Source organism: Streptomyces sp. NPDC012510 (genome assembly GCF_042955065.1).
Lineage (GTDB): Bacteria > Actinomycetota > Actinomycetes > Streptomycetales > Streptomycetaceae > Streptomyces.
In genome coordinates this window covers 1-115,343 of the sequence record NZ_JBIBEN010000004.1, presented here as the reverse complement: position 1 = coordinate 115,343, position 115,343 = coordinate 1, and the positions used below count along the sequence as shown (strand labels likewise).

Here is a 115,343-nt window from a genome sequence, read left to right as displayed (position 1 = left end):
ATCGCGTACGTCTGCCAGGACACCCAGTCGTACTTGTCACCGGCGAAGGTCACCCAGACCAGCAGCAGGCAGACCGCGGCGGTGATGAGGAACGCGCCTGCCCAGTCGACCTTGACCTTGCGCTTGACCACCGGCAGGTGCAGCGTCCGCTGGAGCACGACCAGGGCGATCACGGCGAAGGGCACGCCGACGTAGAAGCACCAGCGCCAGCCCAGCCAGTCGGTGTCGGTGATGACACCGCCGACCAGCGGGCCGCCGACCATCGCGGTCGCGAAGGTGGCGCCGAGGTAGCCGTTGTACCGGCCGCGTTCCCGCGGGGAGATCATCGCGGCGAGGCAGATCTGGGCCAGCGCGGAGAGTCCGCCCATGCCGACGCCCTGGACCGCGCGGAATCCGATCAGCATCCCGGCGTTCTGGGACAGACCCGCCGCGGCCGACCCCAGCACGAAGATCACGAGGGCAAGCTGGATCAGCAGCTTCTTGGAGAACAGGTCGGCGAGCTTGCCCCACAACGGGGTGGAGGCCGTCATCGCGAGGAGCGACGCGGTCACCACCCAGGTGTACGCGCTCTGTCCGCCGCCCAGGTCCTTGATGATGTCCGGAAGCGCGTTCGACACGATCGTGGACGACAGGATCGCCACGAACATGCCGAGCAGCAGCCCGGTCAGCGCTTCCATGATCTGCCGGTGCGTCATCGGGGCGTCGCCGCCACCGCTGTGGGGGGCACCCTTGGCGGTGCCTCCTCCATGCTTGGCGTGAGCCCGCACACCGGCTGGTGTGGTCGTTGCCATGGGGCTTCCTTCTCCTGTGTGCTCTTTGCGGGTGTACGGGTTGCTGGTCTGCCGCTCGCTATGCGGGGGTCCGGGGCGGCGCGGTGGCGTCGAAGCTCTCGCGCAGCCGGCCCAGGAGCCGGATGAGCTGTCCGACCTCGTTGTCGGACCAGTCGCTCAGCCGGTCGGCCATCAACCGGCTGGTGCGCCGGTCGAGTTCGGCGACCACGGCCCGCCCCTCGGGGGTCAGGCGCAGGATGCGTGAACGTTTGTCCGCCGGGTCGGGGAGGCGTTCGATCCAGCCCCGCGCGGCGACATGGGCCACATGACGACTGGTCACCGATATGTCCACGGAGAGCAGCTCGGCGAGCCTGCTCATGCGCATCCCGCCGTGCCGGCCGATCAGGGTCAGGACTCCCGCCGACGCGCCGGGGCAGTCGTACGGCAGCATTCGTGCGATCTCCCGCTTCACGGCCCCGATGGCGCTGAGCTGACGGGCCAGCTCCTCGTAGTGCGCTTGCCCGGCCATGGAACCCCTCCCGTGGGTATTTGTTGCTTAGGGCAACCATAGGGGTGGATGGTTGCTGCAGGCAAATTAAATCGGGCGTGTGCGGCCCAAGTCTTGGCAAAGGAGAACGGTTCGGTCGGCCTCGGAGGGAGAACCTGGCTTGGGCGCCCCATCCCCCATTCGCTAAGGTCTCGGGCCATGGCTGACAACCAGGGCCCCCAGGGCAACTACGACCCCGCGGGCAGCACCCAGATGTTCCGCGCCTTCGTCGACGAGACGCCTGCGGGGGGCCGGCCGGCTGCCGCCGCGGCGTCTTCCGGGCCGCGGATGGGCTTGATCGTCGGTGTGATCGCGGCGGTGGCCGTGGTGGCCGCGGTGGTGTGGCTCGCACTGATGTGACGGTGCGGGGCCCTGCGGTGGCCTGCGGTGCCCTGAGGGTGTGCGGGTGTGCGTCTGCCGGGTTCTTGTGATCTTGCGCGGGCGGGTGGTGTGTGATTGCTCGCGCAGTTCCCCGCGCCCCTGAAAAGCGTGGGCGCCCCCTGGCTTTCAAGGGGCGCGGGGAACTGCGCGACCAGCCCCGTCCGTACCCACCCACCAGCAGCGAAAGAACGCGCCGGGGTGCCCGAAGGCGCCCCGGCGTTCGCACGTGTCACGCCCTGAGCAGGCGCCGGCTCAGTCGGAGATCAGGCCCTCGCGGAGCTGGGCCAGGGTCCGGGTGAGGAGGCGGGAGACGTGCATCTGGGAGATGCCGACCTCTTCGCCGATCTGGGACTGCGTCATGTTCGCGAAGAAGCGCAGCATGATGATCCGGCGCTCGCGGGGCGGCAGCTTGGCCAGCAGCGGCTTCAGGGACTCGCGGTACTCGACGCCCTCCAGCGCCGTGTCCTCGTAGCCGAGGCGGTCCGCGAGTGAGCCCTCGCCGCCGTCGTCCTCGGGGGCCGGCGAGTCGAGCGACGACGCCGTGTACGCGTTGCCGACCGCGAGGCCGTCGACGACGTCCTCCTCCGACACGCCCAGGACGGCGGCGAGTTCGGTGACCGTCGGGGAGCGGTCGAGCTTCTGGGACAGCTCGTCGCTGGCCTTGGTGAGGGCGAGGCGCAGCTCCTGCAGCCGCCTCGGCACCCGGACCGACCACGAGGTGTCGCGGAAGAACCGCTTGATCTCGCCCACGACCGTCGGCATCGCGAACGTCGGGAACTCCACGCCCCGTTCGCAGTCGAAGCGGTCGATCGCCTTGATGAGGCCGATCGTTCCGACCTGGACGATGTCCTCCATCGGTTCGTTGCGCGACCGGAAACGGGCGGCGGCGTAACGCACCAGGGGGAGGTTGAGCTCGATGAGGGTGTCCCGGACATAGGCACGCTCGGGGCTGTTCTCGTCGAGTGCGGCCAGCCGCAGGAACAGGGAGCGGGACAGGGTGCGGGTGTCGATGTTCGCCGAGGCCGACAAGGCCGGGAAGTCAGTCGCCGGCGGAGCCTGGGGACCGGGAAGGTCCTCAAGCGCCTGAAGGTCCTGAGGGGCCTGGATAGCGTCGGGCGCGGTCTCGCTCTTCGCGAGCGTGAGCACCTTCGAGCTGCCCTGGTCTGCGGACATGCCACCCCCTTTGGGTCGCGGACGGTCGCGGCGGACGCTCCCGTCGTAAGGAACGCAGCCTCCACCTGAATACCGGCGGCGAGGCCACGGCAAACGCGCTGGGGGAAGAATGTCACACGTCGGCAACACGATGTAGTGACATGTCGACATGGAGAGGGTGAATAAGCCCTGAAATCAGCCGGTCTGATGGGCTTTCAGCCCAGAACGACGGGAAAGCCGGACGATGAGCGATTCGCTCTTCCCGGTGATCGTTCGCCAGCGCATTCGGTCACGCCCATGGCCTGCGCACGCGTCCCCCTGGCCGATTCTGTGCGCCCCGCCTGCCTTCGTGCGCCCCGTGTGCCCCACGGTCCATCTGCGATGCGACGGAGGTCATTGGCTACCGACGGTTACCTGCTCCGGGAGGGGACGGCGCCCCCGAAGGGGCGCGGAGAACTGCGCGACCAGCCACCCCGAACCCGCCCCCGCCGACCCGCATGCCCACCGCCGACGCGCAGGCCTCCGGCACACCCGGGGGCCTCGCCGACGCGCAGGTACCCGGCACGCCCGCCGACGCGGAGGCCCCCGGTGACGCGCAGGCACCCGCCGACGCGCAGGCCCCCGGTACACCCGCGGGCCCCCGGCGCCCCGAGCGGAGCGCCTACGCCTCGATCCGATTGGCCGACCGCAACCGCGCGAAACTCCGCGCCAGCAGCCGTGACACATGCATCTGGGAGACCCCCAGTTCCGCGCTGATCTGCGACTGCGTCAGATTGCTGTAGTAGCGGAGCAACAGGATCCGCTGTTCGCGTTCGGGGAGTTGGACGAGGAGATGCCGTACGAGGTCACGGTGTTCCACGCCGTCGAGTTCCGGGTCCTCGTAGCCGAGCCGGTCGAGCAGCCCCGGCAGTCCGTCGCCCTCCTGCGCGGCCTCCAGCGAGGTCGCGTGGTACGAGCGGCCCGCCTCGATGCAGGACAGCACCTCCTCCTCGGTGATGCGCAGCCGCTCGGCGATCTCGGCGGTGGAGGGGGTGCGCCCGAAGGCGGTGGTGAGGTCCTCGGTCGCGCTGTTCACCTGCACCCACAACTCGTGCAGCCGGCGCGGGACGTGGACCGTGCGGACGTTGTCGCGGAAGTACCGTTTGATCTCGCCGACGACGGTAGGCATCGCGAAGGTCGGGAACTGCACACCCCGGTCCGGGTCGAAACGGTCGATGGCGTTGATGAGTCCGATCGTCCCGACCTGGACCACGTCCTCCATGGGTTCGTTGCGGGAGCGGAAGCGGGCGGCCGCGTAGCGGACGAGCGGGAGATTCGCCTCGATGAGCGCCCCGCGCACGCGGTTGTGCTCGGGAGTGCCCGGCACCAGATGCTTCAACTCGCCGAAGAGCACCTGGGTGAGGGCCCGGGTGTCGGCGCCACGGCGCTTCTCCGGGACGGGCGCGGTGGCCGCCGTGACCTGGGCCGGCGCGGAATCGGGAGCGGGGACGTCTTCCTGGGGAGGCGCAGTACTGGCCGACACGGTCAACGCCACCTCTTCATCCATCAACTCAACCGTCAAAAGCGGTCATAGCATCACAAGACATGTGCACTGTGATCAAGCACCGCATATCGCCGTGTTGAGCGAGAGTTGAGTGGACCGAGGGCTGTGGGATGCCGAAAAAGGTGCCCCGCACTGCTGGAGTGCGGGGCGTGACCTGGGGCGGTACCGCCTCACGGCCGTGCGGCCGTCGGCTCAGAACTCGTAGTCGGCGATGATCCAGGTGGCGAACTCGCGCCACAGCGCGACACCCGCCTGGTGGTCCGGGTGCTCGACATACGTGCGCAGGGCGTCCGCGTCGTCGAAGGCGGAGTTGATCGCGAAGTCGTAGGCGATGGGGCGGTCGCTGAGGTTCCAGCCCAGCTCCCAGTGGCGGATCTCCTCGATCGTGCCGCCGAGCGCGCGGAAGGCGTCCACGCCCTTCACGACCCGCGGGTCGTCACGCTCGACGCCCTCGTTGAGCTTGAAGAGGACCAGGTGGCGGATCATGGGCGCTCCGGGAGGGTCGTACGGCGTGCCGGTACTGCCGGGGCCGAGGTCTACTCGGCCCCGTCGGCGATCCAGGTGAAGAAGTCACCGATGGACTGGGCGGCGTTCGAGACGCCCTCGAACCCTATCTGGACGTAGTCGGCTGCCTTGGCCGGGTCCGTGATGATCACGTACAGCACGAAGACCACGAGCACGTACAGCGCTATCTTCTTCCCCTGCACCGCCACCGCGGCCTCCCCCGCCTTGTGTGCCCCGTGGGCCCCATGGGTCCTCTTTGTCGGCCGCGAGTGTAACCCGATCATGCGTTCGCAGGAGAGACCGGAAACGCCGGGTGTACCCGTCGTAGGGACAGGAACGCACAAAGGGCCCCGCCTTGCGACGGGGCCCTTCCAGAGCGGTAGCGGAGGGATTTGAACCCTCGGTGACTTGCGCCACACTCGCTTTCGAGGCGAGCTCCTTCGGCCGCTCGGACACGCTACCGAGGGAGACCTTACAGCAAGGTGGGGTGTGCCTTGAAATCGGTATCGGGGGTGCGGGCGGCCGGTGTCAGCGGGTGCGGAAGAAGTCGGTGAGGAGGCCGGCGCACTCACCGGCGAGTACGCCCTCGACGACCTCGGGGCGGTGGTTGAGCCGTCGATCGCGTACGACGTCCCAGAGCGAGCCGGTGGCGCCGGCCTTCTCGTCGCGGGCGCCGTAGACGAGCCGGTCGACGCGGGACTGCACGAGCGCGCCCGCGCACATCGTGCAGGGTTCGAGGGTGACGACCAGCGTGCAGCCGGTCAGCCGCCATTCGCCCAGCCGCTCCGCGGCCCGGCGGACGGCCAGCACCTCCGCGTGGGCGGTCGGATCACCGGTCGCCTCCCGTTCGTTGTGCCCGGCGGCCAGTACGGTCGTGCCGTCCGGGGACAGGACGACCGCACCGACCGGGACGTCACCGCCCTCGGCGGCCCGCCCGGCCTCGGCCAGGGCGAGCCGCATCGCGGCCCGCCAGCGGTCGCGTACCGGATCGGGGCCCGGTGCCTCTGCGTCGGTTGCTTCGGTCACCGGGGGAACGTAGCGGATGGGGACGGAGTCAGCGGACCGTCTCCAGGACCTCCGACGCCCCGAGCGCCTCGGCGATCGAGTTGAGGGCGTCGTCGGCGTCGAGGGCGCGCAGCTCCTTCTCGCTCACACCCAGGTCGTCGAGGATCTCGTTGTCGCCGACCGGGCTGTGCGGAACGGCCTCGGCGGCCGTGTCGTCGTCATCGTCGTCGGGCTCACCGTCCTCCGTGCCGTCGAGGTCGAGGGCGTCCAGGTCGGTGTCGTCGTCGCCGGGCTCCCTTCCGAGCAGTTCGTCGGTGAGCAGGATCTCGCCGTAGCTGCTGCGTGCAGCGGCGGCGGCGTCCGACACGTAGATACGAGGGTCGTCCTCGCCATCGATACGGACGACGCCGAACCAGGCGTCCTCCTGCTCGATGAGCACCAGCACCGTGTCGTCGCCGGGCGAGGCTTCACGGGCCAGGTCGGCCAGATCCGACAGGGTTTCCACATCGTCGAGCTCTGTGTCGCTCGCTTCCCACCCGTCTTCGGTGCGCGCGAGCAGTGCGGCGAAGTACACCGTGACTCTCCCACTGGTCTTAGGCGTGCCGGTTGGGGGTCCCCCCGGCGGAGGTTACGGGTGGGGAGGCTTGCGGTCCGAGCCCCACCCACTCGGAATCGTGGCAGAAACAGAGCGCCCAGGGGATGTCTTCGGCCCCCTGTGTCCGGCTCTTTCGATCGCCGGCGGGCCCGCCGTTCACCTGCGCACCTGTTGCCGCCACCAGCGGATGGTACGCGCAGTTCCCGGCCGCATCGGCACGGCCACCCCGTGAAGGGCCCACGCGTACCCCGGGAGCACGGCAGAGGGGCCGCAGGAGGGGGTGGGGCGGGGCGAGGGCTGGGGGCCACGGGCCGACGAGCCGACCTGGGCCCGGACCGGCGCGCTCGCCGCCCGGCTGCTACCCGTGGACCACGTGTGGCCGTTCCGCCGTGAGCCCCGCCGGGTCACCAGCGGAAGGTGCGCATGCGCATGGCGTGGCGTAGGCGGGCGGCCTTGGCGCGGCGCGGCTGAACCCGGTCGCGCAACTCCCGCGCCTCGGTCCGCTCCCGCAGGAACTGCGCCCGCCGCCTCCGGCGCGCCGCGTCGTTCTCGTCGTGCTCGTCGTTCTCCTCCTCGGACCCCTGGGCCCCGTCACCCACCTGCGTCACCCCGTCGACCGTCTGCGCCACCCGCCCACGTGCCGGTGCCGCCCCGCCCACCGATTCCACCGGTTCCACCGATTGCGTTGCCCGGCCGCCCGCTCGCGCCGCGCGGCGACCGTTGCTCCGCGCCGTTGCGTCGGCTTCCCGCGCCGCGCGCCCCCTCGGCCGCGCCGCCGTTCCGCCGGTTCCCTGTGCCGTCTCGCGGGCCGCTCTCGTGGGCCCGTCGGTTCCCCGTGCCGTCTCGTCGGCCGTCTGCGCGGCGGCCCGCCGCTCGGTCCCCCTGTTCCTGGGCGGCGACGGGTATGGGGAAGGGTGCCCTGCGGGGGACACGTCGTCGTGGGGAAGTCCTGTTCGCGTTTGCCATGGGCTCACCACCGTGCGGCGTCGGCTCGTCGGTCGCGCTACGTTCATCCCACTTTCCCTCCGACGGGGGGGTTGATGCCATCGCGAGGGTGAAGCGGGCGGCGGGGTGAGGACGGGCCACTCGGCGCTGTTGCCCCGGTTACTGTTGTGGACATGCGTCTCCACGTCGTCGACCACCCTCTGGTCGCTCACAAGCTCACCGCGCTGCGCGACCGGCGCACCGACTCCCCGACCTTCCGCCGTCTGGCCGACGAACTGGTCACCCTCCTCGCCTACGAGGCGACGCGGGACGTGCGTACCGAGCAGGTCGACATCACGACGCCGGTCGCCTCGACCACGGGTGTCAAGCTCTCCCACCCGCGACCGCTCGTGGTGCCGATCCTGCGGGCCGGTCTCGGCATGCTCGACGGCATGGTCCGGCTGCTGCCGACCGCCGAGGTGGGTTTCCTGGGCATGATCCGCAACGAGGAGACGCTGCAGGCCTCCACGTACGCCACCCGCATGCCCGAGGACCTCTCCGGTCGCCAGGTGTACGTCCTCGACCCCATGCTCGCCACCGGCGGCACCCTTGTCGCCGCGATCCGTGAGCTGATCTCCCGTGGCGCCGACGATGTGACCGCCGTGGTGCTCCTCGCAGCTCCCGAGGGCGTCGAGGTCATGGAGCGTGAACTGGCGGGCGCCCCGGTGACGGTCGTGACCGCCGCCGTGGACGAGCGCCTCAACGACCTCGGTTACATCGTGCCGGGTCTGGGCGACGCGGGCGACCGGCTGTACGGCGCCGCCGAGTAGGTCGCCACGGCCCGTCCGCGTACGTCCCTCGTACGCGGACGTCCCTCGTACGCGGACGGGGCACGTACCCGTACGTCTCGCGCGTCCGTACGTCACTCGCGTCCGTACTTCTCCTGGACGGTATGCGCCGTGCGTCAGGAGTTGCTACGAGGCCGGGTCAGCACGTTCTCGTGGCGGTGGACGTCGGCTCGGGCCTGGTCAGGTCGGCCAGGGCCTTGTCGGCGTCCTTCGGCTTGCTGAGGGACTTGAAGCCGGTGCCGATGATGAGGTCGACCTCGGTGGCCTTGGCGCGGCCGTCGGTCTTGAGCCGCGCACCGGTGAGCTGGGTGTTGAGTACGGGCAGCGCCGCCCCCTCGGCGGCCTTCGCGCCGAGCAGCAGCGCGGCGCCCTTGACCTTCTTGTCGTACTCCTCGGTCGCGTTGCCCACGTTCCCGATACGGAAGCCGCGCTTCTTCAGCTCGTCGGCGGTGTCCTTGGCGAGGCCCGCGCGGGGCGTGGCGTTGAGGACGTTGACGGTGATCCTGCCGGGCGCGGGGTAGGTCCCCCCGGATGCTCCGGCCGACCTGCCCGCCGTCGGGGAGGGGCTCACGCGGGCCGAGCAGTCCGCCTTGGGGCCGGCCGCGGCGGCCTGGTCGTCGCCGGTGAAGACGTCGATGAGCTGCAGCGTTCCCCAGCCTAGGAGGCCCAGCGCGGACACGGACGCGACGACCGCGAGCACGAGCCTGCGGCGCCTCCTGGGTCGCCGCAGCCGCGGGTACTTGTCCCCCGTGATCCGGTACTGGCCGCCCATGCCGGGAGGAGTCAGCATGCTCATGGGCGCAGCGTAGTGCCGTTGGACGGCGATGCCTACTAGATGATCATTCACCGCGCTGCAGTCCAACCCGAAAGGGCCAACCGGCGGGGCGTCGGGGTTCTTGCCGGAGCATTCCGGGCGCCCGGCGCGGCGGTGCCCGTGCCGGGCCGGTCCCGGGGGCGGTCAGTCCAGCTCGAGGACGCGGGCGTGGAGTACCTGGCGTTGCTGGAGGGCCGCGCGGACGGCGCGGTGGAGGCCGTCCTCCAGGTACAGGTCGCCCTGCCACTTCACCACGTGCGCGAAGAGGTCGCCGTAGAAGGTGGAGTCCTCGGCGAGGAGGGTTTCCAGGTCCAGTTGCCCCTTGGTCGTCACGAGCTGATCGAGGCGGACCGGGCGTGGCGCGACGTCCGCCCACTGCCGGGTGCTTTCCCGGCCGTGGTCGGGGTACGGCCGGCCGTTTCCGATGCGCTTGAAGATCACACGGAAAGCCTACCGGTCGAGACGTTCCGGGCGCAGCCATGGCGCCGGAGAGCGCCCCCCGAAAAGGTGTCCGGAAGTGTGGCAAACCGGCCATTCTGTGAGGGTCCGGTGGGGGTTCCAGGTGCTCTCAGGGGGTGCTTGGAGAGCTTGTCGCGCTTGTCGCGCAGTTCCCCGCGCCCCTCACTGGGGCCGCGGGGCTATTGTCCGGCGGACTTCGCGGCTTTGGCGGCGGCCTTCATTTCCTGCTTGTGGGCGCGGACCTTGGCGAGGGAGTCGGGGCCCGTGATGTCGGCGACTGAGCGGAAGGAGTCGGGGTCGCCGTAGGGGCCGGCGGCTTCGCGCCAGCCGGTGGGGTGGGTGTCGAGTTGTTTGCCGAGGAGGGCCAGGAAGATCTGGGCCTTCTGGCGGCCGAAGCCGGGGAGGGATTCGAGGCGGGAGAGGAGTTCCTTGCCGGTCCGCACGTCCCGCCAGACCGCGCTCGCGTCGCCGTCGTAGTGCTCGACGAGGTACTGGCACAGTTGCTGGATCCGCTTGGCCATGGAGCCGGGATAACGGTGTACCGCCGGTTTCGCCGACAGCAGGGCGGCGAAGGACTCCGGGTCCGTCGTGGCGATCTCGTGGGCGTCCAGGTCGTCCGTGCCCATCCGTTGGGCGATGGTCCAGGGGCCCTTGAACGCCCACTCCATCGGCACTTGCTGGTCCAGCAGCATGCCGACCAGCGCGGCGAGCGGACTGCGGCTGAGAAGCGCGTCCGCCTCGGAGTCCTGGGCGAGGTGCAGGGTGACGTCCATGACCCGATGATGGCGCGCCGGGCGGGGCACCGCAGCCCGGCGGGGCGGGGGCGGGGGCGGGGACGGCGTCGGTGGCAGGGGATGGGTGGGGGTCGCGTCGGAGCCCGGCGGGCGTCGGGCGGGCGGCGGGCGTTCCACGCGGCACCGGCGGCACCGGCGGCGTGCGCCGACGCGGCGGGGGCTACGGGCGCCAGTAGCCCAGCGCGTGCACGTGTTGCTTCGGGACGCCCAGTTCCTTGCGGAAGAACGCCGAGAGGGATCGGGTCGTCGTGGTGTCGCAGGCGATCCATACGTAGGGGGTGTGGGCGTGCCGGAGCAGGGCGGGGGCGTCGGTCCTCACCTGGGTGAGCAGGCGTGCGCCGGCGTCCTCGCGGGGGACCGGGCGGACGTCGTGGCGGGTGGGGTCCAGACGGAAGGGCAGCCCGTCCGTTCCGTCGGCCTGAGCCGCGCCCGTTCCTTCCGTCGGCGTCTCGAACCAGATCGTCGCCGGTGCCGAGGGCAGGGCGGCCAGGAGGGAGTTGAGGGCGGGGAGGGAGGCGGGGTCGCCGACGGCGAGGATGTGGGAGGGGACGGGGTCCGGGTCGGTGAAGGCGGTGCCGTGGACCGTGGCCTCGATGGTGTCGCCGGGCTCCGCGGCGCGGGCCCAGTCACTGGCGTGGCCGTCGTGGAGGGCGAACTCCAGGCTGAAGGTACCGGCCGCCGGGTCGGGGTCGACGAGGGTGTACGCCCGCTGGTGAGGCTTGCCGGCGGCCTCGAACCAGAGGCGTACCCACATCGTGGGGTGGACGCCCGTCGCTGCGAGCATGCCGCCGTCGGTGAGGTGGACCCGGCGGTAGTGCTCGGTGACGCGTTCCGTACCCGTCACTGTGAGGACGAAGTCCTTCGCGCGGAGCAGTTTGAGGACCGCCCCCTCCCAACCGTGCCCCTGCCCCATGGCTTCTGCACCCTTCACGTACGCTTTGATCACGGCTTGCTTAGGTGAGGCTAACCTAAATCACAAGTGGAGTGTGGGGATGGCGGACGTCGGCAGTACGCAGGGGCGCGACCAGGGGCCCATGTCGGGCCGCGCCGAGTGCGGGACATATCGCGACGCCTGGGGCATTCCGCACCTCCGTGCGGCTGACGCCCGCGAGCTCGCCCGCGCCCAGGGCCGGGTCACCGCCCTCGACCGCGCCTGGCAGTTGGAGGTCGAACGCCACCGGCTCCAGGGCACCTCGGCCTCCTTCCTCGGCGACGGTGCCCTGGGCTGGGACCTGTTCGCGAGACGGGCCCGCCTCGACGACACGGCCCGAAGATGCTTCGCCCGGCTGGAGAGTACGGACCCGGAGACCGCCGACTGGGTTCGGGCGTACGTCGAGGGCGTGAACGACGGGCTGGTGGAGGGCGGCCGGCGCGCGGCGGAGTTCGCGCGTGTCGGTCTCGTCCCCGGGCGTTGGGAGGCCTGGCATCCACTCGGCGTCTGGCTCGCCGCGCACATCCTCTTCGCCGGGTTCCCGGCCAAGCTCTGGCGGGAGGAGGTCGTGCGGCATCTCGGCGCCGACGCGGTCGGGCTCTTCGCCACCGACGGTCCCGCCACCTCCGGCAGCAACGGGTGGCTGGTCGACGGCTCCCGTACGACCACCGGGCAGGCCGTCATCGCCGGTGATCCGCACCGGTTCATCGAGGCACCGGGCGTCTATCAGCAGATCCACCTCTCCTGCCCCGAGTTCGACGTCGTCGGCCTCGCCGTCCCGGGCATGCCCGGCATCGCCCACTTCGGTCACACGGGCGACGTGGCCTGGGCGATCACCAACGCCATGGCCGACTACCAGGACCTGTACCGGGAGCGTCTGCGCCGTCGCCCCCGTGAGGAGGGGGAACATGAGGAGGGGGAAGGGGACAGTGGGGGCGGGGGCGTCGTGGAGGCGCTCGACCCGGACGGCGTGTGGCGAGTCGTGCACCGCCACATGGAGGTCGTCGAGGTCGCGGGTGGGGAGCCCGTCGAGGTGGAGGTCATCGAGACCGGGCGGGGGCCGGTCGTCATCGGGGGAGTGGGCCTCCCGGCCGGCTCCGACCCCGGCTCCGGCACCGACCCCGGCTCCGGCACCGACGCCGGCTCCGGCCCCGACGCCGGCACCGACGCCGGCTCCGGCTCCGGCCGCGTCGGTCCCGTCAGCCTTCGCTATCCGCCCCGCGTTTCCGAGGACCTCGGGATCAGCGCGCTTCTGCCGCTCCTCCGGGCCCGTGAGGTCGGCGATGTGGACCGGGCGTTGGATCGGTGGGCCGAGCCCGTGAACGTCGTGCAGGCCGCGGACACGCGGGGCGGGGTGCTGCACCGGGTGGCGGGGCGGGTGCCGGTGCGGAGCCGGGACAACCGGACGCGGATCGTGGCGGCCTGGGAGCCGGGGCACGAGTGGGAGGGGTGGCACGAGACGCCGTACGGCACGTTCGAGGACGGCGTCGCGGTGATGGCCAACCAGCGTGGTCCGGCGACCCCGCTGGGCGTGGAGTTCGCACCGCCGCACCGGGCAGACCGCATCCGCGCGATGCTGGACGGGAAGCGGGTGTGGTCCGCACCGGACATGCCCGCCATCCACATGGACACCCATCTGGCGTCAGCGGCACCTCTGTTGGACCACGTGGCCGCCCTGACCGGTTCGGTCGGCACCACCGGTGTCACGGAGGACGTCGGCGCGGCCGGCACCACCGAGAGCGGCGGTGCCGAGGAACCGGCGGTCCTCACCACCGCCGCGACCGCGCTCCGCGACCGGCTGCTGCGCTGGGACCGGCGAATGGCGGCCGACAGCGTCGACGCGGCGGCGTACGCGGCGCTGCGCGGGGCGGTCGTACGGCGGCTCGCGGCGCAGCCGGCGTTCGCCGCGCTCGCCGTACCGCCGATGTACCCGGAGGTCTTCCGGCCGTGGCTCTCGCTCACCGTCCGGATCGGTTTCGCACTCGAACACCTGCTCACAGCTGAGGAGTTGTACGGGATTGACCGGCCTGCGCTGGTGCGGGAGGCGCTGGAGGAGGTGGCCGGTGTCGAGCACGGGCGCTGGGGCGACAGTCACCGGTTGGTGCCGTGGCGCGCGCTCCCGGACAGCGGCTCGGACGCGTCCCACGACGAGCCGGGACTGGCGGGTGACCACGACTGTGTGCTCTGCACCTCCACCGTCCCCGGCATCACCGACCTCAGCGCTCGTGGGCCTGCCGCCCGGTACGTCTGGGACCTCGCCCGCCGGGAGGACAGTCTCTGGGTGGTGCCGTTCGGGGCCTCCGGCGTCGGTGGGTCGGCCCACCAGTGCGACCAACTCCCCCTCTGGCTCGGGGGAGACCTCGTACCGGTCGTCACGGACTGGGACCGGCTCACCGAGGAAGACGACGAGACCGAGGAGATGGAGCGCCATGACCGTTGAGGCGTACGGCGGCCGGGTGGCCGTACACGAGGAGGTCGTCGAGGGGTTCGGGATCGTGCGGATCCTGCCGTTGGACGCGGAGGCCGACGCCGACGTGGTCCATGACTGGGTGAGTGAACCGAGGGCCGGCTTCTGGGGCATGAACGGGCTTTCGGTCGAGCGGGTGCGCGAGATATACGCGCACCTGCACACTCTGGACACGCACCACGCGTACCTCGCCGTGTGCGACGGCGAGCCGGTCGGGCTGCTGCAGACGTACGAGCCGGAGGCGGACCGCATCAGCGAGTGCTACGACGTCGAACCCGGGGACATCGGCGTCCATGTGCTGCTGGCGCCCGTGGGGGTGGGCGGGGGCCGGGCGGGGTGGTCGTCCTCGCTGCTGGCGGCCTTCGCGTCGTACGTGCTGGTCGGGCTGGACCGGCGGCGGGTCGTCGTCGATCCGGACGTGCGCAACGAGAAGGCGATCGCGCGGTTCGAGCGGCAGGGGTTCGAGAGCGGGCCGGTCGTCGTACTGCCGGAGATCGATCTGCCGGACGTGTATCTGCCCGAGAAGCGGGCGCGGCTGGCGTTCCTGAGGCGGGAGACGGCGTTCGGGCGCGTAGCCTCGGGCGGATGACGCCCGAAGACCTCATCGCGCACTACGAACTGGAGCCCATTCCGCGGGAAGGCGGTCGTTTCCGTCAGACGTGGGCGGGGCCCGAACGGGGCGACGACGGGCTCCCGGAGGGGACCGCGATCGTCGCCCTGCTCACCACCGAGCCGGGAGACTACTCCGCGCTGCACCGGCTGCCCGGCGACGAGATCTGGCACTTCTACCTCGGTGATCCGCTCCAGATGCTGCTCCTGGCCCCGGACGGGTCCTCGCGGATCGTCGTCCTCGGGCCGGACGTGCTGGAGGGGCAGCATGTGCAGTACGTCGTGCCCGCCGGGACCTGGATGGGTGCGCGGGTCCATGGCAGCGGTGGTGATGGCGGCGACGCCGGTGGCGGCGGTGGCTGGACCTTGTTCGGGTGCACGATGGCGCCGGGGTTCACCTTCGAGGGGTACGAGCACGGGGACGCCGTCGAGTTGACGCGGCTGTATCCGGACCGGGCCGCCCTCATCGGGGAACTGGGACGGGCGTAGGGACGGGAGTTCGCGTTGAACGCGGCGTTCGAGGCGTACGTACCTCTTCGGGGAGTCCGAGAGCCGGCGACCGTGGATCCGGAGCACTACGTGGACCGAGGCAGGTACAGGGCCCTAGTCAGGGACAGCGACAGCGACCAGGGCGGGGACGGCAGGCGCGGCATACGCGGCACGGACAGCGGCGCGAGGCGCCACGCCGGAGCCGGTGGAACTGGCGAAACCGGCAGGACGGGCGGGATCGGCAGCACGGGCAAGACCGGAGGGATCAGCGGGACCGGTCGGACCGGCAGTCCCGGCCGGATCGGCGGGACCGGCAGTACCGGTAGGACGGGCAAGACCGGCGGAGCCACCGGTGGACGCGGGCGCCCGGTCGGTAGCCCGGGACGAGGGGTTCAGCGGCTGGTGGTGCTGGGAACCCTGCTGCTCCTGTTCCTCCTCGGCGGGACAGGCACCGCGTCCGCGCACGCCGCGCTCAAAGGGAGTGATCCCGTCGACGGCAGCGTTCTCGACGCCGCTCCCCGGGACATCACCCTCCGTTTCACCGAGTCCGTGAGCCTCCTGGACGACTCCATCCGCGTCGTCGACCCGGAGAACCGGGCGGTCGAGACCGGTGAGCCGGGGCGCGCGGGCGGCCGTTCCGACACGGCTCGCGTCACCCTCCCCGCCGGTCTCGGCGACGGCACGTACACCATCGCCTGGCGTGTGGTCTCGGCCGACAGTCACCCCATCTCGGGTGCCCTGATCTTCTCGATCGGTGAACCCTCCGCGATCTCCGCCGGCCTCCCCGCCGACCTCGCCGAGGACCCGCTCACCGCTTCCCTCTACGACATCACCCGCTACTTCGCGTACGGCGCCCTCGCGCTCCTCATCGGCGTGGCCTTCTTCCTGGCGGTCGTGCTCGGGGCGCCGAGCGGAGTGCTGCGCAAGCTGCTCCTGGCCGGCTGGCTGGCCCTGCTGCTCGCCTCGGTGGTTCTGCTGCTGCTGCGCGGGCCGTACGAGCGGGGCAGCGGCCTCGGGGCCACCCTCGATCCGTCCGTGCTGCGGAACACGATGGAGAGCCGGCCGGGGCTCGCGCTGCTGGCCCGGCTGGCGCTGCTCGCGGCGGGCGGGTTCCTCCTCGCACGGGTGCGGCGGCAGGAGGTGTGGGGGAAGGGCGCGCTGGTCTGCGGGGCCCTGCTCTCCGTCGGCCTCGCCGGTACCTGGGCGGCGGCCGAACACGCCTCCGCCGGTATCCAGGTGCCGGTCGCGATGACGTCCTCCGTGCTGCACCTGCTCGCCATGGCGGTGTGGCTGGGCGGACTCACCGCCCTGCTCACCGTGTTGTACCGGGCGCCGAGGACCCTGTCGGCCGCCGTGGTGGGCCGTTTCTCCCGGCTCGCCTTCGCCTCGGTGATCGTCCTCGTAGTCACCGGCGTCTACCAGTCCTGGCGCGGCCTCGGTTCCTGGTCCGCCTTCACCACCACGACATACGGGGAGGTCCTCGTCGCCAAGCTGGTCGCGGTGCTGCTCCTGCTGGTGGCGGCGGCGTTCTCGCGGCGCTGGACGGGACGGTTGGGGGCGGTTCCGGCGGAGAGGGCCGAGGCGTCGGAGGTCACCGAGCGGACCGTTGCGACCGCGACCGTGGCGGCGCGGGTTCCCGAGCGGGTGGGGGCCGTGGGGCGCGTCGCGGACGTGGAGAGCGAGACCGACAAGGCAGGCGCGGAGGGTACGTCGGGCGCGGAGGGCACTGAGGACGCCCGGGGTGAGGAGAACGCACCGGGCGGAGCCACCGAGACCCCCTCCGGTGACACGGGCCGCACCGACGACGAGGACCCCCCCGCCGATCTACGGCGACAGGGGCTTCGGCGGTCCGTGCTCGCGGAGTTCACCGTCGCGGTCGTCGTACTGGTGATCACCACCGTGCTCACGGGAACCCTGCCGGGCCGGGCGGCGGCGGAGATCGCGAAGGAGGGGGCGGCCGGAGCGGCCGGTGAGGTCACGGCCTCCTCCACGACGGTCCCCTTCGACGTCGGCACCCCGAATGGTCACGGCAAGGTCCAGATCGACCTCGGGCCGGGCCGCGTGGGCAAGAACTCCGTACAGGCCGTGGTCTTCGGCCCCGACGACGGCATCGCCACCGTCCCCGAACTGCGTCTCACCTTCACCCTCAAGGCCCAGAAGATCGGCCCCATCGACGCCAAACTCACCGACCGCGGCGGCTACTGGGCCACCGACACCCTCCAACTCCCCCTGCCGGGCAAGTGGACGATGAAGCTAACGGTCCGTACGACGGAGATCGACCAGGTCACGGTGGAGAGGTCGGTACGGGTGAGCTAGCGAGTATTCGGCGCATCGTCTCCGCCGCCCGTACGGCCGCGTCGGCGCAGCAGTTGTTGAAGAGGACGTGCACTTCGTCGACCTGTTCGGCAGCCGACCGCAGCCGGGGCGCCCACTCGGCGAGTTCGGCCTCGGAGTAGGTGTAACGGAAACGGTCCTCCTTGCTGCCGGTGCCCCACGCCGGGCTGCGCCCGTGGAACCGTACGACGGCCAGCTCCGGGGAGGTGACGGGCGCGAGGGGCGGCAGGGAGGAGTCCAGGTCCCGCGCCATGTCGACCCCTACCGCGATCAGACCGAGCCGGGCGAGCAACTCCGTGGTCCGGTCGGCCTGTGCGCCCCGCCACCACGCGGGGTGCCGGAACTCGACCGAGACGGGCCAGCCGGCCGTACGCCGCGCGCACTCCTCCAGCGTCCGCTCCGCCCGACGCCCCTGGCCGCCCGACTCTCCCGGTGCGAACCACGGCGGGAACTGGAAGAGCACCGCGCCCAGTCGGCCGGCTGTCCGCAGGGGCTCGACGGCGTCGGCGAACCGCTCCCACACCCGGTCCAGTAACTCCGGGTCCCGGTCACGCCCGTTCGCCCGTAGGCCCTCCCGTAGGCCCTCCCGTAGGTCCCCCCGCAGATCCTCGGGCAGGGCGGTCGGGCGGGTCGGGTGGCCGGTGAGCAGGGAGAACGCCTTGACGTCGAAACGGAATCCGGGCGGTGTGCGCTCGGCCCAGAGGAGGCTGTTGCGGCGGCTGGGCAGGGCGTAGTAGCTGGAGTCCACCTCGACGACCGGGAAGCGCTCGGCGTAGTAGCGGAGCCGGGGCTCGGGGTCGCGGTGGCCGCGCGGGTACCAGCCGCTGGCCAGCAGCGCGCGGTCCGTCCAGGAGCAGGTTCCGACGAGTAGCTCACCCATGGGGGCCGGTTACCCGGAATCGGGGCGCCCGCTACGTGAGTTGGGCTGCGGCCGTGCGGCTGATCGCTCCGGGCAGGCGTCGATGCTCGGCCGACCTGATCACCGGCGCGGTGGTGTCCCGGTCACTCGCTCCGGTCGTGCCCTGCCCGATTCTCGCCAACGCAGCAGGATCGGCTCGCCCGAGCAGCGCGCCAACGCAGCAGGATCGGCTCGCCGTAGCAGCGCGGCGGCAACGCGGCATACCGGCCTGCTCCAGCTTCTGCTCCCGGAAGAACACCGTGTCGGTGGTACCTGTCGGGTCTGTGGCGGCCCGCGCCCGGTGTCGTACCGCCCCCGTGCCCTCCCCGGGCTGCGAAACTGCAACGGTCTGTACGCGGCAGGAAGTTGACGTCATGACCGACAAGCTCACCGTAAGCGTCCTGGGGACCGGCATCATGGGTGCCGCGATGGCCCGCAGCCTCGTCCGCGCAAGTCACTCCGTACGGGCGTGGAACCGTACCCGGAAGAAGGCCGAGCCCCTGGCCGCCGACGGGGCGGAGATCGCCGGGAGCCCCGCCGAGGCCGTGCGGGGCGCCGATGTGGTGCTGACCATGCTGTACGACGGGGCCGCCGTCCTGGATGTGATGCGTCAGGCGGCGCCCGGGCTGAGCCGGGGGACGGTCTGGGTCCAGTCCACCACGGCCGGGCTGGAGGCCGTTGCCGAGCTGGCCGCGCTGGCCGGTGAGAACGGACTGGTGTTCTACGACGCTCCGGTGCTCGGCACCCGCCAGCCCGCGGAGGCCGGGCAGTTGACGGTGCTGGCCGCCGGCCCGGCCGAGGGGCGGGCGACGGCGACGCCCGTCTTCGACGCCGTTGGCGCGCGTACGGTCTGGACCGGCGAGGACGGCGCGGCGGGCACCGCCACCCGGCTCAAACTCGTCGCCAACAGTTGGGTGCTGGCCACCACCAACGCGGTCGGCGAGGTCCTCGCCCTGTCCAAGGCCCTCGACGTGGACCCGCAGGCATTCTTGGAGATCATCGAGGGCGGCCCGCTCGACATGGGCTATCTGCGCGCGAAGGCCGCCCTCATCCTCGACGGCCGGCTCTCCCCGGCCTCCTTCGCCGTCGCCACCGCCGCGAAGGACGCCCGCCTCATCGTCGAGGCCGGCCGGCTGCACGGCGTACGCCTCGACGTGGCTGCCGCCGGCGCCGACCGCCTGTCGCGCGCCGCCGCCCAGGGCCACGCCGACGAGGACATGGCCGCGGCGTACTTTGCCAGCTTCGATGAGGGCGGGGGCGAGGGTGTGCGCGGGGGCGCGAGTGGGGGTGAGAGGCGCTGATGGGTGCTTCCTCGACCCCGGTCGGTGGTGCCGGGGCTGACGGCGACCGGGCTGGGGCCGACGGCGGCCGGGCCTGGGCTGACGGCGACCCGACTTGGGGCGACGGCGACTCGGCCGCCGCCCGGCCCGATGCACTACGCCCGCCTACCCAGCCCGACGTACTACGCTCACCCGCCCAGCCCGACGCGCTGCGCCCCACCGTCTGCCGCCCCGATGCGGCGCGGCGGAGCGCCGCCCCTCTCGACCCCGCCATCCGCGATCGGCTGGCCGGGGAGAAGCACGTCTGGCTCTGTACCGTGCGGCCGGACGGGTCTCCGCATGTGACGCCGGTGTGGTTCGTGTTCCTGCGGGACAGTTGGTGGATCGGCGCGGACGGCGGGTCGGTCAAGGTCCGGAACGTCAGAAGGTACGCGCGGGTGTCCCTGGCCCTGGAGGACGGCCGGTTCCCGGTCGTGGCGGAGGGAGAGGCGGTGGTGCGCCCCGGCGCGTCCGCTTTCCCGGCGGACGTCACGGAGGCGTTCGCCGCGAAGTACGCCTGGGACGTCACCGCTCCCCACCGGCCGGGCGAGCAGCGCGTACTGCTCGAAGTCCCCGTACGCCGCTGGCTGTTGGCCGGTACGGCCCAATGACCCAGTCCGCCGCCGTGCCCAGCGCGCCGTCATGGCCACCGAGGACGGCTGGGCTGCCATGACGGAAAACGCCGCGACGCGAACCGCACCGTCGACCCCGTGTCGGGGCGTAGGCCTGTAGGCGGCCAGGGCACCGTCCCAGTCGATGCAGATGTGGCCGGGCGGGACCGGGCGGGACCGGCCCCCAGGTGTATAGGCCGGCACCAGACTGATGGACGGACTGCTGGGCGGACCAATGGAGGGATTGAGGAGCGAGGGCAGAAGCCGCTGAGATGTACATGTGCGGTGCTCACTCCCGCCCGAGGGTCACCGCGGCCGGCTCCACACCCTCCCGGGTGCCGATCACGATCAGTGTGTCGCCGCCGGCCAGCCGGAAGTCCGGCGTCGGCGACGGAACCGCCTCGGCCCGCCGCAGTACGGCCACGATGGACGCCCCTGTCGTGGTCCGGCCTCCCCCGCCGTCAGCCGCATCGACAACGCACACGCGTCCGGATCGTCGCGCCGGTAGGCGTTCAAGGTCCGCGCACCGTCTCGATGAGCGACCACCGATACGCGCCGCTGTTCCTTGGTCGTGAGGTCGTAGCGGACACCGATCTCTGGCAACGGCGTATTGCCCAGGCGCGGAGCGCCCACTGTCGGCTCCCTGTCTGATTCGGATATTTCATCGGACAACCGTCGGTGCCACCCTAACGAGACCCCGTAAACCGCCCGCCGGAGGCACGGTCGGGCCCCGATGGAACAATCCCCCTTCACCGTCCGGACCGGCGTCGACCCGGCATCGGGGGAGGACCGAAAGGAAGCATGAGCATGATCCCAGCGGGTGTGCCCACGAGCCGCGTCCAGGAAGACGCCGCACCCGACGAACACACCCTCGACGCAGCGGCAGCACGCTCGCCCGCCGTCACCGGCGCACCCACACCCCCTGGAGTCCGCCCGTGATCCAGTGGGTCTCCCTGGGGACGGGCCCACGCCCGGTCCCCCAACCCGTGGCCACCCCGTTGGTGTGGGCCACGGCCTTCGGCGGGGCGATGGCACTGGTGGCCCTCCTCAACGCCCTGGTCGGCACGGACCGCCCCGGCCTGGCCCTGGCCGCGCTGTCCCTGCTCTCCGCCCTGCTCGGCCTCCACGCCCGCTTCACCGCGGCCCCCGGCACGGCCGCCCTGTGCTGGCTCTTCCTCAACGGCTTCGCCATCCCACCCGCCGGGGTCCTGACCTGGACCAACCCCCGCGACACCTTCTGGCTGACCTGCCTGCTCACCGCGGCCCTCACCGGCACGACCCTGGCCCGGCTCTTCCAGGCCCGCGCCGCCTACCGCCGCCTCACCACAGCCCACCCACCCCCCGCCCCGGATTTCCCCGACTGGCCCCCGCCCCACTGAACCGCCGGCCCGCCCCGCAGAACACAACGAACTCCGACCGCACGGCGCACGGCGTACGGCGCACGGCGAGGAGCCGAGCCGCGATCGCGGCTCGGCTCCTCGTTTCGCCTGTTCGGGCGGCTGCGGAGATACGAGATTCGAGGCAGGGCGCTGGCCGGGCGGTGGCAGGGTGGTGGGCGGTGCCGGACGGGCGTGAAGGCAACCGGAACGGCGACCGTTCGGCCTCCTGGTGCCTGCCCGGTGGGACCGTCGCGGCTTGGCCCGGCGCTCCGAGCGGCGTTCCTCACTCCTTGGCTGTCGCCACCGTCACCGCCCGAATCCGCAGTGCCACGCGTCCGGGCAGGGCGGTCGCGACGAGCGCGAGGAGTCCGGCTCCGGCAACCACCGTGACGTACGTGAGCGGTGTGACGGCAGGTGTCGCTCGGCCCGTCATGCCGATGCTGAACGAGCTCAGGACGGCCAGGGCGATGGCGCTGCCGAGAGCGGTGGCGAGGAGGAGGACGGACAGGGCCTCGGTGCGCAGCATGCGCAGCACCTGACGGCGGGTCGCCCCCGCCAGACGCAGCAGTGCGAACTCCCGGACACGCTCGGAGACCGACATGGCGAGTGTGTTGACCACGGCGATGGCAGTGAAGGCCAGCACGAGCCCCATGGCGAGGAAGTTGACCTCGGTGTTGGTCTGCCGGCGCTGCGCCTGGAGCGAGTCGGCGGCGGTCGGGGAGAGAACCTCAAGCCCCGGGAACTCACGCAGCGTAGTCACGAGTTGTGTCTGTGTACGGTCCGTGCTGACGAGGAGTGAGGAGGAGAGCGGGTTGTCGACGTGGCGTGCGAGCAGGTCATGCGTGAAGGTGAGGTCTCCGAAGCCGAGACCCTTGGTGTAGACGGCGGCGACGGCGAGCGTGGCGGGCGTGCCGTCACCGAGCGTGAGATTCAGGGTGCTTCCGGGTTGCAGGTGGAGCCGGTCCGCGGCCAGTTCGCTGACGGCGACGGTGTGCGCGGTGAGCCTGCGGAGGGACCCGGCGGTGACGTCCGGGTCCCAGGTGCGGGCGAGGCCGGCGGGGGTGACGCCCTGGGCCGCGTACTTGTCGAGGCCGACCCGGACGGTCGTACGGACCACTTCGGTGACGGCGGTGTTCTCCGTACGCAGCCGTCGTGCCGCCTCGGACGGGACACCGGGTCCCCGGGAGGCGACCACCCAGTCGGCGCGGATGCCCTCACGGGTCTGGGCGCGGGCCGCGTCGCCGAGGGTGGGCTGCACGAACAGCACCGTGCAGGTCATGCCGATGAGCAGAGTGAGAGGGGTGACGACGGAGGCCATGCGGGCGGCGTTGCCGCGGAGGTTGGCGGTGGCGAGCCTGCCACCGGGGCCGGTCAGGCGCAGCGGGCCGGTGAGGAGAACGGCGGCTGCTTTGACCAGGAACGGCCCGAGCAGGGCGACGGAGGTGGACAGGACGACGACGGCGAGGAACGTCACGGGTGTCGAGGCGGGCTCGGTGCGCAGGATGCTGAGCAGGGCTACGAGGACGGCGCCACCGGCGAGCACCGGCAGACCGGCGAGGAGACGGCCCCAGGCGGGCCGGGTGCGCTCGGCCCGGGCCTCGGCGAGCGCCTCGGCGGGGCGGATCCGGGCGACCCGCCGCGAGGCGATCCGCGCGGCGGCCCACGCACCGAACAGGGTCACGGCGACGGCGGCGAGCGGCGGGAAGACGCCGACGGTGTGGTGCAGCGTGGCGGGTACGGCGCCCAGGGTGACGAACCTGCCGTGCAGCCAACCACCCAGGGGAAGCCCCACCAGGGCCCCGGCCGTGCCCGCGGCCGCTCCGACGATCAGGGCCTCCCGCCCGAGGAGCCTGCGGACCTGCCCGGAGGTGGCGGCGACGGCGCGGAGCAGGGCGAGTTCGCGGTGGCGTTGCTGGACGGAGAGCGCGAAGGTGCCGACGACCACGAGGACCGCCACGAGCAGTGAGGTGCCACCCATCGCGCCGCCCATGCTGACCAGCTTGGTGCGCGCCGCAGCGGCGTCCAGGAACTCCACCGGACCACGGGCGTCCCCGGAGCTGACCCGGGCACCGGTGCCGCGCAGCGCTTCGGCCACGGCGTGCCGCAGCCGGCCAGGATCGGTGCCCGCGTCCGCGATCACACCGAACGCGGTGACCTGCCCGGGGCGGGCGGCAAGACGACGGGCCTCGGCGGTGGAGAAGAAGAGGGCCGTCTGATGGCGCACGGGCGTGTCGGGTGCGGCGATACCGGAGACGCGGTAGGAGCGCGGGGCCTTGGTCGACTGGACGGTCAGGCGGTCACCGGGTTCGAGACGGGCGCGCTCGGCGAGGTAGCGGTCGACGACGACATCGGTGGCGGCCGTGGGGGCGGTGCCGGCGGTGAGCCGGTAGGGCGTCAGCGCGGCGGACTCCCAGGCGTGCCCGTGGGCGGTCCGGCCGCCGGTGCCGGTCGCTGTCAACGGCTCGGCCATGAAGGTCAGTTCGGGGATGACGCGGGCGACACCGGGCGTGTCGGCCAGGGTGCGTTTGATCTCGGCCGAGAGCCAGGCGCGCTCGGCGATGGGTTTGGCCTTGTGCTTGACCTTGGTCTTGCCCTTCTTCCGTTTGACGGTGGTCTGGTGGACGTTCTGGTCGGCGGAGACCACAACCGGGGCCGCGGCATAGCGCTCGGTCCGGATGGTGCCGCGCAGCCCCGTCTCGAGGAGCGTGCCGCACGCGGTGATCAGGGCGGCCGCGCACATCAGGGCGACGAAGGCACCGAGGAAGCCCGCCTTGCGCGCGCGGACGGTCTTCAGGGCGTAGCGCAGCATCATGAGGGATCGGCCTCTTTTCTGTCGTGTGCGGGGGCGTGCTTCCGACCGGCTCCGGAGCTGCCGTCACCCGTCGGTGCCGGGGCGGGGAAGGCGAGGAACCGGGTGAGCAGGGTGAGCAGGGTGCGCGCGCCGGGCGGGGACTCGGACGCGGGCCGCTTGTAGCGGTGGAGGAGGGCGATGTACTCCTCGAGGAACCCCTTGAGTTCGGGGAGCGTGAGCCGGACGCTGCCGCGCGAGCAGGGGAACGCGTCCGCCCAGGGACCGTCGTCCGCCTCCCGCTGGACCGGCTGGACCGGCTGGACCGGCTGGACCGGCTGGACCCGCTGGACCCGCTGGAAGAGTTCCAGGTCGGCGGCGTACGCATGGTGGTTCAGCTCATCCGTCACATGCCGTATCTCGGGACGCTGACGGCTGCGCGGCAGGAAGCGACGGTCGCCGGGAGCCGCCCGCCACCAGCGCGCCCGATGCCCGGTCGCCGTCCCGTCCGTCTCCTCGGCGGAGCCGTACCTGGCCGGCTCCCGCAGGTGGTAGCTGGTCGACCCGGTGTTCAGTCCCAGGGCCCGGGCGAGCGTTGCCGAGGTGGCCGGGTCGTGCAGGGACAGGTGCCGAAGCACGACTAAGGGGGCGCATCGCGCCTCTGGCGGTTCACTTGCGCCGGGTCCCTGTGGCATACCCACACAGTCGTCCGTGCACAGGTATCTGTGCACTGCGGTGCCCCGGCGTCCTCAGTGGGGGGTTATCCCCCTGACGGTGAGCTGCGGCTGTGGACCGAAACCGGGCCGGCCGAGATCCGCCGCGTGCGGCTGGAGCGGCTGAGCCTGCCGCTGCTGCGCATCCTGGAAGCGGCCGACACGAAGCTGCGCGGTCGGATCACGGCAGCGTTGCGTTCCTGCCGGGACACGGTCTTGGAGTGCCTGCTGCCGATGCTGCGCCACGCGGCGCGGGAACAGACGGAGGGCGACCCGGGCGGCGGGGCTCGGAGCGGTGGCACGGGAGTGCGGGGACAGGCTCGGCACGCTCGTGCGACGGGCGCCGCGCGCCCCGGATGACTGGTCGGTGGCGTGGACCCGGTGCGGCTGCGAGCCGTGCGGCACCCTGGGGGCGTTTCTCGGCACCCGGTCGCGGCGGACGCTGGAGTGGCCGCTGGCGAAGGACGGGCGGCGGCACGTGCACAGCAGGATCGACACGGCCGAGCTGCCCGTAGACCATCAGACCATCAGACCAGGCGGCAAGGGCGCCCGTACACGCTGGTGCTGACGAAGACCGAGGAGCTGTTCTCGAGCGAGCGGGCGACCCGCCGCCAGGCCGAAGCCGACCTGACCTGGCTGGCCTCGACATGGAATCTTTCCGGCGAGGCCGGAGTCGACCCGAGGCCGTGACACGAGTCCCGGGACGCGGGAGCGCCGCAGGGGAAGGCCGTCAGGGCGTCCAGCGAGGCGAACTCCTCCTGGTCGCTGCCAACGGCCGCGAGGAACTCCGCGCCCAGGACGGCGCCGATGCCGGGAACGTTCTGGACCGTGTCAGCGAGTTCGTGTTCGCGAAACCGGCCTTCGACGAGCTTGTCCTCGGAGACTTGCTCGTTGAGGGCCATCACCTCCCGTAGCTCGGCAGGGAAACCCCAGCCGAGCGTCTGCACACCGCCGCCGGATTCCTACTTGTTTGATAATGTCGATCCTATGGGCGAGATTCCTTACAACGTCGGCGAAGGGCCGGCCACCAGGGTCAGCCTCTCCCTCCCCGAGGGGACGGCGGAGGCGATCCGCCGACGGGTCGGCAAGCGTGAGTTCTCCGCGTTCATCACCGAAGCGGTGGAGCGCGAGCTGCGCGGTCAGATCCTGGATGAGTACCTGGCCGACTATGAACGCCGTCAGGGGCCGATCTCCGAGCACGAGCAGGAGCGGGCACGCCAGGTCTTCGACGAGGTGTTCGCCGAGGCGGGGCAGTGGCCCGCCGCAAGCTGAGTCACGAAGGCACCCTCGTTCTCGACTGCGAGGGCCTGTCGAAGTTCGTCAGTGATCACGAGCACGTCGTCGCCCTCGTCGCCGAAGCCCGCAAGCGGGGCATGGAGGTGGTCATCAGCGCACTGACCATCATCGAAGCGGTGCATCGCCGGACCGACAAGGCGAGGCTCGCCTGGGTCCTGTCCGGCGTGCGGATCGTGCACATCGGCGACGAGGAGGCAAAGGCCGCCTCAGCCATGCTGATCAATGTTGGGCTTCATGGTCACAAATACGCCATCGACGCCGCCGTGGCCGAGATGGCGCTGCGGCAGCGCCGCCCGGTGGTCATGCTCACCTCGGACATCGACGACATGACGAAGCTCTGCGGCGACAGAGTGCGCCTCGTCGCCGTGTAGTCGACGCCCAAGGCCCGAACGCCGGGGACGGAGGGTCGGCCCGCACGTCCTTGTCCGAGCACGGCGGGGCCGATGGACCAGTCGGTAGCACCCAGGGCCGTGAAAGGCTGCGTGGCCGGCGGCTCGTCTTTCACGGTGCTGCGAGGTGCAGCAGCCGCATGTTGGCCTCGTCCGGCGTGAAACGGTCAGGGGCGAATTCCGTGGCGGACCGAAGGCCGAGCCACACCAGCAAGGCGTGGTGTTCCTCATGCGCCGGGTCGGCGAGGATCACTTTGAGATCGCTGTAGCCGGGGGCGCCGCCGCAGTCCTCGGGTGGGCACGCCCCGGCACCGTCCACGCAGTGAGCGCCTCCGCCACCTGCAGGTGCGGGAGCGAGAGCCGGGGCAGCACCTGTGCCACCGCCCCGGGCGTTGAAGTCGGTCCGCCAGTTCGCCGGCCGACCTCGGCTCCGGAGGGGACACGGCATCGGTCCTCGTGGTGAGGACACGCTGCATGCTGTGCGCGGCCGCGATGCGGGATCGTGCGCCGCCAGGGCGGCCGATGCGCGCCGCCAGGGCGGCCGATGCGAGCCCGAGAGCGCGCCGCGGCGACGTCGGCTGACCTCGTCGACCGTCAGCCGCGGGTCATACCTTCCTGACGACGATCGACTCCGGGACCAGACGCTCCAGATCGTCCACGTCCGAGGCGAAGACGGTGACCTGCCCCTTCTGCTGTCGGGCGATGACGGCCAGCACTGCGTCGATGGCGTACTTGTGTCCGTGCAGCTTCGCGTCGGCCAGGAGCCGACGGGCCTGACGTGCCTCGTCCTTCCCGAATTCGGCGACTTTGAGGCGCGAGAGGACCCAGTCCCAGCGCTGCTCGGTGGTTCTGCCGTCGTACGCCTCGACCAGCGTCATCGGAGATGTCACCACCTCGGCCTCGCCCCGCGCCGCGAGGTCCAGCCAGGCGATCATCTTCCGGTCGCCGCGCACGGCGAGGGACAGGGCCTCGCAGTCGAGCACGAAGACGCGCAGCCGCGGCTGTCCGTGCTCACCGGCCCGTTTCTTCACGCGGCCTCTCCGGCGTTGCGCTTGGCGGTGGCGTGGCGGCGCGCGTGCTCGGTGTCGAGGTCCTCCAGCGCCTCCAGCGCTTCCGCGTGTTCGTCATCGGTGACGGGACCGTGTTCCTCCTGCAGCCAGTCCACGAGCTCCCGCAGCCGGTCCCGGTCTCGCTTGAAGCGCAGTGCCTCGGCGACGTACGCCGACAGGCCCCGCTCGGCTGCCTCCGCGCGGATCTCGTCAAGGAGATCCTCAGGGATGGTCACCGTCACTTTCTTGGTCGCCATACAAGTCACCATACTCCTGGTGTCGAATCCCTTACCGTGCTGTCGCTGCGACAGGCTGGGGTACGGCCTGCGCACGCGGGTCGACGCGTGGCGCCTCGTGTCCCGGGCCAGGCCGGAGAGGGGATCGACGGTCAGGCGGCAGTGGCGGGGCGTGGGCTGCCGTGGAACACCTGGCTCGCGTGCCAGGCCCGATGGGCCGGCGCGATGGAGCGGATGCCCGGCTGAGGACCGACGAGCGGACGACCCGCGAGTGCTATGACGTGTTCATGGGCGGCAGGGCTGTGGCCGACGAACCGTTGTGAGACCAGGATGCGGTGGCCGTCTCCGATACCGAGGACACCCTTGTCGAAGAGCTTGTGGTGCAGCGAGCAGAGACACAGTCCGTTGTCGATGTCGTCGGGGCCATCGAACGCCCACCACCGCACATGCGCAGCCTCCAGTCCGACCGGAACCGTGCCGATCCGGCCGTCATAGCCGCAGAAGGCGCACCGATACTCGTAGGCCGTCAGCACCAGCTCCCGCATGCGTGGGTCCCGGCGTCTCAGCACGGCCGAGACCTCGGGGGTCTCGGCCTGCTCCAGCTCCAGGCCAACGGCTTCGCACAGCTCCTCGTGGAGCGAGAGCGGGAAGTTCAGGTCAAGCAGTACCCGCGCCATCCGGCCGAGCAGCGATGGCTCACGCCGCAACGCCGTCCGAAGCTCGGGCGCCAGGCGCCCGGCCGCTCCCGCGGCCCGCAGCTCTCGCACCCCGATTCCGGGGCTGCCCGGTCCGCGATCGGTACGCACCTCCCACACCCCGTCACTGACCAGGTGGTGGAACGGGTAGGCAGGCGTCGTCTTGTTCGGCGGCCCGTACTCGGACAGCAGCCGCTTCAGGTCCTCTTCCACTGCGCTGTACCGCAGCTCGTCGTCGGCGCCCTGCTGGAACCGGCCGAGGGCGTACAGAAACAGCAGCGGCTTGTGCGGAGCACGAGTCCCGCTTCTGGTCCACTGTCTCAGCTTCGCGGTGCGCTCCAGCCAGTCCATAACCGGCGATCGTAGTGCTGCCCTCGGACACCGGACCGGACATGCGCGAGCAGACGGTTGAGTGCGGCTGGAGCCGTAGAGATTCGCGCCAAATGACCGAATCTTACGCCCCGTTCTGCGACCAGGCCGCGGTGAGCGCGGTGACCGGGTCACCGTCGGCTGGTGCCGCGGGCCACCATTCGCCGGCGTCGTCCTGGAGGTAGGGGTACCAGCGGGCGTCGGGGCCCAGACGCAGTTGGATGCCGTGGTGGGTGAGGGTGAGGCGGTTGCGCCAGGTTCTGAGGTGTGTGGGGGAGTCGGCCATCTCGGCGAGGGCCGCGTCCAGGGCGGTGCGGGTGGCCTTCATCACTGTCGGGTCGGGGGCGTACGGCTGTTCGGCGACGGTGATGCCCGTGGGGCCGCCGTGGCGCCAGGCGCGGGTGAGGCGTGCGAAGACAGTGGGTGTGGTGCCGGTGTTCCGGATCAGGTGGTGGAACCACTCGAGTCCGGGGTTGTTCGCGGCGATGCGGACGGCGTCCTGGTGCTGGGTCAGGTACAGGTCGGCGGTGTCGCCCGCGAGGAGCCGGGCGGAGCGCGCGGTGGCATCGGCCATGAGGCGTTCCAGGTCCGCGGCGGCCAGGCCGGTGCCGGGTGGCGGGGCGACGGGCAGCGCTGTGGTGTGGGCGGCGGGTTCCGGGAGTTCGGGCAGTTCGGGGGGCTCCTCGGCCCAGCGGGCGTACGCGGCGGCGGCCGGGATACCGGCCGGTGCCGGTGGGGCGGCGGTCTCCTGCGTTGCCGTACGGAGTGCGCGCAGTTGGGCGAAGACCTCCTCGCGTCCGCGGCCGCGCAGCGTGAAGAGCACGAAGGGGTCGGTGTCGATGGTGGCGGCGATGGCGTAGCAGAGCGCGGCGGCGTGCTTGCAGGGGTATCCCCAGTCGGGGCAGGAGCACTCCGGATCGAGCTCGGTGGGCAGTGGGAGCAGTGGGACGCCTGCGTGCCGGGCGTCGTCCACGAGTTCGGCGGGCATCTCGTCGTCGAGAAGTGCTGCGAGATGTCCGGCGCGGGCCGCGATCGTGTCGAGCAGCGTGTCCCACTGAGGGTCGGTGAGGACGGGCAGGTGGACCGAGGAGCGGTACGGGCGCGGGCGGCTGCCCTGGACAGCGGCATTGACCTTGCCCGGAGCGACGGTGACCGGGCCGACCATGCCCTTGCGGGCGTAGGTGCGTCCACGCGAGAGCCGTCCGGCGTCCAGGGTGGAGTCCTCCAGGGCGGCCACCCATGCCTGACCCCACCAGGTCGCGGCGAAGGCTCGCTTGCCGCGGGCGGGCGCACGGCGCGGGCCGGGGACAGCGGGGCTCATGACTGCCTTCCCAGGGCGACGAGTTCGGCGAGGTCGGCGTCGGACAGTTCGGTCAGGGCTGCCTCGCCGGAGCCGACGACGGCGTCGGCGAGAGCGCGCTTGGCTTCGAGCAGCTTCGCCACCTTGTCCTCCACGGTTCCCTCCGCGAGGAGCTTGTGCACCTGGACGGGTTTGTCCTGGCCGATGCGGTAGGCGCGGTCGGTGGCCTGGTCCTCTACGGCCGGGTTCCACCAGCGGTCGTAGTGCACGACGTGAGTGGCGTGGGTGAGGTTCAGCCCGGTGCCCGCCGCCTTCAACGACAGCAGGAACACCGGCACTTCACCGCGCTGGAAGCGGTCCACCATCTCCTCACGCCGCGCGACGGGGGTGGCACCGTGCAGGAAGAGAGTGGGGACGCCGCGTTCGGCGAGATGCTTCTCCAGCAGAGCCGCCATCTGTTTGTACTGCGTGAAGACCAGCACGGATTCGCCTTCGGCGGTGATGGTGTCGAGAAGTTCGTCGAGCAGGTCGAGCTTGCCGGAGCGGCCCCGCAGGGGAGTGGACCGGCGCAGGCTGTGCTCTTTCACATACAAGGGCTCTTTCAAATACTGGGCGGGGTGGTTGCAGATCTGCTTCAGCGCGGTGAGCAGCTTGAGGACCAGACCGCGTCGGGCGATGCCCTCCGACTCCGCGATCTTCGCCATGGTCTCGCGGACCACCGCCTCGTACAGGCTGGTCTGCTCGGCCGTCAGCGGGACGACGTGGTCGGTCTCGGTCTTGGGCGGCAGTTCGGGTGCGATGCCGGGGTCGGACTTCTTGCGGCGCAACAGGAAGGGACGTACGAGACGGGACAGGCGCTCGGCCGCCTCGGGATCCTCGCCCGTCTCGACGGCGCGGGCATGCCGGTCACGGAAGGCGGTGAGTGAGCCGAGGAGCCCGGGGGTGGTCCAGTCGAGCAGTGCCCACAGCTCGGAGAGGTTGTTCTCCACGGGGGTGCCGGTGAGAGCGACGCGGGCGCGGGCGGGCAGGGCGCGCAGTTCGCGGGCGGTGACGGCGTAGGGGTTCTTGACGTGCTGGGCCTCGTCGGCGGCCACCAGAGACCAGGTTGTCCCGGCAAGCACTTCGCGGTCGCGGCGCAGCACCCCGTAGGTGACCAGGACGATCTCGTCGCCGGCCAGGTCCTTGAGGTGGCGGTCGCCGCCGTGGAAACGGCGTACGGGCGTGAGCGGTGCGAATCTGGCGGCCTCGCGCTGCCAGTTGCCGAGCAGGGAGGCCGGGCAGACCACAAGGGTGGGGCCCGCGGTGGTGGGGTCGCTCTGGCGGTGCAGGTGCAGCGCGAGCAAGGTGATGGTCTTGCCCAGGCCCATGTCGTCGGCGAGACAGCCGCCGAGGCCGAGTGCGCACATCTCGGCCAGCCAGGCCAGGCCCCGTTTCTGGTACTCGCGCAACGTGGCCTTGAGGGCGGCGGGCTGGGGCACGGGGGTGCGGGACTCGGGGTCGCGGATACGAGCGACCAGGTCGCCGAGCGCACCGACCGCCACACAGGGGACCCGGTCACCGTCCCTCCCCCAGCCTCCGGCCGGGGGGACCCCCATCTCGCTTCGCTCGGCCTCGCCGGTCAGCGCGGCGCTCAACGCCTCCATGGGGGTGAGCGGTTCCATCCGGCGGCGCTTGGCGCGGGCCACCAGCTTCGGGTCGGCGAGCACCCACTGGTCGCGAAGCCGGACGAGGGGACGGCGCGACTCCGCGAGGGCATCCATCTCCGCCTCGGTGAGCGGCTCGCCGCCGAGGGAGACCTGCCAGCGGAAGTCGAGGAGGGCCTCGGTGTCCAGCAGCCCGCCCGCGGCGGAGCCGGGAGCGGTGCGCTGCCCGATCTCCGCGGTCGCGGTGAGCGCCTTGACCAAGTCGCGCGGCCAGTGCACGTCGACACCGGCCGCACGCAGCGCGTCCGTGGCGTCCCCAAGGAGTTCGAAGGCTTCGTCGTCGGTCAACCGGAACTGATCGGGAGCGGCATCGTCGAGCAGCCTCCGCAGCGGGGGCCAGGCGCGGGCGCCGCGGCGTAGGGCGAGCAGGGTCTCGGTTTCGGCGCGCGGGCCGAGCAGCCGCTCCACTTCGGCCGGCTCGCTCCACAGCCGTGCGGCCTCGATGACGAGCGCCGGGTCCGCCGCGGTGTGCAGTTGCAGGACGGCCCGGAACTGCCGTCGGCGTCCTCCGGGTACGTCGACGCGCAGGGAGACACTGACCTCGGCGGTGAGCGCCGCCTGGGTTTCCTCGGCCCATTCACGCAAGGCGGGTACGGCACGGGCCTCGCGCCAGGCGTACGGCAGCGCTCCCATGGCGAGCGGCGCGGCCGGCGTACGGACCAGATCATCGGCGACCGCGTCGCAGAACTGGCGTACCAGCGCAGCCGGTTCGGCGATCCGTACCGGCGCAGGGCCAGGCTCGGGCAGGCAGTGGGCGTGTGGCGGGAAGGCGGCGGCCAGAGCGTCCAGCGCCTGGCGCTGGGCGGCGGTGAAAGGGCCCGCCTGCCAGGTGTCGTAACCGGCGGGGGTGATGGCCGGGTGGAGGCGGCCGTCGGCGAGCAGCCGCAGCGCGAAGCGAGTGGCGGCCTGCCAGGCGGCGCCGGAGGGATGCGTCGGTTCCGCATCGGCCAGGGCGGAGACAGCGACGGCGACAGGCAGCGCATAACCCTCGACCCTGCGCCGCCTGACCGAGCGGCCGTGCGGCAGGACCAGCTCCACCACCTCGGTCTCAAGGCCGGTGGGCGCCACACTGTCTCCGGCCGCTGCCCCGGTCGGCTTCCACAGCAGCAGCCGCCCGAGGCGGGCGGGCTCACCGGGCAGGAACACCGCCGCCCAGCCGGCGCCGAGCAGTTCCCTCACGAAGGCGGATGTTTCCTGCCGGGCCAGCGGCGGTGCGCTCCTCCCGCCCGTACTCGGCTCTCGTACGACGACTCGTGCCACTCTCTTCCGCCCTGTCGCTTGCCGGGCCCTCCCCTGGGCCGCTCACTACCGAACCCCACCAGGCAACGTCACACGCTGGCAACCGCGACCCTTGGCTTGACCGCCGGCGACGGCGCCACGACGGATACGCCGCTGCTGAACGCACCGGTCCGCAACCGTACGGTGCAGCGCTACGGTGAGGCCATGAGCACCTGGGCCCCAGCCGCGCTGGAGGCGTTGATCGAAGAGGCCACCGTCGACGCCTACGGCGAGGATGAGCAGCTCACCGGCTTCTTCACGATGATCGAGGAGAGCCTTGCCATGCCGTTCACCACGACTGTTCTCGGCGTCGAGGTGAGCGTGGTCGGTGTCGATCTGGCCGAGGAGGGACGCGTGGTCGCACGCTGCGCCCGCGGGTCGGTCCGACAGGACATCGGAATTCTGGACCTGCCGCTGCCGGAACCCGCCCCCGAGGGCTGGCAATGGATCGAGGCGTACCGCTACTGGGCCCGCTGAACCGGCGCGTCGTACAACTGGCCGGCTGAGCCCCTGCTCGAACGGACAGTCACCCCGACTGCCGCTGACCGGACCGACTGCGGGAACAGACGGCACGTACCGCGCATACCGCAGTCTGCTCGCGACGATGGCTGACACCACGCGCATCACGGTGACTCTCCCTGCCGAGCAGGTGGCGGAGCTGAAGAAGCTCACGGACAACATCTCCGGCTACGTCGCCGAAGCGGTCGCCAGGCAGATCCGGCACCAGCTCCTGGGGGTCGACCTGCGCAGCCACACAGACGAGCACGGGGCCTTCAGTGAGGAAGAGCTGGCCGAGGCGCGGGCGCGCATCTTCGGTACGACATCGGCCGCCGGCGGCGCGAGCGCCGCGTGAGCGGGCACATTGAGACCGTCGTCCTGGACAGCGAGGGGCTGTCGGCCTGGGTGGCTCAGGGCCGGAAGGTTCTGGCGATGTTCCAGGTGTTCCATGAAATGGGAGGGACCTTGTCGTCAGCGCCAACACCCTCGTGGAGGTGAGCCACGCCAGGGTGAACCCGCCCCGACTGCAATGGGCGCTCTCCCGGGTCAAGGTGGAGCCGATCACGGAGGCAGCGGCCAAGGCGGCGGCCCAACTGCTCGAGGGCGCCGGTCTGCACGGACACAAGTACGCGATCGACGCCACCGTCGCGGAAGCGGCCTTGCGTCAGCCTGGCCCGGTCGCCATCCTCACGTCGGATGTCGATGACATGACCCGGTTGTGCCGCAGCAAGGTCCGGATGATCGGGCTATGACCGCGACATCGTCCCGGGAACGGACGTCGTGATCGACTCGATCATGGGTTTGGGAACCTGGGGGAGCGGCTCGGATGCGCGCCCGGTACATGCACGTGACGGGGACCATGCTCCGCAAGGTCGCGCAGCAAGTCGGCGACGCGCTGTGGGAGCTCCCGAAAACCAACTGAGACGGACAACGTCGAAGGGCCCCGCTGCAAGCAGTGGGGCCCTTCGACATCGTGCCCGGTGAGGCACTGGCGGAGGATACGAGATTCGAACTCGTGAGGGGTTGCCCCCAACACGCTTTCCAAGCGTGCGCCCTAGGCCTCTAGGCGAATCCTCCGCCGGAAACATTACATGACGGTGGAGGGTGCTTGCGAACCCGTTCGAGGACGGATGATCAAGGTGGGCGGGGAGGCGGGGAGGTGGGTCGGCGGGCGCTGGCGATCGGGTAGGCTGGGGGCAGCCCCTCACGCGGCGCTATCTGACTGAACTCCCCCAGGGCCGGAAGGCAGCAAGGGTAGGTTGGCTCTGGCGGGTGCGTGGGGGGTCTTCGCGTCTCTGCGGCAGCCAGCACTCTCGCCAGCCGCCCGGCCGCCCGGCCACCGATCGCTCGATGATCGTTCTCTGTCCTGTGGCGGCCCGTGTTGTCAGTGGGCGCCTATAACCTCGTATGTGTGTCGTCTCTCGCGCTGTACCGCCGCTATCGCCCGGAGTCGTTCGCCGAGGTCATCGGGCAGGAGCATGTCACCGACCCGCTGCAGCAGGCGCTGCGGAACAACCGGGTCAATCACGCGTACCTGTTCAGCGGCCCGCGTGGGTGTGGGAAGACGACCAGCGCGCGCATTCTGGCGCGTTGTCTGAACTGCGAGCAGGGCCCCACACCGACGCCGTGCGGCGCGTGCCAGTCCTGCCAGGACCTCGCGCGGAACGGACCGGGGTCGATCGACGTCATCGAGATCGACGCGGCCTCTCATGGTGGTGTGGACGACGCCCGTGAGCTGCGGGAGAAGGCCTTCTTCGGGCCCGCGAGCAGCCGGTACAAGATCTACATCATCGACGAGGCCCACATGGTCACGTCGGCCGGATTCAACGCGCTGCTGAAGGTCGTCGAGGAGCCACCGGAGCACCTCAAGTTCATCTTCGCGACCACCGAGCCCGAGAAGGTCATCGGGACGATCCGCTCGCGTACGCACCACTATCCGTTCCGGCTCGTGCCGCCCGGCACGCTGCGGGAGTACCTCGGCGAGGTGTGCGGCAAGGAGGAGATCCCCGTCGAGGAGGGCGTCCTGCCGCTGGTCGTGCGCGCCGGCGCCGGTTCCGTGCGTGACTCGATGTCCGTCATGGACCAGCTGCTGGCCGGTGCGGCGGACGAGGGTGTGACGTACGCCATGGCCACCTCGCTGCTCGGCTATACGGACGGGTCGTTGCTCGACTCCGTCGTCGAGGCCTTCGCCGCCGGGGACGGGGCCGCCGCCTTCGAGGTCGTCGACCGGGTACTCGAGGGCGGCAACGATCCGCGGCGGTTCGTCGCCGACCTGCTGGAGCGGCTGCGGGATCTGGTGATCCTGGCCGCCGTGCCCGACGCCGTGGACAAGGGCCTCATCGACGCGCCGGCCGAGGTGCTGGAGCGGATGCAGGCCCAGGCCGGCATCTTCGGCGCCGCCGAGCTGAGCCGCGCCGCCGACCTGGTCAACGAGGGCCTCACCGAGATGCGCGGCGCCAACTCCCCCCGCCTCCAGCTCGAACTGATCTGCGCCCGCGTACTCCTCCCCGCGACCTACGGCGACGAGCGTTCCGTCATGGCCCGCCTGGACCGCCTGGAGCGAGGGGTGAACGTCTCCGGCGCCGGCGCGGGGCCCGCCATGGGGTACGTCCCCGCGCCCGACGCGCACAGGGGAGCGACCGCGCCCATGGCCATGCCCCCGCAGGCCCAGCCAGTTCCGCAGGCTCAGCAGGTTCCGCAGGCCCAGCCAGTTCCGCATGCCCAGCACGTTCCTCCGGGTGGCGGCCCCGCGGCGGCTCGGGCTGCCGTTCGGGGCGCCAGTGCTCCGCAAGGTCCCGGCGCCGGTCCTGAACCGGAGGCGTACGGGGCCGGAGGCGCCGTCGGCGGCCAGGCAGGCCCAGGCGGGGGCCCCGGGACAGCTCCGGCCGCCCCTCATCAGCCCACGCCGGCCGCCCAGGGCGCTCCGGCGGCCCCCCCGTCAGCCGGGACCGCACCTCCCACCGTGCCCGTCCCTCCCGCAAGCGCCCACCCGGGCGCCAACCCTCAGGCAGGTGGCCCCCCGTCCGGCTCTGCTCCCGCACCGGGATCCTGGCCCACCGCTGCCGCAGCGGGCAGCGGGCGTCGGCCCGGCGGATGGCCGACGGCCGCAGCAGCCGGTGGCGGTGCGCCCGGCCCGACCACGCCACCCCAGTCCGCCGGGCCCGCCCCCTCGGGTCCGCCCGCGGCCCATGCCCAGCCCGGCTCCCCTGCGGCCTCCCAGCCCCCGGCCGCCTACACCCCTGCCCCCGGCGGACTCGACCCCCGCACGCTCTGGCCGAACATCCTGGAGACGGTGAAGAACCGTCGCCGTTTCACCTGGATCCTGCTCAGCCAGAACGCGCATGTGGCCGGGTTCGACGGCACCACCCTGCAGATCGGCTTCGTCAACGCGGGCGCGCGGGACAACTTCGCGAGCAGCGGCAGCGAGGACGTCCTGAGGGCCGCGCTGGCCGAACAGTTCAACGTGCACTGGAAGATCGAGGCCGTCATCGACACCTCGGGCGGCTCGGCCCTTTCCCAGGGCGCCCCCGGCGGATACGGCTCTCCGGCTCCAGCCCCCGGTGGTTACGGCGGCGGCTACGGCGGTGGTGGCGCGGGTGGCGGCTACGGCGGCTCCCCGGCCCCGACATCCCGGCCCACCGCACCCCAGCCCTCGACCCCGGCCCCCGGCCCGAGTTCCCCGGGACCGTCCGCACCCCATCGGGCGACCCTGGCCACCCCCCCTGTCGCGGCACCACCCCCGGCTCCCGAGCCCCCGCCCGTCTCCCCCGAGGACGACGTCCCGGAGGACGACGACCCCGACCTCGACGAGTCCGCCCTCTCCGGCCACGAACTCATCGTGCGCGAACTGGGAGCGACGGTGGTGGAGGAGATCGTCAACGAGTAGTGAGCGCCCACCAGGGGCCCTGCCGTAAGTCCCACGGCCGTGCCCCGGTGGCATCCACAAGCCGTACGGCTGGCTTCGGCCGCTAGCCCGACGGCTGGATCCGACCGAGGCTGTGTGCAGTTGTCGGCCGCCGACTCTTCTCATGGTCGGTGTCTGCCGACGCTTCTCACGGTCGGTGTCTGCCGACCCTCCACACAGCCTCCGCCCTGCGGATACTGCACAGCCGCGCCGCCGACACCGCGCGCTCCCTTTGGCCCGTCTCTTCCCTTCAGTCCCGCCCTACTTCGTACTCGGTCCCGCCATACTTCGTACGATCCGACAAGCCCTCGCCATCCCACTCCTCGGAAGCCCCCACAAAGCCAGCCGCCCCCTCCGGCTAGGCTGGCCCCGTGAAGGTCCTCGTCATTGGCACCGGTGCTCGTGAGCACGCGCTGTGCCGTTCGCTGTCCCTCGACCCCGCCGTCACCGCCCTGCACTGCGCGCCAGGCAACGCGGGTATCGCGGAGATCGCCGAGTTGCACTCGGTCGACGCGCTGGACGGCGCCGCCGTGACCGCGCTGGCGACGCGGCTGGAGGCCGACCTCGTGGTCGTCGGGCCGGAGGCCCCGCTCGTCGCGGGTGTCGCCGACGCCGTACGCGAGGCGGGCATCCCGGTGTTCGGCCCCTCCGGGGAGGCCGCGCAACTGGAGGGGTCCAAGGCCTTTGCGAAGGAGGTCATGGCCGGAGCGGGCGTACCCACCGCCCGGTCGTACGTCTGCACCACCGCCGAGGAGATCGACGAGGCCCTGGACGCGTTCGGCGCGCCGTATGTCGTGAAGGACGACGGGCTGGCGGCCGGCAAGGGTGTCGTCGTGACGGCGGACCTCGTTCAGGCACGTGAGCACGCCCTCGCCTGCGGCCGGGTCGTCATCGAGGAGTTCCTGGACGGCCCCGAGGTGTCCCTCTTCGCGATCACCGACGGTGTGACCGTCCTCCCGCTCCAGCCCGCGCAGGACTTCAAGCGCGCGCTGGACGGCGACGAAGGCCCCAACACCGGCGGCATGGGCGCGTACTCACCGCTCCCGTGGGCCGACCCGAAGCTCGTCGACGAGGTCCTGCAGACCGTGCTGCAACCGACGGTCGACGAGATGCGGCGCCGCGGCACCCCGTTCTCAGGTCTGCTCTACGCGGGTCTGGCGATCACCAGCCGAGGTGTACGGGTGATCGAGTTCAACGCGCGGTTCGGCGACCCGGAGACCCAGGTGGTCCTCGCCCGCCTCAAGACCCCGCTGGCCGCCGTCCTGCTCGCCGCCGCCGACGGCACCCTCGCCGACCTCGAACCCCTCCGCTGGAGTGACGACGCGGCCGTCACCGTGGTCGTGGCCTCCCACAACTACCCCGGCACTCCGCGCACCGGTGATCCCATCACCGGCCTCGACGAGGTCGCCACCGTGGACGCCCCGCACGCGTACGTCCTGCACGCCGGCACCAAGCGCTCCGGTGACCACGTCATCAGCGCCGGCGGCCGCGTCCTCTCCGTCACGGCCACCGGCAAGGACCTCACTCAGGCCCGCGACCGCGCGTACACCGCCGTCGCCCGTATCAACCTCGAAGGTTCCCAGCACCGTTCGGACATCGCGGCGAAGGCGGCAGCCGAGGCGTTCCCGACCGGCTGACAGCCACGGAACCGGCCGGGAACTGGCCGCGAACCGGCCACGGAACCGGCCAGGCACACCTTGCACTCACGCGCTACCCACGCACCACCCACCCCACCCGCCACCCACGCACCACCCCATCACCCACCGGATGGACGGTGGCCAGATCCGCTCTGTCCGGCCGACGAGCAAACCAGCCCCGCCCCGGCTGGCGGCTGCCCATCAGGGCGCGATCGGCAGGTCGTCGCCCCGCCCGCGCAACCCTGACCTTCCGCGCCCCGGACGTCCTTCCCCGCGCATCCGCCCGTTTCGCGACATCCGCTTGCGAAGCAGTGCCAACGGGTACGAACCTCAGGCCACGGACACCCCAGGCACCCCTGGACGATCCATCGGGAATCCGGGGCCTGATCCTTGCCCAGCGTCATTCACCTCTCCCCAAAGCCATTCCATCGAGTGAGCGATGGACCATCTGGCTGACGACGGCCGGGGCCCCAACTAGGGTGCGGCCCAAGTGTTCCGGCACTTGGCCCACCGGCATTGCGATGTCAGTGGTGGGTGCCACAGTGGGGGAGTGAGCAACGTCAGGGCATTCGGCGGCGACCACGCGACGCACAGGCGTCGCGGTGCGCCGCACGGCACAGCAGGGGGTGACGTCGGGCCGTGACCGGTATGGCAGGTGGTGAGGAGGTGGGCGCGCAGGCCGCGCGCTCCCGAGCCCTCGCCGTGCTGCGCGTCCGCAGCAGGGCGCTGGCCGTGGCGTTGCTGCCCGCGGCCGTCGCCGTCGTCCTGATGGTCGGCGGATCCACCGGTCACCTGACCGGCCAGGGCTGGTCGACGGCGGGCTGGGTCGTATCGGGCCTAGCCGTCGTCGTGCTGCTCGCGGCCACCGGCATCGCGCTCGTCGTCGCCCGCGCCCGGCCCGCCGTCAGCCCCACGGTCTCGATCACCGAGGAGTCCGCGCCCGACCTCTACCGCCTGGTCCGGGACCTGGCCGACCGCCTCGACGTCCCGCCACCCTCCGCGATAGCGCTCACCCCGGACTGCGACAGTTGGCTGGAGGACCGTACCCACCCGTCCCACAGCCCACCACCCGTCACCCGTGAACCCGCCACCGGCCCACCCGGCGCCGTCCACGGAGCCACCGCCGACAGGGTCGACGAGATGACAGGCGCACGTGGGCTGTCGCCAGGGCTGCCGTCAGGCCTGTCGTCCGGGCCGGCCTCCCACCGACGGCACCGACCGCCCACCGCCCCCGTGCTCGTCATCGGCTCGCCCTTCCTCTGGTGGATGCGCGTGGGAGAGCTACGGGCGGTGCTGGCACCGGTCGTGGCGGGCACAGGCCCCGCGGCACACCCGGACATAGCAGCGGCCCGCCGCTTCGTACGAGGGCTGGACGCCGCCGTGGCCGTCAGCACGGCGCCGACGCGTGGCCCGATCGTCCGGACCGTGCTGGCCGGGGTCGGCTGGGTGACCCGGCTGCTCCTGCGCGGCTGCAGGGGCCACGCGGCCGAGATGGAGCGCGGTGTCGCCGCGGCCGCCGCCGAGCGTGCACAGGCTGTGGATTACGGTCTGCGGATCGTCGCACAGGAACAGGTCGGCCTGGCCTACGCGGGCTGGGACCGGCTCCTCACCCGGGTCGCGCTTCCCGCCTGGCGGATGGGCCGCTGGCCGTCCCGCCTGGACGCGGGTGTCGTCGCCGCGCTCACGGAGTTGTCGCGCCGCGACCGCCTCGCCGAGGGCTTCGCCTCCCGGCTCGGCGAGCGCCCGGCCTGCGACCTGCTCGAAGAGCCCGGCACCGTCGACGAGGCCGCGTCCCTCCTCGCCGCCCGCCTCTTCCACGGTGGTCCCGCCGAGTCAGGCCCCGACTGGTCCCCGGTGGACTGGCACGAGTATCCGGACGAGGTCGTCGACCGGAAGTGGCGTACCGACGCGGCTCGCCTCCACCGAGTCCTGGACAGCCTGGGGGTTCGCCACACACCGGACAGCACCAGCACGGACCCCACCGGCCCGGTCCCCGGAGGCCCGACCCTGTCACGCGTCCTGAACCACCTCACCACCCCGGCCACGGTCCAGACCCACGAAGCCACCGGCGAGCGCGAGCCGTGCGCCGGAGTCGCTCACGAAGCCGAGCCGTGCGCCGGAGTCGCTCACGAAGCCGAGCCGTGCGCCGGAGTCGCTCACGAGCCCCGGCCGCACCTCGGAGCCGCTGACGACCCCCAGCATGCACAACAGCACGAACCCGAGCGCCCATGCGCGTACGAGCGTGAGCGCGAGCACGACCCCGCCCACGAACCGGACCGGGACCACATAACCCGCCGCCCCGCCGTGAAAGCCGACGACGACGAGAACGACGGTGAGAACCACGACGGGAAAGGCGGTGAGAACCGCGACGGGCACGACGGTGAGAACCGCGACGGGAACGGCGACGAGGACGAACCCGGCCTTGCCAACGCCCAGTCCGCCGCCCTCGCCGCCGCACTGACCGCCGAGTTGGCGCGGGAGGAGGCGGCGGCCCCGGCGGCCTCGGTCACCGCACCCGGCGGCACCGAAGCGCAGGGCTGGGACCGGGCCCTGTGGGACGACGGTCTTCTGCCGCTGTTCCCGATGCAGCCGCCCCGTACGGGCCGCGAACTGCTGACGGAGCATGTCGCCGCGATGGTCTGCTGTGCGGCCATGGACACGGCCGGCGCCACCCCGGGCCTGGACTGGTTGGACGGCCCTTCCCTCCTCGTCAAGGGCGAACGGGCGGCCGACCTCACCCCCCGGGTCCTGACCCTCGTGGAGGACGGTGACCCGGCCCCGCTTCGCGAATGGCTCCGCCGCCTCGGCGTCCGCCCGGAGAAGCCGGTCCGCCTGGTCTGAGCGGGTCATGGCCCCCGACCCGGACCCCCTTCCTCCACTCTCGCCAATTAGCGACGAACGGTGACGGAGCGCGTGCGTAATGTGATGTGCTGGGAACCGATCGTGTACGTAGCAAGGGCTTGCGACAACGCACGGGGGACGAGGGAGGGGAAGAACTCATGGGCTCGGAGCACCACATCCGCCGTTGGGAATCGGGCGCACTCGCCCACGCCGTGACGGACCCCTTCGGCCAGGGTCCCGTCCCCTGGCTACGGGGGGCCGTGACCTACTTCGACGACACGGGCCACGTGGTCCCCTGGTACGTGGACCCCGCTCCACCGGAGCCGGACGCCCCGGCCAAGAGCGGCACCCGCGCCCGGGTCCCCGCCCCGCGCACCCCTCCGGGCCCCCGCTCCGCCGATGACGTGCACCGTCAGATCAAGGGCTTCACGGCGACCGGTGCCGCCGCCCCCGGCGACTCCATCGACTTCCACATCACCGTGGACCCGCCCCAGGAATTCGCCGTCGACATCTACCGCATCGGCCACTACAGCGGCGACGGCGCGGCGAAGATCACCACCAGCCCGCGCCTCTCCGGCATCGTCCAGCCGCCGCCACTCACCGCCGACCGCACGGTCTCCTGCCACCACTGGTGGCTCTCCTGGCGGCTGCAGATCCCGAGCTACTGGAACGTCGGCGCGTACGTCGCGGTCCTGACCACCGCCGACGGCTACCGCTCGCACGTGCCGTTCACCATCCGCGACGACCGCCAGGCCGACCTGCTGCTCCTTCTGCCGGACATCACCTGGCAGGCGTACAACCTGTATCCGGAGGACGGCCGCACAGGCGCCAGCCTCTACCACGCCTGGGACGAGGACGGCCGGCTGCTCGGCGAGTCCGAAGCGGCGACAACGGTCTCCTTCGACCGCCCGTACGCAGGCGCCGGCCTCCCCCTCCACGTAGGCCACGCCTACGACTTCATCCGCTGGGCCGAGCGGTACGGCTACGACCTCGCCTACGCCGACGCCCGCGACCTGCACTCCGGCCGTGTCGACCCCACCCGCTACCGGGGGCTGGTCTTCCCGGGCCACGACGAGTACTGGTCGCCCCACATGCGCCGTACCGCCGAACTCGCCCGGGACAGCGGCACCTCGCTGGTCTTCCTCTCCTCCAACACTATGTACTGGCAGGTGGAGCTCAGCCCGTCCGCGTCCGGAGTCCCCGACCGCCTCCTCACCTGCCGAAAACGCCGGGGCCCCGGCAAACCCGCACTGTGGCGCGAAATCGACCGCCCCGAGCAGCAGTTGATGGGCATCCAGTACGAAGGCCGGGTCCCCGACCCCCACCCCCTGGTCGTGCGCAACGCCGACCACTGGCTCTGGGACGCGACCGGCGCCCACGAGAACGACAAACTGGAGGGCATGGTCGCCGGCGAGGCCGACCGTTACTTCCCGCGCACCCCCCTCCCCGAGCACCAGGGCCGCATCCTCCTCGCCCACTCCCCGTACCGGGACAGCCACGACACCCTCCGCCACCAGGAGACCTCCCTCTACCGGGCCCCCTCCGGAGCCTGGGTCTTCGCATCCGGAACGTTCGCGTGGTCCCCGGCCCTGGACCGGCCCGGCCACGTCGACACCCGTGTTCAGCGAGCCACCGCAAACCTCCTCGACCGCATCTGCAAACGTGACTGACTCCTCTGCCGGGCCCGTCCGGCCCGACCCCTGGCCAAGATCGGTTGCCCACATACGGGAGAATCGAGCCACTTGGACATCACCACGGGGAGGAACCGTGTCCGGATTCGTAGAGAAGCCCGAGCCGATTCAGGTTCCGGGCCTGGTGCATCTGCACACCGGCAAGGTGCGCGAGCTGTACCAGAACGAGGCGGGCGACCTCGTGATGGTCGCCAGCGACCGAACGTCCGCTTTCGACTGGGTGTTGCCGACGGAGATCCCCGACAAGGGGCGCGTCCTCACGCAGCTGTCCCTCTGGTGGTTCGACCAGCTCGCCGACCTGGTCCCGAACCATGTGCTGAGCACCGAACTGCCGCAAGGCGCCCCCGCCGACTGGGCGGGCCGCACCCTCGTCTGCAAGTCGCTGCGGATGGTCCCGGTGGAGGCCGTGGCCCGCGGCTACCTCACCGGCTCGGGCCTGCTGGAGTACAACGACTCCCGTACGGTCTGCGGCCTCGCCCTCCCCGAGGGCCTGGTCGACGGCTCGGAGCTGCCCGCGCCGATCTTCACCCCGGCCACGAAGGCCGCCGTCGGCGAGCACGACGAGAACGTGTCGTACGAGGAGGTCGCCCGCCAGGTCGGCGCGGAGACCGCCGCACAGCTGCGCCAGACGACCCTGGCCGTGTACAGCCGGGCCCGGGACATCGCCCGTGACAGGGGGATCATCCTGGCCGACACCAAGTTCGAGTTCGGCTACGAGGACGACACCCTCGTCCTCGCCGACGAGGTCCTCACCCCGGACTCCTCCCGCTTCTGGCCGGCCGACCTGTGGGAGCCGGGCCACGCCCAGCCGTCCTTCGACAAGCAGTTCGTCCGTAACTGGCTGACCTCGGAGGCCTCCGGCTGGGACCGCAAGAGCGAGCAGCCTCCGCCGCCGCTGCCGGAGGAGATCGTCACCGCGACCCGGGCCAAGTACGTGGAGGCGTACGAGCGTCTGACGGGCACGAGCTGGAGCTAGCGGAGAACGAAATAGGCCCCGGTCGCGATGACCGGGGCCTTCTTCGTGAAGGTGGTGCGAGAGCGGACGACCAGGTTCGAACTGGCGACCTCAACCTTGGCAAGGTTGCGCTCTACCAACTGAGCTACGTCCGCGCTGCGCCGTGGCGCGACGCCTACTATACCCAACCTCGCTCCCGGGCGAGCCGCACCGCCGCGTGCCGGTTCTCCACGCCGAGCTTGGAGACGGCGGAGGAGAGGTAGTTCCGTACGGTCCCCTGGGACAGCGCGGCCCGCTCGGCGATCTCCGCGACGGGCGCCCCGTCGGCGGCGAGTTCCAGCACCTCGGCCTCTCGCGCGGTCAGGGGGGAGTCCCCGGAGGAGATCGCGTCGGCCGCCAACTCCGGGTCCACATAACGGTTCCCGGCATTAACGGTCCGGATGATCTCCGCGAGTCGCTGCGCGCTGACCGTCTTGGGGACGAACCCGCGCACACCCGCCTCAAGCGCCCGCTTCAAATGTCCCGGCCGCCCGTGATCGGTCACGATCAACACCCGGCAGTCGGGCAGTTCGGCCCGGAGAGATGTGGCAACCCTCACACCGTCCGCCCCCGGCATCTGCAGATCCAGCACCGCCACGTCCGGCTCGTGTGCCCGTGCCATGGCCAGTGCCTCCGGCCCGCTCGCCGCCTCCGCGATCACCACCAGGTCGTCCTCCAGCGCCAGCAACGCGGCCAGCGCCCCTCGGATCAGATGCTCGTCGTCCGCCAGCAGCAGCCGCACCCGCCGCCCCGCCTCCGGTACGTCGGTCATGAGGCGCTCTTCCGCACGGCAGCCGCTCCGACACCGGCCGCCGCACCCCGCGACACCGATCCCGCCCCCCTCGTCTTCGCCGAGCCAGTCAAGTCCGTCGAGCCAGTCAAGTCCGTCGACTCCGCAGGGCAGGCCGGCCCTGCAGGACCCGCTGACTGCGCAGGGCTCGACGACTTTGCAGGACCCATCGACCCCCCCGACCCCACCGAAGACCCCACCGACGACCCCACGGACCCCATCGACCTCACCGATCCCGGCGAACCCGTGGGCCCCACAGACCCCATCGACCCCACCGATCCCGGCGAACCCGTGGGCCCCACCGGTACCCGGGCCACCACCCGGAACACCTCGCCGTCCACCGGGCCCGCCTCCAGCGTCCCGCCCACAACCGCGAGCCGCTCCCGCAGCCCGGGGAGCCCGGAGCCGGGACCGGAGCTGACGGAAAGCATGGCGTCCCCCTCCTCGCCACCGGCCGTCCGTATGCCGTCGTTCTCCACGGTCAGCACCACCTGCCCCTCTCGCACCCGCAACACCACCGCGCACTGATCGGCGTTCCCGTGCCGCAGTACGTTCGTCGTCGCTTCCCGCACCACCCAGGCGAGCGCCGACTGCACCTCGCCGGGCAGCCCGGCCGTGTCCGCCCCGTCGACCGAGCAGTCGATGCCGGCCGCTGCCAACACGCCCTGCGCACCGGAGAGTTCGACGCCGAGGTCTGCCTCTCGGTACCCCCGGACCACCTCCCGCACCTCGCGCTGTGACTCATGGGCGATCCGCTGGACCTCGATCATCTGCTCGACGGCCTCGGGCCGTTCACGGCGGGCCAGTTGGACGGCCAGTTCGCTCTTCAGGGCGATGACCGCGAGGTTGCGGCCTACCACGTCGTGCAGGTCGCGCCCGAAGCGGAGCCGCTCCTCGGCGACGGCGAGGCGGGCGCGGGTGTCGCGGGCGTCGTCGAGTTCGTAGACGGCCCTGAGGAGCCAGACGGAGAAGACGGAGGTGAAGGCGAGGAACGAGGCGCCGATCAGCACCACGAGCGACGTGGCCAGCGCGTCGGCCGCGTCCGAGCCCAGGGCGAGGGCCAGCACTCCGGAGCCGCCGGCGAAGCCCGCGAGCAGGTACAGCACGCGCCGCCGGTCACGGATGCCGAGCGTGATGAGGCCGAGGCCGAGCATCACCACCCCGCCGAAGGCCGCGCCCAGCGCGGTGGACGTGTCCTCGCTGTCCCATCGGTCGGCGAGGACGAACGCGACGACGCCGATCAGCACACTGACCACACCGAGCGCCCACATGAGCCGCAGGGGCTGCTCGCGGGTGCCTCGCACCCAGTCGAGTGCCCGCGCCGCGATGAACCCGCCGAGCACCGCGTGCCCGCACACCAGCAGGAACAGCCAGCCGGAGTGCGGCAGCGGCACCTTGCTGAGGAGCGGCAGTCCGAACGTGGCGACCTCGATCACCCCGAACGAGTGGAACGACCACCGCGTGTACGTCTCCACCTTGGCCGGTGTGCTCTTCCCCCGCCACCAGGCCCCCGGCCCCCGCATGGCTCAACTCCCCTCATCGGCGCGGTTCCCAGCGGAACCACCGCCGTACAGCAAACACCGCGAGCACGGTCCAGGCCAGCGCGGTGGCGACGGCGCCCAGGGCGTCGTACGCGGACAGGTCGCCGGTCCAGCCGCCACGCACCAGGGTGATGACGGGGCTGAGCGGCAGCAGTTCGCAGAGGGACGCCACACGGTCGGGCAGCACTTCGAGCGGCACGGTGACGCCCGACCCGAGCAACGACACGAACATCACCGGCAGGCTGGTGACCTGGGCGCTCTCGGCGGTGCGGCTGAAGCTCGCGGTGACCGCCGCCAGGGCCACGCACAGGACGACGCCCAGCAGCACACCGAGGACGGCCAGGTGGGGCGCGGGCGGCGCCCCGATGTCGAGCAGGACCGTGCAGCCGACCGCCAGCAGGACGCACTGCGCGAGCCCGATGCCGACGGCGGGCAGAGCTGCGCCGACCAGGATCTCCGGGTCGCGCAGCTCACCGGTCCGCAGCCGCTTGAGGACGAGTTCCTCGCGGCGTACGACATAGACGTTGGTGAGGGCGGTGTAGATCGCGAAGAGCAGCGAGAAGCCGACGGCGGCGGGGAGGATGACCGTCCCGACGCTCAGTCCCACTTCCTCCAGGTCCATCTGGTCCGTCGCCGACCGGACACTGAGCGGCAGCAGCAGCGGGACGAACAACGCCGTGACCAGCGTGGCCCGGCTGCGCCCCAGCAGCGTCAGCTCGGCGCGGGCGAGCGCGGTCATCCGGCCCTTGAGGGTCGTCATCCCGGTCGTGACCACGGGCCGCGCGCCCGCCTCCGTAGCCGTACCCGTGGTGCCTGTGGTCGTACTCATGCCGTCATCCCGCCCTTGCGCGATCCCGTGCCCGAAAAAAGCCCCGTGCCCGTAGGGGCTCCCGTGCCGGTCCCGGGGTCCCGGATCCCGCCCCCGCACCGGTTCCCGTGCCCGTGCCGGACCCGGCCCCCACATGCGCCGCCCCCGTACGCGCCGCCTCCGCCGTCTCCCGTGCGATCCGCAGGAACGCCTCCTCCAGCGAGGCGGGCCGGACCTCCAGCTGCCCCAGCTCGACCCGGGCCCGCTCGGCCCAGACGAGCAGCCCGGTGGCCGCCCGCTGGAGTTCGTTGGTGCGCAGCACGACCGTGCGGCCGTTCTCCTCGTGCCCCGTGATGCCCAGGTCGCCGAGCGGCGGCAGGTCGCCCATGAAATACCCGGCGGGCAGTTCGAAGGAGATCCGGGACGGCTGGGAGGCGGTCACCTCGGCCGGGGTGCCGGTCGCGGCGACGCTGCCCTCGTGGAGGATGGCGAGCCGGTCGGCGAGGCCCTCCGCCTCCTCCAGATAGTGCGTGGTGAGCAGGACGGTCGTACCCCCGTCCCGCAGCTCCCGTACCAGCTCCCAGGTGTCCCGGCGGCCCTCGGCGTCGAGCCCGGTCGTCGGCTCGTCGAGGAACAGGACCTCGGGGCGCCCGAGGAGCGCCAGCGCCAGGTCGAGGCGCCGCTTCTCACCCCCGGACAGCTGCTTGACCCGTACGCCGGCCCGTCGTCCGAGCCTGACGATCTCCAGCGCCTCCTCGACGGGCCGCGCCCCGCTGGTGCAGCCGGCCCACATCCGGACCGTCTCCGCGACGGTCAGCTCGGAGGGGAAGCCGCCCTCCTGCAGCATCACGCCGATCCGAGGCCGGACGGCGGCGCGTTCCCCATGAGGGTCGTGGCCGAGGACCCGTACGCGGCCGCCGGAGGGTGGCGCGAGTCCTTCCAGCAGTTCGACCGTCGAGGTCTTTCCCGCGCCGTTGGTGCCCAGGAGGGCGAAGAGTTCTCCCCGGCCGACGGAGAACGTGATCCCCCGTACGGCCTCGAAACCGCCCCCGTACACGCGCCGCAGGTCGGTGACCTCGATCACGTTCTCGTGATCGTGAGTCTTCACGCCGTCGTGCCCGTTCGTTTTCATGTCTTCAGCATCGCGGCCGTACGGGGCGTGCGGCAGTGCGCGGTGTCATCGGCCGGCATGACAAATGTCAGCAGGGAGTCCGGAGCACGGAGGAAGACCCTGGTGCACACGAAGAAGACCCCGGTCCAGTGGACCGGGGTCTTCTTTCCAGAGCGGACGACGAGGCTCGAACTCGCGACCTCAACCTTGGCAAGGTTGCGCTCTACCAACTGAGCTACGTCCGCATTGCCTCCGATCGGCTCCCACCGATCGGCGCGTGGACCACTTTACCTGATCCACAGCAGTGGTTGGTAAGTGGCCAGAGCGGGTGACAGGAATTGCACACTGCGCCTTCCCCCTGGAAGGGGGATGTTCTACTACTGAACTACACCCGCGTGACTCCGGTGAGCCGGGCCTTTCGGCCTTGCCCCTCGGCGTGCTCCAGACTCTAGCCGATCCGCTGGGGGGCAACGCAAGTCGGTTGTCCCAGGGGTGCAAGTCGGCGGTCCCCAGGGTCCGCTGACGAACCCTGAGGACCCGGGCGGGGCGAGCGCGCCCGCCGAGGTGCGCCTACTGCGCCTACTGCGTCTACTGCGCTTCGGCGAACGCCTCGTAGACCTTCTTGGGGATACGGCCCCGCGAGGGGACCTCCAGCTTGTTGGCCTGGGCCCAGGCGCGGACGGCCGCAGGGTCCGGGGCGACCTGGGTCTGCTGGTACGCCTTGCCCGACCTCGACCGCTTGCGGCCGGCCTCCACGTAGGGCGCGAGCGCCTTACGCAGTTTCTTGGCATTGGCTTCGTTGAGGTCGATCTCGTACGACTTTCCGTCGAGTCCGAAGGCGATCGTCTCCGCCGCTTCCGAGCCGTCGATGTCGTCGGAGAGGGTGACCACGACACGCTGCGCCACGAATATCGGTCCCTTCGTGCGACATCTCTCCGTTGACGTGCCGTGACGTCAGGAGGATGTCGGCTGTCCGGCTGTTATCTGGGCAAAGTATCGGCTATTGCCAATTCATTTGTACAGTGCCCGTCATTGCAATGTGAAGACAGACTTAATCCGCCCGCGTGTCCCTCGCGCAATAGGGTTCGGAGATCTATCGCCGATTTTTTCGCGTGGGTGATCGGTCGATACCGGATCGTGACCGCCGTCACCGGCATTCCCTGTAGTTTCCTACGAATCTACTCGCGTAGAAATTCTGTGCGGGTAGTCTGAAGGAACCTGCTCAGCACCACACACCGGGAGTGCCAGTGGCACGCGTCGTAGTCGACGTCATGCTCAAGCCGGAGATCCTCGACCCCCAGGGCCAGGCGGTGCAGCGCGCGCTGCCGCGCCTCGGTTTCGAGGGCGTCTCCGACGTACGTCAGGGAAAGCGATTCGAACTGGAAGTTGACGGACCGGTGGACGACGCCGCGCTCGCCCGCATCCATGAACTGGCGGAATCCTTCCTCGCCAACACCGTGATCGAGGACTTCACCGTCAAGGTGGAGGAAGTCGCGGAGGCGGCGAAGTGACCGCACGTATTGGCGTCGTCACTTTTCCCGGCAGCCTCGACGACCGGGACACCCAGCGTGCGATCAGGCTCGCCGGCGCCGAACCCGTCGCGCTCTGGCACAAGGACAAGGACCTCCACCAGGTCGACGCCGTGGTGCTGTGCGGTGGTTTCTCCTACGGCGACTATCTGCGCGCCGGCGCCATCGCGCGCTTCTCGCCGGTGATGGAGACGGTCATCGAGCAGGCGAAGGCCGGGCTCCCGGTCCTCGGTATCTGCAACGGGTTCCAGATCCTCACCGAGGCCCACCTCCTCCCGGGCGGGATGCTCGGCAACGACCACCTCCACTTCATCTGCCGCGACCAGAAGCTGCGGGTGGAGAACGCGGAGACCTCCTGGACCGCCGACTACGAGTCCGGCCAGGAGATCCACATCCCGCTGAAGAACATGGACGGCCGTTACGTGGCCGACCGGTACACCCTGGACAAGCTGGAGGCCGAGGGCAGGGTGGCGTTCCGCTACCTGGACTTCAACCCCAACGGCTCGCTCAACGACATCGCCGGCATCACCAACGAGGCGGGCAACGTCGTCGGTCTCATGCCGCACCCGGAGCACGCCGTGGAGCCGCTCATCGGCACCGGCCGCACCGACGGCCTCCCCTTCTTCACCTCGATCCTCAAGAAGCTGGTCAACGCATGAGCCGGACGCCACTGGACACGGTCGAGCACGCGGCCGCGACCCCCGACGTCGAGCTGCCCTGGGCCGAACTGGGCCTGAAGAAGGACGAGTACGAGCGGGTGGTGGAGATCCTCGGCCGCCGCCCGACCGGTGCCGAGCTCGCCATGTACTCGGTCATGTGGTCCGAGCACTGCTCGTACAAGTCCTCCAAGGTCCACCTCCGCCAGTTCGGCGAGAAGGCCCCCCAGTCGGACGCCCTCCTCGTCGGCATCGGAGAGAACGCCGGTGTCGTGGACGTCGGCCAGGGCTACGCGGTCACCTTCAAGGTCGAGTCGCACAACCACCCGTCGTACGTCGAGCCCTACCAGGGCGCGGCCACGGGTGTCGGCGGCATCGTCCGCGACATCATCGCGATGGGCGCGCGGCCGGTCGCCGTCGTGGACCCCCTGCGTTTCGGCGCGGCGGACCACCCCGACACCAAGCGCGTCCTGCCCGGCGTGGTCGCCGGCATCGGCGGCTACGGCAACTGCCTGGGCCTGCCGAACATCGGCGGCGAAGTCGTCTTCGACGCCTGTTACCAGGGAAACCCGCTGGTCAACGCCGGCGCCATCGGCGTCATGCGGCACGAGGACATCCACCTCGCGAAGGCCTCCGGTGCGGGCAACAAGGTCATCCTCTACGGCGCCCGGACCGGCGGCGACGGCATCGGTGGCGCCTCGATCCTCGCCTCCGAGACCTTCGACGACGCCAAGCCGTCGAAGCGCCCCGCCGTCCAGGTCGGCGACCCCTTCCAGGAGAAGCTCCTCATCGAGTGCACCTTGGAGGCGTTCAAGGAGAAGCTGGTCGTCGGCATTCAGGACCTCGGCGCGGCCGGTCTGTCCTGCGCCACCTCCGAGCTGGCCTCGAACGGCTCCGGCGGCATGCGCGTCACCCTCGACGACGTCCCGCTGCGCGACTCCACGCTCTCGCCCGAGGAGATCCTCATGAGCGAGTCGCAGGAACGCATGTGCGCGGTCGTCGAGCCGGAGAAGGTCGACCGGTTCCTGGAGATCTGCGACAAGTGGGACGTCATCGCCACGGTGATCGGTGAGGTCACGGACGGCGACCGCCTGGAGATCTTCTGGCACGGCGGCAAGATCGTCGACGTCGACCCGCGCACGGTCGCGCACGACGGCCCGGTCTACGAGCGCCCGTACGCCCGCCCCGAGTGGCAGGACGCCCTCCAGGCGGACGACGCCAACAAGCTGCCGCGCCCGGCGACGAGCGAGGAGCTTCGCGAGCAGGTCCTGCAGCTGGTCGCGTCCCCCAACCAGGCGTCCAAGCAGTGGATTACCTCGCAGTACGACCACTTCGTGCAGGGCAACACGGTCCTCGCCCAGCCCGAGGACTCCGGCATGATCCGCGTCGACGAATCGACCGGCCTGGGCGTCGCCATCGCCACGGACGGCAACGGCCGCTACGCCAAGCTGGACCCGTACCACGGCGCCCAGCTGGCCCTGGCGGAGGCGTACCGCAATGTCGCCACCACCGGCGCCAAGCCCCTCGCCGTCTCCGACTGCCTGAACTTCGGCTCGCCCGAGGACCCGGCGGTAATGTGGCAGTTCGCGGAGGCCGTACGCGGTCTCGCGGACGCCTGTCAGCAGCTGGGCACCCCGGTGACCGGCGGCAACGTCTCCCTCTACAACCAGACGGGCGAGGTGGCCATCCACCCCACCCCGGTCGTCGCGGTCCTGGGCGTCATCGACGACGTGGCCCGGCGCACGCCGGTCGCCTTCCAGGAGGAGGGCCAGCTGCTCTACCTCCTCGGCGACACCCGTGAGGAGTTCGGCGGCTCGGCCTGGTCCCAGGTCGTCCACGACCACCTCGGCGGTCTGCCCCCGCAGGTCGACCTGGAGCGCGAGCGCCTGCTGGCCGAGATCCTGATCTCCGCCTCCCGCGACGGCATGATCGACTCCGCGCACGACCTGTCCGACGGCGGTCTGATCCAGGCCGTGGTCGAGTCGGCCCTGCTCGGCGGCAAGGGCGCCCGCCTGATCGTCCCCGACGGTCTGGACGCGTTCACCTTCCTCCTCTCGGAGTCGGCCGGCCGCGCGGTCGTCGCCGTCCCCCGCTCCGAGGAGGTCCGCTTCAACGACATGTGCGGCGCCCGCGGCCTGCCCGTGACCCGCATCGGCGTCGTCGACGGCGACTCGGTGGAGGTCCAGGACGAGTTCGCGCTGACGCTGACCGAACTGCGCGAGGCCCACGAGGGCACGATCCCGGCGCTGCTGGCGTAGAACCCGGTCGTACGACAGGGGTCTACGCCGGCACCCGGTCGTACGACGGCGGAGGCCGCCGCTCCAGGCATCTCTCGGATGCCTGGAGCGGCGGCCTCACGTCATGTGCGGTGCGGCGCCGACCGACGACCTTGAGCAAGTCACGCGTGACGGTCCTGTGGGGACGTGGAATCCCATGCGCCAACCCTGTGGTCGCACTGCTAACTTCGGCTGGCCGAAGGGCGAACTGGGGAGAGGAAGCGGTGGAGATCCCGGACCGGATACGCAAGTCCGTCAACGTGCTGCTGTGTCTGGCCGCGGTCGTGGGCATCGGCTGGAGCGGCAAGGAGATCTGGCAGGTCTGGAACAACCGACGCCAGATCGAAGCGGGCTGCGCGGGTCTCGTCCCGGCCGGGCGGGTGCTGGCGCTCTCCCCGGCGGGCGGCGGCATCAGACACCGCGTGGGCGACGAGGGCACGATCGAACTGGACGCCGGGCTGCCCCAGGACTGCGAGCTGTTCAGTACCGAGGCGGGCGAGAAGCTCGGCACACGCACCGGTGAGCGGTGGTTCTTCACCGCCGCGGTGGGCGTCCACCCGGACGAGTCCCCGACGGTTCCGGAAGGCCCCTGGGGCTTTCTCCTCGACCCCCTGGGCAAGCCCGACCACCCGGCCGAGCCGCTCGGCGGCGGCATCACGGGCACGGTCACGGACTCGGGCGTCATCGTCGAACTGCCCTGCGCCGGGGGGAAGGCGGGGGACCGCCCGGTCAAGTCGCTGTGGGCGAGAGCCTCCCTGATGGACCTCAGGTCGGCGTTCCGCGACAACGGTCAGCTCACCGACCACGACCGGAACGTCCTCGCCGAGACCGCCGTGCTCACCGCCAACAACCTCGCCGATCGGCTGGGCTGCGCCGACCGGCTGCCCGACCCACCGGAGGACGTGCCCGCCCTCACGCGAGGCCCGCTCCCGGTCTCCCGGGCGAACGGCACCTGCGCCTGGTACCGCGAGGCCGGCTTCGCCCGTCAGGACGGACTCGCCGACCAGGTGTTCGAAAGTCGCCGGAAGGGCGAGACCTGGGACGAGAGCTGCGCCCTGGTCCTCAGCCGGGGGGAGGCGAACGGCCTCTACCGAGCCCACAGGGACGAGAAGAAGTACGGCTACATCGTCGAGCCGCAGAACCCGGGCCAGTGGTTCGTCTCCTTCCACACCTACTCCGGCGAACTCGCGAAGAACGTCCAGCTCAAGGACATCCACTCCGACGAGACCCCGACTGTCGCGGCACCGGGCGAGGCGGGCCGCGACGGGCAGGGCCTTGCGGTCTGGTGGGCCTCCTCCGTCTGCGGCGGGAAGCCGCGGATCCACACGATGACCATCGCCGTCGGCTACGACAAACTGACGGCCCTCGCGTACGAGAAGGTCTTCCGCGCGTACGTCACCGACGCCGCCGAACGCCACGACTGCACGGACATCACCTTCCCCGCGCACGAGACGTTCACGGCCGCCTACGCCGAGAAGGCCGCGTCATGAGCCTCCTCGGGTTCAGCGGACGTAGGTTTTGAGGATCTCCGTGTCGAGTTCGATACCGACCGGATCAGGGAGGGCGACCCTCTCGCCGAACTTCGCGGTGCGCACGTCGCGGTAGCCGCCGACCAGGGGGTCGGGGCTGCTGTGGACGGTGACGGTCCACGAGTCCCGGTCGATCAGCAGATACAGCGGGATGCCTGACTGCCCGTAAGCGGCAGGCTTCTCGTGCCGGTCCCGTCGGTCGGTGTCCGAGTCGTACGAGGTGACCTCGACGACCATGAGGGCCCCGTGCGGATCGGCTCACTCGCCGTGCCCCGCGAAGTGGGCCTCGGGGGTGATAACCGCGTCCGGCTTCGCTCTGCCTGCCGGTAGGACTCGACCCTGAGCCCTCGGCCCTGATACAGGTCCAGGTCGGGCCTGGCGTGCATACAGCGTCGTGCAAGCCACGTCACGATCGTGTCGTGGTCTCCGTCCGCCACTTTCTTGACCCCGATCTGTCCGTTGATGAACTCCAACGTGACGGTCTCGGGAGCGGAGGAAGCGATCGTTTCGAACTCCTCCACCGACATCTGAGACGTGCGCTCGGCCATAACCGTCATGTTGCCCCCCTTTCCAGGCGAAGGCCAGTGTCGCCAGTGGGCGTCGGAGCGGGGCGTTCGCCTTCGATCACACCTTCGGGTGACGGCCCTCCCCGGTCCACGCAGTCCCGGCACGCGTACTCCGTACGCCCGGACCCGAGGCGCCGTGGATGACGGCCACGGCGACCGGCTTCACGGCCGGTCACTGGCAGCGTGAACAGGGCCGCGTCCGGCGCAGGCAGTCGGCGCACATCCGCCCCGTAGGCTCCAGGGTGCCGTAGCGCAGGAAGGAGCGCGGCTGATACCGCAGAGCGTGCAGAGGAGATCAGGGCGCGCTCCTCAGGAGCAGCAGGCATGATCGCCGCCCTCCAGACCTCTCTCCGCGGCCCCTTCCACGTACGCTCAGCACCGTGCCCCCCGCCAGGAAACGCCCCCGCGCCTACGACCCCGCCAAGACCCGCAAGGCCGTGCTGGCCCAGTTCGGGAACGTACGGGAGGCGGTGGGCACACTCACCGGCGAGCGACTCGCGCTGCCGACCCGGCTGGGGGAGTGGACCGTACGGGACCTGGCCGCGCACATCACCATGGCCGTCGAGAGCGTCAGCCGCGCCCTCGACCGGGACGCACCGGCGAAGGCCGACCTCGGCCCGCTCGACTACGCCTCCCCGACCGCCACCCACGCCGATGCCATCGCCGAGGGCAGCCACGACCTCGCCGAGGCCTCCCCCGATCTCGTCGCCCTCTACGCGGAGGTGGAGCAGCGGCTCACCGAAGGGCTCGCCGCCGCCCCGCCGGGCCGGGTCCTCGACACCCGCGCCGGCGGCATGGCGCTCGACGACTACCTGCTCACCCGCACGATCGAGCTCGTCGTGCACACCGACGACCTGAACGCCGCCGTCCCCGCCCTCGACATCCCGTTCGACCGGCAGGCCCTCGCGACCTGCGTCCGGCTGCTCGCCGACACCCTCGCCGTCCGCGCGCCCGGCGGTTCGACGGAGGTGCGGATACCGCCGTACGCAGTCGTGCAGTGCGTGGAGGGGCCGAGGCACACCCGGGGCACCCCGCCGAACGTCGTCGAGACCGACCCGCTGACCTGGATCCGCCTCGCGACCGGTCGGCTGGAGTGGGCCGTGGCCCTGGACAAGGCCGAGGTCAGTGCGAGCGGCGAGCGGGCCGATCTCGGCGGGCTGCTGCCCCTGATGTGCTGAGCCGCCCCCGCGAAACGGAGTGGAACCGCCCACGCACCCCACCCGTCCCACCGGCATGGACAAGCAGCGACTGACCCGCACCGCCCTGCCCCTCACGGCTCTGGCCCTGCTGCCGCTGATCGCGGCCTGCGGCACCGAGCCGGCCGGCGACTCCGGCAGCAGTTCCGTCGGCTCGGGCGCGACGAAGACCGCCGTCACCGGCGTCCGCTGGGCCGTCGACAGCCTCACCGTCGACGGCAGGACCGAGAAGGCGCCCGACGGCGCGTATCTGAAGATCGCCGACAACGGCGAGGTCGACGGCAACTACGGCTGCAACACCTTCGGCTCGACCGCCGCCTTCAAGGACGACGGCCTCGACTTCGAGGCCGCACGGTCCACCGAGATGGCCTGCGGTGACGCCTCCATGAAGTTCGAGGAGACCTTCGCCCGCACGCTCGACAGCGAGAAGTTCACGGCCGAGACCACCGACGGCAGGCTCACCCTCACCACGGGCGACGGTGACACCGTCGAGCTCAGCGAGGAGCAGCCCGCCGAGCTGTACGGCACCAGGTGGCGGATCGATTCGCTCATGGACCACGACGTCGCCACCTCGCTCCCCGAGGCCGCTCAGGGCAAGGCCTGGTTCACCCTCGACAAGAAGGCGGGCACACTGAGCGGCAACCTCGGCTGCAACGAGGTCTCGGCGAAGGCGACGGTGAGCGAGGACCGGATCACCCTGGGCAATGCGCGGACCACCCGCAAGATGTGCTCCGACTCACTCATGGCCGCCGAGCGGACCCTCCTGGGGCTCTTCAAGGGCACGGTGGAATATCGGATCGATCACCGCAGTATCACGCTGACCAGCGAAAACGACGCGGGTGTCGGCGCCGTCGCCGACAAGTGACCTGCGGCGGCCCGCAGTCGGGGACCGGGGCGGGCGAGGTCACCGGATTCGGACCGGTGCGCGATCTCGCCTACACTCGGTGGTGTGCCACGTGGTGACGGACGACTCAACCACGACCTTCTCCCCGGCGAGAAAGGCCCCCAGGACGCGTGTGGCGTCTTCGGTGTCTGGGCCCCGGGCGAAGAGGTCGCCAAGCTCACGTACTTCGGGCTCTACGCCCTCCAGCATCGGGGCCAGGAATCCGCGGGTATCGCGGTCAGCAACGGCTCCCAGATCCTCGTCTTCAAGGACATGGGCCTCGTGTCCCAGGTCTTCGACGAGACCTCGCTCGGTTCCCTCCAGGGTCACATCGCGGTCGGTCACGCCCGCTACTCGACCACCGGCGCTTCCGTGTGGGAGAACGCCCAGCCCACCTTCCGTGCCACCGCGCACGGCTCCATCGCGCTCGGCCACAACGGCAACCTGGTCAACACGGCCCAGCTCGCCGAGATGGTGGCCGACCTGCCCAAGCAGGAGGGCCGTACGCCGCGCGTCGCGGCCACCAACGACACCGACCTGCTCACCGCGCTCCTCGCGGCCCAGGTCGATGCCGACGGCAAGCCGCTGACCATCGAGGAGGCCGCCCACACGGTCCTCCCCCAGGTGCGCGGTGCCTTCTCCCTCGTCTTCATGGACGAGCACACCCTCTACGCCGGGCGTGACCCGCAGGGCATCCGCCCGCTGGTCCTCGGCCGCCTGGAGCGCGGCTGGGTCGTCGCCTCAGAGTCCGCCGCCCTCGACATCTGCGGCGCGTCCTACGTCCGCGAGATCGAGCCGGGCGAGTTCATCGCCATCGACGAGAACGGTCTGCGCAGCTCCCGATTCGCGGACGCGAAGCCCAAGGGCTGTGTCTTCGAGTATGTGTACCTGGCCCGTCCGGACACCGACATCGCCGGCCGGAACGTGTACCTCTCCCGGGTGGAGATGGGTCGCAAGCTCGCCAAGGAAGCTCCTGTAGAGGCCGATCTGGTCATAGCGACCCCGGAGTCCGGCACCCCGGCCGCCATCGGCTACGCGGAAGCCTCGGGCATCCCGTTCGGTGCGGGTCTGGTGAAGAACGCGTACGTCGGACGTACGTTCATCCAGCCCTCCCAGACGATCCGGCAGCTCGGCATCCGGCTGAAGCTGAACCCGCTGAAGGAAGTCATCAAGGGCAAGCGCCTGGTCGTGGTCGACGACTCGATCGTCCGCGGCAACACCCAGCGCGCCCTGGTCCGCATGCTCCGCGAGGCGGGCGCCGCCGAGGTCCACATCCGGATCTCGTCGCCCCCCGTGAAGTGGCCCTGCTTCTTCGGCATCGACTTCGCCACCCGGGCCGAGCTCATCGCCAACGGCATGACGATCGATGAGATCGGCACCTCGCTGGGCGCCGACTCCCTGGCGTACATCTCCATCGACGGCATGATCGAGGCGACCACCATCGCCAAGCCGAACCTCTGCCGTGCCTGCTTCGACGGCGAGTACCCGATGGAGCTGCCGGACCCCGAGCTGCTCGGCAAGCAGCTTCTGGAGACCGAGCTGGCAGCCGGGCCCGCCGCCACGGCCGCGGCCGACGCGATCCGTCGCCCGTAGTCCGCCCGCATCACCTGCTCATCTGCAGTACGACACGAAGGTTCTCACTAGCCATGTCTGAGACAACCGGTGCCAGCTACGCAGCCGCGGGCGTCGACATCGAGGCGGGCGACCGCGCCGTAGAACTCATGAAGGAGTGGGTGAAGAAGACCCGGCGCCCCGAGGTCCTCGGCGGCCTCGGTGGCTTCGCCGGCCTCTTCGACGCTTCCGCCCTCAAGCGCTACGAGCGCCCGCTGCTCGCCTCCGCCACGGACGGCGTCGGCACGAAGGTCGACATCGCCCGTCAGCTGGGCGTGTACGACACCATCGGCCACGACCTGGTCGCGATGGTGATGGACGACATCGTGGTCTGCGGCGCCGAACCGCTGTTCATGACCGACTACATCTGTGTCGGCAAGGTTCACCCCGAGCGTGTCGCCGCCATCGTCAAGGGCATCGCCGAGGGCTGTGTGCTGGCCGGCTGCGCCCTGGTCGGCGGTGAGACGGCAGAGCACCCCGGCCTCCTGGGCCCGGACGACTTCGACGTCGCCGGCGCCGGCACGGGCGTGGTCGAGGCGGAGAACCTGCTCGGCCCGGATCGCATCCGCACGGGTGACGCGGTGATCGCGATGGCGGCCTCCGGCCTTCACTCGAACGGGTACTCGCTCGTCCGCCATGTGCTGCTGAACCAGGCCGGTCTCTCCCTGGACGCCGAGATCCCCGAGCTCGGCCGCACGCTGGGAGCGGAGCTCCTGGAGCCCACCAAGATCTACTCCCTGGACTGTCTGGCGCTCACGCGTACGACGGAAGTACACGCCTTCAGCCATGTGACCGGTGGCGGCCTGGCCGCCAACCTGGCCCGTGTGATCCCCGACACCCTCCACGCCACGGTCGACCGCTCCACCTGGACCCCGGCCCCGATCTTCGACCTCGTCGGCAGGACGGGGCAGGTCGAACGCCTGGAGCTGGAGAAGACCCTGAACATGGGCGTGGGCATGATCGCCATCGTCCCGCAGGAGTCGGCGGACGTGGCACTCACCACACTGGCCGACCGAGGCGTCGATGCCTGGGTGGCGGGCCAGATCACCGACCGCGCCGACCACACGACGGGCGCGGAACTCGTGAGCGACTACGCACGAGGCTGAACAGCAGTGCGCCCTCATGGGTGGCCGAAGGCACACCCATGAAGGGCGCGGGGAACTGCGTGAGCAACCACGCATGAACCGAAGTCGCCCAGACACGGTGATTCCCGAGCTGTGTGGTGCTCCGCCACAAGCGGAGTGGAACCGCACAAAACCCGGTCCGGCGCTCATCGCACCGGACCGGGCAGGCCACGGTTATACCGCCGCAGGCATCACGCGCCGCGACGATGCGACGCGGGACCGGACTGATCGTCCTCATCGTCCTCATCGTCGACGTTGTAAAGATCCGCGTACTGGGCGTACGGGTCGTCGTCGTCTTCGTCGTCCTCGAACGGCTCGCCGTTCGGAGGTTGGCTCGAAGTCGATGCGCCCAGCTCGCTGGCCAGACGCGACAGGTCAGTCCCGCCGCTGTTGTACTTCAGCTGGCGGGCGACCTTCGTCTGCTTGGCCTTGGCCCGGCCGCGCCCCATGGCTCGACCCCCTCGGTGACGGGGCTCGACGGCCCCAGAGTCTTGACACGCGTTCATGATCTGGAACGGGCTCTCCGTGGAGAGACCGGTCCGTAGGGCTTCCACGGTACCTGAGCCCGCGCCCATACGATACGTCGCCCGCAGGACGTGCCTGTGCCCAGAACCCGCGAGGTGCCCTTTCCTCGCTGGTCAACGGCGATTTTAACCGTTTCCGGGCGGGCGACCCGCCGACGGAAGTGAGAGTTGTCTCTAAAGCCGCCGCCGGGTACCGGCGACGTCGTACGGCAGCCGTGCGACCGCCGTACGACGTCCCTGCCGACCCTTCAGCGACCGCGCCCCGCGGCCGCCTCATGCATCCGTTGCTCGGCGATCCGGTCGGCCGCGGCGGCCGGCGGAACACCATCCGTCTTCGCACGTGCGAAGATCGCCAGCGTGGTGTCGTAGATCTTCGCCGCCTTCGCCCTGCACCGCTCGAAGTCGAACCCGTGGAGCTCGTCGGCGACCTGGATGACCCCGCCGGCGTTCACCACGTAGTCCGGCGCGTAGAGGATGCCGCGGTCGGCGAGGTCCTTCTCGACACCGGGGTGCGCGAGCTGGTTGTTGGCCGCGCCGCACACGACCTTGGCGGTCAGCACGGGAACGGAGTGGTCGTCGAGGGCTCCGCCGAGCGCGCAGGGGGCGTAGATGTCGAGTCCGTCGAGGCGGATCAGGGTCTCCGTGTCGGCCGCGGCGGTGACCGCTCCAGGGTGCCGGTCGAGGATCCGCCGTACGGCGTCCTCCCGCACGTCCGTGATCACGATGTCGGCGCCCTCGGCCCGCAGATGCTCCACGAGGTGGTGGCCGACCTTCCCGACGCCCGCGACGCCGACCCTGCGGTCGCGCAGCGACGGGTCGCCCCACAGGTGGTGGGCGGAGGCCCGCATGCCCTGGTAGACGCCGAAGGCGGTGAGCACGGAGGAGTCGCCGGCGCCGCCGTTCTCGGGGGACCGGCCGGTGGTCCAGCGGCACTCACGGGCCACGACGTCCATGTCGGCGACATACGTGCCGACGTCGCAGGCGGTCACGTACCGGCCGCCCAGCGACGCCACGAACCGGCCGTAGGCGAGCAGCAGCTCCTCGCTCTTGATCCGGTCGGGATCGCCGATGATGACGGCCTTGCCGCCGCCGTGGTCGAGACCGGCCATGGCGTTCTTGTAGGACATCCCACGCGCGAGGTTCAGGGCGTCGGCGACGGCCTCCGCCTCGGTCGCGTACGGGTAGAAGCGCGTGCCGCCGAGAGCGGGGCCCAGCGCGGTGGAGTGGATGGCGATGACGGCCTTGAGGCCGCTGGCCCGGTCCTGGCAGAGCACGACTTGCTCGTGACCGCCCTGGTCCGAGTGGAACAGGGTGTGCAGGACGCCGTCAGATACTTCGGTCACTGTGGTGACTCCTGGGTAAGAAGCGGCGGGTGGTGACAGGCTCCCGTACGGGTGGCGGGGGCTGTGAGCATGAGATTAGAGCCTGCGACCGCCGTAGAGCGGCGCAGCCTCAGGATCACCCCCCGCCCGGAGTACGGGCGTGGTGGAATCCGCACAGTTTTACGACCCGCCCGTGTGCGGGTTCCGCAGGTTTCCCCGGTGGATGCCGGGGGAGGGAGCAGGGGTGCCCAAGGTGTCCTCGGTGATCGTCCCGTACGCGTCCTACCTCCGCGTGTACGAGCCGCTGGCGGCCTTTCCGGAGTCCGAGCGCGACCACTGGGCCCGCTACGCCCGGCGCACGGACCGGCCCTCCTACCAGGACGAGCTGCGCCGTTCGCTGGCCGATCTGCTGCCCGTCCCGCCGATCCCGGTGCCGGTGCACGAGAGCGGCGACGCCTTTGTGCTGGATGTCGACGGGGTTGTCTGCGTCTGCCCCTGGCGGACCCGGCTGCGCGGCTGGCAGGCGCTCGGCGACCTGGCCGAGGAGCTGCCGGCCCCGCTGCTGGACGCGGTGCTGCCGCCGCTGGTCCGCCAGCAGGCCAGCCAGGACTACGAGCGCTGGATGGCCGGCAACCCGGATGCCCGGCCGTGGATCCGCACCTCCACCTGGCACGTGCCGCTGAACTGGTTCGTCCTCGTCTCGGACGAGGAGCGGACGTACGAGAAGGGCTCGGACGAGACCTCGCCCGTGCTGCGCTACCGCACGCCCATGGTCCAGGCCCGGCGGCGTGTGGCCCGGGGGCTGCGGGCGCTGCGGGACGCGCTCGACGAGGGGCCGCTCATCGACGGTCTGATCGACGTGGGCCGCTGGCTGGAGGAGTTCCACCCGCGCTCGTACGTCGAGCTGGACTACGGCGGCCTGGTGCATGTGCTGCCGGCCGGGGAACTGGACGGCGACCATTCGGCCGCCGATGTGGCCGAGGGCATCGAGGCCCTTCGCAGTGGCGACGGTCTCGCCGCGGGGGAGGCGTACGGTCGGCTGGTCGAGCGCTGGCGGGCGGTACGGGACCGACGCTCGGCGAACTGAGCGGCACCCGCGCGACGGACTGAGCGGATCGAAGCTTCCAGCCGTACTTGTGACTTGTGGGGCCGGTGGGGAAAAGGCTTTCCACCGGGCCTGAAGCATGGTGAACTGTCCACCCTTGGCCCAGGCTTGACACACCGAAGTTCCACACGGGTGTCATCATGGGACGTAGGTCCCGATCCGGGCTTTTTCCATCAAGAAGCCGCCAAGCGTGACGGATTGCACTTACGTGGGCCTTGCCTCTTACGTACCTCCTCGTGTCAAAATAGGACAAGGAGCCCGGGGGAGGCTTCTTCTGCCCACCTATGGGTGGAATCTCAGCATTGCACGCTATTGGGGGGTCTCGTGACTCCTGCACGCCACTGTGACTGATCGTCACAGTGGCGTGACTGTCCGCTATGGCATGGTCCATCGGCATCCGTCGCTGATGAACACCTGGGAGGGCAATTCCATCGGTTTGGCCGACGCGGCTGGACAGATGGTGTAGTTGTAGTGCCGAGGACAAGCCGTTCGTCCTATAACCGACTCGACTCGCGTCCGCCATTTCGGGCAACGCGGGTCAAGGTGCAGAATTTAGAGGAAAGAACCGAGAAGGTTCGGTTCTCCCGAGGAGGCCGCTCATGACCGCTCGCACCCCTGATGCCGAGCCGCTGCTGACCCCGGCTGAGGTCGCCACCATGTTCCGCGTCGACCCCAAGACGGTCACGCGGTGGGCGAAGGCCGGCAAGCTCACGTCCATCCGCACGCTCGGCGGACATCGCCGTTACCGCGAGGCTGAGGTCCGCGCACTGCTCGCGGGTATTCCGCAGCAGCGCAGCGAGGCCTGAACCATCGCATGACAGGGCATTTCGGCTGGTCCCCCAATCGGCCGGGAGCCTGAAAGCACCGCTCAAACGCTCCAAGCGACGCGGGTTCTGCCCCAACAGCTCCCACGCCCGAGCCATACAGAGCTTTCCAGGCGGCCACACGCCCTCTGGACATCGTCAGGCAAGCATCACGGGTGCGTCGTAGATCGCGCTGGACTCCGCCGGGTCCAGCGCGATTTTTTTGTGCCCGGGGGGTCGACGGGATCTGTGGGGGTGTGAAGTGGGGGTGCGCGGCGCGCGGTGAGGGTGTGGGGCGCGCGGGCCTGGAGGTTTCGGGTCCGGGAGCGGCGGGTTGTGCGCGGGCTTGTCGGACTCTGAGGAGGGGTGTCGGATCTCCTGTGCAGGCCCTAGGAGACTGGTGCAATTGCACATATTAAATTGACCAGTTGTAGGCGGTCTGTAAGTGCGGGGGGTCTGGAAACTTCTGAGGTGACACCCGTCACACATCAGGCCCCTTGCTTCCCTGTCGGCATCTGCGATAGAGGGGGCGGGAGTTGGGCGAGCCCCGTCCTCGCCGAGTGTCTTCCCTGAGGGGCGCGTCTCACGCCTTGGAAGGGGTGCCGTCCTCCGCTGAGCCCTCGGCGCCGTCCTCGCCGCCCGGTGTGGGCTCCGTCGCCAGCCGGAGCAGGCGGTGGCAGATGGGGCAATGGCGGGTGAGGTGGCGGTACGAGGAGGCGGCCGACAGATGGGCGCGGAGTAAGGCGCGGGTCTCATGCCGAGCGGACGCCGCCATACGCCACCTCCAGGGGTCTCGGGGCCCTGCATCTGGGGTACCGGCGGAATGTGACGCCGTCAACCCCCACGGCGTCCCGCACGGTCGAGCGACAGCTCACCCCGGGCGCCCCCGACCGAGCGACGCCTCGCCCTCGCCCTCGCCACCGTTCACGGTCGGGCGACGTCTAGCCCCTGTCGCCGTTCACGGTCGGCGGCGCCTCCCCCTCGCCGCCGACCACGCCGGGCAGTGTCTCGCCCCCGCCGCCCTTACCCGTCCCATCCCCAGGGGCTGCCGCCCCTTCGACCCCGCCGTCGGGCCCGGGGTGCCGCCCCGGCCCGACGGCGAAAACCCGGGCTGCGCTCCGGGGCCCCGCCGAGGCTCCACGTGGGGCTGCGCTCCGGGGACTCGGCGGCAGCCTCTGTCGTCGGGCTGCGCCCTCGGGACTTCGCGGCAGGCTCAGGGTGTAGCTGCGCTCCGGGAGTCCAACTGTGAGCTGTGTCGTGGAGTTGTGTCCGGGGGAGCTCAATCGCAGGCTCTGTCTTCGGGCTGCGCTCCGGGAAGTCGACCGCAGGCTCTGTCGTGTAGCCGCGCCCCCGGGTGTCCGATCGCAGGCTCCTCCGCGGGGCTTGTCGTGTGCCCGGCCCCGCGCCTGCCAGGTGCGTTGCGTTCCGGACCCTGCGGGGGTGCTGCGCTCCTGGTCCCGGGAGACGCGCCGACCCCTGGCTGCGCCCAATTTCCCGCGGGGCGCCATGGCTTGCTGGGCCGTGCTGTGCGGCGAACGGGGTCGCGTGCCGGAGTGATCGTGGTGGTGGGCGGGGCCGTTGCCCGGAATCCTCTCGGCCGGGACGTCACGCGAGCGTCCTTCCCGGCCCGGTGGCAACGCGAAAGGCCCGCATCCTCGAAGGATGCGGGCCTTTCGTATCGTGCGGTCCTGACGGGATTTGAACCCGCGGCCTCCACCTTGACAGGGTGGCGAGCACTCCAAACTGCTCCACAGGACCAGGTTTCGCAGTCCGCGCCTTGTTGCCGGGCTGGCCTGCGAGAAGAGACTCTACAGGAGCGGAAGCCCGTCGGTCGAACTCACCCGGTGTGCACGGCCCGTTACGGAACTGCCGCGTCGATCGCCTTCACGATCCGCTTGTCGGAGACGGGGTAGGCGGTGCCCAGGGCGTGGGCGAAGTAGCTGACCCGCAGTTCCTCGATCATCCAGCGGATCTCCAGGACGGGGGAGGGCACGGGCCGGCCCTGCGGGAGCTGCTCCAGGAGCCAGGCGTACTCGTCGCGCATCTCGTGGACCTTCTCCATGCGGGAGGTGTCCCGCTGGACTCCGGTCGGCATCTGCTGCAGACGGCGGTCGGCCGCCACCAGATAGCGCATCAGGTCCGGCAGGCGGCGCAGCCCCGCCTCCGTCACGAACCCGGGTTTCACGAGGGCGTCCAGTTGCCCGCGTACGTCCGCGAGGTTGGGCAGGAGGGCCGGGCTGCGGGTGGACTTCAGACGGCGCTCACAGGCCTGCCAGGCGGCGAGGACCTGCTGCACCTGCCCGACGGTCCGCACGGTCGTGTCCACGATCTCGGCGCGGACCTTGTCGTACAGCTTGCGGTACGACGACTCGTCCCACGCCGGTCCGCCGAAGTCGGCGATCAGCTTGTCGGCCGCCGCCATCGCGCAGTCGTCGAACAGGGCCTGGATCGAACCGTGTGGATTCGCCGAGAGCGCCAGCTTCTGCGCGTTCGTCAGCTTTTCGCTCGCGAACTTCGCAGGGTTGACCGGAATGTTTCGAAGGATGAGCCTTCGTGTGCCCTTCCACATCGCCTCCGTCTGTTCCGCCTCCGTGTCGAAGAGGCGTACCGAGGCGGTGTTCGCCGTGGGTCCGTCGTCGACGAGCGCCGGGTAAGCCTTCACCGGCTGCCCGGCACGGCGGGTCTCGAAGACGCGGGTGAGGGAGCCGATCGTCCAGTCCGTCAGACCCTTGCGCTCCAGCGACTCGCCGCCCTGGCGCTCGGCGGTGGCGGCGGCGGCCTGGGAGAGGGCCTTGCGCGCCCTCGGCTTCAACTGGAGGCGCAGCGACTCCAGGTCCTTGGCCTCGGACAGTTTCCGGCGCCGCTCGTCGACGATCCGGAAGGTGATCTTCAGGTGGTCGGGGACCCGGGACCAGTCGAAGTCCTCGGGCGTCACGGGCACGCCCACCATGCGCTTCAGCTCACGCGCCAACGTCACGGGCAGCGGCTCCTGCAAGGGCACCGCGCGGTCCAGGAAGCGCTTCGCGAAGTCGGGGGCCGGTACGTAGTTCCTGCGGATCGGCTTCGGCAACGACCTGATCAGCTCCGTCACCACCTCCGCCCGCAGGCCCGGGATCTGCCAGTCGAAGCCCTCGTCCGTGACCTGGTTGAGGACCTGGAGGGGGATGTGGACGGTCACTCCGTCCGCGTCGGCCCCCGGCTCGAACTGGTACGTGACACGGAACTTGAGCTGTCCCTGGCGCCAGGAGTCCGGGTAGTCGGCCTTGGTGACCGCCTCGGCCGACTCCCGGATGAGCATCTCCCGCTCGAAGTCCAGGAAGTCGGGTTGCTCGTGGCGTTTGCGCTTCCACCAGGAGTCGAAGTGGGCGCCGGAGACGACGTGCTCGGGGACCCGCTGGTCGTAGAAGTCGAAGAGCGTGTCGTCGTCGACCACGATGTCCCGGCGCCGGGCCCGGTGCTCCAGCTCCTCGACCTCGCTGAGGAGCTTGCGGTTGTCGGCGAAGAACTTGTGGTGCGTCCGCCAGTCGCCCTCGACCAGCGCGTTGCGGATGAACAGCTCGCGGCTGGCCTCCGGGTCGATCCGGCCGTAGTTGATCTTCCGTTGGGCGACGATCGGTACGCCGTACAGCGTGACCTTCTCGTACGCCATCACGGCCGCCTGGTCCTTCTCCCAGTGCGGTTCGCTGTACGTCCGCTTGAGGAGGTGCTCGGCGAGCGGCTCGACCCATTCGGGCTCGATCCTGGCGTTGACGCGGGCCCAGAGGCGACTCGTCTCCACCAGTTCGGCCGACATCACGAAGCGCGGGGGTTTCTTGAAGAGGGCCGAGCCGGGGAAGATCGCGAACTTGGCGTTCCGGGCGCCCAGGTACTCGTTCTTGCCCGCGTTCCTCCCGCCCTCTCCCCCGGCGTCCTTCACGTCCTTCATGCCGATGTGGGAGAGCAGGCCGGCCAGGAGCGAGACATGGACGTGCTGCTCAGGGGCGTCGTCCTCGTTGAGGTGGATGCCCATCTGCTTGGCGACCGTGCGGAGCTGGCTGTAGATGTCCTGCCACTCGCGGATGCGCAGGAAGTTCAGGTACTCCTGCTTACACATCCGGCGGAAGGAGGACGAGCCGCGCTCCTTCTGCTGTTCGCGGATGTACCGCCAGAGGTTGAGGAAGGCGAGGAAGTCGCTCGTCTCGTCCTTGAAGCGGGCGTGCTGCTGGTCCGCCTGGGCCTGCTTGTCGGCGGGGCGCTCGCGCGGGTCCTGGATGGAGAGCGCGGCGGCGATCACCATGACCTCGCGGGCACAGCCGTTCTTGTCGGCCTCCACGACCATACGGGCCAGGCGCGGGTCGACGGGCAGCTGGGAGAGCTTGCGGCCCATGTCGGTGAGGCGCTTGCGTACGTCCTTCTGCGCCGGGTCGAGCGCGCCGAGCTCCTGGAGGAGCTGGACGCCGTCGCGGATGTTGCGGTGGTCCGGCGGGTCGATGAAGGGGAACTTCTCGATGTCGCCGAGGCCGGCCGCGGTCATCTGGAGGATGACGGAGGCGAGGTTCGTACGGAGGATCTCGGCGTCCGTGAACTCCGGGCGGGCGAGGAAGTCGTCCTCGCTGTACAGGCGGATACAGACACCGTCGCTGGTACGGCCGCAGCGGCCCTTGCGCTGGTTGGCGCTGGCCTGGGAGATCGCCTCGATCGGCAGGCGCTGGACCTTGGTGCGGTGGCTGTAGCGCGAGATACGGGCGAAGCCCGGGTCGATGACGTACTTGATGCCGGGGACCGTGAGGGAGGTCTCGGCGACGTTGGTGGCCAGAACGATCCTGCGGCCCGTGTGCGGCTGGAAGACGCGGTGCTGCTCGGCGTGCGAGAGCCGGGCGTAGAGGGGGAGGACCTCCGTGAAGCGGTAGTTCTTCTTGATCAGGGCGTCGGCCGTGTCCCGGATCTCGCGCTCACCGGAGAGAAAGACGAGGATGTCGCCCTTGCCCTCGGCCTGCAGCTCCTCGACGGCGTCGCAGATCGCGGTGATCTGGTCGCGGTCGGAGTCGTCGGAGTCCTCTTCGAGGAGCGGGCGGTAGCGCACCTCGACGGGGTATGTACGGCCGCTGACCTCGACGATCGGGGCGTCGCCGAAGTGCCGGGAGAAGCGCTCGGGGTCGATGGTCGCCGAGGTGATGACGACCTTGAGGTCGGGGCGCTTGGGCAGCAGCTGGGCCAGGTAGCCCAGCAGGAAGTCGATGTTGAGGGACCGCTCGTGGGCCTCGTCGATGATGATCGTGTCGTAGGCGCGCAGCTCGCGGTCCGTCTGGATCTCGGCGAGCAGGATGCCGTCCGTCATCAGCTTGACGAAGGTGGCGTCCGGATTCACCTGGTCGGTGAAGCGGACCTTCCAGCCGACGGCCTCGCCCAGGGGTGTCCGCAGCTCCTCCGCGACGCGCTCGGCGACCGTACGGGCGGCGATACGGCGGGGCTGGGTGTGCCCGATCATGCCGCGTACGCCGCGCCCCAGCTCCATACAGATCTTGGGGATCTGGGTCGTCTTGCCGGAGCCGGTCTCACCCGCCACGATCACGACCTGGTGATCACGGATGGCGGCCGCGATCTCGTCCTTCTTCTGGCTGACGGGCAGTTGCTCGGGGTACGAGACGGCCGGCACGCGTGCGGCGCGCTCGGCCATGCGGGCCTCGCCCTTGGCGACCTCCGCCTCGATCTCGGCGAGCACGGCGGCCCGGGCCTCGGGCTTACGGATCTTGCGCGCGCCTTCGAGTCTGCGCCCGAGCCGGTGCGCGTCGCGCAGGGACAGCTTGGCCAGACGGGGGGCGAGGGCGCCGAAGGCGGCAGCGGCAGCGGGGGCGGGTTGAGTGGACATACGGGACCCAGGATCTCACCTCGGCGAAACAAGGGGCGAACGCTTTTGCGTCCGGCCGTCACCGCACAGACGAAGACCCCCTCCGGTCGCCCGGAGGGGGTCTTCGTTCACTGTGGCTGGGGCCGGGGTCGAACCGGCGACCTATCGCTTTTCAGGCGATCGCTCGTACCAACTGAGCTACCCAGCCGCGATGTTTCACGTGAAACACCAGCGGTCCTGACGGGATTTGAACCCGCGGCCTCCACCTTGACAGGGTGGCGAGCACTCCAAACTGCTCCACAGGACCAAGCTTGTGCGGGACTAGTCTCGCACAGTGTGATGCGTGCCCCCAACGGGATTCGAACCCGTGCTACCGCCTTGAAAGGGCGGCGTCCTAGGCCGCTAGACGATGAGGGCTATACGGCCCGCCTGGGCGCTTCGTCAGCGCGTCGGGGACGTGAGAAGCATACGGGGTGGCGGGAGGTATCGCCAAAACGGTTTACGGGCCACCGGAGGGCGCGCGGGTTGACGTGGTGCCGGAGGGGGACGGCGACCCCCCGGAGGGGGAGGGTGACCTGGGGCCGGAGGGTGACGGTGACGTGCCGGAGGGGGACGGGGAGCGTTCGTCCCCGGGTTCGGCCCCCGGCTTGTTCTCCTTCGGCAGGTGGCGACTGACCTCGGCCGTGGTCAGGCCCAGCCCGCCGAGCTTGATCTCGTCCCAGGCCTGCAGACGCCGGGTGTCACGGTCGAGGTACAGGACCGAGGCCTCGATGGGATCGGGGTGCTTGCCCTCCACGGCCCGCAGACCGCTGCCGCCGGTCGAGCCCTCGATACGCAGGCGGGTGCCCTGGTCGAGGATCTCCATCTCCGGGTGGTGCAGATGCCCGGCGAGCACGAGCGGGACCTGGCCGTCGGTCTGCCGGGCCGCGTCCGGGTTGTGGGCGACCGCGATGTCCACGGGGGTGCCCGCCGCCCGTTCGGCACGCAGGGCGTCCGCCAGCCGCCGCCCGGCCACCTCCTCCGAGGGCAGGCCCGCCTTCTCGGTCGAGCGGTCCGGGGTGAACTGCGGGTCCCCGATCCCCGCGAAGCGCAGCCCGCCGACGGTCACCGCCTTGCCCCCGTCGAGGACGTGCGCGTTGTCGATGCCCTCCAGATAGCGCTGCGTCGCGCGCGAGTCGTGGTTGCCGCGCACCCAGACGTACGGCGCGCCGAGGTCGGCGATCGGGTCCAGGAACGGGTTCTCGGCGGCGCTGCCGTGGTCCATGGTGTCGCCTGAGTCGACGATGACGTTGATCTCGTACTGCTCCACCAGCGAGGCGATGATCTTCCAACTCGCGGGGTTCAGATGGATGTCGGAGACGTGCAGGACGCGGATGGTCGTGGGGTCCGGCTGGTACGCGGGGAGCGTGGAGGTGACGTCGTACAGCTTGGTCACGTTCGTCACCAGGCGGGCCAACTCCTTCTGGTAGATGTCGAACTCGGTGACGATGCTGCGCGCGTTGCCGACGAGGGACGGTGCGGAGGAGAGCAGTCCCGAGAATTTCGGCTCCAGGACGGAGTTCGGGTTCCAGGTCGCGGCGGCCGTCCCTCCGGCGCCGGCCAGGAGGGCGAAGGCGAGGCCGCCGGCGGCGAGGGCGCGGCGGGGGCGGCGGAAGACGGCGAGGCCGAGCGCGGTGGCCCCGGAGACGACGGCGACACCGGAGCGTACGGCCAGGTCGACGGTGCCGTGCTGGACGTCGGAGGCGATCTCCTCCTGCAGGCCGGAGATCCGCTCGGGGTGGTCGACCAGGGCCTGGGCGCGCTCCGGGTCGAGCTGGTCGACGTTCACGTCCAGGCGTACGGGGGCGTTGTGGCTCTGCAGTTCCAGGGCGCCCAGCGGGGAGACGTTGATCTTCGTGCCGCCGGTGAGGGACGGGCGCAGGGTCATCGTCGTGTTCATGGGGCCGACGGGGGTGCGGACGTTCCCCACGATCAGCAGGCCCAGCCAGGCGCCCAGCAGGACGACCGCGATCAGACCGAGCGCGCGGCCCCAGGGGTGGGGGTGGTGGACCAGCTCCAGGGTCGGCTGGGCGCGGCGGGAGCGGTAGTGCCGGGCCAGGGCGCGGGGTGCGCGTGGCACGACCCTGGCAATGCGGCGCAGGGCCGTACGCAAAGTGGCGGCTGCGGTGGCGGTGGTCGTGGTGGCTGGGGCGGCGGGGACGCGGGCCATTGGTCCCGTATGCCCAGGGGCGGGGGCGGATATGCGACGGGATGTGCCGGGTGCGCGCACGCGCGGGTGCGTCGTGTGACGTGCGGGCATCGGGCGATCCGCGGGTCCGGAGGCTTCGGTCGGGGGCGGGTCGTGCATGACAATGGCCCTGTGCTGGAGATGACGCGCGAGGAGTTCGAGGAACTGGTCGCCGAGGCGTTGGACCGGATCCCACCGGAACTGACGCGGCTGATGGACAACGTGGCGGTGTTCGTCGAGGACGAGCCGCCCACCGACGACCCGGAGCTACTGGGGCTGTACGAGGGGACTCCGCTCACCGATCGCGGGGAGTGGTACGCGGGGGTGCTGCCGGACCGGATCACCATCTACCGGGGGCCGACGCTGCGGATGTGCGAGACGCGGGAGGACGTGGTCGCGGAAACCGAGGTGACCGTGGTCCATGAGATCGCGCACCACTTCGGGATCGACGACGCTCGGCTGCACGCGTTGGGCTACGGATAGTCCCGGTGATCGGGGTTCGGCTCGCGTGGGCGGCCCCTTCGCGCGGCGCGTGTCTTCTTGTGGGCGGCGGGAGTTGGGCAGGGGGACTCCTCTTCCCGCCCCCCTCGGAGGTGGCCGCCGTGCGCGCCTTGAACGTATCCGTCCGTCTGGCCGCCACGGTCATGGCCGCCGCGGCAGCCGCCGGCTGTATGAGCGTGGGGGACGACGGGCGGAAGCCCGGGCCGTCGCCCTCCGCCGGTCAGCGGGGCGGTGAGACACCGGACGGGGGCACCGCGATGACGGGCGGAGGCGGTACGGGCTACCACGCCGGGCGGGGGAACCGGAAGGGCCCCGCCTCGTCCGAACCCTCCGCGTCGCGGTCGGCGTCCGCGTCGGCGTCGGCTTCCGGGGCCGCGAAGCCGTCCGGGAAGGGGGCGCCGCCGAAGGGGGGCAAGGGCGAGGGGAAGGGTGAGCGGCCGGAGGAGCCCGAGCCGACGAAGGGGGAGCCGACTCCCACGCCGACCGTGGTGGAGCCCGAGCCGGAGCCGACGAAGCCCGTGGAGTCGCCGTCGCCGGAGCCTTCGGCCGAGCCGTCGTCGTCCGCGCACGAGCAGGGGGCGCAGTTGGTGGAGCGGGAGCCGGCGCCTCGGGCGGGGGACGCGGCGTAGGCCTCCGGCGGTTGGGCCGGGTGTGGGTGGCCTGTCTGTGGTTCGGGGGCGTCGGTGGTGGTGGGTGGCCGTGTGTGCGGCGCGTCGGTGGTGGGTTGAGGGCGTGTGGCGGGTGCGGGTGGGGTGAGGGCTGGTCGCGCAGTTCACCGAGCCCCTCGCGGGGCTTCGTAGGGGTGCTGTGACCTGCTGTTATCGGCTCGGTTTGCCTTGAGGGGTGGGGGGTGCGTATGGTGGTAGATCGTTTGATCCCATTTGCCCGGCGCCACCGCAGAGCGCGCCGTGTGGCGCGTACTCTCCTTTGCCGTGGCGGACCGCATAGAGGCGGTCGTGTGCGAATCACGGAGTTGACGGGCGCGTGCCGACGAGACTCCGGAAGGTTTCGCATACGCATGTCCATTTCCATTACTGATCACGTCGTCGTGCCCGAGAACGGCGAGGACGTCGAGGGCGTCGAGGGCGCCACGAGCGCTTCCGTCGAGGAGGCCCCGCAGGCCACCTTCGCCGACCTCGGCCTCCCCGAGGGCGTCGTGCGCAAGCTCGCGCAGAACGGCGTGACCGTCCCCTTCCCGATCCAGGCGGCGACCATCCCGGACGCCCTGGCCGGCAAGGACATCCTCGGCCGTGGCCGCACCGGCTCGGGCAAGACCCTGTCGTTCGGTCTGCCGACCCTGGCCACGCTGGCCGGCGGCCGCACCGAGAAGCACAAGCCGCGCGCCGTCATCCTCACCCCGACCCGTGAGCTCGCGATGCAGGTCGCGGACGCCCTCCAGCCGTACGGCGACGTCCTCGGGCTGAAGATGAAGGTCGTCTGTGGCGGTACCTCCATGGGCAACCAGATCTACGCCCTGGAGCGGGGGGTCGACATCCTCGTCGCCACCCCCGGCCGTCTGCGCGACATCATCAACCGTGGTGCCTGCTCGCTGGAGAACGTCCAGATCGCCGTCCTCGACGAGGCCGACCAGATGTCGGACCTGGGCTTCCTGCCCGAGGTGACCGAGCTGCTCGACCAGGTCCCGGCCGGCGGCCAGCGGATGCTGTTCTCCGCGACGATGGAGAACGAGATCTCCACGCTGGTCAAGCGTTACCTGAGCAACCCCGTCACGCACGAGGTCGACAGCGCCCAGGGCAACGTCACGACCATGTCGCACCACATCCTGATCGTGAAGCCCAAGGACAAGGCGCCGGTCACCGCCGCGATCGCCTCCCGCAAGGGCCGCACCATCATCTTCGTCCGCACCCAGCTCGGTGCCGACCGTATCGCCGAGCAGTTGCGTGACGCCGGTGTGAAGGCGGACGCGCTGCACGGCGGTATGACCCAGGGCGCGCGTACCCGCACGCTGGCCGACTTCAAGGACGGTTACGTCAACGCGCTCGTCGCGACCGACGTCGCCGCCCGGGGCATCCACGTCGACGGCATCGACCTGGTGCTCAACGTGGACCCGGCCGGCGACCACAAGGACTACCTGCACCGCGCGGGCCGTACGGCGCGTGCCGGGCGTACGGGCACGGTCGTGTCCCTCTCCCTGCCGCACCAGCGCCGCCAGATCTTCCGGCTGATGGAGGACGCGGGCGTCGACGCCGGGCGTCACATCATCCAGGGCGGTTCGACGTTCGACCCCGAGGTCGCGGAGATCACCGGTGCCCGGTCGATGACCGAGGTCCAGGCCGAGTCCGCCGGCAACGCCGCGCAGCAGGCCGAGCGTGAAGTCGCTCACCTCAGCAAGCAGTTGGAGCGGGCCACGCGCCGCGCCGCCGAGCTGCGCGAGGAGGCCGACCGGCTGACCGCGCGGGCCGCGCGCGAGCGGGGCGAGGACCCGGAGGCGGCCGTCGCCGCCGCGTCACAGGCCACCGCCGCCGTCGCCGCCGTGGAGGCGGAGGAAGCGTCTTCGGTCGAGGCCCCGGCCGCGATCGTCGAGCAGCCGGGCCACGAGCGCCCGGCGTACGAGCGTCCTTCGTACGACCAGCCGCGTCAGCGCCGCGAGGAGCGGGGCAACGGCGGCTACGAGCGTCGTGACAACGACCGGGGCGACCGTGGTGGGTTCCGTCGGGACAACGACCGTCGTGACGGTGACCGTGGTGGGCGTTCGTTCGAGCGTCGTGACAACGACCGTGGTGGGTTCCGTCGGGACAACGACCGTCGTGACGGTGACCGTGGTGGGCGTTCGTTCGAGCGTCGTGACAACGACCGTGGTGGCTTCCGTCGGGACAACGAGCGTGGGGGCTTCGACCGCCGGGACGACCGTCGTGACGGTGACCGTGGTGGGCGTTCGTTCGAGCGTCGTGACAACGACCGTGGCGGGTTCCGCCGGGACAACGACCGTGGCGGCCGCTCCTTCGAGCGTCGCGACGAGCGTGGCGGGCACCGCGGCAGCGACCGTCCGTTCAACCGCGACCGGCAGGGCGACCGTCCGGGCTTCCGCTCCGGCGGCCACGAGCGCCCGTCCGGCCGTCGTGACGACCACCGCGGCACCGGCACCGGTACTGGTTCCTCCTTCGGCCGCCGCGACGAGAAGCCGCGCTGGAAGCGCAACGGCTGACGTCGACTGAGACGGACCTACGCAGTGAAGGGCCCGTACGACTCCGGTCGTACGGGCCCTTCGGGCTTGTCCGGTCTTGATGACCCTTCGGCCGTGGTGTGGCACATATCACGTCCCCGGTGTCGGTCACGAGCATGAGCGCGGCGCGGCCCGGGAGGCGGCACGAAGGGGGCGCCGGAGCCCATCGACCCTGGGAGCGGCCACCGGTCGACCGGCCCGGCTTCCCCCGATCTTCCGCCGTTCTTCCGCCTGTTCCGTTCTGCGGCGGACCTTTTTACGGCCCACGACGCGGCCGGACACCGATACCCGATCGGACTCCCGGCCGTGTCCGGCTATGCTCATGGAGGCAACATCACGCAACCACGCCTGGGCCCTTAGCTCAATTGGCAGAGCAGTGGACTTTTAATCCATTGGTTGTGGGTTCGAGTCCCACAGGGCCTACGGTTCGCGGGCGGGGGGCATCCCCTCTGACCTGCTACGCAGCGCCTGAGCCGGCTTCGGTCGGGTCGGGCGCTGCTTCGTTCTCAAGTCACTGCGTGAGCGGATGCGCTCGTGGCCTGGGGATCGGGTGCCGCTTGGGCGGACGAATCAGCGGCTGCCGGACGCGTCGAGGCCACAGCGCTCCGGTCAGGGTCGGGCCCGCCCAGGGAGCCTCTCCCCCCTGGGCCCGGCCCAGTACTTGAGAAGCCCTCCGTCACGGTGCCGCAGCACAGCATGTAACCGTTTGTCACCTTGAGGGCTCCTCTGTGGTCGAAATTTTTCATTTGCGGCAGGAGGCTTCCGCCGAACAGGCGCAACCGCTACATTCCGCGCAGAAAACGTTTGCTGACGTGGATGGTGCCGCACACCGGCCCCTGGTGCTTGAGGAGGAGTCATGTTCATGGCCCGTAAGAGGGCGCCGGGCGGATCGCGGTGGGAACCACGTACCGCTCCGCAGGCGTTCAGACGTGCGGCGGTGGTGCTGTTGTGTGCCCTGCCCCTGGTCATCTCGCCCCTCACCGCGTCGGCCTCCCCGGCCCCGGCCGCGCAGGCCGACGCGACCGGCGACCGGCTCGACGCGGTGACCTTCGGTGACAGTGCCTCCGAGGAGGCGCACGCCTTCACCGGCGGTTCCACGACCGTGGTGGACGGGGCGGGGGGACGGACGGCACGGGTGGCCGAGCCGTTGTCACCGGCCGGGCCCCACCTGGGGGATCTCGTCTTCCGGATGGCGGTGGACCCCGCCCGGCAGAACTACCTCAGCCTGAAGTTCTGGGGCGAGGACGTCTCCGGGTACCGCACGGTGCTGTACGTGAACGGCGAGCAGGCCAACTACCGCGGCACCGCCGACTACGAGCCGATCAACTACGGCACGGGCAGGGGCCTGGAGGGGCGGTTCTTCTTCTCCACCGCGATGCTGCCCCTGGCCTCGACCCAGGGGCACGAGAAGGTCGAGATCATCATCCGCACCTTCCCGGCGAGCATGACCGCCTCGGCCACGGAGAAGTCCCGCCGGTACTACCAGGCCATCACCCACACCAGCCCCAAGATCTCCCTCGCCGACGCTGACGACACCGGTTACGAGGTCACCACCAAGGCCGCTCCGGCGCTCTCCGCCGCGGAGGAGCAGGCCCTGATCGACAAGTACCGGACCACGCAGACCGAGCTGTTCGACGCGCTGTCCGCGCAGTCCGACGCCAAGCCGGACGCGACCATGTCGATCACCCGCTACAAGGACGACCTGCGTTTCTACGCCGAGACCCTGCTGACCGACTGGTCCCCGGCGCGCACCGACGCCGAGAAGACCGCCGCGCTGGAGCGGATCTTCAAGTCGATCGACAACTACACCAGGCAGTACTACGGCAACGTCAAGAGCCTCGGTAACGGCGGCCACCAGTCCGACTGGGGCGGCTACTACGGAGCGCTCGGCGAGGCCCTGTACATCGTGGAGAACCTGATCGCCGACGAGGGTGTCTATGGCGAGGAGAAGTTCGCCGCCCTCCTCGACGAGCCCTTCACCACGGGCACCACGGACGGCGCCAACTCCCTCGCGGGCACCGACTTCGAGGGTGGGGAGCTGACCCGAGGTGAGGCCTGGGAACGCGTCCTGAAGGCCAACTTCGACTTCGCGCGCTCCCGGCTGTCGTACATCTACAACCAGGTGATGTACACCTACGAGGGCGCCTGGAAGGCCCACGAGGGACTGCGCGTCATCGGCTCCGAGTTCTACGAGGGCCGGGCGCGCAGCCACGCCATCGTCGGCGAGTCGCTGGGCTCCCGCCCCTTCCTCGGCGAGGAGGTCCTGGTCGGTCCCGACGGCGGGAAGCTGGACCTCTACCACTCCCTGTTCCAGCACGACGGCAACGCCGTCTACACCGACGACTACCTCCAGGTCGTGATGAAGGGCCTGGCCAAGAGCAAGCTCGACGCCGACGGTGACGTGGTGCGCCGGCTGCCGTACGGCAAGCACTACACGGGCATCACCGCCGCCGGCCTGACCCGCGAGAACGGCTACGTCGGCAGCTACGGCGAGTCCGCCAACTACCTGACCTCCTGGTTCTTCCGCACCCTCGGCCACGCCGGGGACGAGAAGCTGAACGAGGAGATACTCAAGCTGGCGCTCACCAACATCCACGCCCGTGGCCAGACCCGCTACCAGGGCACCGACGCCGACGGCTACCGCGTGATGGTCATGCAGCAGGTCGTCGACGACCGCAACACCGCCTACCCCGGCAAGATCTCCTACGGCACGGACACCGGCAGCGGCCGGGGCCTCGCGTACGCCTCGCTGGAGCAGTACATGGCCGACCACCAGGAGAAGTACGCGGGCGACAAGTGGGCGAAGTACTGGCGCTACGCCCGCGAAGCCGTGGGCTACGGTCAGCAGCAGCTCGTCGACAACCAGTACTTCAAGCACTTCTCCACCGTGTTGGCGAACCACCGCTACGACCTGCGGCTGCCGCGGACGTACGCGTACGTCACCGGCGGCCGGGGCTCCTACGAGCGGTTCGGGCAGGCCGCCGCCGGAGTCGTACTGCCGCACACCGACCTCGACCGCTACACCGACGAGGAGCTCACCGCGCTCGGCGTCGACCGGGACAGGCAGGACCGGCGGTTCGCCTGGGTGGACATCGACAACCTGTTCGTCTCCGCCCGTGACGGGGACAAGCACCTCTTCGGGAACCTCTTCGAGCGCAACAAGGGGTTCGCGGGCAACGGGCGCCTGCACGCCCAGTACGACGGGGAGTACGAGCAGCTGGTCCAGGTGCGGACCCAGGGCGAGTTCCGTTCGAAGAGCTACTACCCGCGCGCGGCCTCGGCCGAGGAGAACATCCTCCACGACCGCTACACCAAGCCGGACCGTCCGCTGGCACTGGCCGGGGAACTGATCCCGGTCACCCACCAGCCGGGCGTCGGCACGGTCGAGCGGGACAACTACCTCCAGGACACGCCGTACGCGGGCTACCCCGACCTGCTCACCACCCGCTACGGCCAGTACTTCATGGCGATCAACACCACCCGGAAGGTGTACGGCAACGAGCGGGCCTTCGACGTCAGGCTGCCCCGGGACTTCACCGGCAGCAAGGTCCGTGACCTGGTGTCGGGCCGTCAGCTCCCCGTCCGTCAGGGGAAGGTGGAGCTGGTCCCGTTCCGTGCCGTGGTCCTCGACCTCGGTACCGACCGGGTCGCGGCCGATGTGCCGTCCGCGGTGGACGTCGCGGTGACCACGCCCGGTTCGCGGCAGGTCGGCCTGACCTGGTCGCGCGCCGCCGGGGCCACCTCGTACACCATCGAGCGCGCCACCACCGCCACCGGCCGGTACCGTACGGTCGCCAAGGGCGTGAAGGGCGTCTCGTACGTCGACGACTCCCTGCCGGTGTCGAAGGACGGGAAGGAGACCTTCTCCTACCGGGTCGTACCCGTGAACGGGCAGGGCTCGGGCCGCGCCTCCAACCCGGCGAGGGCCGTGGTGAAGCCCGGCGCCACGGCCGCGCTGCGGGACACCGCCTGGCGGGACGACGCGATCGGCGGCGCCGGCCGCGGCGCGGTCTCGGTCAGCGGCGACACCGTCACCGTGAAGGGCGCGTCGGGTGACGGATTCGGCGGCGGTGACGACGCGGTCCATGTCGACCGGTTCCACTCCGACGCGTACACACAGGTCAGCAGGCTGGTGCAGGGCGGTACGGCGGTCTCGGCGAAGCTCGCCGAGAACAGCGCGGGCGACGGCGGCGTGCGGGGCGTGATCCTGCGCGACACCACCGACGCCATCGGCCGCTACGTCTACCTGGGCGCCGACGCGAAGGGCGCGCTCCAACTGCGTCACCGCAGCCTGGACACCCGCCAGGACATCGGCATCGGTCTCGCCGGCCGCACCGCCTCGGGCGGTATGACCCGCAGCCCGTTCACCCAGGACCTCAAGGGCTACGGCGTAGGCGAGTTCCCGTACGTCAAGCTGGTGCGGCTGCCGCGGTCGGACCGGGTGCTGGCCCTGGTCTCCCCGGACGGGGTGCACTGGCAGCAGGCCGGTGAGGCCTCCGTGCCGATGGTGGACGTCGTCCACGCGGGCGTCGCCGCCGACAGGGCCGGTGCGTTCACGCGGGTCACGACCGAGGCGCTGGCTGACGACACTGTCATCGCCACCGGCCGGTTCGGCGAGCGCACCGGCACGGTCTCCTGGACCAAGCCGAAGGCGGCCGTCGCCTTCGACCTGTACCGCACCTCCGACCCCGAGACCGCGGCCACCGACCCGCGTGCGGGCGGCGCCGGCTGGCAGAAGCTGCTGGACGACCGGTACGCCCAGTCCTACAAGGACAAGGTCTACGGCGGCCAGATGTACTACAAGGTCGTGGCCCGCACTGTGGACGGCGCCACCTCGGTCACCGCCGAGCCCGCGCTGATCACGGCCGACTCGCTCGCCTCCGTCCTCCAGCAGGCACGGGCACTGGCGGCCGAGGACTACACCCCGCGCAGCTTCGCCCGGTTCACGAACGTGGTCGACGCCGTCGAGGAGGCGGCCAAGGAGCCCGGAGTGGACGAATCGGCGCTGATCAAGCGGGTGTACGAGGCGTACGACCTGCTGGCGCCCGTCTACCACGACAGCTTCGAGCCGACCGACCCCGACGTGTGGCAGCAGGCGGGCACCGGTCCGTACACGCTGGCCGTCGACACCACGGGCGGGCGCACCGGCGACCGGGCACTCTCCTTCACCAGCACCGACACCAGCGGGAGCGCCTCCTTCAACCAGTGGTTCCACAACCGTGGGACGGGCACCTCGCCGATCACCGCACAGCCGGGCAAGGCGTACACCGTGTCCTTCTGGTACCAGGTGAAGGACTACGTCCCGGGCACGGGCGTGGGTGCGTACGCCTTCGTCTACTCCCGCAGCGCCGCCAGCCTGGTCGGCTCCGAGCAGCGCAACTGGCTGCCGAAGGGCGACACCGCCGACGGCCAGTGGAAGTACTTCGAGCGGACCTACACCACGGTCGACGACCCCTCCGTGGACAACATCTCGATCGACTTCGGTCTGCGCGGCTCCTCCGGCCGCTTCCGCGTCGACGACCTCAAGGTGTCCCCGGTGGAGAGCTGCGAGGTGACCCTGCCGTACACGGACGGCTTCGAGGTCGCGGACTGCGACCTCTGGCAGCAGGCGGGCACCGGTCCGTACACGCTGGCCGTCGACGACACCGGCGGGCGCGCGGGCGGACGGGCGCTCTCCTTCACCAGCACCGACACCAGCGGGAGCGCCGCCCTCAACCAGTGGTTCCACAACCGCAAGTCCGGTGCGTCACCGATCAAGGCCACCGGCGGGAAGACCTACAAGGTGTCCTTCCGGTACCAGCTGAAGGACTACGTCCCGGGCACGGGCGTGGGCGCGTACGCCTTCGTCTACTCCCGCAGCGGCGGCACCCTCGTCGGCTCCGAGCAGCGCAACTGGCTGCCGAAGGGCGACACCGCTGAGGGCGAGTGGAGGCTGTTCGAACGTACGTACACCACCGTGAACGACGGGCGTGTGGACAACATCTCGATCGACCTGGGTCTGCGTGGCTCCGCAGGCCGCTTCCGGGTGGACGACCTCAGGGTGGAGGCGGTCGACTGATCCGTCCTCTCCCCGTACGGAAGGGAGCACCGTGCCCTCGGGTCCGGTGCTCCCTTCCTGTCGTTCACGGGGCGTGCGGAGATCAGCCCGCCGTGGCGTTCTGGGCCTTGGACAGCGCGATGTCGAGCACCACCAGCAGGGCGTCGCGGACCGAGCCGGTCCTTCGTGCGTCGAAGACGAACAGCGGTACGTGCTCCGAGACGTCCAGTGCCCACCGCACCTCGTCCAGATCGTGCCCGACCTTCCCGTCGAACGCGTTGACGGCGACCGCGAACGGCAGTCCCTTGTGCTCGAAGTAGTCCACCGCCGCGTAGCAGTCGTCCAGACGGCGCGTGTCGACGATCACCAGGCCGCCGAGGGCGCCCTCCACGAGGTCGTCCCACATGAAGCCGAACCGGTCCTGGCCCGGTGTGCCGAAGAGGTACAGCTTCAGCGTCGGGTCGATGGTGATGCAGCCGAAGTCCATGGCGACCGTGGTGGTGGTCTTGCCCGGAGTGTGGGTGAGATCGTCCACACCGGCCGCGACCTCGGTGATCGCGGCCTCCGTGGTCAGCGGTCGTATGTCGGAGATCGAACCCACGGCCGTTGTCTTGCCGACCCCGAAACCGCCGGCTATGACCAGCTTGACGGGCAGGGGCGGCTCTTCAACCGGAGTCACGGAGTGTGCCCCGGGAGTCGGGGACGGCGCGGAGACCATCGATAACCCTTCGCAGTACGGAGAGATCCTGAGCCGCTCTGGCGTTCGGCCTGTGGATCGCCAGATGCCCGGCGGCGCACAGGTCCTCGGCCAGCACGCGGACCACGTTGAGGTGCAACCGGAGCTGGGCGGCGAGTTCGGCCGCGGACTGGGGCTGCCGGCAGGCGGCGATGATGTCGCGGTGCTCGAAGGTGAGCGTGTGGAGGACGGACAGCCCCGCCGACGTCGACACGACCTGGGTCTCGATGGGGATGGGCAGCGCGGTGCCCCCTCCCGACACCCGGCCGGCGGTCAGCAGGAACGGACGGATGGCAGGGGCGCTGCCGACCGGCTCCGGTGAGTCGCCGGAGGCTCCCGCCGCATCGTGTGGTGCTGGTCCACCGACGGCCATCACGATCCCTTTCCGAAGTCCATGTGCACGTGCCCCGGCGTCGGGACGCTCAGCCGGCCGACGTGGCACCGACGGTCTTCTTGAGCTCCAGCACCAGTTGGGGGGTGAGCGCGCCCCCGGCCCGGTTGGCGAACAGGGTCATCTCGTAGGCGATGTTGCCCAGCTTCGCCTCCTTCGAGGTCACCACGCCGAGGACCGCGCCGCAGCCGATGGCCGACACCAGTACGTGGCCGCCCTCCAGATCGATGATGACCTTGTTGAGGCCGCCCAGACCGTAGTTGCCGGAGGCGCCCGCGGCGAGGCTCGTCATGCCGGACACGATCGCGGCGAGGCGCTCGGAGTCGGCATGCTCACGTAGCCGGGAGGCCGCTATCAGCAGACCGTCGGACGACACCGCGATGGCGTCGACAACGCCGGCCGTGTCCGTGGCGAACCGGTCGAGGAGCCAGGTGAAATCGGCCGCGGCGGCTCGCAGGTCGGTCGGTATCGTCTGCTCGGAACTGCTGTCACCTGTCGACGTCGTCACTGCCCGACTCCCTCTGGGTTTCCCGATGCGCTGATGGTGCCGATGGAGCTGATGATGCTGATGGCGCTGATGGCGCTGATGTGGTTCCGCTGAGGGCGCTGTCCTGCTCCGCCCTGCGTACGGCCGCCTCGAAGTCGTCGATCTCCGCGCGGACCGCTTCGGCGTCGGCCGGGGGCTGTACGGCCTGGTTCCCCCGGTCGGCCGGTGGGCTGGTCCTGGCGAGCGTCGCGCCACGCACCCGTCTGCGCAGTTGTCGGGGCGTGTCCGTGGTGGGCTCCTCGGCGGCGGCGCCCCCGTCCGCGGTGGTACCCGTGCGGCTGCCGGCCGGGACACGCCGTGGGAGGCCCTGCGGTGACGGGGCCGTGGGGTCGTGCGGTGACGGGGCCGTGGGGTCGTGCGGTGACGGGGCCGTGGGGTCGTGCGGTGACGGGGCTGTGGGGTCGTGCGGTGAGGGGGTCGGCGGTCGCGCCTCGGTGGCGGGGGCTGTGGGGTGCGCTCCGGCGACGGGAGCCGTCGGCCGGGCTTCGGTGGCGGGAGCCGTCGGCGTGGTTCGGGGCTCTCGGCCCTCGTGTCCGTCCGGGTGCGGATGCTCGGCGACGGCCTCCTCCTCGGGTCCTCGCCCGGCACCCCGTCCGGACCTTGTCGGCAGTGCCGTCAGGGTTCCGGTCGGGCTCTTGGCCGAAGACGGGGCCGGGTCCACGGAACTCATGGTCAGCAGGAGGGCGGAGGGGATCCAGACGGTGCCGGTGACCCCGCCGCCCGGCGTACGGCTGAGTGCCACCTCGATGCCCCAGCGCCGGGCGATGCTGCCGACGACGAAGAGGCCGAGCACCCTGGTCGGCACGAGGTCGAGCCGTTCCCGGCGGACGAGACGGGCGTTCTCCTCCGCGAGGCGTTCCGCGCTCATCCCGAGGCCGTGGTCGATGACCTCGACCAGCGCACCACCGTCCGAGGTGACGTCGGTGCCGGGGCGGACGACCACCTCCACGGGCGTGTGCGACGGGGAGAAGGCGACCGCGTTCTCCAGCAGTTCGGCGAGCATCAGGGTGAGGTCGCCGATGATGTCGGGGGCGACGGTGACGTCCGACTCGGCCCGCAGCGACACCCGTTGGAAGCGCTCGATCCGGCCGAGCCCCGCCCGGATGACGTTGGCCAGGGAGGTCGGCCGGGCCTCGACGCCGGTCTCACGGATACCGGCGAGCAGCATCAGGCTGTCCGCGTTGCGCTGGAGGCGTACGGCGATGTGGTCGATGCGGTAGAGCTGTTCGAGGAGTTCGGGGTCGGTCTCCTCGCGTTCGGCGGCGTCGATCAGCGCGAGCTGGCGCGAGGTCAGGTTGCTGACGCGGCGGCCGACGTTGCCGAACATCTCGGCGACGTTGCGGCGGCTCAGCACCTGCCGTTCCAGCAGCGCGGCGGCGGTGGTCTGCACCTGGTTGAACGCCTCGGCCAACTCGCCGATCTCGTCGCGGACCGGGACCGGGATCGGCCGAGGACGCAGGGGGGAGCTGTCGGCGGCCTCGTCGTCCGCGACCCGGGCCAGTTCCTCACCCGCCACGTCGACGACCTGTTGCGCGGCGTCGGTGAGGGCCGCCAGCGGGCGTACGACCGAGCGGCGGACCAGGAGGGAGAAGGTGAGCCAGGCGGCGAAACCGAGCAGCGCCAGGCCGAGCATCAGCAGCGCCTCCCGCAGAGCGCTCGACGAGACAGCGTCGGCCCGGGCGGCGATCTGTCGGATCAGCGACCGCGTGATGCCGAGGCGGGTGTCGGCATGCTTCGCCCCGGCCTTGATCTCCTGGCGCAGCTCCTGCGGTGTCTGGTTCTGCAGAGAACCCGGGTCGATCTGGAGCGCCGTGAACTGTGCCTCGAGGCCGGTCCGTTCGGAACTGCGCTCGATGCCGGTGAGGCTCAGGACCTGTTTCGGTGTGGCCATCCGGCTGAACCGGTCCGACTGGTGCTGGTAGAGCGCGTGGGCGCTGACCGCCCGCGAGTACTCGGTGAGGGCGTTGGCGTCACGGGTCTGGGCGGAGAACACCGCGCTCTCGAAGGAGGCGTGGGCGGAGTCGGCGCGCAACACCGTGTCGAGCAGTGTGGTGACCGAGGACGACGAGCTGTCGGAGAAGCGGTCGAGGCCGATGCCGTCGATCAGGTAGTCGACCGCGGAGGCGTACGCCGGGTCGATGTTGGCGGCGGGCACATAGCCCCGTTCGAGCTTGTCGCGCAGGACGGCCAGACCGTCGATGTACTCCAGGGCCTGCTTCTCCTCGGCCGGCAGGCTCGACCCGAACACGGAACGCACGACGGAGAGTTGGGCTTCGGTGTCCTGTTGCGCCCGGCGGTAGTCGGTGGGCGCCGGCAGGGCGGTTCCGGGGCGGGCCGACTCGTACCGTACCGACAGCACCAGGGCCTGCCGGTGTTCGGCCTGTACGTCGTTGATCAGTCTCGCGACCTGCTCGCTGTCGCGCACCAGGTCGGCTATGCGGTCGGCGTCCCGGGCCCGTTCCAGTTGGTTGACGATACCGGCGCCGAGCAGCAGGCCGACGACCACGACGGGCGCGCTCACCAGGACGGTGAGTTTCCTCCGGAACGGCCATCGGTCGAGTAGGGCTCCCGCTCTCCGGCGCAGCGCAGGCATCGCCTCTGCGGGCCCTGGAGGGCCGGGTGCGGGGTGGTGGTCCCTCCGCTCGGGCGCGGCCGAGAGCGGGGGAGGGTCCACTGTGTTCACGGACACCCGGGCCTCCTTCGTCGTGTTCCTGGGCGGTGACCGGGGTGTCTTTTCGTGCCGGACCGCACAGCGCCGGGAGCGGAGCGTGACACTATTGCCGTCCCCATCGCTGATAGGTACGAAGTGATTGCGCCACGTGTCTGAATCCGGCCGTGCGGAGACTATCGTTCGGGCGGAGGTTGGATCGGCGATATGGCATCAAGAGTTGATTACAAATCATTTGAAGGCTTATGCAGGGACATGGTGCTGGTCTGGCTCCGACGTCGAGGGGACGGCGGCCGGCCGATGTCCGGAGCGGTGTGACCACGTCGAAGCCGGGCGCGCCGTGCGCCGGGCGCCGTGCGGTCCGTGTGGCACGCCTGTCGAGGTCGGCCGGTGCCGTCTGTGTGGCCTGCGGGTTCCGGGCGGTATGCGCGGCCCGGACGGCATACGCGCTCCGCACGGCCTGCGGGTTCGAGGCGGCGTGTGTGTCGCGGGTGGCCTGCACGGTCTGCGCGGTCGGTGTGGCCGCGCGGTCGATGTGACCCGCGGGGACGATGTGGCCCGCGGGTTCCGGGTGGTCTTCGGTGGCGGCTGTGCCTCGGGCATGGGCGGCGTCGCGTAAGTCGTCCGCTCGGCGCGGCGTTGCCGGCGGCCGTGGGGCGGCGGCAGACCGTCACCTCGGTGTCGTGCGGCGGCTCGGTGTCGTGAGAGGGCTCGGTGTCGTGCGGCGGCCTGCGATGTCGTGACGGCCTGTCGCCCACCCGCCCCCCTGCTACATTCCCGGCGGCGCGGAGCCCGGCCGGCTCCAGGAGTGCCGTCGGTGTCTTTGCTCATCTCCTCCCCCCACGTGTCCTGTACCCCCTTCTGCCCTGCGAGGAGACCCCAGTGCTGCACGCCACCCGCCAGGCGACCGCGTCGGCCGCCGCGTTGCTGGCCCTGTCCACCGCTGTCGTGGGCTGCGACAGCGGCTCGACCACCGCCGCGACCACAGCCGAATCCGCCAAACCCGGCTGCCCAGCCGCCCTCACCCGTGCCAAGTCGGCGGTCAAGAAGGCCGAAAGCGTCGACGCGCCGTGGGGCGGACCCACCACCGGCCCCCGGGCGGTTCCCGGCAAGACGATCGTCTTCGTCGCGCAGACCCTGGCCAACCCCGGTGTCACCGGCGTCGCCCAGGGCGTCGAGGAGGCCGCCAAGGTCATGGGCTGGAAGGTCCGCGTCATCAATGGCGAGGGCACGCCCGCCGGTATCGAGGCTGCCTTCGCCGAGGCCGTGGCGCTCGAACCCGCCGGCATAGTCATCGGCGGATTCGATCCCAAGTCCACGTCCGCACAGGTGCGTCAGGCCCGGACGGCCGGTATCCCGCTGATCGGCTGGCATGCCGTCGACGCCCCCGGTCCCAGCGAGGACCCGGAGCTCTTCAGCAACATCACCACCAGGGTCGAGGACGTCGCGCGGATCAGCGCCGACTGGATCATCGCCCGGTCCAACGGCCGCGCGGGTGTCGTCCTGTTCACCGACGCCTCGATACCGTTCGCCAAGCGCAAGTCCGACCTGATCAAGAAGGAACTCGCCACCTGCTCCGACGTCAGACTGCTGAGCTACGAGGACATCCCGATCCCGGAGGCCAACAGCCGTACCGTCGAGGCGGTCTCATCCCTCCTCTCCCGGTTCGGAAGCGAGTGGACGTACTCCGCCGCCATCAACGACCTCTACTTCGAGCACGCGGCCGCCGCTCTGCGCGCCGACGACCGGCAGGGCGGCGGCGCTCCCTTCAACATCGGCGCCGGCGACGGCGACCCGTCGGCCTTCCGGCGCATCAACGGCAGGGAATACCAGTCCGCCACCGTGCCCGAGCCCCTCTCCGAACAGGGCTGGCAGATCATCGACGAGTTCAACCGAGCCTTCGCCGGCAGGGCCGACAGCGGCTACGTCGCCCCGGTCCACATCACCACCGCCTCCAACAGCGGCGGCGCACTGTCGTGGGACTCCGAGGGCTACCGGCAGGCCTATCGCAAGATATGGGGCAGATAAGCGGCGGGCCACCCCTCCAACCCCACGGCGCGGCCCGCCGGGCGGCGGAAGGCACAAGTTCCCCTGGCCACGGAGGGTGCGGGGACCACGGAGAAAGATGACCGCCCAGCTCTCGGCACCGGGGTCCCCTCTACGGTCGATCCGATCTCGGCTAGACCGTGGACGGCTCTTGCAGGAGTGGGCGCAGCAGGGACGACTGTCCCTGCTGCGCCCCACACTCTCGGCTGGGCGCGAGAACCGGTGCTGATGGTCAGCCTCCTGCCCCCGACCTGGCTTCACGTAGGCCGCGAAGCTCCAGAGCGGACAGGCCGCCCTCGTGCCCGGGGTGACCAATGGAGTGGCCCACGCCGTGTTGCGGACAGCGAGGGCGCTCGAGGTTTCGCGGCCCGTAGCACTGGTCTCGTCCAGGCAGAAAGCACGTGGGGCGCGGTGCCGGTCCTATGCGGCACCCTGTCGCAGGATCCGCTGAGAGCGTCGCCGAACTCACCGGCGACCGGGCGAACGACCTCGCCGCACGGCGACTCCGGCGAGGAGGTCGGCGCGGTCCCTTGCTGTCATCGGCCGAGTGGCTGTCGCCGATAAACAGCCCCGCAGGCCCCGGGTCCATGACTGTCGGACGACCTGTGGTCTAAGTGCGCCTGCTGCTGTCAGGTTGCCTTGACGTCAAGCTGGCCTGACGAGACACTCGATCTATGCCGACGACACCCGATGACCTCGACGGCCGCTTCACCTTGCTGACGGCGGTAGCCCGCTACGACGTCCTTCGGACGCGCGATGCCCTAGCGGCACCGGACGACGAGGCCGAGGGTGACGTTGCGGGCGGGCTGGGCGCCCCGGAGAGTGCGCCGCTGTCGCAGGGTGAGGCCCTGGAGCTGCTCTCGCTGGGTGAGCTGATCGCCCGGAAGGCCCTCTACGGTCGTCAACTGTCTGTTCGCTCCGCCCGCAGGGCCGGTGCCTCGTGGTCCCAGATCGGCGCGGCCCTCGGAACCTCCAAACAGTCGGCTTGGGAGGCGCACCACCGGTGGATCGACGAGCAAGCCAAGCGGGAGGAGGACCCAGGCCATTGGGGCTGGGACGAGAACTCCGAATTCCCCCGAGGCGGTCACTTCGCCGCCATGGAGCAACCTGACCTGTTCACCACCGATCTCCGAGCCTTCTTCCAGCGCTTCCGCTGACGGCCGGGATCGCGCACGCATGAATAAGCAGACCGGCAGGGCGGCAGGAAGTGGTCCGCCGGCTGTTCGGGGCGGCGGACGGTGCGTGCCGTGGTCGCCGTGAAGCTGCCGTGCTGGGTGGTGACGGCCCTGCGGCGGGGGCGGGGCCTTCTGGTGACGGGCGGTGGCGGGGGCTGCCCTCAGGGGGTGGGCGGGGGAGAGAGTGGGAGGGAGGGGAGAGTGGTGTGAGGAAGGGAACGGCCGGTGATCGAGGCGGAGTTGAAGGCCCGGGTCCGTGCGCCGGAGGCGGTCGCGCGGGCGCTCGAGGAGCGGGCCGAGGGTCGGTCCGAGACGTACCAGGACACGTACTACGACAGACCCGACGGCAGTCTGCGCGCCCGGGACGAGGAGCTGAGACTGCGGTTCGTGGTCGACCACCGCACGGGTGACCGGCGGGCGCTGCTCACCTTCAAGGCGGCCGCTGTGGACGCGGCGTCCGGTTCGAAGCCCGAGTACGAGACGCGCGTGGAGGACTCGCAGATCACGCACGCCATCCTGGAGCACCTCGGTCACGTACCGGCGATCGTGTTCGAGAAGCGGTGCCGCAGCCATGCCTTCGAGGCGTACGGCCGGCAGATGCGGGCCACCCTGGTCCGGGTCCCCGAGTTGGACGGCACGTTCCTGGAGATCGAGACCCTGGTCCAGGGGGAATCGGAGGTCGGGGCGGCTCTCCACGACATTCGCGCGGTACTGGCCGAGCTCGGCGTCGCCCTGGAGGACCTCACCCGGGAGCTCTACACGGACGCTGTGGCGGCGGCACGCCGAGCTGAGCCACATACCTGAGGCCCGGAATCCTTGGGATTCCGGGCCTCAGGTTTTCAGTAGCGGGGACAGGATTTGAACCTGCGACCTCTGGGTTATGAGCCCAGCGAGCTACCGAGCTGCTCCACCCCGCGTCGTTGAAACCAGTGTACGCCATGCGCGGGACCACCAGCACACGGGTTAACGACGGCCCCTGATCACCCGCCGCTCACGTCGCGTCTCTCACGTCCACGCCTTGCGCGTCCGCGCCCTGCTGTCCACCGTCACGTCCGCCCCCTGCAGTCCGCCCTCACGTCCGCGGCGCCGCGAGATGCCCGTTCGGCGCCTTCGCCCGCTCCTCGTACTCAGGGAGCACGAGGACCTCGACCCCCTCCGCCGACAGCACCGCGTTGCCCACGGCGGCGTCGGTGACGAACGTGTCCGGTTCGCGCCAGGCCGTGACGACGCGGCGGACGCCCGCGTCGAGGATGAGCCGGGCGCAGGGCGCGGGCCGGGAGGCGCGGTGGGCGCACGGTTCCAGGCTGCTGTAGACCGTGGCGGAGGCGAGGCGCGGATCGGTGGGGTCGAGCTTGGCGAGCGCGGCCTCCTCGGCGTGGACCACGGGGTCGCCGTCCTCGCGGGAGTGGCCTCGGGCCAGTTCCGTACCGTCCTCGGCGACCACGACCGCGCCCACGCTGAACGCGGTCCGCGAGGGCGGGCACTCGGCGGCCAGCTCGCAGGCCAGCGCCAGCCAGTGCCGGTCGGCGGCGGAGGCGGCCGGGCCGGTGCCGGGGGCGGTGGGGGCGTACCGGATGAGGACGACGTCGCCGACCGGCCGGGTCTCCAGCACGCGGAGCCGACTCCTCGGGCCGCCGGGGTACGCGCCCGCCCCGAGCATCCGCGGTGCGTCCGCCTCTCCCACGAACAGCGGTGCGACGGCGAGCTGCACCTCGTCCGCGAGCCCCTGCTGGAGGAGTTGGGTGTGGACGAGGCCGCCGCCCTCCACCATGAGGCGGCGGACGCCGCGTACGTCGCCGAGGTGGGCGAGGACGGCGGGCCACTCCACGTCGGCGCCGAGGGACACGACGGCCACGCCGTCCGGCCCGGTGGGCAGGCCCAGCCCGCGCAGCCGCTCCGCGCCCTTGTCCGTCGTGTACACCACCTTCTCGCCGCCCGTGTGCCAGAACCGGGCCGTCGGATCGAGCTCACCGGACGCGCTGACCGTGACCTTCAGCGGGTACTCCGGGAGTCCGTCGGCGACCCGGCCCGCCCGGCGCCCGGGGGAGTTGACCAGTAGCCGGGGGTTGTCGGTGCGCAGGGTGCCGGCACCGATCAGGATGGCGTCGCTGGCCGCGCGCACCTCGTCGACGCGGTCGAAGTCGGCCGGGCCCGAGAGCAGCAGCCGTTCGGGTCCGGTGTCGTCCAAGTAGCCGTCCAGGGAGACGGCGGCGGACAGCAGGACATAGGGCTGGGGCATGCGGCGCACTCCATGACTGGACGGGAGCTGGGCGAGGAGCGGGGTCGGGCGAAGACGGGAGCTGGGCGAGGGGCCGGGGTCGGGCGGATCTTGGTTCAAGTTTTAAACACTAACTACACTGTACGTATGACGACCCGCTGGCTCACCCCCGAGGAACAGCGTGCCTGGGGTGCCTACCTCGCCGCGAGCACCCTCCTGGAGGACGCGCTCGACCGGCAGCTCCAGCAGGAGGCCGGTCTGCCGCACCTCTACTACTCCGTGCTGGCCGTCCTCTCCGAGGCGTCGGAGCGACGGATGCGGATGACCGATCTCGCCGAGTACCTCAAGATCACGCGCAGCCGGCTGACGTACGCCGTGACCCGGCTGGAGAAGGACGGAGTGGTGCGGCGCGAGGACTGCCAGTGGGACAAGCGGGGGAGCGTCGCCGTCCTCACCGACGAGGGCATGGCCCTGCTGGAACGCACGGCACCGGGCCATGTCGAGATGGTCCGCAAGGCTGTCTTCGACCACCTCAGCCCTCAGCAGATCAGCCAGTTCGAGGAGATCTGCGCGGCCATCGCGGGGGCCATCCAGGGCGAGGACCCGAAGGCGGCGACCGGCTCCGACGATCTGCCGTGGCGCCGCCGCGCCTGCCAGTCGAGCGAAGCGAGCGCGGAAAATTCCGCGTGACGCGGGAATGTGAGGCATCCCAAATCGGGTTGCTTTAAATTTGAAGCAGGGGTTAGAGTCCTGCCGAGCGATGTGCTTCAAATCTGAATCACAGCGACATCCGCACCAGGACCGGAGAACCCGCATGCCCGACTTCCCCGCTGCCACCCCGCGTGCCCGCGTCCGGGTACCGCTGCGTTTCCATGACGGCTACGGCGTCGACGCCGAACTGGTCACCTTCCACGGACTCGTCGACGGCCAGGAGCACGTGGCGATGGTCCTCGGCGACCCGGCCCCCGGCACGGCCCCGCTGGTCCGGCTGCACTCCGAGTGCCTGACCGGCGACGTGTTCGGCTCGGCCCGCTGCGACTGCGGCCCGCAGCTGCGCGAGGCGGTGGAGCGGATCGCCGACCGAGGTGGCGTCCTCCTCTACCTCCGCCAGGAGGGCCGGGGCATCGGCCTCTACAACAAGCTCGACGCGTACGCCCTCCAGGACCAGGGCCTCGACACCTACGAGGCGAACGCGGCCCTCGGCCTGCCGGAGGACGCCCGCGACTACACGGCGGCGGCCCAGATGCTGAAGGCCCTCGGCATCGACGAGCTGGACCTGCTCTCCAACAACCCCGACAAGGCGCAGCAGCTTCGCGGCCTTGACCTCGGCGTGCGGCACCGCGTCCCCACGGGCGTCTTCACCACCGCCCACAACGTCCGCTACCTCCGCGCCAAGGTCCTCCAGACCCAGCACACCCTCCCCCTGCCGGAACTGACCGAGCTGCAGAAGCTGCAGGAGCTGCCGAAACTCACTGGAATAACAGCGGGCTGACCGGCGGGCTGACCAGCGGGATGACCACTAGCCCACTCGGCCCCGCCGACTAGCCCCGCACTCCCACCCCGGAAACCCTGTATCCGTGGGGCAGCCAGAGGGTGCGAGGGAGTCGGTCGGCCGGCGGTTCTCGTACACCCGTGCGCTCGCCCGTGTTCTCCCCGTCCTGCTGATCGCCACGGGCCTCTTCTACGACCACTTCACCCCGCGCGACTTCACGGCGGTCCCCTTCTTCACGGCCGCGCCCCTCGTCGCGGCCCCGCTCTTCTCGCTGCGCGGCACGGTGATCACCGGCGTCGCCTCGGTCGCCGGCATCACCGCCGTACGGCTCTACTACGACGACGCGGGCCATGAGGACGCGATCACGGAGATCGCGACGGTGGCCACCGTCGCCGCGCTGGCCGTGCTCATCAACCGTCTCGTCCGCCGCAGCGACGCCCGGCTCGCCACCGCCCGCGAGATCGCCGCGGCGGCGCAGCGGGCGGTCCTGCCGGTGCCGCAGGAGCGGATCGGCGGGCTGGAGATCGCCGCGCGGTACGAGGCCGCGCAGGCCGGGGCGTCGATCGGGGGCGATCTCTACGCGGTGCAGGACTCACCCCACGGGGTACGGCTGATCGTGGGCGATGTGCGTGGCAAGGGGCTGGGGGCGGTCTCGGCGGTGGCCGTGCTGATCGGCGCGTTCCGGGAGGCGGCCGAGCAGGAGTCGACGCTCGAAGCGGTCGCCCAGCGGCTGGAACGGGCGCTGGCCCGGGAAGCGACGCGGCGGGAAGCCGCGCGACGGGACGCCAACGTCGAGTACGAGGGGTTCGTCACGGCGGTCCTGGCCGAGTTCCCGCATGGCTCCGGACGTGCCCGGATCGTCAACCGAGGCCATCCGTCCCCCCTGCTGCTGCACGCCGACGGCACCCTGCGCACCCTGGACGCCCCGCACCCCGCGCTCCCGCTCGGCCTGGACGATGTGGGCACCTGGCCCGACCGCGCCGAGGAGACCGGGTTCCCGCCCGGCGCCACCCTCCTCTTCTACACCGACGGCCTCTCGGAGGCCCGCGACAGCCACGGCGTCTTCTACGACCCGGCCGAGCGCCTGTCCGGCCGTACGTTCCCCGGACCGCGCGTCCTCTTGACGACCCTCGCGGAGGAGGTGCGCCGGCACACGGGCGACCGCACGACGGACGACATGGCCCTTCTGGCGATCCGCCGCTCCTGACCCCTCCGACACGTCTCTCTCACATCTTCCACGCCCGCTGTCACCGAGCGTGTCCATCCGACCTTGCTCCGTATAGCGACTTGCGTACTGTCAGCGCGATTGTTACTCCCGAGTCAGGGTCAACTCGCCCGTTTTCCACCCCTCATGACCCGTAAAGTCCACGGCGGAAGCCGGAACGATCATCAGGAACAGCTTGGAATGGAGTACCCCCGTCTATTAACGTTCGATAACGCAGCGCGGTCGTCCCAGCCGTCACAAGAGACGGCTCCGTGCTCACGCGCCGAATCCCGCAAGGGAACCGGGGAACCACCACCCTGGGGTGAATCGCGCGCAAACCGTCGTGGCAGCACGTCAGGTTTACGCGCGTAGGAGACCTTCCTGCTCCGAACCCGTCAGCTAACCCGGTAGGCGAGAAGGAAGGAAAGGAGTACGCCCACGTGGCGTCGAACCGGTCCGCGACCGAAGCCCCGTTCGTACCGAGCCAACGCGATGGCGACAGCCAGACGTTCGGCTACGGCAGCTACAGCAGCGACAACGAGGGCCCCTGGCAGGAGTGGAACCCCACCGAGGAGTCCATTCGCCCCGTTCGCGGTCGGCACCGCGTCGCCAAGAAGAGCGGCGGCGTACTCGCCCGTGGCGGTCTCGCCCGCAGCTCCACGGTCCTGGGCGTCGGTGTCATAGCCGCCGTCAGCGGCGCCGGCATGGCCAGCGCGCAGTCCGGCAAGGCCCCGGTGTCCATATCGCTGCCCGACATGCCGAACGTCGGCTCGGTCTTCGAGGACGACGCCGAGGAGCCGGAGCCCCAGGCCTCCACGACCCCCCTCAGCAGCGCCGGTCTGATCGCCGCCGACACCGAGCAGGGCACCGCCAACGCCGGCGAGGCGCTGCGCGCCCGCATCATGGCACAGGCCGAGTCCCAGCAGGACGCGTTCGACAAGGCCACCGCCGAGGCCGCCCAGACGGCCGCCGCGAACAAGGCCGCCGAGCAGGCCGCCGAGGAGAAGAAGGAAGCCGAGGCCAAGGAAGCCGCCGCGAAGAAGAAGGCGGCGGAGGAGGCCGAGCGGAAGAAGGAAGCCGAGCGCCTCGCGGCCCTCGCCAAGCAGTTCGCGCTCCCCACCTCCTCCTACACCCTCACCTCCACCTTCGGTCAGGCCGGCCCCTACTGGTCCTCCGGCTACCACACCGGCCTCGACTTCGCCGCTCCCACGGGCACCCTCATCAAGGCCGTCCACAGCGGCACCATCACGCAGGCCGGGTACGAGGGTTCCTACGGCTACAAGACCGTGCTCACCCTCGATGACGGCACCGAGATCTGGTACGCCCACCAGTCCTCCATCGGCGTCAGCGTCGGCCAGAAGGTCGCCACCGGCGACGTCATCGGCCGCGTCGGCGCCACGGGCAACGTCACCGGCGCCCACCTCCACATGGAGGTCCACCCCGGCGGCTCCAGCAGCGGCATCGACCCGGCGGCATGGCTGCGCAGCAAGGGCCTGAACCCGTAGGGAACCGACCGACTCGTACGCCGCGTAAGTCCGCGAGGACCACGCGGCGTTCGTCGTTCCCAGGGACGGTCCCCAGGGCGGTTCCCGGGGGCGGTTCACGATGGCCGTTCACGACGGCCGTTCACGACGGCGGTTCACGACGGCGGGACGGACGCTTCACGCACACGTCACGCCGAGCCGGAATGCGGAAGTCCGCCCCACCGGTTGACGTAGGACATGACTACTCTTCGCCAACTGGGCACGTCCGACATCAGGGTCTTCCCCCTCTCCCTCGGCGGCAACGTCTTCGGCTGGACCGCCGACGAGGCGCAGTCCTTCGCCGTCCTCGACGCCTACGCGGCGGCGGGCGGCAACTTCGTCGACACCGCCGACTCCTACTCGGCGTGGGTGGAGGGCAACGAGGGGGGCGAGTCCGAGCGGATCATCGGCAGGTGGCTCAAGTCGCGTGGCAACCGCGCCGACGTGGTCATCGCTACCAAGGTGAGCCAGCACCCCGAGTACCAGGGGCTGACGGCGGCCAACATCAAGGCGGCGGCCGACGCCTCCCTCGCCCGCCTCGACACGGACCACATCGACCTCTACTACACCCACTTCGACCAGCCCGAGGTCCCCGTCGAGGAGATCATCACGGCCCTCGACGACCTGGTGAAGGCCGGCAAGGTCCGCGCGATAGCGGCGTCCAACATCACCCCCGAGCGCCTGAAGGCCTCCCTGGAGTTCTCGGAGGCCGAGGGCCTGGCCCGCTATGTGGCGCTCCAGCCGCACTACAACCTGGTCTCACGGGACACCTACGAGGGCCCCCTCCAGAGCCTCGCCGCCGGACACGGCCTCTCCGGCGTCCCCTACTTCGCCCTCGCCAAGGGCTTCCTCACGGGCAAGTACCGGCCCGGCACCACCGTCGACAGCCCCCGGGCCGCCGGCGCCGGCGCGTACCTCGACAGCCCGACCGGCCTCCGTGTCCTCAGCGCCCTCGACGAGATCGCCGAGGCCCGCGGCGTGGCCCCCGCCACCGTCGCCCTCGCCTGGCTCACCGCCCAGCCGACGATCACGGCCCCGATCGCCTCCGCGCGCACCCCGGACCAACTCCCGCCGCTCCTGGCCGTCGCCGACCTCACCCTCACGCCCGAGGAACTCGACCGTTTGACCGAGGCGTCGGCGTAGAGCACCGCTCCCCGGTCGAACGTGCAGCCCGCGCCCCCAATGGGCGCGGGGAACTGCGCGCACGACCACAGTTGAACCAGCGCCGCCCCACCACCGCACCCCCACAGCGACCCGCGAAGCCCTAGTACCGGTACGGGTTGTACCCCGGATACGCCGCCATCCCGTACCCCAAGGGCTGGCCGTACGCCGACCCGTACCCGCCGTGCGCGTACCCCCCGTGGGCATACCAGCCGTACCCGTACCCACGGGCCCCCACTCCCCGCCCCGCGTACCCCATCGCAGGCCGAGCCACCCCGCGCCTGCGCCACAGCTCGAACAGCAACTCCCGCTCCCTGAGCGCGAAGTCACCTCCGGCCCGCCCTCGCAGTCCCCGACGCCGCAGAAACGCCAACTTCGTCGCGTACGTCTCGTACTCCCCGACCGACCGGGCCGCCGCCTTCCCGAAGTGATGCGCCGCGTACTCCCGCGCCACCCGCCGAGCCCGCATCGACCCCAGCACATACGGCTCGGCCGGCGTCAGCCACCCCGCCGCCGCATACGCCGGCAGTTCCTCCCGCACGGTCCGCAACTCCCGCTGCCGCAGCCAGATCACCAACCACGTCAGCAACCCGAACGCCGGCACCATCAGCGCCGCGTACACGGCGAAGAACCCGTACTCCCCGAACGTCGCCGACCCGTTCCAGACCGCGTGCATCGCCATGGCGAGCAACAGGCCGCCCAGCGGTACGGCCACCCGCCGCACCCGCTGCCACTCCGCCGCGAACGCCGCCACCCCGAACCCGATCCCCGTCAGCACGGTGAACAACGGATGCGCGAACGGCGACATGATCACCCGCACGAAGAAGGTCGCCGCGGTGACCGACGCCAGCCCGCTGCCCCCGCTGAGCTGGTCCGTCCCGAACGCGGTCCCCAGGTAGAGGATGTTCTCGGTGAAGGCGAAGCCGGTGGCGGTGACTCCCGCGATCACCACCCCGTCCACGATCCCGGTGAAGTCCCGCCTCCTGAAAAGGAAGACGAGTAAGACGGCCGCGGCCTTGGCGGTCTCCTCCACCACGGGCGCTATGACGGTCGCACCCACGGTGTCGGCATGCGTCGGATCGGCCGTGGCCGTCGCTATCCACTGTGTGGCGAAACTGTTCGCCACGATGGCTATCAGCGCCGCGGCACACGCCCCCCACGCGAACGCGAACACCATGTTCTTCCAGGGGCCCGGCTCCACCCGGTCCAGCCACCTGAACGCCGCCATGAGCACCGGCACGGGCAGCACCGCGAGCCCCAGTCCGACCAGGAACCCCTCCGTGCCGGTCTGCTCGCGCACGAGCGCGAGGATGACCAGACCGGAGATCCCGAGCAGCCCGATCAGCGCGCTGTACTTGACGCTCTTCCGCTGCCACCAGCGCGTGGGCCTGAACGCATACTCACCGGCAGGTCCGCTGGGGTGCGTCGGGTGGGTGGGACTGGTGGCCATTGCATTGACCCTAACGAGGGATGGGCGCCGCCCGCGACGGTGCGTGCTGGGGCCCGTCGGACCGCATACCCGCCGGACTACGAAGGACGGACAGCCTTCAGACGCCTGTGGGGGATGTTCGGACTTCTGCTTGCGCTTCTCCTGCTGCTTTTGCTTCCGCTACTACTGCTGTCCCTGCGTCGGCTTGTGGGTCGGCACGTGCGTCTGCTCCCGTTCACGCTGCTGTACGCGGCGGAAGAGCAGATCGTTCACCACATGACCCTTGTCCAGTCCCTGCCCCTCGAAACGGGTCAGCGGCCGGAAGTCAGGACGTGGCGCGAACCCACCGTCGGCGCGGGTGTTCTCGAACTCCGGATGCGCGGTCAGCACGTCCAGCATCTGCTCGGCGTACGGCTCCCAGTCCGTCGCACAGTGCACGATCGCCCCCGGCCGGAGCCGCGACGCGACCAGCGTGAGGAACTCGGGCTGGATCAGCCGGCGCTTGTGGTGCCGCTTCTTCGGCCAGGGGTCGGGGAAGTAGACCCGCAGCCCGTCCAGTGAGCCGGGCGGCAGCATCTCCCGCAGCAGGATGATCGCGTCCCCGTTGGCGACCCGGATGTTGGACAGACCGTCCCGGTCCGCGAGGTTCAGCAGGTTCCCCTGGCCCGGGGTGTGCACATCCACGGCCAGTACGTTGGTCTCCGGGTCGGCGGCGGCCATCAGCGCCGTCGCCTCGCCCATCCCGAAGCCGATCTCCAGCACGACGGGCTTGTCGTTCCCGAACAGCTCGACGAGATCGAACGCCCGACCGTCGATGTCGAGACCCCACTTGGGCCACAGCCGCTGCAACGCGTCCGCCTGCCCGGCCGTCACCCGACTCCGCCGGGGCTGGAAGCTCCTGATCCGCCGCTCGAAGTGCGACCCGGCGGGATCCGCCTGGGGCCCATGGGGGAAGCGGGGCTCCCCCTTGACGCGGGTATGCCGAAGGGAGGCACCGGAGGTGCGGGACTCGGAAGCACGGGCGGAATCAGACACAGTGCCTCCGATTTTACGGCGAGGTAAACCCCTGCGACGCCCTCCCAGCGCGGCACGGGTAGGGGCGGCGGGGGCGAACCCCTCGGACGCCGACCCTCAGACGCCGACTCCTCAGACGCCGACTCCTCAGACGCCGACTCCTCGGACGCCGACCCCTCAGACCTGAGCCAACACACCCAAGGCTCTCCTCCCCACCTCCCGCCCGATCGGCAGCGAAGCCGTCGCCGCAGGCGAGGGCGCGTTCAGCACATGCACCGCCCGCGCCCCCTCCCGGATCAGAAAGTCATCCACCAGCGTCCCGTCCCGAAGCACCGCCTGCGCGCGTACCCCAGCCGCCGCCGGCACGAGATCTCCTTCGGAAACCCCCGGCAGCAGCCTCCGCACGGCCCCGGTGAAGGCCTTCTTGGACACCGACCGCCGAAGCTCCCCGGCTCCGTACCGCCAGTGCCGTCGAGCTATCCGCCAGGAACCGGGCCATGCCAGCGTCGCCCCCAGCTCCCGCGCCCGCACGGTCCCCCACCCGTACCCCTCACGTGCCAGCGCGGGCACCGCGTTGGGCCCGATGTGGACACCCCCGTCGATCCCTCGCGTCAGATGCACCCCGAGGAACGGGAACGCCGGATCGGGCACGGGGTAGACGAGTCCTCGGACCAGCTCGGGACGGGCCAGCTCGTAGTACTCCCCCCGGAACGGCACGATCCGCATCCCGGGCTCGTCCCCGGTCATCCGGGCCACCTCGTCGCAGTGCAGCCCGGCGCAGTTCACCAGCACCCGCCCCCGTACGATGTCGCCGCCCCGGATCCGCACGGCGACCCCCAGCGAGGCCCGCCGGTCGATCCGCTCGACCTCCGCGCCGTACCGGATCTCGGCGCCGGAGGCCCGCGCGAGCTGCCGGGCGACCCCCACGAAGTCACAGATCCCGGTGGTCCCGACATGTATGGCCGCGAGCCCGCGCACCTCCGGCTCGTACTCGGCGATCTGGGCGGCGCCCAGCTCCCGCACCGGAATCCCGTTCTCCCGCCCGCGCTGCACCAGGGAGTGCAGCCGGGGCAGCTCGGACCGCTCGGTGGCGACGATCAGCTTCCCGGTGACGGCGTGGTCGATGCCGTACTCGGCGCAGAACTTGACCATCTCGGCGGCGCCCTCGACCGCGTACCGCGCCTTCAGAGATCCCGGACGGTAGTAGATCCCGCTGTGGATGACACCGCTGTTCCGCCCGGTCTGGTGCCGGGCCGGCCCCGGCTCCTTCTCCAGCACGGTCACGTGTGTCCCCGGCGCCGCCCGCGTGATCGCGTACGCCGTCGACAGCCCGACGATCCCCCCGCCGACCACGAGCACATCGCAGTCGTAAGCGCCCTGCCTCCGCACGCGCCCCACCTCCCGACTCCGATAGTGCACTGCACCACTGACAATGCCCTCAAACCCGGAAGCCGTCTTCATGACGCCGGTCACGCAGGGGCCGTGCCTCAAAGGGGCGCGGGGAACTGCGCGAGCAACCACGACGCACCCGCAGGTCCCGCAACCACACACCCGGCGGCCGGGTAGGAGCCCGCGGCCAAGCGGAGCGCTTACGCCGGCGTCATCAACAGCGGCCGCGCCCTCTCCCGCAGCTCAATGACCCGCGGCTCATCCCCGTACGGCTCCAGCCGATGCAGCAGATCCTTCACATACTCGGTCGTGCGAGCCGACGAGATGCGCCCCGCGACCTCCACCGCCCGCACCCCCTGCTCGCACGCCGCATCGAGGTTGCCGGACTCCAACTCGGCGACGGCCGAGACGACGAGCCGCAGCCCGTGCGAGCGTACGAACTCCTCCGTCGGCCGCGACAGCGCCTGCTCGGTGAAGCGGCGCACCTGACGCGGCGCCTTGAGGTCGCGGTAGCACTCGGCCGCGTCCGCGGCGAACCGGTCGTAGCCGTAGAACCCCAGCCAGGTCGGGTCGTTGTCGCCGTCCCGGGCCCGTTCCAGCCACCCCTCGGCGGCCTTGAGGGCCGCCCCGGCGGCCGCCGCGTCGCCAGCGCGCGCGTGCGCCCTCGCCTCGACGAGCCGGAAGAAGCTCATGGTGCGGGCGGTGGCCAGCCCCCGGTTGCGTTCGAGGGCGGCCTGCGCGAGATCGACGCCCTCGTCGCCGAACCCGCGGTAGGTCGCCTGCAGGGACATCGTCGCCAGCACATACCCGCCCAGCGGCACGTCGGCCGCGGCGCGCGCGAGCCGCAGCGCCTGGATGTAGTACCGCTGCGCGGCCTCCTGCTGACCCGTGTCGAAGGCCATCCAGCCTGCGAGCCGGGTGAGTTCCGCGGACGCTCCGAACAGCGCGCGGCCCACCTCGTCGGAGTACGACCCGAGCAGCAGGGGCGCCGCCTCGACCCGCAGGCACTCCGGCACCATGGACGAACGCCAGTCGCCGCCCCCGTACTTGGAGTCCCAGCGCCTGGCGTCCTCGGCGGCCTCACGCAACTTCTGCACATCGCTGTGGCCGACCTTCAGTGGCGACCCGGAGCCCTCGACGGAGCCCGCCTCGCGCGCCACCGAACTGTCGGCCGGGGTTATCAGCCAGCGTGAGGCGGGTGTGGCGTAGGCGCTCACCGCGAACGATCCTGCCAGGGACTGCCAGATGCCGCCGGAGCCGGCGCGGCGTCCCGCGAGGTCGAGCCGGTACAGCTCCGTCGCCGAGCGCACCGCCTGTCCGACGTCACGGGGGAAGGCGAGGCCCACTTCGGGGGCGGGATCCGCGTCCGCCAGGCCGATCTCGTGGAGCGGCACCGGTCGGCCCAGCTTCTGGCCGATCGCGGCCGCGATGAGATGCGGCGCGGCACCCTGGGGGACCATGCCCTTGGAGACCCACCGCGCCACCGAGGTCTTGTCGTAGCGAAGTGTCAGCCCGCGTTGAGCGCCAAGGTCGTTGACGCGACGCGCGAGTCCTGCGTTGCTGATTCCCGCGAGGGCGAGAACGGCGCCGAGCTTTTCGTTCGGCCCGCGTTGCTCCCTGGACATTGCGCCACCCCTCGAACAGACGGCTGCCGCGGCGGCATAGGCACGCGGCATTCGTAAACCCAGCGTAGTTCGCCGCATCCCAAGCGTTAAGGGGCCCAAATCCGGATGGCGGGATTGTGGTCCGTACGAAAGAGCGGACAGAGTACGGAGTGTTGTCACGTGCTCCCGCTGTGTGGCCGTGCGCCTGTCCGTGCGCTCTTCTCCGGCCACCGGGGGAGCGGTTCCATGGTCGTGCGTGGGTCGGCCCGCTGTACTGGATCCAGTGGGCTGGGGGACACCGCCGCCTACATCCCCGCGGGCGGCGGACCGGTCCGGGAGGCGAACTCCGCCTCCCGGACTGTGCGTTGACACTGAGTTGCCATCGGGGGCGGCGCGGGGGGCATGCCGACTCCGCCCTCCGTGGCCGATTTGGCCGAAAATCGACGGTGGTCGTGGAGAGGGAATACCGCTCCGACCACGGCTCTTGAGGGCGCGTTAAGTGTTTTGGGGGAGCGTACCGGGGGCGCATTCGCGTCGTAGACCCGGGGTTCGCCTTTGTCGACTCCCCCTCCTCAGGGCCTACTTGAGGGTGTGGCGGGGGAGCGCTCAAGGCTCCCCAGGGGCGCACTTACCGGTGTGCAAGCCGACCCGCGCGCCCTCCGACAGGCCTCCTTCGTGGCAGCATGGGAGCCGGTTCGTACGGTGCACTGGTTGTCCACAGCCTGTGGAGGCGTCGATGCGGTGGTTGGTGGGATGGAGCAGTACCGCCGCTGGCGCACCCGTCATCGGCTCCGCCGGAGCCACCGGACACGACGGCGAGAGCGTGCACCCGGTCGGCTCCCACCTCATCTGGGGCGACCCCGATCCGCTGTGGGCCGTCGGCGACTGGCGCCCGGACGAGGTGCGTGTGGTGCGGGCCGACGCACAGACGAAGATCGCCGTCCTCGGTATCTGCGGTGCCTCCGACGAGCAACTGCGCGTGGGCCTGTTCGCAGCCCGAGGCGGCGCCCTGCGCCACCTCACCGCCTGGCCCGGCAGCTACACGGCCGTCGTCCAGGTCGGCCGCCGGGTCACCGTCTGCGGCGACCTCGCGGGCGCGCGCCCCGTCTTCCACACCCCCTGGGCCGGCGGCACCGCGTACGCGACGGCAGCCCTCCCTCTCGCCGACCTCATCGAGGCCAACCTCGACTTCGGGCATCTGGCCGCCCTGCTCGCAGCCCCCGACGTACCGGACGCCCTCCATGACTCCACTCCGTACGACGGCGTGCGCCGCATTCCCCCGGGGCACGCACTGATCCTGCGCGCCGGTGCGCGCGAGATCGCCGGTTACGAGCCGGTCGCCTCCATCGCCGTCGCCGCCCCCTCCGCAGACCCGGCCGGCGCGGTGGACGACGTCCGCGACGCCCTCGTGGAGGCCGTACGCGTCCGCCTGTCCGCCCCCCGGCACGTACCCGACGTGGACCCGGGGCCGGTCCCCGGCATGGGCCCCGCCGAGCGCCGCGCCGCCCGGGGCATGCCGGCCCCCGGCATCGGCGCCGACCTCTCGGGCGGCCCCGCCTCCGGCACCCTGGCCCTGCTCGCCGCCGGCCTGCCCGGCGCCCCCGGTACGGTCCTCGGCCACGGCACGGGCGCCGGCGAACGCCTCCTGGCCGTCACCTTCAACGACCTGGCCACCTCCGGCCGCGAAGCCGAACTGGAACGCGCGGGCACCATGGCCGCCAACCCCCGCCTGCACCACGTGGTGGTGACGGGCGGCGAGGAGGTCCTCCCGTACGCCGACCTCGAAGGTCCCCTGACCGACGAACCGGGCCCCTCCCTCGTCACCGCCGCCCGCCACCGCGCCCGCCTCGCCTCCGGCAGCGCCGACCACTTCACCGGCTACGGCGCACGCCAGGTCCTGGACGCCCACCCCGCCCGCCTCGCCGACCTCCTCATGGACCGCAAACGCCGCCACCTGGTCCGCCCGGTCGCCGCCCTCGCCAAGGCCGACGGCTCGGTGATGGTCCCCGCGCGCGTGTACGGCGCCGCCCGGAAGCTGGCCCGCACCCCGTACCGCTCCGGCGTCGAAGTCCTCGCCACCCGTCTGATGCAGCGCCGCTTCGAGGAGCCCGGAGGAGCGGTGGGCGCCTCCCTGGCGGCGCTCACCTGGGCCAGACCGGGCCCGGCCGCCCGCTGGCTCACGGGCGAGGCCCTGGCAGAAGTATCGATTCGCCTCGGCGCCACCACCGGCCGCCCCACCGTCGGCCCCGGCCAGCGCCCCGGCGACTTCCGCGCCCGCGCGGCCCTCGCCCGCCACGCCGCGGACCTGAGAATCCTCGAACAGGCCGTCGAGATCCGCTCCCAGCGCCTCCACACCCCGTTCCTCGACAACCAGGTCGTCCGGGCCTGCCGCGCCCTCCCCGAGGCCCTCCGGGTCCAGCCGGGAGCCCGCGCCGCCATCCTCCGTACGGTCCTGGAGGGCGCCGGCGTCACCGACCTCCCACCCGGCTGGGGCGCCCCCTCCCACGCAACCTCCGCCGCCGCCACCCGCACCGGTCTCCGCGCCTCCGCCGACACTCTCATCAGCCTCTTCGACACGCCCCTGCTCGCCCAGGCGGGCCTGGTGGAGGCCCGAGTGGTCCGCAAGGCCCTCCGGGCAGCCGCCGAGGGCGAACCCCTCCCCCTGGACGGCCTCGCCGACCTCGTCTCCCTCGAACTCTGGCTGCGCCGCCTCCTCTCCCGCCGCGGCACCTGCTGGACGGGCACGCCCGCGAGACAACGCGCGGTCCCGGCCGGCATCAAGCCCCAGCGAGGCGCACTGGGGGCGGGGGCCACGGCGAGACGGGGCTAGAAGGCCCGTGCTTCTCACCCGCAGGTGAATTCCGACCGCGCCCAGTCCGCCAACACCGGCAGGTCGTGGTGGCCGTGCGGTTCGACGACCAGCCGTACCGTCTCCCGGCCCCTGAGGTCCACATGGACCGGAACGGCCGGCTCCCCACCCCGCACCGGCCCGGACTTCCACAGTCGGACCCCGTCGCCGTACACGGAGAAGGAGACCTCGCCGAGACCGAGCGTCATGTCGTCGACACCGACGAGGGCGTCGTACGAGCCGCAGCGGCGGTTGAGGCCGATGGTCACGGAGGAGTGGCCGTGCACGGTCACCCCGTGGGCGTACCGCTTCCCGGCGATCGACATCCCGTACCGCTGCCAGACCCAGCTGCTTTCGCCGAACCGCATCTCGGGCTCGCCGCCGTCGCCGAGGACGTCGTACCGCAGCTCGTTCCACCGGTACACGGCCGGTGCCGGGGAAGGGGGCGTCGGGGTCGGCGGGGGCGACGGCTCGGTCGGTGAAGGCGGTGGTGTGGGTGTGGGCGAAGGTGTCGTCCTCGCGTCGGGCGCCGGCGGCGTTGCCGACGGCGTCGGCGTCGGGGGCGGTGAAGGCGTCGGCAACGGCTTGGACACCGGAACCACCGGCACCATCGCCGCCGGTGTGCCCGGCGGGGGCTCCTCCGGCGGCTCCGACGGATCGGCAGCCGGCTCTTCCGGTGGTGCCTCCACGGGTTGGCTGACGGGCGGCCTGGCCAGTGGCAACTTGTCCTCCGTGTCGTTGCCCGCCAGGGCGAGCGCCACGGCCGCGGCCACCATCCCGGCCACACTCACCGCGATACCGGCCTTGGCCGGTGCTCCGAGCGCTTCCACGGCGGCCCCGCCGCCCGCGCCACTCGCGCCCGCACCCGCGGAAGCCCCGCCCACCGCAGCCGCCCCCGCGGCTCCGGCCGCCCCGACCCCCGCGCCCCCGGCGACGAGCGCGGCCGTCTTCGCATAGCCGGCCGCACCGAACCACCCGATGACCGCGATCGGTACGACGGCGGGAATGCCGCCCGCGACCTCCTTGATCTGCCCGGCGGCCAGCCGGCACGCCGCGCACTCCTCCAGATGCGCCCGCAACCCCCGCTCGGCGCGCGTCCGCAGACCGCCCCGCGCGTACGCGCCGAGCCGGTCGGCGTAACGCCCGCACTCCGCCGAGTTCCCCGCGAGCGTGGCGCTCACATGGGCCTGCAGATACGCCTGTTTGAGCCCCTCCCGGGCCCGACTGGCCAGCACACGCGTCCCGTTGGCGTCCAGCCCGAAGAGCGTGGCGACCTCGCTCGGCGACTCGTCCTCCACCTCCGTGTGCCACAGCACGGCCTGCCACCGCTCCGGCAGCGACCGGAAGGCCCGCATCGCCATCGACTGCTCGGCCTCGTGCAACGCCCGCACGTCGGCCCCGAGATCGAGTCCCGCTGCGAAGGAGCTCATGGACGCGGTCGTGTCCGACACCTCGGCCCCGCGAGAGGCCTGCGCCGCGAACACGGCGAAGTCGTCGACCAGTTGCTCCCGCCTGGCGGAACTCGTCCACGTGGCGGCGACACGCCGCACCGACGTCAGCAGATAGGCCCGTACGGCGTGCTCGGGCCCGGACCCGCCCCGTACGGCCTGCAGCATCCGGGCGAAGACCTCAGCGGTCAGGTCATCGGCCGTATGGGCGTCCCGGCAGCAGGCCCGCGCATAACGACGCACGGCCTCCGAGTGCCGCCGGTACAGCTCCTCGTACGCCGAGTCGTCCCCCGACCGCATCCGCTCGATCAGATCGGCGTCGGACGGCGCCCGAGGCGGCAGCACCCCCGAGTCGGACCGGTCCCACTGCGCCGGAACCCGCCTCCCCTGGCCGGGCACCTGAGGGGGTGCGTCACCCACCGACTCGTCCCGCCCGTCAACACCCATCGCGGAAGCCCCCGCCACCAGCCCACCCAGTCCTGAACACCGGTCAGAGTGCCATATCGGCTTTTGATCAGCCCCCGCACCAAGGGCGTACCACTCGTCCGAGCGGACTTCCCGGACATCAGTACGCGACTTCACCTGTCCAGGTGAGGCCCAGGGGTGGTGGCCGGCCCGGAGGGCCGCCTCCCAGGGGTGCGGGGAACCGCGCGACAAGCCACGACGAGGCAACGGACATCCACGCGCGCGAGGCCTGCCCGGGGCCGAAGGGGCAGCGCCCCTGGGGATGGGAACGGGTAAGGGCGGCGGGGGGCGAAAAACACCCCACGCCGCCCCTGAGGCGAACCGAACCCGACATCCATCACGCCGGACGCACCCTCACCCGACACCCGTCAGACCGGCCGAGACCGCAACCCCTCCAACAGGATGTCCAGCAACCGCGCCGACGCGGCAGCCTGCTGCGCCGCATCAGGCAACGCGGGCGCGCCCGTGGCGATCACGAGCAACACATCAGCCACGGTCACGTCCTCGCGCAGTTCACCCGCCGCCCGAGCCCGCTCCACGAGCTGCCCCACGACCTCGAGCAGCGCGGACGCTCCGGCGTCGTCCACCGACCCGCCACCGCTGCCGACGGCACCCGGGTCCGCCGGCACCAGCCGCAACTCGGCCGTCGGCTGAACCCGCTGCTGCGGCACCCGCGCCTCGTCACCGACACCGCCACCGACAACGTCGGCCCCGCCGGCCCCGGTCGCGTCCTCCGCGACCCCGACCCGCAGCACCTGCGGCGGCAGCAACCGCCCGGCACCCGACGCCACCGACGTCCGCAGGAACCGCGACAGCGCCTGCCACGGGTCCTCCTCCTGCCCGAGCGCCACCCTGGCCTGTTCGGTGAGCCGAGACGTCTCCTCCTCGGCTATCCGCCGGACCAGGACGTCCTTGCTCGGGAAGCGCCGGTACACCGTGCCGACACCCACTCGGGCCCGCCGGGCCACGTCCTCCATCGGCGCGCCGTACCCCAGCTCGCCGAAGACCTCGCGCGCCGCGCGCAGCACGTGCTCGAGGTTGCGCTGTGCGTCCACGCGGAGCGGAGTCGACCGCACTCCGTCACCGCGTCCGTTGCCGCCCGCCGAGCCGATCGCACCACCGGGTGCGATCGTGGGCGCGGACGACCAATGAGACTCCTGAATATGCATAAGTGTTCCCCCGGTAATGACGTCTCCCCCCGGAGACTCTCCCCGTCATCGGAAGCCGCCGGCACCTCGGCGCCGACGAGCCGGAGCGGCGGAACGATCGCCCAAGGTCCTCGGTGGTCCCCCGATTCCCTTCGTCGGAGAGCCGGCCCCCGAGCCGACCCGCCCGTCGCGGACCCACTCGGTACCCGGACCCGGACCCGGAATCCGCATCGGATCCCGAACCCGCCCGAACCTCTTGGACGCATCCCCCCTACACCCCGTCAAGACACGAACATAGTTGAGAGGGAGTCAATTCAGAAGGGGCACGTTCCGCACGGAGCGCCCCTCGATCGGAGTACGGGTGGTTTACGTCCGGTTTGCGCCCCCTCCTGCCACCCGGCTCACATCATCTGACCTGCGCACCTGTCGCTCACGCCGGTAAATCGGGCAACCCCGCGCCCCGACGGCGACCGGTCACACAAATTGCCGGGCCTGTGGACAAACCAGCGAGCAAGGTGCGTCATGGGATGGTGAAGGAACCGATGCGCATCCTTATCGTCGGCGGCGGATACGTCGGGCTGTACACAGCGCTGCGCTTGCAGCGACAGCTGAAACCGGAACTCGGACGCGGAGACGTCGAGATCGTCGTCGTGTCCCCCGACCCCTATATGACGTATCAACCCTTCCTTCCGGAGGCGGCCGCGGGCTCCATCTCGCCCCGCCATGTCGTCGTACCGCTGCGCCGTGTCCTCGACAAGTGCAAGGTCGTCATCGGCGAGGCCACCGCGATCAACCACGCCAAACGCATCGCGACCCTGGACACCCTCGCCACAGAGGAAGAGGGCACGGGCTCCGAACAGCTCACGTACGACGAACTGGTCCTCGCCCCCGGCTCGATCTCGCGCACCCTGCCCGTCCCCGGGCTCGCGGACTTCGGCATCGGCTTCAAGACCGTCGAAGAGGCCATCGGCCTGCGCAACCACGTCATCGAGCAGATGGACATCGCCTCCTCCACCCGTGACCCCGCGATCCGCGACGCCGCCCTGACCTTCGTCTTCGTGGGCGGCGGCTACGCGGGCGTGGAGGCGCTCGGCGAGCTGGAGGACATGGCCCGCTACACCGCGCGGTACTACCACAACGTCAAGCCCGAGGACATGAAGTGGATCCTCGTGGAGGCGTCCGACCGCATCCTCCCCGAGGTCGGCGAGGAGATGGGCCGCTACACGGTCACCGAGCTGCGCCGCCGCAACATCGACGTACGGCTGCACACCCGCCTGGAATCGTGCACCGACCGCGTCGCCGTCCTCAGCGACGGCGCCCGCTTCCCGACCCGTACGGTCGTGTGGACGGCCGGTGTGAAACCGCATCCCGTCCTCGCCGCCACCGACCTCCCGCTGAACGAACGCGGCCGGCTGAAGTGCACCGCCGAACTGTCGGTGGAGGGCGTCTCGCACGCGTGGGCGGCCGGTGACGCGGCCGCAGTCCCCGACGTCACCGCCGAACCCGGCAAGGAGACCGCCCCCAACGCCCAGCACGCCGTACGCCAGGCCCGCGCCCTCGGCGACAACATCGCCCGCTCCCTGCGCGGCGAGCCCCTGCAGACGTACGCGCACAAATACGTCGGCTCGGTCGCCTCCCTGGGCCTGCACAAAGGTGTCGCGCACGTCTACGGGCGGAAGCTGAAGGGCTACCCCGCCTGGTTCATGCACCGCGTCTACCACCTGAGCAGGGTGCCCACCTTCAACCGCAAGGCCCGCGTCCTCGCCGAATGGACCCTCTCCGGGCTCTTCAAACGCGAGATCGTCTCGCTCGGTTCACTCGAACATCCCCGTGCGGAGTTCGAACTCGCGGCCGGTGGAAAGCCTCCTGAGGACCCGAAGGGGTCGTCCTGACCGGATCCAGGAACTCCACCGTTCAGCCCGACGTCTGACGGATGTCGGTCCGGTCGGCCAGACTGGTCCGCGATGTGATCCATGATCTCGGGCGGGGCCATCACCCTGCCCGCACACCACCCACCAAGCCCGCACGAACCACCCCATTCGCCACCGGCTCGACCATCGCCCCACCCCTTCGGCACCCACGACCAGGCGTCCCCCCACCGCCGCACCCGGGGCAACCCTCCGGGCCACCGGCCGGATCCGGAGCCGGCCACAGACAACAACACGAGGCACGAGGCAAGGATTCGGTGAACTTCACGCGCTGGAGCGCCCGGCTCCCCGGTACGCAGCGCCGCGCCGCAGCGCGGACCGAACACACGATCACCCCGGACCGGCGGGGGGACGGCTCCGTGCCCGCCGCCCGCGCCGAACGGCAGACCGACGACCCCCCGGACCACACACCGACCGTGCCCGCCGTCGACGACCTCCCCACCCGCGAGATCCTCGACCGCATCCCGGCCCTCGTAGCCCTCGTGCACGGCCCCGACCACCGCACGGCCTACGTCAACGATGCCTACGTCGCGGCCTTCGGCGTCCGCCCCCTCGGCGAGCCCGCCCGCGAGACCCTGCCGGAGCTGGACGCCCTCGGCCTTCTTCCGCTCCTCGACCAGGTCCTGCGCAGTTCCAGACCCCGCACGGTCAAGTCCCGCAAGGCCCCCGGTGGCCGCAGTTACACGATCACCTGCACCCCGGTCGCCGTACCCAGCGGCACACGGCAGGGGGACGGCGGCGTCCTGATCTTCGCCGCCGATGTCACCGACCACGCCGAGGCCGCCGAGCGCCTGCGCGCCAGCGAACGCCGCCAGCGCGAGACCGCCGTCACCCTCCAGCGCTCCCTCCTCCCCCAGGAACTCGAACAGCCGGACGACCTGCGCATCGCCGCCGTCTACCACCCCGGCGGCACGGAGACCGCCGTCGGCGGCGACTGGTACGACGTCATCACCCTCGGCGGCGGCCGCACGGCCCTCGTCATCGGCGACGTCATGGGACGGGGCGTCCGCGCCGCCGCCGTCATGGGCCAGCTCCGTACGGCCGTCCGCGCCTACGCCCGCCTGGACCTCCCCCCGCACGACGTCCTGCAACTGCTGGACGGCCTCGCCACGGAGATCGACCCCAACCAGATCGCCACCTGCGTCTACGCCGTCCACGACCCCAACGAGGGCCGCCTGGTCTACGCCTCGGCAGGCCATCTGCCCATCCTCGTCCGCGACGAGAGCGGCACCGTCCTGCGCGCCGACGAACCCACCGGCCCCCCGCTCGGCACCGGCGGCTGGACCCACTCCTCCGGCTCGATCCCCCTCGGACCCGGCTCCACGGCCGTCTTCTACACGGACGGCCTGGTGGAGCGCCGCAACGAGGACCTCGACGAGGGAATCGCCGCCCTGGAGCGCGCCCTGGCCGGCGCCACCGGCACCCCCCAGGTCGTCTGCGACCGCCTGGTCCGCTCCACGGGCGTCACCGCCGACCACGACGACGACGTCGCCGTCCTCGTCCTCCAGCACCCCGCCCGCACCGGCCCCGACGGAGAACTCTTCCGCAACGCGGCGCTGGAGCTGCTGGGCGGTGTGGAAGCGGCCCCTCGAGCCCGGGCCTTCGCCTCCGGCGTCCTGACCAGCTGGCGCTTCCCGCCGGAACTGCACGACCTGGGAGTCCTGGCGGCCAGCGAACTGGTCGCCAACTCCCTCCAACACGGCACCCCGCCCATGCGTCTGCGGCTGCGCCGCACCGACCGTCGGCTCATCGTCGAGGTCACCGACGGCAACGACCATCTGCCCCGGCGCCGCCGGGCCGACCCCGCCGACGAGTCCGGCCGCGGCATCGCCATCGTCGCCACCATCGCCTCCAACTGGGGCAGCCGCCGGGCCCCGGGCGGCGGCAAGGCGGTGTGGTGCGAGTTCGCCCTGCCGCGCACGACCTGACGAACGGGGCCCCGCCCGGGCCGCTCACACGGCTCGGGCACCTGTCGGTCCGGCTGGCGATCACCGCCGCGAGATCACCTCCTGGCGAACGTCGAACGGATGCCGGGTTGACCACTCGCCGGCCTGGCCGTCGCCGACTCCGGCGAGATCCGGATCGGCGGCGGGGTCTTCCAGGACCACAACCTCAGCGAGGAGTCACCGCCGCCCAGAAAGCCCCCTGGAGGCCCGCAGCGTCCCCTCGACAGGCTCGTAAGCAGGCACGAGAAACAACTGTCCCGCGTCGGCCTCACCGGTCTCGACGACCGTCTGCCTCGCCACCTCCCTGTACCTGGCCGCCTTCGTCGCCGCCCTCCACTCCGCCCACAGACTCCGCGTGACCGAAGCCAGATCAGGCTGACCCGACCCCGGTGCCCGGCGACACCCGAAAGCGCACACGGTCCCGACATCCCGCCTCGACCACCCCCACAGCCCTGACATCCGGTCTCGGAAAAGCGGTCGGGGCCGCCACTCATGTCCGGTCAAGGGGACCTACGCGGCCAGTGTCGACCCAGCAGGCGCCCCACCCCGAGCCACGACCCGGCTCCTCGCCAGCGACGGCTGGTCCTGTACGGCCGTGAGCCGCCGCCCGAGCCGCAGCGCCAGCACCGTGATGCCCAGAGAGAGGAGCAGGAACATCACGATGTACGGGGTATGCAGCGAGGCCCCCATCGGCCCGCCCACAGCCGGCCCGACCGCCAGCGCGAGCTGCTTGACCAGCGCGAACGCGGAGTTGTACTGCCCTGCCATCCCCGTCGGAGCCAGATCGGCCACCAGCGGCGCGACGGTCGGCGACAACATGGCCTCACCGAGACCGAACAGCGCGTACGTCGACACGAATGCGGCGGTGGCCATGGTCTGGCCCGTCTGCCCCAGCCCGGCGAACCCGGCCACCGCCCACGCGACGGCCCATATGAGCCCCACGGCGGCGATCACCCGCGACCGTCGACGCCGCTCCACGAACCGCAGCACGGCGAACTGCGCGATCACGATCACCGCGGTGTTGGCAGCCAACGCCGTCCCGAGCGCGGAGGTCGATATTCCTGCCGCCTCGACCCCGTACGCACTCAGCCCCGACTCGAACTGCCCGTAGCAGGCGAAGAAGAGCACGAACCCGAGCACGCAGAGCCGCACCATGGCCCGGTTGCCGAGCAGCTGCTTCCAGCTTCCCTTGGGCGTCGCTCCCGTCGCCACATCCTCGGCCTTCGCCATCCGAGGCATGCGCACCGTCGCCATCACACCGACGAGCACCAGGAACATCGCCGCCTGTATGGAGAAGAGCAGCGTGAAGGACCCCGCGCGTGTGGCATCCACGAGATGCCCGCCCATCAGGCCTCCGACCCCGAGCCCGAGGTTCTGCAGAAAGAACTGCGTGGCGAAGTCCCGCGACCGCGACTCCGCACGCGAACAGTCCACGATCATCGTCGCGAGCGCCGGCTGCGTCACGGCCTGCCCGGCCCCGAGCGTCGCCGCGGACAACAACACGGTCGTGGCACTCGCCGCCAGCCCGAGCCCCAGCGACCCGATCGCAGCGGTGACCAGGGAGGCGAGCAGCACCGGAAGCGGGCCACGCCGGACTATGGCCCGCCCGGCGAACGGCAGCACCACCAGCGCGGCCACGGCGAACACCGCGAGCACCAGTCCCGCGGTCATCGCCCCGAGATCCCGCACCTGCGCCACGTAGACGTACAGATACGGGACCGTGAAGCCGAGTCCGAACGCGCCGAGCGCGTTGCCCACATGAATCCGGCGCATCGCTGCGCCCGTCCCCCTGGTCACGTTCACCTGCCTAGGTAAGAGAAAGCCCCCACGCCCGCCACTCAGGCGTTACCACTGAAGACTTCGAAGATAAAACTTAGAACCTAAACACTACACCCCGAAGGACTTCGATGCCAAGCAGGGGCGTGCCATACTGCGACCATGGGCGACACCCCCACCACCTCCGACAGCGCCGAGCCGACACTCGAGGAGCAAATCGCCGCCTACCAGCGCGAGTTCCAGGACCTCGACCCCCAGGTCGAGAAGATCGTCTCGGGGCTCTCCCGGCTCAACCGCCGCATGAACGTCGCCTACGGCCGCCAGACGTCGGCGCTCGGCATCAGTAACGCCGAGTGGGAGGTCCTCAAGGCCCTCGTCCTCTCCGGCGCCCCTTACCGCATGGGCCCGAGCGAACTCGCCAAGCGGCTCGGCCTCACCCCGGCCGCCATGACCCACCGGATCGACCGCATGGTCACCGAGGGCCTGGTGACGAGGGAGCGCGACGAGACCAACCGCGTCCGCGTCATCGTCGAGCTCACCTCCGAAGGCCGCGAGAAGTGGCTGGAGGCCATGCGTCTGGCCTCGGTCTTCGAGGAGGACCTCCTACAGGACCTCTCACCCCTGGAGCGCACGGTCCTCGGCGAGGTCCTGACCCGCCTCCTCCGCCGAGTCGAACATGCCCAGCCGGACGCCGGCGGCCGGCTCACCGACCTCGATTGAAGTCGTACGCTGAAGAGAGCCCGAAGTTTGACCGCGGGCCACCCGGGGGAGACTTGACAGTCCACCCCGTGATCCGTAGAGTTCTTCGGGTTGCCGCAGAGCCGTAACGGTTCTGCGACAGCACCTCCGCCGCTCAAGCGGCACCCAAACAAACCAGCACGATCTCCCAACCGGGTCGAATTCGGCGTGCCCGAATTCAATTCGATTTGGGTTCGGCAGCCCGATTGGGAACTGTCGGCCAGATCCGCTAAGGTTTGGGACGTCGGAACGGCCCAACAGCCGTGAAGACAACTCCCACTGACTGGGAATCAGGCCCGAAAGGATCTGATAGAGTCGGAACCGCCGGAAAGGGAAACGCGGAAGCGGGAACCTGGAAAGCACCGAGGAAATCGGATCGGAAAACGATCTGATAGAGTCGGAAACGCAAGACCGAAGGGAAGCGCCCGGAGGAAAGCCCGAGAAGATGGTTCGGGTGAGTACAAAGGAAGCGTCCGTTCCTTGAGAACTCAACAGCGTGCCAAAAATCAACGCCAGATATGTTGATACCCCGTTCTCGGCCGTCT

The 115,343-nt window shown here is 70.9% G+C and carries 90 protein-coding genes, 11 tRNA genes, 1 other RNA gene, 5 pseudogenes and 1 riboswitch (1 of these 108 running past the window's edge); of the genes and pseudogenes, 50 read left to right on the top strand and 57 right to left on the bottom strand.

Annotated elements, in window-relative coordinates:
- Nucleotides 1-791 carry the 5' end (the start) of an MFS transporter gene (locus ACFY9I_RS08385; RefSeq protein ID WP_390998337.1) on the bottom strand. The gene continues 1,762 nt to the left of window position 1, outside the view, so 791 of the gene's 2,553 nt are visible here — the first part of the coding sequence; the start codon lies at nt 789-791; the stop codon falls past the left edge of the window.
- A gap of 58 nt (nt 792-849) precedes the next feature.
- A complete protein-coding gene (locus tag ACFY9I_RS08380) occupies nt 850-1,299 on the bottom strand; it encodes a MarR family transcriptional regulator (protein WP_390998335.1) in 450 nt (149 codons plus the stop codon).
- A gap of 177 nt (nt 1,300-1,476) precedes the next feature.
- Here ACFY9I_RS08380 and ACFY9I_RS08375 point away from each other — a divergent pair, with 177 nt between their 5' ends.
- Complete coding sequence (locus ACFY9I_RS08375) at nt 1,477-1,677, top strand: hypothetical protein (RefSeq protein WP_390998332.1); 201 nt, start codon at nt 1,477-1,479, stop codon at nt 1,675-1,677.
- Between the two features lie 273 nt (nt 1,678-1,950).
- Here the strand turns inward: ACFY9I_RS08375 and ACFY9I_RS08370 are convergent, their stop codons facing one another.
- The 8 genes from ACFY9I_RS08370 to ACFY9I_RS08335 all read right to left on the bottom strand — a co-directional run bounded on the left by ACFY9I_RS08370 (nt 1,951) and on the right by ACFY9I_RS08335 (nt 7,096).
- A complete protein-coding gene (locus ACFY9I_RS08370) occupies nt 1,951-2,871 on the bottom strand; it encodes a SigB/SigF/SigG family RNA polymerase sigma factor (RefSeq protein ID WP_390998329.1) in 921 nt (306 codons plus the stop codon).
- Nucleotides 2,872-3,511: 640 nt separating this feature from the next.
- Nucleotides 3,512-4,396 (bottom strand): SigB/SigF/SigG family RNA polymerase sigma factor, encoded by an 885-nt coding sequence (locus ACFY9I_RS08365; protein ID WP_390998327.1) that lies wholly within the window; start codon nt 4,394-4,396, stop codon nt 3,512-3,514.
- Between the two features lie 189 nt (nt 4,397-4,585).
- Nucleotides 4,586-4,879 carry a Dabb family protein gene (locus ACFY9I_RS08360; protein WP_390998325.1) on the bottom strand — a complete coding sequence of 98 codons (294 nt, stop codon included), beginning with the start codon at nt 4,877-4,879 and terminating at the stop codon, nt 4,586-4,588.
- A gap of 50 nt (nt 4,880-4,929) precedes the next feature.
- Nucleotides 4,930-5,106: a hypothetical protein gene (locus ACFY9I_RS08355; RefSeq protein WP_033526709.1), complete on the bottom strand. Its 177-nt coding sequence runs from the start codon at nt 5,104-5,106 to the stop codon at nt 4,930-4,932.
- A 168-nt stretch (nt 5,107-5,274) separates the two neighbouring features.
- Nucleotides 5,275-5,359, bottom strand: a tRNA-Ser gene (locus tag ACFY9I_RS08350).
- Between the two features lie 66 nt (nt 5,360-5,425).
- A complete protein-coding gene (tadA, locus tag ACFY9I_RS08345; RefSeq protein WP_390999144.1) occupies nt 5,426-5,857 on the bottom strand; it encodes a tRNA adenosine(34) deaminase TadA in 432 nt (143 codons plus the stop codon).
- 94 nt (nt 5,858-5,951) lie between these two features.
- Nucleotides 5,952-6,476 carry a hypothetical protein gene (locus ACFY9I_RS08340; protein ID WP_390998322.1) on the bottom strand — a complete coding sequence of 175 codons (525 nt, stop codon included), beginning with the start codon at nt 6,474-6,476 and terminating at the stop codon, nt 5,952-5,954.
- Nucleotides 6,477-6,901: 425 nt separating this feature from the next.
- Nucleotides 6,902-7,096 (bottom strand): hypothetical protein, encoded by a 195-nt coding sequence (locus ACFY9I_RS08335; protein WP_390999141.1) that lies wholly within the window; start codon nt 7,094-7,096, stop codon nt 6,902-6,904.
- A 519-nt stretch (nt 7,097-7,615) separates the two neighbouring features.
- On the opposite strand from ACFY9I_RS08335, the gene upp reads away from it, so the two are divergent.
- Nucleotides 7,616-8,251: a uracil phosphoribosyltransferase gene (gene upp / locus ACFY9I_RS08330; protein WP_390998319.1), complete on the top strand. Its 636-nt coding sequence runs from the start codon at nt 7,616-7,618 to the stop codon at nt 8,249-8,251.
- A gap of 157 nt (nt 8,252-8,408) precedes the next feature.
- Here upp and ACFY9I_RS08325 read toward each other — a convergent pair whose 3' ends face one another.
- From ACFY9I_RS08325 to ACFY9I_RS08310, 4 genes are all read right to left on the bottom strand, one after another.
- A complete protein-coding gene (locus tag ACFY9I_RS08325; protein ID WP_390999138.1) occupies nt 8,409-9,041 on the bottom strand; it encodes a LytR C-terminal domain-containing protein in 633 nt (210 codons plus the stop codon).
- 186 nt (nt 9,042-9,227) lie between these two features.
- Nucleotides 9,228-9,524 carry a type II toxin-antitoxin system VapB family antitoxin gene (locus tag ACFY9I_RS08320; RefSeq protein ID WP_003999914.1) on the bottom strand — a complete coding sequence of 99 codons (297 nt, stop codon included), beginning with the start codon at nt 9,522-9,524 and terminating at the stop codon, nt 9,228-9,230.
- 197 nt (nt 9,525-9,721) lie between these two features.
- Nucleotides 9,722-10,315, bottom strand: a complete 594-nt coding sequence (locus tag ACFY9I_RS08315) for an HhH-GPD-type base excision DNA repair protein (protein WP_390998316.1) — start codon at nt 10,313-10,315, stop codon at nt 9,722-9,724.
- Nucleotides 10,316-10,496: 181 nt separating this feature from the next.
- On the bottom strand, nt 10,497-11,249 hold the full coding sequence (locus ACFY9I_RS08310; protein WP_390998313.1) for an SIP domain-containing protein: 753 nt from the start codon (nt 11,247-11,249) through the stop codon (nt 10,497-10,499).
- Nucleotides 11,250-11,370: 121 nt separating this feature from the next.
- On the opposite strand from ACFY9I_RS08310, the gene ACFY9I_RS08305 reads away from it, so the two are divergent.
- From ACFY9I_RS08305 to ACFY9I_RS08290, 4 genes are all read left to right on the top strand, one after another.
- Nucleotides 11,371-13,707 (top strand): penicillin acylase family protein, encoded by a 2,337-nt coding sequence (locus ACFY9I_RS08305; protein ID WP_390999135.1) that lies wholly within the window; start codon nt 11,371-11,373, stop codon nt 13,705-13,707.
- The gene (locus tag ACFY9I_RS08300; RefSeq protein ID WP_390998310.1) at nt 13,697-14,323 is read left to right on the top strand and encodes a GNAT family N-acetyltransferase; all 627 of its coding nucleotides are present in this window, start codon (nt 13,697-13,699) and stop codon (nt 14,321-14,323) included. Before ACFY9I_RS08305 ends, ACFY9I_RS08300 begins: the two co-directional genes overlap by 11 nt.
- Nucleotides 14,320-14,832, top strand: coding sequence for a cupin domain-containing protein (locus ACFY9I_RS08295; protein WP_390998307.1), 513 nt, complete (start codon nt 14,320-14,322; stop codon nt 14,830-14,832). The genes ACFY9I_RS08300 and ACFY9I_RS08295 overlap by 4 nt, the downstream gene beginning before the upstream one ends.
- A 402-nt stretch (nt 14,833-15,234) precedes the next feature.
- Entirely contained in the window at nt 15,235-17,148 is a 1,914-nt protein-coding gene (locus ACFY9I_RS08290; RefSeq protein ID WP_390998304.1) for a copper resistance protein CopC, read from the top strand.
- On the opposite strand, the gene ACFY9I_RS08285 is transcribed toward ACFY9I_RS08290, so the two are convergent.
- Nucleotides 17,117-18,046: a DUF72 domain-containing protein gene (locus tag ACFY9I_RS08285; protein ID WP_390998301.1), complete on the bottom strand. Its 930-nt coding sequence runs from the start codon at nt 18,044-18,046 to the stop codon at nt 17,117-17,119. The genes ACFY9I_RS08290 and ACFY9I_RS08285 overlap by 32 nt on opposite strands.
- Before the next feature lie 392 nt (nt 18,047-18,438).
- Between ACFY9I_RS08285 and ACFY9I_RS08280 the strand changes: the two genes are divergently transcribed.
- Nucleotides 18,439-19,365 carry an NAD(P)-binding domain-containing protein gene (locus ACFY9I_RS08280; RefSeq protein ID WP_390998299.1) on the top strand — a complete coding sequence of 309 codons (927 nt, stop codon included), beginning with the start codon at nt 18,439-18,441 and terminating at the stop codon, nt 19,363-19,365.
- A complete protein-coding gene (locus tag ACFY9I_RS08275; RefSeq protein ID WP_390998296.1) occupies nt 19,365-19,994 on the top strand; it encodes a pyridoxamine 5'-phosphate oxidase family protein in 630 nt (209 codons plus the stop codon). The genes ACFY9I_RS08280 and ACFY9I_RS08275 overlap by 1 nt, the downstream gene beginning before the upstream one ends.
- 289 nt (nt 19,995-20,283) lie before the next feature.
- Here ACFY9I_RS08275 and ACFY9I_RS08270 read toward each other — a convergent pair.
- A pseudogene (locus tag ACFY9I_RS08270) lies at nt 20,284-20,612 on the bottom strand (cation:proton antiporter regulatory subunit).
- A 183-nt stretch (nt 20,613-20,795) separates the two neighbouring features.
- On the opposite strand from ACFY9I_RS08270, the gene ACFY9I_RS08265 reads away from it, so the two are divergent.
- Both ACFY9I_RS08265 and ACFY9I_RS08260 read left to right on the top strand, forming a co-directional pair.
- Complete coding sequence (locus tag ACFY9I_RS08265) at nt 20,796-20,933, top strand: hypothetical protein (RefSeq protein WP_390998293.1); 138 nt, start codon at nt 20,796-20,798, stop codon at nt 20,931-20,933.
- The gene (locus ACFY9I_RS08260) at nt 20,930-21,373 is read left to right on the top strand and encodes a hypothetical protein (RefSeq protein WP_390998290.1); all 444 of its coding nucleotides are present in this window, start codon (nt 20,930-20,932) and stop codon (nt 21,371-21,373) included. Before ACFY9I_RS08265 ends, ACFY9I_RS08260 begins: the two co-directional genes overlap by 4 nt.
- 283 nt (nt 21,374-21,656) lie before the next feature.
- Here the strand turns inward: ACFY9I_RS08260 and ACFY9I_RS08255 are convergent, their stop codons facing one another.
- Both ACFY9I_RS08255 and ACFY9I_RS08250 read right to left on the bottom strand, forming a co-directional pair.
- Nucleotides 21,657-24,185 (bottom strand): FtsX-like permease family protein, encoded by a 2,529-nt coding sequence (locus ACFY9I_RS08255; protein WP_390998288.1) that lies wholly within the window; start codon nt 24,183-24,185, stop codon nt 21,657-21,659.
- Nucleotides 24,182-24,799 (bottom strand): ArsR family transcriptional regulator, encoded by a 618-nt coding sequence (locus ACFY9I_RS08250; protein ID WP_390998285.1) that lies wholly within the window; start codon nt 24,797-24,799, stop codon nt 24,182-24,184. Before ACFY9I_RS08250 ends, ACFY9I_RS08255 begins: the two co-directional genes overlap by 4 nt.
- A 114-nt stretch (nt 24,800-24,913) precedes the next feature.
- On the opposite strand from ACFY9I_RS08250, the gene ACFY9I_RS08245 reads away from it, so the two are divergent.
- Complete coding sequence (locus ACFY9I_RS08245) at nt 24,914-25,234, top strand: hypothetical protein (protein WP_390998283.1); 321 nt, start codon at nt 24,914-24,916, stop codon at nt 25,232-25,234.
- A gap of 167 nt (nt 25,235-25,401) precedes the next feature.
- Here ACFY9I_RS08245 and ACFY9I_RS08240 read toward each other — a convergent pair whose 3' ends face one another.
- The gene (locus ACFY9I_RS08240) at nt 25,402-25,821 is read right to left on the bottom strand and encodes a hypothetical protein (protein ID WP_390998280.1); all 420 of its coding nucleotides are present in this window, start codon (nt 25,819-25,821) and stop codon (nt 25,402-25,404) included.
- 40 nt (nt 25,822-25,861) lie between these two features.
- Between ACFY9I_RS08240 and ACFY9I_RS08235 the strand changes: the two genes are divergently transcribed.
- On the top strand, nt 25,862-26,146 hold the full coding sequence (locus tag ACFY9I_RS08235) for a hypothetical protein (RefSeq protein WP_390998278.1): 285 nt from the start codon (nt 25,862-25,864) through the stop codon (nt 26,144-26,146).
- Entirely contained in the window at nt 26,128-26,541 is a 414-nt protein-coding gene (locus tag ACFY9I_RS08230) for a DNA-binding protein (RefSeq protein WP_390998275.1), read from the top strand. The genes ACFY9I_RS08235 and ACFY9I_RS08230 overlap by 19 nt, the downstream gene beginning before the upstream one ends.
- Before the next feature lie 130 nt (nt 26,542-26,671).
- On the opposite strand, the gene ACFY9I_RS08225 is transcribed toward ACFY9I_RS08230, so the two are convergent.
- The 6 genes from ACFY9I_RS08225 to ACFY9I_RS08200 all read right to left on the bottom strand — a co-directional run bounded on the left by ACFY9I_RS08225 (nt 26,672) and on the right by ACFY9I_RS08200 (nt 33,090).
- A complete protein-coding gene (locus ACFY9I_RS08225; protein ID WP_390998273.1) occupies nt 26,672-26,878 on the bottom strand; it encodes a hypothetical protein in 207 nt (68 codons plus the stop codon).
- Between the two features lie 286 nt (nt 26,879-27,164).
- Entirely contained in the window at nt 27,165-27,590 is a 426-nt protein-coding gene (locus ACFY9I_RS08220) for a hypothetical protein (RefSeq protein WP_390998271.1), read from the bottom strand.
- Nucleotides 27,587-27,865, bottom strand: a complete 279-nt coding sequence (locus ACFY9I_RS08215) for a CopG family transcriptional regulator (RefSeq protein WP_390998269.1) — start codon at nt 27,863-27,865, stop codon at nt 27,587-27,589. Before ACFY9I_RS08215 ends, ACFY9I_RS08220 begins: the two co-directional genes overlap by 4 nt.
- A gap of 131 nt (nt 27,866-27,996) precedes the next feature.
- Entirely contained in the window at nt 27,997-28,890 is an 894-nt protein-coding gene (locus tag ACFY9I_RS08210; protein WP_390998266.1) for a phosphorothioated DNA-binding restriction endonuclease, read from the bottom strand.
- Nucleotides 28,891-28,993: 103 nt separating this feature from the next.
- Entirely contained in the window at nt 28,994-30,229 is a 1,236-nt protein-coding gene (locus ACFY9I_RS08205) for an SWIM zinc finger family protein (RefSeq protein ID WP_390998264.1), read from the bottom strand.
- Nucleotides 30,226-33,090: an SNF2-related protein gene (locus ACFY9I_RS08200; RefSeq protein ID WP_390998261.1), complete on the bottom strand. Its 2,865-nt coding sequence runs from the start codon at nt 33,088-33,090 to the stop codon at nt 30,226-30,228. The genes ACFY9I_RS08205 and ACFY9I_RS08200 overlap by 4 nt, the downstream gene beginning before the upstream one ends.
- Before the next feature lie 264 nt (nt 33,091-33,354).
- Here ACFY9I_RS08200 and ACFY9I_RS08195 point away from each other — a divergent pair, with 264 nt between their 5' ends.
- The 4 genes and pseudogenes from ACFY9I_RS08195 to ACFY9I_RS08180 form a co-directional block, all read left to right on the top strand.
- On the top strand, nt 33,355-33,666 hold the full coding sequence (locus ACFY9I_RS08195; protein WP_390998258.1) for a calcium-binding protein: 312 nt from the start codon (nt 33,355-33,357) through the stop codon (nt 33,664-33,666).
- 127 nt (nt 33,667-33,793) lie between these two features.
- Nucleotides 33,794-34,042 (top strand): hypothetical protein, encoded by a 249-nt coding sequence (locus ACFY9I_RS08190; RefSeq protein ID WP_390998256.1) that lies wholly within the window; start codon nt 33,794-33,796, stop codon nt 34,040-34,042.
- A pseudogene (locus ACFY9I_RS08185) lies at nt 34,039-34,439 on the top strand (DNA-binding protein). Before ACFY9I_RS08190 ends, ACFY9I_RS08185 begins: the two are co-directional and overlap by 4 nt.
- A gap of 22 nt (nt 34,440-34,461) precedes the next feature.
- A pseudogene (locus tag ACFY9I_RS08180) lies at nt 34,462-34,609 on the top strand (site-specific integrase); the annotation flags it as partial.
- A gap of 67 nt (nt 34,610-34,676) precedes the next feature.
- Here ACFY9I_RS08180 and ACFY9I_RS08175 read toward each other — a convergent pair.
- Nucleotides 34,677-34,764, bottom strand: a tRNA-Ser gene (locus tag ACFY9I_RS08175).
- A 118-nt stretch (nt 34,765-34,882) separates the two neighbouring features.
- On the opposite strand from ACFY9I_RS08175, the gene ffs reads away from it, so the two are divergent.
- The 6 genes from ffs to ACFY9I_RS08145 all read left to right on the top strand — a co-directional run bounded on the left by ffs (nt 34,883) and on the right by ACFY9I_RS08145 (nt 44,736).
- Nucleotides 34,883-34,979: signal recognition particle sRNA small type (gene ffs / locus ACFY9I_RS08170), an RNA gene on the top strand.
- Nucleotides 34,980-35,098: 119 nt separating this feature from the next.
- Entirely contained in the window at nt 35,099-37,573 is a 2,475-nt protein-coding gene (locus tag ACFY9I_RS08165) for a DNA polymerase III subunit gamma and tau (RefSeq protein WP_390998253.1), read from the top strand.
- Nucleotides 37,574-37,962: 389 nt separating this feature from the next.
- Complete coding sequence (gene purD / locus ACFY9I_RS08160) at nt 37,963-39,228, top strand: phosphoribosylamine--glycine ligase (protein WP_390998251.1); 1,266 nt, start codon at nt 37,963-37,965, stop codon at nt 39,226-39,228.
- A 648-nt stretch (nt 39,229-39,876) separates the two neighbouring features.
- Nucleotides 39,877-42,069, top strand: a complete 2,193-nt coding sequence (locus ACFY9I_RS08155) for a hypothetical protein (RefSeq protein WP_390999132.1) — start codon at nt 39,877-39,879, stop codon at nt 42,067-42,069.
- 158 nt (nt 42,070-42,227) lie between these two features.
- The gene (locus tag ACFY9I_RS08150) at nt 42,228-43,739 is read left to right on the top strand and encodes a N,N-dimethylformamidase beta subunit family domain-containing protein (protein WP_390998249.1); all 1,512 of its coding nucleotides are present in this window, start codon (nt 42,228-42,230) and stop codon (nt 43,737-43,739) included.
- 97 nt (nt 43,740-43,836) lie between these two features.
- Nucleotides 43,837-44,736 carry a phosphoribosylaminoimidazolesuccinocarboxamide synthase gene (locus tag ACFY9I_RS08145; RefSeq protein ID WP_390998247.1) on the top strand — a complete coding sequence of 300 codons (900 nt, stop codon included), beginning with the start codon at nt 43,837-43,839 and terminating at the stop codon, nt 44,734-44,736.
- 61 nt (nt 44,737-44,797) lie between these two features.
- Here the strand turns inward: ACFY9I_RS08145 and ACFY9I_RS08140 are convergent.
- The 8 genes and pseudogenes from ACFY9I_RS08140 to ACFY9I_RS08105 form a co-directional block, all read right to left on the bottom strand.
- Nucleotides 44,798-44,870: transfer RNA gene (locus ACFY9I_RS08140), tRNA-Gly, on the bottom strand.
- A 23-nt stretch (nt 44,871-44,893) separates the two neighbouring features.
- The gene (locus ACFY9I_RS08135) at nt 44,894-45,526 is read right to left on the bottom strand and encodes a response regulator (protein WP_390998245.1); all 633 of its coding nucleotides are present in this window, start codon (nt 45,524-45,526) and stop codon (nt 44,894-44,896) included.
- A gap of 272 nt (nt 45,527-45,798) precedes the next feature.
- Nucleotides 45,799-47,067, bottom strand: a pseudogene (locus ACFY9I_RS08130) (sensor histidine kinase); the annotation flags it as partial.
- A 13-nt stretch (nt 47,068-47,080) separates the two neighbouring features.
- The gene (locus ACFY9I_RS08125; RefSeq protein WP_390999131.1) at nt 47,081-47,845 is read right to left on the bottom strand and encodes an ABC transporter permease; all 765 of its coding nucleotides are present in this window, start codon (nt 47,843-47,845) and stop codon (nt 47,081-47,083) included.
- A 73-nt stretch (nt 47,846-47,918) separates the two neighbouring features.
- The gene (locus ACFY9I_RS08120; protein WP_390998243.1) at nt 47,919-49,025 is read right to left on the bottom strand and encodes an ATP-binding cassette domain-containing protein; all 1,107 of its coding nucleotides are present in this window, start codon (nt 49,023-49,025) and stop codon (nt 47,919-47,921) included.
- Nucleotides 49,026-49,176: 151 nt separating this feature from the next.
- A tRNA-Gly gene (locus ACFY9I_RS08115) sits at nt 49,177-49,249 on the bottom strand.
- Nucleotides 49,250-49,327: 78 nt separating this feature from the next.
- Nucleotides 49,328-49,399: transfer RNA gene (locus ACFY9I_RS08110), tRNA-Gly, on the bottom strand.
- A gap of 193 nt (nt 49,400-49,592) precedes the next feature.
- Nucleotides 49,593-49,910 (bottom strand): histone-like nucleoid-structuring protein Lsr2, encoded by a 318-nt coding sequence (locus tag ACFY9I_RS08105; protein ID WP_390998241.1) that lies wholly within the window; start codon nt 49,908-49,910, stop codon nt 49,593-49,595.
- Nucleotides 49,911-50,251: 341 nt separating this feature from the next.
- Between ACFY9I_RS08105 and purS the strand changes: the two genes are divergently transcribed.
- From purS to ACFY9I_RS08085, 4 genes are all read left to right on the top strand, one after another.
- On the top strand, nt 50,252-50,515 hold the full coding sequence (gene purS, locus ACFY9I_RS08100; protein WP_200306228.1) for a phosphoribosylformylglycinamidine synthase subunit PurS: 264 nt from the start codon (nt 50,252-50,254) through the stop codon (nt 50,513-50,515).
- On the top strand, nt 50,512-51,192 hold the full coding sequence (purQ, locus tag ACFY9I_RS08095; protein WP_390998238.1) for a phosphoribosylformylglycinamidine synthase subunit PurQ: 681 nt from the start codon (nt 50,512-50,514) through the stop codon (nt 51,190-51,192). The genes purS and purQ overlap by 4 nt, the downstream gene beginning before the upstream one ends.
- Nucleotides 51,189-53,447 (top strand): phosphoribosylformylglycinamidine synthase subunit PurL, encoded by a 2,259-nt coding sequence (purL, locus tag ACFY9I_RS08090; protein ID WP_390998236.1) that lies wholly within the window; start codon nt 51,189-51,191, stop codon nt 53,445-53,447. Before purQ ends, purL begins: the two co-directional genes overlap by 4 nt.
- 242 nt (nt 53,448-53,689) lie before the next feature.
- Nucleotides 53,690-54,955: a hypothetical protein gene (locus ACFY9I_RS08085; RefSeq protein ID WP_390998233.1), complete on the top strand. Its 1,266-nt coding sequence runs from the start codon at nt 53,690-53,692 to the stop codon at nt 54,953-54,955.
- 12 nt (nt 54,956-54,967) lie between these two features.
- On the opposite strand, the pseudogene ACFY9I_RS08080 reads toward ACFY9I_RS08085, so the two are convergent.
- A pseudogene (locus ACFY9I_RS08080) lies at nt 54,968-55,551 on the bottom strand (Uma2 family endonuclease).
- Between the two features lie 389 nt (nt 55,552-55,940).
- Here ACFY9I_RS08080 and ACFY9I_RS08075 point away from each other — a divergent pair.
- The 4 genes from ACFY9I_RS08075 (at nt 55,941) to purM (ending at nt 60,356) form a co-directional block, all read left to right on the top strand.
- Nucleotides 55,941-56,738 carry a sterol carrier family protein gene (locus tag ACFY9I_RS08075; protein WP_390998231.1) on the top strand — a complete coding sequence of 266 codons (798 nt, stop codon included), beginning with the start codon at nt 55,941-55,943 and terminating at the stop codon, nt 56,736-56,738.
- A 55-nt stretch (nt 56,739-56,793) separates the two neighbouring features.
- Nucleotides 56,794-57,621: an META domain-containing protein gene (locus ACFY9I_RS08070; protein ID WP_390998228.1), complete on the top strand. Its 828-nt coding sequence runs from the start codon at nt 56,794-56,796 to the stop codon at nt 57,619-57,621.
- Between the two features lie 84 nt (nt 57,622-57,705).
- Nucleotides 57,706-59,232: an amidophosphoribosyltransferase gene (purF, locus tag ACFY9I_RS08065; RefSeq protein ID WP_390998225.1), complete on the top strand. Its 1,527-nt coding sequence runs from the start codon at nt 57,706-57,708 to the stop codon at nt 59,230-59,232.
- Between the two features lie 53 nt (nt 59,233-59,285).
- Nucleotides 59,286-60,356: a phosphoribosylformylglycinamidine cyclo-ligase gene (purM, locus tag ACFY9I_RS08060; RefSeq protein ID WP_390998223.1), complete on the top strand. Its 1,071-nt coding sequence runs from the start codon at nt 59,286-59,288 to the stop codon at nt 60,354-60,356.
- Nucleotides 60,357-60,565: 209 nt separating this feature from the next.
- Here purM and ACFY9I_RS08055 read toward each other — a convergent pair whose 3' ends face one another.
- Nucleotides 60,566-60,823, bottom strand: a complete 258-nt coding sequence (locus ACFY9I_RS08055) for a DUF3073 family protein (RefSeq protein WP_390998220.1) — start codon at nt 60,821-60,823, stop codon at nt 60,566-60,568.
- A 323-nt stretch (nt 60,824-61,146) separates the two neighbouring features.
- Nucleotides 61,147-62,241: a Glu/Leu/Phe/Val dehydrogenase dimerization domain-containing protein gene (locus tag ACFY9I_RS08050; protein ID WP_390998219.1), complete on the bottom strand. Its 1,095-nt coding sequence runs from the start codon at nt 62,239-62,241 to the stop codon at nt 61,147-61,149.
- A 223-nt stretch (nt 62,242-62,464) separates the two neighbouring features.
- On the opposite strand from ACFY9I_RS08050, the gene ACFY9I_RS08045 reads away from it, so the two are divergent.
- Nucleotides 62,465-63,307, top strand: coding sequence for a hypothetical protein (locus ACFY9I_RS08045; protein WP_390998217.1), 843 nt, complete (start codon nt 62,465-62,467; stop codon nt 63,305-63,307).
- Nucleotides 63,308-63,924: 617 nt separating this feature from the next.
- On the top strand, nt 63,925-64,131 hold the full coding sequence (bldC, locus tag ACFY9I_RS08040) for a developmental transcriptional regulator BldC (protein WP_003949541.1): 207 nt from the start codon (nt 63,925-63,927) through the stop codon (nt 64,129-64,131).
- A 580-nt stretch (nt 64,132-64,711) separates the two neighbouring features.
- On the opposite strand, the gene ACFY9I_RS08035 is transcribed toward bldC, so the two are convergent.
- From ACFY9I_RS08035 to ACFY9I_RS08005, 7 genes are all read right to left on the bottom strand, one after another.
- A complete protein-coding gene (locus tag ACFY9I_RS08035; protein ID WP_390998214.1) occupies nt 64,712-64,903 on the bottom strand; it encodes a DUF6274 family protein in 192 nt (63 codons plus the stop codon).
- 908 nt (nt 64,904-65,811) lie between these two features.
- Nucleotides 65,812-65,886 (bottom strand) — tRNA-Asp (locus ACFY9I_RS08030).
- 100 nt (nt 65,887-65,986) lie between these two features.
- Nucleotides 65,987-69,976 carry an ATP-dependent RNA helicase HrpA gene (gene hrpA, locus ACFY9I_RS08025; RefSeq protein WP_390998211.1) on the bottom strand — a complete coding sequence of 1,330 codons (3,990 nt, stop codon included), beginning with the start codon at nt 69,974-69,976 and terminating at the stop codon, nt 65,987-65,989.
- A 113-nt stretch (nt 69,977-70,089) separates the two neighbouring features.
- Nucleotides 70,090-70,163 (bottom strand) — tRNA-Phe (locus ACFY9I_RS08020).
- A gap of 24 nt (nt 70,164-70,187) precedes the next feature.
- A tRNA-Asp gene (locus tag ACFY9I_RS08015) sits at nt 70,188-70,262 on the bottom strand.
- A 37-nt stretch (nt 70,263-70,299) separates the two neighbouring features.
- Nucleotides 70,300-70,372 (bottom strand) — tRNA-Glu (locus tag ACFY9I_RS08010).
- An 82-nt stretch (nt 70,373-70,454) separates the two neighbouring features.
- Nucleotides 70,455-72,164: a metallophosphoesterase gene (locus ACFY9I_RS08005; protein ID WP_390998208.1), complete on the bottom strand. Its 1,710-nt coding sequence runs from the start codon at nt 72,162-72,164 to the stop codon at nt 70,455-70,457.
- 150 nt (nt 72,165-72,314) lie between these two features.
- Here ACFY9I_RS08005 and ACFY9I_RS08000 point away from each other — a divergent pair, with 150 nt between their 5' ends.
- From ACFY9I_RS08000 to ACFY9I_RS07980, 5 genes are all read left to right on the top strand, one after another.
- Complete coding sequence (locus tag ACFY9I_RS08000; RefSeq protein WP_390998206.1) at nt 72,315-72,665, top strand: metallopeptidase family protein; 351 nt, start codon at nt 72,315-72,317, stop codon at nt 72,663-72,665.
- Between the two features lie 119 nt (nt 72,666-72,784).
- Entirely contained in the window at nt 72,785-73,312 is a 528-nt protein-coding gene (locus ACFY9I_RS07995) for a hypothetical protein (protein ID WP_390998203.1), read from the top strand.
- Nucleotides 73,313-73,701: 389 nt separating this feature from the next.
- Nucleotides 73,702-75,849, top strand: coding sequence for a DEAD/DEAH box helicase (locus ACFY9I_RS07990; RefSeq protein WP_390998201.1), 2,148 nt, complete (start codon nt 73,702-73,704; stop codon nt 75,847-75,849).
- 368 nt (nt 75,850-76,217) lie between these two features.
- Nucleotides 76,218-76,290, top strand: a tRNA-Lys gene (locus tag ACFY9I_RS07985).
- A 439-nt stretch (nt 76,291-76,729) separates the two neighbouring features.
- Nucleotides 76,730-81,925: a Tat pathway signal protein gene (locus ACFY9I_RS07980; protein ID WP_390998198.1), complete on the top strand. Its 5,196-nt coding sequence runs from the start codon at nt 76,730-76,732 to the stop codon at nt 81,923-81,925.
- A gap of 82 nt (nt 81,926-82,007) precedes the next feature.
- On the opposite strand, the gene ACFY9I_RS07975 is transcribed toward ACFY9I_RS07980, so the two are convergent.
- The 4 genes from ACFY9I_RS07975 to ACFY9I_RS07960 are packed head-to-tail and all read right to left on the bottom strand — an operon-like array spanning nt 82,008 to nt 86,099.
- Nucleotides 82,008-82,622, bottom strand: coding sequence for an ATP/GTP-binding protein (locus ACFY9I_RS07975; protein ID WP_390998195.1), 615 nt, complete (start codon nt 82,620-82,622; stop codon nt 82,008-82,010).
- A complete protein-coding gene (locus ACFY9I_RS07970) occupies nt 82,570-83,013 on the bottom strand; it encodes a DUF742 domain-containing protein (protein ID WP_390998192.1) in 444 nt (147 codons plus the stop codon). Before ACFY9I_RS07970 ends, ACFY9I_RS07975 begins: the two co-directional genes overlap by 53 nt.
- A 49-nt stretch (nt 83,014-83,062) precedes the next feature.
- The gene (locus ACFY9I_RS07965) at nt 83,063-83,539 is read right to left on the bottom strand and encodes a roadblock/LC7 domain-containing protein (RefSeq protein WP_390998189.1); all 477 of its coding nucleotides are present in this window, start codon (nt 83,537-83,539) and stop codon (nt 83,063-83,065) included.
- Complete coding sequence (locus ACFY9I_RS07960; RefSeq protein ID WP_390998186.1) at nt 83,520-86,099, bottom strand: ATP-binding protein; 2,580 nt, start codon at nt 86,097-86,099, stop codon at nt 83,520-83,522. Before ACFY9I_RS07960 ends, ACFY9I_RS07965 begins: the two co-directional genes overlap by 20 nt.
- 1,032 nt (nt 86,100-87,131) lie before the next feature.
- Here ACFY9I_RS07960 and ACFY9I_RS07955 point away from each other — a divergent pair.
- The 3 genes from ACFY9I_RS07955 (at nt 87,132) to ACFY9I_RS07945 (ending at nt 90,271) form a co-directional block, all read left to right on the top strand.
- Nucleotides 87,132-88,274, top strand: a complete 1,143-nt coding sequence (locus ACFY9I_RS07955) for a substrate-binding domain-containing protein (protein WP_390999129.1) — start codon at nt 87,132-87,134, stop codon at nt 88,272-88,274.
- Between the two features lie 692 nt (nt 88,275-88,966).
- Entirely contained in the window at nt 88,967-89,449 is a 483-nt protein-coding gene (locus ACFY9I_RS07950) for a hypothetical protein (protein ID WP_390998184.1), read from the top strand.
- A 243-nt stretch (nt 89,450-89,692) separates the two neighbouring features.
- The gene (locus ACFY9I_RS07945; protein ID WP_390998181.1) at nt 89,693-90,271 is read left to right on the top strand and encodes a CYTH domain-containing protein; all 579 of its coding nucleotides are present in this window, start codon (nt 89,693-89,695) and stop codon (nt 90,269-90,271) included.
- 39 nt (nt 90,272-90,310) lie between these two features.
- Here the strand turns inward: ACFY9I_RS07945 and ACFY9I_RS07940 are convergent.
- Nucleotides 90,311-90,384 (bottom strand) — tRNA-Met (locus ACFY9I_RS07940).
- A 155-nt stretch (nt 90,385-90,539) separates the two neighbouring features.
- The gene (locus ACFY9I_RS07935) at nt 90,540-91,706 is read right to left on the bottom strand and encodes a dihydrofolate reductase family protein (protein WP_390998179.1); all 1,167 of its coding nucleotides are present in this window, start codon (nt 91,704-91,706) and stop codon (nt 90,540-90,542) included.
- Nucleotides 91,707-91,832: 126 nt separating this feature from the next.
- Here ACFY9I_RS07935 and ACFY9I_RS07930 point away from each other — a divergent pair, with 126 nt between their 5' ends.
- The 5 genes from ACFY9I_RS07930 to ACFY9I_RS07910 all read left to right on the top strand — a co-directional run bounded on the left by ACFY9I_RS07930 (nt 91,833) and on the right by ACFY9I_RS07910 (nt 97,047).
- Nucleotides 91,833-92,375, top strand: a complete 543-nt coding sequence (locus ACFY9I_RS07930) for a MarR family transcriptional regulator (RefSeq protein ID WP_390998176.1) — start codon at nt 91,833-91,835, stop codon at nt 92,373-92,375.
- A 124-nt stretch (nt 92,376-92,499) separates the two neighbouring features.
- Nucleotides 92,500-93,177, top strand: coding sequence for a GTP cyclohydrolase II RibA (ribA, locus tag ACFY9I_RS07925; protein ID WP_390998173.1), 678 nt, complete (start codon nt 92,500-92,502; stop codon nt 93,175-93,177).
- Nucleotides 93,178-93,262: 85 nt separating this feature from the next.
- Nucleotides 93,263-94,384: a SpoIIE family protein phosphatase gene (locus ACFY9I_RS07920; RefSeq protein ID WP_390998168.1), complete on the top strand. Its 1,122-nt coding sequence runs from the start codon at nt 93,263-93,265 to the stop codon at nt 94,382-94,384.
- A 268-nt stretch (nt 94,385-94,652) separates the two neighbouring features.
- A riboswitch (cyclic di-AMP (ydaO/yuaA leader) is annotated at nt 94,653-94,810 on the top strand.
- A gap of 11 nt (nt 94,811-94,821) precedes the next feature.
- On the top strand, nt 94,822-95,886 hold the full coding sequence (locus tag ACFY9I_RS07915) for a peptidoglycan DD-metalloendopeptidase family protein (RefSeq protein WP_390998165.1): 1,065 nt from the start codon (nt 94,822-94,824) through the stop codon (nt 95,884-95,886).
- A gap of 216 nt (nt 95,887-96,102) precedes the next feature.
- Nucleotides 96,103-97,047 carry an aldo/keto reductase gene (locus tag ACFY9I_RS07910; protein WP_390998162.1) on the top strand — a complete coding sequence of 315 codons (945 nt, stop codon included), beginning with the start codon at nt 96,103-96,105 and terminating at the stop codon, nt 97,045-97,047.
- A 121-nt stretch (nt 97,048-97,168) separates the two neighbouring features.
- Here the strand turns inward: ACFY9I_RS07910 and ACFY9I_RS07905 are convergent, their stop codons facing one another.
- From ACFY9I_RS07905 to ACFY9I_RS07890, 4 genes are all read right to left on the bottom strand, one after another.
- Entirely contained in the window at nt 97,169-98,515 is a 1,347-nt protein-coding gene (locus tag ACFY9I_RS07905) for a PrsW family glutamic-type intramembrane protease (protein ID WP_390998160.1), read from the bottom strand.
- A gap of 162 nt (nt 98,516-98,677) precedes the next feature.
- Nucleotides 98,678-99,529 (bottom strand): tRNA (guanosine(46)-N7)-methyltransferase TrmB, encoded by an 852-nt coding sequence (trmB, locus tag ACFY9I_RS07900; protein WP_390998158.1) that lies wholly within the window; start codon nt 99,527-99,529, stop codon nt 98,678-98,680.
- 156 nt (nt 99,530-99,685) lie between these two features.
- On the bottom strand, nt 99,686-100,897 hold the full coding sequence (gene lhgO / locus ACFY9I_RS07895; protein ID WP_390998156.1) for an L-2-hydroxyglutarate oxidase: 1,212 nt from the start codon (nt 100,895-100,897) through the stop codon (nt 99,686-99,688).
- A gap of 200 nt (nt 100,898-101,097) precedes the next feature.
- On the bottom strand, nt 101,098-102,522 hold the full coding sequence (locus ACFY9I_RS07890; protein ID WP_390998154.1) for an MFS transporter: 1,425 nt from the start codon (nt 102,520-102,522) through the stop codon (nt 101,098-101,100).
- A gap of 715 nt (nt 102,523-103,237) precedes the next feature.
- Between ACFY9I_RS07890 and ACFY9I_RS07885 the strand changes: the two genes are divergently transcribed.
- Nucleotides 103,238-105,331, top strand: a complete 2,094-nt coding sequence (locus ACFY9I_RS07885) for an asparagine synthase-related protein (protein ID WP_390998151.1) — start codon at nt 103,238-103,240, stop codon at nt 105,329-105,331.
- 14 nt (nt 105,332-105,345) lie between these two features.
- On the opposite strand, the gene ACFY9I_RS07880 is transcribed toward ACFY9I_RS07885, so the two are convergent.
- Together ACFY9I_RS07880 and ACFY9I_RS07875 are read right to left on the bottom strand one after the other, a co-directional pair.
- Nucleotides 105,346-107,244, bottom strand: coding sequence for a sigma-70 family RNA polymerase sigma factor (locus ACFY9I_RS07880; RefSeq protein WP_390998148.1), 1,899 nt, complete (start codon nt 107,242-107,244; stop codon nt 105,346-105,348).
- Between the two features lie 386 nt (nt 107,245-107,630).
- On the bottom strand, nt 107,631-108,431 hold the full coding sequence (locus ACFY9I_RS07875; RefSeq protein ID WP_390998145.1) for a TetR family transcriptional regulator: 801 nt from the start codon (nt 108,429-108,431) through the stop codon (nt 107,631-107,633).
- Between the two features lie 506 nt (nt 108,432-108,937).
- Between ACFY9I_RS07875 and ACFY9I_RS07870 the strand changes: the two genes are divergently transcribed.
- Both ACFY9I_RS07870 and ACFY9I_RS07865 read left to right on the top strand, forming a co-directional pair.
- Nucleotides 108,938-110,302: an FAD-dependent oxidoreductase gene (locus ACFY9I_RS07870; RefSeq protein ID WP_390998143.1), complete on the top strand. Its 1,365-nt coding sequence runs from the start codon at nt 108,938-108,940 to the stop codon at nt 110,300-110,302.
- A 293-nt stretch (nt 110,303-110,595) separates the two neighbouring features.
- A complete protein-coding gene (locus ACFY9I_RS07865) occupies nt 110,596-112,266 on the top strand; it encodes a SpoIIE family protein phosphatase (RefSeq protein ID WP_390998140.1) in 1,671 nt (556 codons plus the stop codon).
- A gap of 528 nt (nt 112,267-112,794) precedes the next feature.
- On the opposite strand, the gene ACFY9I_RS07860 is transcribed toward ACFY9I_RS07865, so the two are convergent.
- Nucleotides 112,795-114,057, bottom strand: coding sequence for an MFS transporter (locus tag ACFY9I_RS07860; RefSeq protein WP_390999126.1), 1,263 nt, complete (start codon nt 114,055-114,057; stop codon nt 112,795-112,797).
- Between the two features lie 165 nt (nt 114,058-114,222).
- On the opposite strand from ACFY9I_RS07860, the gene ACFY9I_RS07855 reads away from it, so the two are divergent.
- Nucleotides 114,223-114,780 carry a MarR family transcriptional regulator gene (locus tag ACFY9I_RS07855; RefSeq protein ID WP_390998137.1) on the top strand — a complete coding sequence of 186 codons (558 nt, stop codon included), beginning with the start codon at nt 114,223-114,225 and terminating at the stop codon, nt 114,778-114,780.
- The last annotated feature ends 563 nt before the right edge of the window (nt 114,781-115,343 follow it).

What these genes read in the sequence shown, in the direction of transcription:
- ACFY9I_RS08380 (WP_390998335.1), bottom strand. Translation starts at nt 1,299, where the DNA reads ATGGCCGGGCAAGCGCACTACGAGGAGCTGGCCCGTCAGCTCAGCGCC.
- ACFY9I_RS08375 (WP_390998332.1), top strand. Translation starts at nt 1,477, where the DNA reads ATGGCTGACAACCAGGGCCCCCAGGGCAACTACGACCCCGCGGGCAGC.
- ACFY9I_RS08370 (WP_390998329.1), bottom strand. Translation starts at nt 2,871, where the DNA reads ATGTCCGCAGACCAGGGCAGCTCGAAGGTGCTCACGCTCGCGAAGAGC.
- ACFY9I_RS08365 (WP_390998327.1), bottom strand. Translation starts at nt 4,396, where the DNA reads ATGGATGAAGAGGTGGCGTTGACCGTGTCGGCCAGTACTGCGCCTCCC.
- ACFY9I_RS08360 (WP_390998325.1), bottom strand. Translation starts at nt 4,879, where the DNA reads ATGATCCGCCACCTGGTCCTCTTCAAGCTCAACGAGGGCGTCGAGCGT.
- tadA (WP_390999144.1), bottom strand. Translation starts at nt 5,857, where the DNA reads ATGCGGCTCGCCCTGGCCGAGGCCGGGCGGGCCGCCGAGGGCGGTGAC.
- upp (WP_390998319.1), top strand. Translation starts at nt 7,616, where the DNA reads ATGCGTCTCCACGTCGTCGACCACCCTCTGGTCGCTCACAAGCTCACC.
- ACFY9I_RS08325 (WP_390999138.1), bottom strand. Translation starts at nt 9,041, where the DNA reads ATGGGCGGCCAGTACCGGATCACGGGGGACAAGTACCCGCGGCTGCGG.
- ACFY9I_RS08315 (WP_390998316.1), bottom strand. Translation starts at nt 10,315, where the DNA reads ATGGACGTCACCCTGCACCTCGCCCAGGACTCCGAGGCGGACGCGCTT.
- ACFY9I_RS08310 (WP_390998313.1), bottom strand. Translation starts at nt 11,249, where the DNA reads ATGGGGCAGGGGCACGGTTGGGAGGGGGCGGTCCTCAAACTGCTCCGC.
- ACFY9I_RS08305 (WP_390999135.1), top strand. Translation starts at nt 11,371, where the DNA reads ATGTCGGGCCGCGCCGAGTGCGGGACATATCGCGACGCCTGGGGCATT.
- ACFY9I_RS08300 (WP_390998310.1), top strand. Translation starts at nt 13,697, where the DNA reads ATGACCGTTGAGGCGTACGGCGGCCGGGTGGCCGTACACGAGGAGGTC.
- ACFY9I_RS08295 (WP_390998307.1), top strand. Translation starts at nt 14,320, where the DNA reads ATGACGCCCGAAGACCTCATCGCGCACTACGAACTGGAGCCCATTCCG.
- ACFY9I_RS08285 (WP_390998301.1), bottom strand. Translation starts at nt 18,046, where the DNA reads ATGGGTGAGCTACTCGTCGGAACCTGCTCCTGGACGGACCGCGCGCTG.
- ACFY9I_RS08280 (WP_390998299.1), top strand. Translation starts at nt 18,439, where the DNA reads ATGACCGACAAGCTCACCGTAAGCGTCCTGGGGACCGGCATCATGGGT.
- ACFY9I_RS08275 (WP_390998296.1), top strand. Translation starts at nt 19,365, where the DNA reads ATGGGTGCTTCCTCGACCCCGGTCGGTGGTGCCGGGGCTGACGGCGAC.
- ACFY9I_RS08265 (WP_390998293.1), top strand. Translation starts at nt 20,796, where the DNA reads ATGAGCATGATCCCAGCGGGTGTGCCCACGAGCCGCGTCCAGGAAGAC.
- ACFY9I_RS08255 (WP_390998288.1), bottom strand. Translation starts at nt 24,185, where the DNA reads ATGATGCTGCGCTACGCCCTGAAGACCGTCCGCGCGCGCAAGGCGGGC.
- ACFY9I_RS08235 (WP_390998278.1), top strand. Translation starts at nt 25,862, where the DNA reads ATGGGCGAGATTCCTTACAACGTCGGCGAAGGGCCGGCCACCAGGGTC.
- ACFY9I_RS08215 (WP_390998269.1), bottom strand. Translation starts at nt 27,865, where the DNA reads ATGGCGACCAAGAAAGTGACGGTGACCATCCCTGAGGATCTCCTTGAC.
- ACFY9I_RS08210 (WP_390998266.1), bottom strand. Translation starts at nt 28,890, where the DNA reads ATGGACTGGCTGGAGCGCACCGCGAAGCTGAGACAGTGGACCAGAAGC.
- ACFY9I_RS08205 (WP_390998264.1), bottom strand. Translation starts at nt 30,229, where the DNA reads ATGAGCCCCGCTGTCCCCGGCCCGCGCCGTGCGCCCGCCCGCGGCAAG.
- ACFY9I_RS08195 (WP_390998258.1), top strand. Translation starts at nt 33,355, where the DNA reads ATGAGCACCTGGGCCCCAGCCGCGCTGGAGGCGTTGATCGAAGAGGCC.
- ACFY9I_RS08190 (WP_390998256.1), top strand. Translation starts at nt 33,794, where the DNA reads ATGGCTGACACCACGCGCATCACGGTGACTCTCCCTGCCGAGCAGGTG.
- ACFY9I_RS08155 (WP_390999132.1), top strand. Translation starts at nt 39,877, where the DNA reads ATGGCAGGTGGTGAGGAGGTGGGCGCGCAGGCCGCGCGCTCCCGAGCC.
- ACFY9I_RS08150 (WP_390998249.1), top strand. Translation starts at nt 42,228, where the DNA reads ATGGGCTCGGAGCACCACATCCGCCGTTGGGAATCGGGCGCACTCGCC.
- ACFY9I_RS08135 (WP_390998245.1), bottom strand. Translation starts at nt 45,526, where the DNA reads ATGACCGACGTACCGGAGGCGGGGCGGCGGGTGCGGCTGCTGCTGGCG.
- ACFY9I_RS08125 (WP_390999131.1), bottom strand. Translation starts at nt 47,845, where the DNA reads ATGACGACCCTCAAGGGCCGGATGACCGCGCTCGCCCGCGCCGAGCTG.
- ACFY9I_RS08120 (WP_390998243.1), bottom strand. Translation starts at nt 49,025, where the DNA reads ATGAAAACGAACGGGCACGACGGCGTGAAGACTCACGATCACGAGAAC.
- purL (WP_390998236.1), top strand. Translation starts at nt 51,189, where the DNA reads ATGAGCCGGACGCCACTGGACACGGTCGAGCACGCGGCCGCGACCCCC.
- ACFY9I_RS08070 (WP_390998228.1), top strand. Translation starts at nt 56,794, where the DNA reads ATGGACAAGCAGCGACTGACCCGCACCGCCCTGCCCCTCACGGCTCTG.
- purM (WP_390998223.1), top strand. Translation starts at nt 59,286, where the DNA reads ATGTCTGAGACAACCGGTGCCAGCTACGCAGCCGCGGGCGTCGACATC.
- ACFY9I_RS08055 (WP_390998220.1), bottom strand. Translation starts at nt 60,823, where the DNA reads ATGGGGCGCGGCCGGGCCAAGGCCAAGCAGACGAAGGTCGCCCGCCAG.
- bldC (WP_003949541.1), top strand. Translation starts at nt 63,925, where the DNA reads ATGACCGCTCGCACCCCTGATGCCGAGCCGCTGCTGACCCCGGCTGAG.
- ACFY9I_RS08035 (WP_390998214.1), bottom strand. Translation starts at nt 64,903, where the DNA reads ATGGCGGCGTCCGCTCGGCATGAGACCCGCGCCTTACTCCGCGCCCAT.
- hrpA (WP_390998211.1), bottom strand. Translation starts at nt 69,976, where the DNA reads ATGTCCACTCAACCCGCCCCCGCTGCCGCTGCCGCCTTCGGCGCCCTC.
- ACFY9I_RS08005 (WP_390998208.1), bottom strand. Translation starts at nt 72,164, where the DNA reads ATGGCCCGCGTCCCCGCCGCCCCAGCCACCACGACCACCGCCACCGCA.
- ACFY9I_RS07990 (WP_390998201.1), top strand. Translation starts at nt 73,702, where the DNA reads ATGTCCATTTCCATTACTGATCACGTCGTCGTGCCCGAGAACGGCGAG.
- ACFY9I_RS07980 (WP_390998198.1), top strand. Translation starts at nt 76,730, where the DNA reads ATGGCCCGTAAGAGGGCGCCGGGCGGATCGCGGTGGGAACCACGTACC.
- ACFY9I_RS07975 (WP_390998195.1), bottom strand. Translation starts at nt 82,622, where the DNA reads ATGGTCTCCGCGCCGTCCCCGACTCCCGGGGCACACTCCGTGACTCCG.
- ACFY9I_RS07970 (WP_390998192.1), bottom strand. Translation starts at nt 83,013, where the DNA reads ATGGCCGTCGGTGGACCAGCACCACACGATGCGGCGGGAGCCTCCGGC.
- ACFY9I_RS07950 (WP_390998184.1), top strand. Translation starts at nt 88,967, where the DNA reads ATGCCGACGACACCCGATGACCTCGACGGCCGCTTCACCTTGCTGACG.
- ACFY9I_RS07935 (WP_390998179.1), bottom strand. Translation starts at nt 91,706, where the DNA reads ATGCCCCAGCCCTATGTCCTGCTGTCCGCCGCCGTCTCCCTGGACGGC.
- ACFY9I_RS07930 (WP_390998176.1), top strand. Translation starts at nt 91,833, where the DNA reads ATGACGACCCGCTGGCTCACCCCCGAGGAACAGCGTGCCTGGGGTGCC.
- ribA (WP_390998173.1), top strand. Translation starts at nt 92,500, where the DNA reads ATGCCCGACTTCCCCGCTGCCACCCCGCGTGCCCGCGTCCGGGTACCG.
- ACFY9I_RS07910 (WP_390998162.1), top strand. Translation starts at nt 96,103, where the DNA reads ATGACTACTCTTCGCCAACTGGGCACGTCCGACATCAGGGTCTTCCCC.
- ACFY9I_RS07905 (WP_390998160.1), bottom strand. Translation starts at nt 98,515, where the DNA reads ATGGCCACCAGTCCCACCCACCCGACGCACCCCAGCGGACCTGCCGGT.
- ACFY9I_RS07890 (WP_390998154.1), bottom strand. Translation starts at nt 102,522, where the DNA reads ATGTCCAGGGAGCAACGCGGGCCGAACGAAAAGCTCGGCGCCGTTCTC.
- ACFY9I_RS07885 (WP_390998151.1), top strand. Translation starts at nt 103,238, where the DNA reads ATGCGGTGGTTGGTGGGATGGAGCAGTACCGCCGCTGGCGCACCCGTC.
- ACFY9I_RS07880 (WP_390998148.1), bottom strand. Translation starts at nt 107,244, where the DNA reads ATGGGTGTTGACGGGCGGGACGAGTCGGTGGGTGACGCACCCCCTCAG.
- ACFY9I_RS07875 (WP_390998145.1), bottom strand. Translation starts at nt 108,431, where the DNA reads ATGCATATTCAGGAGTCTCATTGGTCGTCCGCGCCCACGATCGCACCC.
- ACFY9I_RS07870 (WP_390998143.1), top strand. Translation starts at nt 108,938, where the DNA reads ATGGTGAAGGAACCGATGCGCATCCTTATCGTCGGCGGCGGATACGTC.
- ACFY9I_RS07860 (WP_390999126.1), bottom strand. Translation starts at nt 114,057, where the DNA reads ATGCGCCGGATTCATGTGGGCAACGCGCTCGGCGCGTTCGGACTCGGC.
- ACFY9I_RS07855 (WP_390998137.1), top strand. Translation starts at nt 114,223, where the DNA reads ATGGGCGACACCCCCACCACCTCCGACAGCGCCGAGCCGACACTCGAG.